94 protein-coding genes, 2 tRNA genes and 4 rRNA genes (1 of these 100 running past the window's edge) are annotated in these 115,343 nt (G+C 39.5%); 67 read left to right on the top strand and 33 right to left on the bottom strand.

Annotated elements, in window-relative coordinates; translation table 11 throughout:
- The first annotated feature begins 100 nt into the window (after window positions 1–100).
- From dnaA to AY601_RS00020, 4 genes are all read left to right on the top strand, one after another.
- Window positions 101–1,531: a chromosomal replication initiator protein DnaA gene (gene dnaA, locus AY601_RS00005; RefSeq protein WP_068394970.1), complete on the top strand. Its 1,431-nt coding sequence runs from the start codon at window positions 101–103 to the stop codon at window positions 1,529–1,531.
- 256 nt (window positions 1,532–1,787) lie between these two features.
- A complete protein-coding gene (locus AY601_RS00010; protein ID WP_068394971.1) occupies window positions 1,788–5,153 on the top strand; it encodes a SusC/RagA family TonB-linked outer membrane protein in 3,366 nt (1,121 codons plus the stop codon).
- A 136-nt stretch (window positions 5,154–5,289) separates the two neighbouring features.
- On the top strand, window positions 5,290–6,888 hold the full coding sequence (locus AY601_RS00015) for a SusD/RagB family nutrient-binding outer membrane lipoprotein (RefSeq protein ID WP_068394972.1): 1,599 nt from the start codon (window positions 5,290–5,292) through the stop codon (window positions 6,886–6,888).
- Window positions 6,889–6,902: 14 nt separating this feature from the next.
- Window positions 6,903–7,715, top strand: a complete 813-nt coding sequence (locus AY601_RS00020; protein ID WP_068394973.1) for a tyrosine-protein phosphatase — start codon at window positions 6,903–6,905, stop codon at window positions 7,713–7,715.
- Window positions 7,716–7,777: 62 nt separating this feature from the next.
- Here the strand turns inward: AY601_RS00020 and AY601_RS00025 are convergent, their stop codons facing one another.
- The 5 genes from AY601_RS00025 to AY601_RS00045 all read right to left on the bottom strand — a co-directional run bounded on the left by AY601_RS00025 (window position 7,778) and on the right by AY601_RS00045 (window position 10,639).
- The gene (locus tag AY601_RS00025; RefSeq protein ID WP_198163577.1) at window positions 7,778–8,329 is read right to left on the bottom strand and encodes an NUDIX hydrolase; all 552 of its coding nucleotides are present in this window, start codon (window positions 8,327–8,329) and stop codon (window positions 7,778–7,780) included.
- Window positions 8,330–8,343: 14 nt separating this feature from the next.
- Window positions 8,344–8,748 (bottom strand): hypothetical protein, encoded by a 405-nt coding sequence (locus AY601_RS00030; protein WP_068394974.1) that lies wholly within the window; start codon window positions 8,746–8,748, stop codon window positions 8,344–8,346.
- A 3-nt stretch (window positions 8,749–8,751) separates the two neighbouring features.
- Window positions 8,752–9,522 (bottom strand): TPM domain-containing protein, encoded by a 771-nt coding sequence (locus AY601_RS00035; protein ID WP_068394975.1) that lies wholly within the window; start codon window positions 9,520–9,522, stop codon window positions 8,752–8,754.
- A 10-nt stretch (window positions 9,523–9,532) separates the two neighbouring features.
- A complete protein-coding gene (locus AY601_RS00040) occupies window positions 9,533–9,976 on the bottom strand; it encodes a TPM domain-containing protein (protein ID WP_068394977.1) in 444 nt (147 codons plus the stop codon).
- A gap of 81 nt (window positions 9,977–10,057) precedes the next feature.
- Entirely contained in the window at window positions 10,058–10,639 is a 582-nt protein-coding gene (locus AY601_RS00045) for a LemA family protein (protein ID WP_068406961.1), read from the bottom strand.
- Window positions 10,640–10,843: 204 nt separating this feature from the next.
- Here AY601_RS00045 and AY601_RS00050 point away from each other — a divergent pair, with 204 nt between their 5' ends.
- From AY601_RS00050 to rrf (AY601_RS00085), 8 genes are all read left to right on the top strand, one after another.
- Window positions 10,844–12,385 (top strand): NAD(P)/FAD-dependent oxidoreductase, encoded by a 1,542-nt coding sequence (locus tag AY601_RS00050; RefSeq protein ID WP_068394979.1) that lies wholly within the window; start codon window positions 10,844–10,846, stop codon window positions 12,383–12,385.
- Window positions 12,386–12,464: 79 nt separating this feature from the next.
- On the top strand, window positions 12,465–12,824 hold the full coding sequence (locus AY601_RS00055; RefSeq protein WP_068406964.1) for a CoA-binding protein: 360 nt from the start codon (window positions 12,465–12,467) through the stop codon (window positions 12,822–12,824).
- A 286-nt stretch (window positions 12,825–13,110) separates the two neighbouring features.
- A complete protein-coding gene (locus AY601_RS00060; RefSeq protein ID WP_157287628.1) occupies window positions 13,111–14,304 on the top strand; it encodes a PAS domain-containing protein in 1,194 nt (397 codons plus the stop codon).
- A gap of 1,109 nt (window positions 14,305–15,413) precedes the next feature.
- Window positions 15,414–16,935, top strand: a 16S ribosomal RNA gene (locus AY601_RS00065).
- A gap of 162 nt (window positions 16,936–17,097) precedes the next feature.
- A tRNA-Ile gene (locus AY601_RS00070) sits at window positions 17,098–17,171 on the top strand.
- Between the two features lie 15 nt (window positions 17,172–17,186).
- Window positions 17,187–17,260: transfer RNA gene (locus AY601_RS00075), tRNA-Ala, on the top strand.
- 226 nt (window positions 17,261–17,486) lie between these two features.
- A 23S ribosomal RNA gene (locus tag AY601_RS00080) occupies window positions 17,487–20,366 on the top strand.
- Between the two features lie 156 nt (window positions 20,367–20,522).
- Window positions 20,523–20,634 (top strand): 5S ribosomal RNA (rrf, locus tag AY601_RS00085).
- Window positions 20,635–20,773: 139 nt separating this feature from the next.
- Here rrf (AY601_RS00085) and AY601_RS00090 read toward each other — a convergent pair.
- Entirely contained in the window at window positions 20,774–22,036 is a 1,263-nt protein-coding gene (locus AY601_RS00090; protein ID WP_068394984.1) for an aspartyl protease family protein, read from the bottom strand.
- A gap of 263 nt (window positions 22,037–22,299) precedes the next feature.
- On the opposite strand from AY601_RS00090, the gene rrf (AY601_RS00095) reads away from it, so the two are divergent.
- A 5S ribosomal RNA gene (gene rrf / locus AY601_RS00095) occupies window positions 22,300–22,411 on the top strand.
- Together the 16S, 23S and 5S rRNA genes with 2 tRNA genes alongside form the textbook arrangement of a ribosomal RNA operon.
- Window positions 22,412–22,494: 83 nt before the next feature.
- Here the strand turns inward: rrf (AY601_RS00095) and AY601_RS00100 are convergent.
- The gene (locus AY601_RS00100) at window positions 22,495–26,196 is read right to left on the bottom strand and encodes a gliding motility-associated C-terminal domain-containing protein (RefSeq protein WP_157287629.1); all 3,702 of its coding nucleotides are present in this window, start codon (window positions 26,194–26,196) and stop codon (window positions 22,495–22,497) included.
- A gap of 775 nt (window positions 26,197–26,971) precedes the next feature.
- Here AY601_RS00100 and gap (AY601_RS00115) point away from each other — a divergent pair.
- From gap (AY601_RS00115) to AY601_RS00200, 18 genes are all read left to right on the top strand, one after another.
- Entirely contained in the window at window positions 26,972–27,964 is a 993-nt protein-coding gene (gene gap, locus AY601_RS00115) for a type I glyceraldehyde-3-phosphate dehydrogenase (RefSeq protein ID WP_068394994.1), read from the top strand.
- Window positions 27,957–28,394, top strand: a complete 438-nt coding sequence (locus AY601_RS00120) for a GNAT family N-acetyltransferase (protein ID WP_068394996.1) — start codon at window positions 27,957–27,959, stop codon at window positions 28,392–28,394. Before gap (AY601_RS00115) ends, AY601_RS00120 begins: the two co-directional genes overlap by 8 nt.
- Before the next feature lie 76 nt (window positions 28,395–28,470).
- Window positions 28,471–29,664 carry a phosphoglycerate kinase gene (locus tag AY601_RS00125; RefSeq protein ID WP_068394998.1) on the top strand — a complete coding sequence of 398 codons (1,194 nt, stop codon included), beginning with the start codon at window positions 28,471–28,473 and terminating at the stop codon, window positions 29,662–29,664.
- A 189-nt stretch (window positions 29,665–29,853) separates the two neighbouring features.
- A complete protein-coding gene (gene mraZ, locus AY601_RS00130; RefSeq protein ID WP_041883311.1) occupies window positions 29,854–30,321 on the top strand; it encodes a division/cell wall cluster transcriptional repressor MraZ in 468 nt (155 codons plus the stop codon).
- Window positions 30,311–31,216 (top strand): 16S rRNA (cytosine(1402)-N(4))-methyltransferase RsmH, encoded by a 906-nt coding sequence (gene rsmH / locus AY601_RS00135; protein WP_068395000.1) that lies wholly within the window; start codon window positions 30,311–30,313, stop codon window positions 31,214–31,216. The genes mraZ and rsmH overlap by 11 nt, the downstream gene beginning before the upstream one ends.
- Window positions 31,217–31,219: 3 nt before the next feature.
- A complete protein-coding gene (locus AY601_RS00140) occupies window positions 31,220–31,648 on the top strand; it encodes an FtsL-like putative cell division protein (protein WP_068395002.1) in 429 nt (142 codons plus the stop codon).
- Window positions 31,638–33,737, top strand: coding sequence for a penicillin-binding protein (locus tag AY601_RS00145; RefSeq protein ID WP_068395004.1), 2,100 nt, complete (start codon window positions 31,638–31,640; stop codon window positions 33,735–33,737). Before AY601_RS00140 ends, AY601_RS00145 begins: the two co-directional genes overlap by 11 nt.
- A gap of 1 nt (window position 33,738) precedes the next feature.
- Window positions 33,739–35,196 (top strand): UDP-N-acetylmuramoyl-L-alanyl-D-glutamate--2,6-diaminopimelate ligase, encoded by a 1,458-nt coding sequence (locus AY601_RS00150; RefSeq protein WP_068395006.1) that lies wholly within the window; start codon window positions 33,739–33,741, stop codon window positions 35,194–35,196.
- On the top strand, window positions 35,196–36,443 hold the full coding sequence (mraY, locus tag AY601_RS00155) for a phospho-N-acetylmuramoyl-pentapeptide-transferase (protein ID WP_068395008.1): 1,248 nt from the start codon (window positions 35,196–35,198) through the stop codon (window positions 36,441–36,443). The genes AY601_RS00150 and mraY overlap by 1 nt, the downstream gene beginning before the upstream one ends.
- Window positions 36,443–37,786: a UDP-N-acetylmuramoyl-L-alanine--D-glutamate ligase gene (murD, locus tag AY601_RS00160; RefSeq protein ID WP_068395010.1), complete on the top strand. Its 1,344-nt coding sequence runs from the start codon at window positions 36,443–36,445 to the stop codon at window positions 37,784–37,786. Before mraY ends, murD begins: the two co-directional genes overlap by 1 nt.
- Window positions 37,787–37,788: 2 nt before the next feature.
- Window positions 37,789–38,997, top strand: coding sequence for an FtsW/RodA/SpoVE family cell cycle protein (locus AY601_RS00165; protein ID WP_068395012.1), 1,209 nt, complete (start codon window positions 37,789–37,791; stop codon window positions 38,995–38,997).
- Window positions 38,998–39,007: 10 nt separating this feature from the next.
- Entirely contained in the window at window positions 39,008–40,120 is a 1,113-nt protein-coding gene (gene murG, locus AY601_RS00170; RefSeq protein ID WP_068395014.1) for an undecaprenyldiphospho-muramoylpentapeptide beta-N-acetylglucosaminyltransferase, read from the top strand.
- Window positions 40,121–41,476: a UDP-N-acetylmuramate--L-alanine ligase gene (gene murC / locus AY601_RS00175; RefSeq protein WP_068395017.1), complete on the top strand. Its 1,356-nt coding sequence runs from the start codon at window positions 40,121–40,123 to the stop codon at window positions 41,474–41,476.
- A complete protein-coding gene (locus AY601_RS00180; RefSeq protein ID WP_198163578.1) occupies window positions 41,469–42,725 on the top strand; it encodes a cell division protein FtsQ in 1,257 nt (418 codons plus the stop codon). Before murC ends, AY601_RS00180 begins: the two co-directional genes overlap by 8 nt.
- Before the next feature lie 27 nt (window positions 42,726–42,752).
- Window positions 42,753–44,114 carry a cell division protein FtsA gene (gene ftsA / locus AY601_RS00185; RefSeq protein WP_068395018.1) on the top strand — a complete coding sequence of 454 codons (1,362 nt, stop codon included), beginning with the start codon at window positions 42,753–42,755 and terminating at the stop codon, window positions 44,112–44,114.
- Between the two features lie 129 nt (window positions 44,115–44,243).
- Window positions 44,244–45,875 (top strand): cell division protein FtsZ, encoded by a 1,632-nt coding sequence (gene ftsZ / locus AY601_RS00190; RefSeq protein ID WP_068395019.1) that lies wholly within the window; start codon window positions 44,244–44,246, stop codon window positions 45,873–45,875.
- 174 nt (window positions 45,876–46,049) lie between these two features.
- Complete coding sequence (locus AY601_RS00195; protein WP_068395021.1) at window positions 46,050–47,291, top strand: aminotransferase class I/II-fold pyridoxal phosphate-dependent enzyme; 1,242 nt, start codon at window positions 46,050–46,052, stop codon at window positions 47,289–47,291.
- Window positions 47,292–47,552: 261 nt separating this feature from the next.
- The gene (locus AY601_RS00200) at window positions 47,553–47,732 is read left to right on the top strand and encodes a histone H1 (RefSeq protein ID WP_068395023.1); all 180 of its coding nucleotides are present in this window, start codon (window positions 47,553–47,555) and stop codon (window positions 47,730–47,732) included.
- 70 nt (window positions 47,733–47,802) lie between these two features.
- Here the strand turns inward: AY601_RS00200 and dapA are convergent, their stop codons facing one another.
- The 3 genes from dapA to AY601_RS00215 are packed head-to-tail and all read right to left on the bottom strand — an operon-like array spanning window position 47,803 to window position 51,455.
- Complete coding sequence (dapA, locus tag AY601_RS00205; RefSeq protein WP_068395025.1) at window positions 47,803–48,684, bottom strand: 4-hydroxy-tetrahydrodipicolinate synthase; 882 nt, start codon at window positions 48,682–48,684, stop codon at window positions 47,803–47,805.
- A gap of 4 nt (window positions 48,685–48,688) precedes the next feature.
- On the bottom strand, window positions 48,689–50,707 hold the full coding sequence (gene ligA, locus AY601_RS00210; RefSeq protein WP_068395027.1) for an NAD-dependent DNA ligase LigA: 2,019 nt from the start codon (window positions 50,705–50,707) through the stop codon (window positions 48,689–48,691).
- A gap of 58 nt (window positions 50,708–50,765) precedes the next feature.
- The gene (locus AY601_RS00215; RefSeq protein WP_068395030.1) at window positions 50,766–51,455 is read right to left on the bottom strand and encodes an ACP phosphodiesterase; all 690 of its coding nucleotides are present in this window, start codon (window positions 51,453–51,455) and stop codon (window positions 50,766–50,768) included.
- A 152-nt stretch (window positions 51,456–51,607) separates the two neighbouring features.
- On the opposite strand from AY601_RS00215, the gene tyrS reads away from it, so the two are divergent.
- Complete coding sequence (tyrS, locus tag AY601_RS00220) at window positions 51,608–52,894, top strand: tyrosine--tRNA ligase (protein ID WP_068395032.1); 1,287 nt, start codon at window positions 51,608–51,610, stop codon at window positions 52,892–52,894.
- Window position 52,895: 1 nt separating this feature from the next.
- Here tyrS and AY601_RS00225 read toward each other — a convergent pair whose 3' ends face one another.
- The 3 genes from AY601_RS00225 to AY601_RS00235 are packed head-to-tail and all read right to left on the bottom strand — an operon-like array spanning window position 52,896 to window position 56,708.
- Complete coding sequence (locus AY601_RS00225) at window positions 52,896–53,894, bottom strand: acyl transferase (protein ID WP_068395034.1); 999 nt, start codon at window positions 53,892–53,894, stop codon at window positions 52,896–52,898.
- 21 nt (window positions 53,895–53,915) lie between these two features.
- Entirely contained in the window at window positions 53,916–54,266 is a 351-nt protein-coding gene (locus AY601_RS00230; protein ID WP_068395036.1) for a hypothetical protein, read from the bottom strand.
- Between the two features lie 3 nt (window positions 54,267–54,269).
- Complete coding sequence (locus AY601_RS00235; RefSeq protein WP_068395038.1) at window positions 54,270–56,708, bottom strand: penicillin acylase family protein; 2,439 nt, start codon at window positions 56,706–56,708, stop codon at window positions 54,270–54,272.
- Between the two features lie 284 nt (window positions 56,709–56,992).
- Between AY601_RS00235 and AY601_RS00240 the strand changes: the two genes are divergently transcribed.
- The 3 genes from AY601_RS00240 to AY601_RS00250 all read left to right on the top strand — a co-directional run bounded on the left by AY601_RS00240 (window position 56,993) and on the right by AY601_RS00250 (window position 62,071).
- Window positions 56,993–59,467 carry a glycoside hydrolase family 31 protein gene (locus AY601_RS00240; protein ID WP_068395042.1) on the top strand — a complete coding sequence of 825 codons (2,475 nt, stop codon included), beginning with the start codon at window positions 56,993–56,995 and terminating at the stop codon, window positions 59,465–59,467.
- A gap of 111 nt (window positions 59,468–59,578) precedes the next feature.
- The gene (glgB, locus tag AY601_RS00245) at window positions 59,579–61,540 is read left to right on the top strand and encodes a 1,4-alpha-glucan branching protein GlgB (protein WP_068395043.1); all 1,962 of its coding nucleotides are present in this window, start codon (window positions 59,579–59,581) and stop codon (window positions 61,538–61,540) included.
- 3 nt (window positions 61,541–61,543) lie between these two features.
- Window positions 61,544–62,071 carry a GNAT family N-acetyltransferase gene (locus AY601_RS00250; RefSeq protein ID WP_068395044.1) on the top strand — a complete coding sequence of 176 codons (528 nt, stop codon included), beginning with the start codon at window positions 61,544–61,546 and terminating at the stop codon, window positions 62,069–62,071.
- 69 nt (window positions 62,072–62,140) lie between these two features.
- Here AY601_RS00250 and AY601_RS00255 read toward each other — a convergent pair whose 3' ends face one another.
- Window positions 62,141–64,507, bottom strand: a complete 2,367-nt coding sequence (locus AY601_RS00255; protein WP_068406967.1) for a TonB-dependent receptor — start codon at window positions 64,505–64,507, stop codon at window positions 62,141–62,143.
- A gap of 815 nt (window positions 64,508–65,322) precedes the next feature.
- Between AY601_RS00255 and AY601_RS00265 the strand changes: the two genes are divergently transcribed.
- The 3 genes from AY601_RS00265 to AY601_RS00275 all read left to right on the top strand — a co-directional run bounded on the left by AY601_RS00265 (window position 65,323) and on the right by AY601_RS00275 (window position 67,527).
- Window positions 65,323–66,381, top strand: coding sequence for a sensor histidine kinase (locus AY601_RS00265; RefSeq protein WP_084358995.1), 1,059 nt, complete (start codon window positions 65,323–65,325; stop codon window positions 66,379–66,381).
- Complete coding sequence (locus AY601_RS00270) at window positions 66,356–67,117, top strand: LytR/AlgR family response regulator transcription factor (RefSeq protein WP_068395052.1); 762 nt, start codon at window positions 66,356–66,358, stop codon at window positions 67,115–67,117. Before AY601_RS00265 ends, AY601_RS00270 begins: the two co-directional genes overlap by 26 nt.
- A 170-nt stretch (window positions 67,118–67,287) precedes the next feature.
- Window positions 67,288–67,527, top strand: a complete 240-nt coding sequence (locus AY601_RS00275; RefSeq protein WP_068395054.1) for a hypothetical protein — start codon at window positions 67,288–67,290, stop codon at window positions 67,525–67,527.
- 68 nt (window positions 67,528–67,595) lie between these two features.
- On the opposite strand, the gene gap (AY601_RS00280) is transcribed toward AY601_RS00275, so the two are convergent.
- From gap (AY601_RS00280) to pfkA, 3 genes are read right to left on the bottom strand one after another with little or no spacing between them, the layout of a single operon-like run.
- A complete protein-coding gene (gene gap, locus AY601_RS00280; protein ID WP_068395060.1) occupies window positions 67,596–68,597 on the bottom strand; it encodes a type I glyceraldehyde-3-phosphate dehydrogenase in 1,002 nt (333 codons plus the stop codon).
- 5 nt (window positions 68,598–68,602) lie between these two features.
- Entirely contained in the window at window positions 68,603–69,445 is an 843-nt protein-coding gene (locus tag AY601_RS00285; RefSeq protein WP_068395062.1) for a hypothetical protein, read from the bottom strand.
- A 1-nt stretch (window position 69,446) separates the two neighbouring features.
- On the bottom strand, window positions 69,447–70,433 hold the full coding sequence (gene pfkA, locus AY601_RS00290; RefSeq protein WP_068395064.1) for a 6-phosphofructokinase: 987 nt from the start codon (window positions 70,431–70,433) through the stop codon (window positions 69,447–69,449).
- A gap of 117 nt (window positions 70,434–70,550) precedes the next feature.
- Between pfkA and AY601_RS00295 the strand changes: the two genes are divergently transcribed.
- A complete protein-coding gene (locus AY601_RS00295) occupies window positions 70,551–71,240 on the top strand; it encodes an NUDIX hydrolase (protein WP_068395066.1) in 690 nt (229 codons plus the stop codon).
- Between the two features lie 77 nt (window positions 71,241–71,317).
- On the opposite strand, the gene AY601_RS00300 is transcribed toward AY601_RS00295, so the two are convergent.
- Window positions 71,318–72,181, bottom strand: coding sequence for an N-acetylglucosamine kinase (locus AY601_RS00300; RefSeq protein WP_068395067.1), 864 nt, complete (start codon window positions 72,179–72,181; stop codon window positions 71,318–71,320).
- 504 nt (window positions 72,182–72,685) lie between these two features.
- On the opposite strand from AY601_RS00300, the gene AY601_RS00305 reads away from it, so the two are divergent.
- From AY601_RS00305 to AY601_RS00320, 4 genes are all read left to right on the top strand, one after another.
- A complete protein-coding gene (locus AY601_RS00305) occupies window positions 72,686–73,726 on the top strand; it encodes a threonine aldolase family protein (protein WP_068395069.1) in 1,041 nt (346 codons plus the stop codon).
- Window positions 73,727–73,736: 10 nt separating this feature from the next.
- Window positions 73,737–75,221, top strand: coding sequence for an acetyl-CoA carboxylase biotin carboxylase subunit (gene accC / locus AY601_RS00310; protein ID WP_068395071.1), 1,485 nt, complete (start codon window positions 73,737–73,739; stop codon window positions 75,219–75,221).
- A gap of 5 nt (window positions 75,222–75,226) precedes the next feature.
- Window positions 75,227–75,811 (top strand): riboflavin synthase, encoded by a 585-nt coding sequence (locus tag AY601_RS00315; RefSeq protein ID WP_068395073.1) that lies wholly within the window; start codon window positions 75,227–75,229, stop codon window positions 75,809–75,811.
- Between the two features lie 153 nt (window positions 75,812–75,964).
- Window positions 75,965–76,264: a hypothetical protein gene (locus tag AY601_RS00320; RefSeq protein WP_068395075.1), complete on the top strand. Its 300-nt coding sequence runs from the start codon at window positions 75,965–75,967 to the stop codon at window positions 76,262–76,264.
- Between the two features lie 52 nt (window positions 76,265–76,316).
- Here the strand turns inward: AY601_RS00320 and AY601_RS00325 are convergent, their stop codons facing one another.
- Window positions 76,317–78,083 (bottom strand): histidine kinase N-terminal 7TM domain-containing protein, encoded by a 1,767-nt coding sequence (locus AY601_RS00325; RefSeq protein WP_068395077.1) that lies wholly within the window; start codon window positions 78,081–78,083, stop codon window positions 76,317–76,319.
- A 171-nt stretch (window positions 78,084–78,254) separates the two neighbouring features.
- On the opposite strand from AY601_RS00325, the gene AY601_RS00330 reads away from it, so the two are divergent.
- Both AY601_RS00330 and AY601_RS00335 read left to right on the top strand, forming a co-directional pair.
- Window positions 78,255–78,854 carry a porin family protein gene (locus AY601_RS00330; RefSeq protein ID WP_068395079.1) on the top strand — a complete coding sequence of 200 codons (600 nt, stop codon included), beginning with the start codon at window positions 78,255–78,257 and terminating at the stop codon, window positions 78,852–78,854.
- Window positions 78,855–78,994: 140 nt separating this feature from the next.
- The gene (locus AY601_RS00335; protein WP_068395081.1) at window positions 78,995–79,273 is read left to right on the top strand and encodes a hypothetical protein; all 279 of its coding nucleotides are present in this window, start codon (window positions 78,995–78,997) and stop codon (window positions 79,271–79,273) included.
- Here AY601_RS00335 and AY601_RS00340 read toward each other — a convergent pair.
- The 3 genes from AY601_RS00340 to AY601_RS00350 form a co-directional block, all read right to left on the bottom strand.
- On the bottom strand, window positions 79,270–80,190 hold the full coding sequence (locus tag AY601_RS00340; RefSeq protein WP_068395083.1) for a YihY/virulence factor BrkB family protein: 921 nt from the start codon (window positions 80,188–80,190) through the stop codon (window positions 79,270–79,272). The genes AY601_RS00335 and AY601_RS00340 overlap by 4 nt on opposite strands.
- A gap of 445 nt (window positions 80,191–80,635) precedes the next feature.
- A complete protein-coding gene (gene hppD / locus AY601_RS00345) occupies window positions 80,636–81,763 on the bottom strand; it encodes a 4-hydroxyphenylpyruvate dioxygenase (RefSeq protein WP_068395085.1) in 1,128 nt (375 codons plus the stop codon).
- A gap of 56 nt (window positions 81,764–81,819) precedes the next feature.
- The gene (locus AY601_RS00350) at window positions 81,820–82,986 is read right to left on the bottom strand and encodes a homogentisate 1,2-dioxygenase (RefSeq protein ID WP_068395087.1); all 1,167 of its coding nucleotides are present in this window, start codon (window positions 82,984–82,986) and stop codon (window positions 81,820–81,822) included.
- 346 nt (window positions 82,987–83,332) lie between these two features.
- Between AY601_RS00350 and AY601_RS00355 the strand changes: the two genes are divergently transcribed.
- Together AY601_RS00355 and AY601_RS00360 are read left to right on the top strand one after the other, a co-directional pair.
- Window positions 83,333–84,328: a fumarylacetoacetate hydrolase family protein gene (locus tag AY601_RS00355; RefSeq protein WP_068395089.1), complete on the top strand. Its 996-nt coding sequence runs from the start codon at window positions 83,333–83,335 to the stop codon at window positions 84,326–84,328.
- The gene (locus AY601_RS00360; protein WP_068395090.1) at window positions 84,328–85,221 is read left to right on the top strand and encodes a flavin reductase family protein; all 894 of its coding nucleotides are present in this window, start codon (window positions 84,328–84,330) and stop codon (window positions 85,219–85,221) included. Before AY601_RS00355 ends, AY601_RS00360 begins: the two co-directional genes overlap by 1 nt.
- Window positions 85,222–85,237: 16 nt before the next feature.
- Here the strand turns inward: AY601_RS00360 and AY601_RS00365 are convergent, their stop codons facing one another.
- The 6 genes from AY601_RS00365 to AY601_RS00390 all read right to left on the bottom strand — a co-directional run bounded on the left by AY601_RS00365 (window position 85,238) and on the right by AY601_RS00390 (window position 91,307).
- A complete protein-coding gene (locus AY601_RS00365) occupies window positions 85,238–85,741 on the bottom strand; it encodes a C40 family peptidase (RefSeq protein WP_068395091.1) in 504 nt (167 codons plus the stop codon).
- Window positions 85,742–85,877: 136 nt separating this feature from the next.
- Window positions 85,878–86,579 carry an SDR family oxidoreductase gene (locus AY601_RS00370; RefSeq protein WP_068395092.1) on the bottom strand — a complete coding sequence of 234 codons (702 nt, stop codon included), beginning with the start codon at window positions 86,577–86,579 and terminating at the stop codon, window positions 85,878–85,880.
- A gap of 2 nt (window positions 86,580–86,581) precedes the next feature.
- Window positions 86,582–88,366 (bottom strand): aromatic amino acid hydroxylase, encoded by a 1,785-nt coding sequence (locus tag AY601_RS00375; RefSeq protein ID WP_068395094.1) that lies wholly within the window; start codon window positions 88,364–88,366, stop codon window positions 86,582–86,584.
- Between the two features lie 85 nt (window positions 88,367–88,451).
- Complete coding sequence (locus AY601_RS00380) at window positions 88,452–88,931, bottom strand: GtrA family protein (RefSeq protein ID WP_068395096.1); 480 nt, start codon at window positions 88,929–88,931, stop codon at window positions 88,452–88,454.
- Between the two features lie 68 nt (window positions 88,932–88,999).
- A complete protein-coding gene (locus AY601_RS00385) occupies window positions 89,000–89,689 on the bottom strand; it encodes a CAP domain-containing protein (RefSeq protein WP_068395098.1) in 690 nt (229 codons plus the stop codon).
- Between the two features lie 130 nt (window positions 89,690–89,819).
- Window positions 89,820–91,307: a glycine--tRNA ligase gene (locus tag AY601_RS00390; protein WP_068395100.1), complete on the bottom strand. Its 1,488-nt coding sequence runs from the start codon at window positions 91,305–91,307 to the stop codon at window positions 89,820–89,822.
- Window positions 91,308–91,415: 108 nt separating this feature from the next.
- On the opposite strand from AY601_RS00390, the gene AY601_RS00395 reads away from it, so the two are divergent.
- The gene (locus tag AY601_RS00395; protein WP_068395102.1) at window positions 91,416–92,123 is read left to right on the top strand and encodes an ATP-binding cassette domain-containing protein; all 708 of its coding nucleotides are present in this window, start codon (window positions 91,416–91,418) and stop codon (window positions 92,121–92,123) included.
- 89 nt (window positions 92,124–92,212) lie between these two features.
- Window positions 92,213–92,767, top strand: coding sequence for an outer membrane beta-barrel protein (locus tag AY601_RS00400; RefSeq protein ID WP_068395104.1), 555 nt, complete (start codon window positions 92,213–92,215; stop codon window positions 92,765–92,767).
- Between the two features lie 68 nt (window positions 92,768–92,835).
- Here the strand turns inward: AY601_RS00400 and AY601_RS00405 are convergent, their stop codons facing one another.
- A complete protein-coding gene (locus tag AY601_RS00405) occupies window positions 92,836–93,444 on the bottom strand; it encodes a YdeI/OmpD-associated family protein (protein WP_068395106.1) in 609 nt (202 codons plus the stop codon).
- Window positions 93,445–93,557: 113 nt separating this feature from the next.
- Between AY601_RS00405 and gldF the strand changes: the two genes are divergently transcribed.
- From gldF to AY601_RS00425, 4 genes are all read left to right on the top strand, one after another.
- Window positions 93,558–94,286 (top strand): gliding motility-associated ABC transporter permease subunit GldF, encoded by a 729-nt coding sequence (gldF, locus tag AY601_RS00410; protein ID WP_068395108.1) that lies wholly within the window; start codon window positions 93,558–93,560, stop codon window positions 94,284–94,286.
- Window positions 94,280–95,953, top strand: coding sequence for a gliding motility-associated ABC transporter substrate-binding protein GldG (gene gldG, locus AY601_RS00415; RefSeq protein WP_068395110.1), 1,674 nt, complete (start codon window positions 94,280–94,282; stop codon window positions 95,951–95,953). Before gldF ends, gldG begins: the two co-directional genes overlap by 7 nt.
- A gap of 34 nt (window positions 95,954–95,987) precedes the next feature.
- Window positions 95,988–97,112 carry a DNA polymerase III subunit beta gene (gene dnaN, locus AY601_RS00420; RefSeq protein ID WP_068395112.1) on the top strand — a complete coding sequence of 375 codons (1,125 nt, stop codon included), beginning with the start codon at window positions 95,988–95,990 and terminating at the stop codon, window positions 97,110–97,112.
- Between the two features lie 77 nt (window positions 97,113–97,189).
- Window positions 97,190–97,849 carry a VTT domain-containing protein gene (locus AY601_RS00425; RefSeq protein WP_068395114.1) on the top strand — a complete coding sequence of 220 codons (660 nt, stop codon included), beginning with the start codon at window positions 97,190–97,192 and terminating at the stop codon, window positions 97,847–97,849.
- Here the strand turns inward: AY601_RS00425 and AY601_RS00430 are convergent.
- The 4 genes from AY601_RS00430 to AY601_RS00445 all read right to left on the bottom strand — a co-directional run bounded on the left by AY601_RS00430 (window position 97,846) and on the right by AY601_RS00445 (window position 103,187).
- Window positions 97,846–98,802: a zinc dependent phospholipase C family protein gene (locus AY601_RS00430; RefSeq protein WP_068395116.1), complete on the bottom strand. Its 957-nt coding sequence runs from the start codon at window positions 98,800–98,802 to the stop codon at window positions 97,846–97,848. The genes AY601_RS00425 and AY601_RS00430 overlap by 4 nt on opposite strands.
- Window positions 98,803–98,864: 62 nt before the next feature.
- On the bottom strand, window positions 98,865–100,721 hold the full coding sequence (gene hscA, locus AY601_RS00435; RefSeq protein WP_068395118.1) for a Fe-S protein assembly chaperone HscA: 1,857 nt from the start codon (window positions 100,719–100,721) through the stop codon (window positions 98,865–98,867).
- Window positions 100,722–100,751: 30 nt separating this feature from the next.
- The gene (locus tag AY601_RS00440) at window positions 100,752–101,852 is read right to left on the bottom strand and encodes a DUF3810 domain-containing protein (RefSeq protein ID WP_068395120.1); all 1,101 of its coding nucleotides are present in this window, start codon (window positions 101,850–101,852) and stop codon (window positions 100,752–100,754) included.
- Complete coding sequence (locus AY601_RS00445; protein ID WP_068395122.1) at window positions 101,853–103,187, bottom strand: dihydroorotase; 1,335 nt, start codon at window positions 103,185–103,187, stop codon at window positions 101,853–101,855. It abuts the gene before it with no gap.
- Window positions 103,188–103,332: 145 nt separating this feature from the next.
- Between AY601_RS00445 and AY601_RS00450 the strand changes: the two genes are divergently transcribed.
- The 14 genes from AY601_RS00450 to AY601_RS00515 form a co-directional block, all read left to right on the top strand.
- The gene (locus tag AY601_RS00450) at window positions 103,333–104,007 is read left to right on the top strand and encodes a GIY-YIG nuclease family protein (protein ID WP_068395125.1); all 675 of its coding nucleotides are present in this window, start codon (window positions 103,333–103,335) and stop codon (window positions 104,005–104,007) included.
- A 226-nt stretch (window positions 104,008–104,233) separates the two neighbouring features.
- Entirely contained in the window at window positions 104,234–105,571 is a 1,338-nt protein-coding gene (locus AY601_RS00455) for a DEAD/DEAH box helicase (protein WP_068395127.1), read from the top strand.
- A 2-nt stretch (window positions 105,572–105,573) separates the two neighbouring features.
- On the top strand, window positions 105,574–105,843 hold the full coding sequence (locus AY601_RS00460; protein WP_232324669.1) for a hypothetical protein: 270 nt from the start codon (window positions 105,574–105,576) through the stop codon (window positions 105,841–105,843).
- A 52-nt stretch (window positions 105,844–105,895) separates the two neighbouring features.
- A complete protein-coding gene (gldC, locus tag AY601_RS00465) occupies window positions 105,896–106,231 on the top strand; it encodes a gliding motility protein GldC (RefSeq protein WP_068395129.1) in 336 nt (111 codons plus the stop codon).
- A gap of 216 nt (window positions 106,232–106,447) precedes the next feature.
- A complete protein-coding gene (locus AY601_RS00470; RefSeq protein ID WP_068395130.1) occupies window positions 106,448–106,918 on the top strand; it encodes a hypothetical protein in 471 nt (156 codons plus the stop codon).
- A gap of 160 nt (window positions 106,919–107,078) precedes the next feature.
- Window positions 107,079–107,501 carry a hypothetical protein gene (locus tag AY601_RS00475; protein ID WP_068395132.1) on the top strand — a complete coding sequence of 141 codons (423 nt, stop codon included), beginning with the start codon at window positions 107,079–107,081 and terminating at the stop codon, window positions 107,499–107,501.
- Between the two features lie 102 nt (window positions 107,502–107,603).
- Window positions 107,604–108,263: a heme exporter protein CcmB gene (locus AY601_RS00480; RefSeq protein WP_068395134.1), complete on the top strand. Its 660-nt coding sequence runs from the start codon at window positions 107,604–107,606 to the stop codon at window positions 108,261–108,263.
- 116 nt (window positions 108,264–108,379) lie between these two features.
- Window positions 108,380–109,039 carry a cytochrome c biogenesis protein CcsA gene (gene ccsA, locus AY601_RS00485; RefSeq protein ID WP_068395136.1) on the top strand — a complete coding sequence of 220 codons (660 nt, stop codon included), beginning with the start codon at window positions 108,380–108,382 and terminating at the stop codon, window positions 109,037–109,039.
- Window positions 109,040–109,051: 12 nt separating this feature from the next.
- Window positions 109,052–109,258, top strand: coding sequence for a CcmD family protein (locus tag AY601_RS00490; RefSeq protein WP_068395138.1), 207 nt, complete (start codon window positions 109,052–109,054; stop codon window positions 109,256–109,258).
- A gap of 164 nt (window positions 109,259–109,422) precedes the next feature.
- Window positions 109,423–110,844, top strand: coding sequence for a Glu/Leu/Phe/Val family dehydrogenase (locus AY601_RS00495; protein ID WP_068395140.1), 1,422 nt, complete (start codon window positions 109,423–109,425; stop codon window positions 110,842–110,844).
- 145 nt (window positions 110,845–110,989) lie between these two features.
- The gene (msrA, locus tag AY601_RS00500; RefSeq protein ID WP_068406971.1) at window positions 110,990–111,649 is read left to right on the top strand and encodes a peptide-methionine (S)-S-oxide reductase MsrA; all 660 of its coding nucleotides are present in this window, start codon (window positions 110,990–110,992) and stop codon (window positions 111,647–111,649) included.
- 295 nt (window positions 111,650–111,944) lie between these two features.
- Window positions 111,945–112,355, top strand: a complete 411-nt coding sequence (locus tag AY601_RS00505) for a cytochrome c maturation protein CcmE (RefSeq protein ID WP_068395141.1) — start codon at window positions 111,945–111,947, stop codon at window positions 112,353–112,355.
- Window positions 112,356–112,360: 5 nt separating this feature from the next.
- Window positions 112,361–114,829 (top strand): heme lyase CcmF/NrfE family subunit, encoded by a 2,469-nt coding sequence (locus tag AY601_RS00510; protein WP_068395143.1) that lies wholly within the window; start codon window positions 112,361–112,363, stop codon window positions 114,827–114,829.
- A gap of 40 nt (window positions 114,830–114,869) precedes the next feature.
- On the top strand, window positions 114,870–115,343 hold the 5' portion of the coding sequence (locus AY601_RS00515) for a Rossmann-like and DUF2520 domain-containing protein (RefSeq protein WP_068395145.1). It continues 291 nt past the right edge of the window; only the first 474 of its 765 coding nucleotides appear in the window; the start codon lies at window positions 114,870–114,872; the stop codon falls past the right edge of the window.

Raw genomic sequence — 115,343 nt, forward strand, 5'->3', positions numbered from 1 at the left:
AGTTTTTTTTGTTGATAATTTTTTGAATCTTCGATCTATCGGAACGTCAGTTTTCGCAGGCTGTATTCTTCGGGAAAATCATTAATATATTTAGGGCACTATGGAAAAAACTTGTACCGAAGTATGGAAAAACTGTCTTCAAATTATTAAGGACAATATCCCGAGCCAAAGTTTTAAAACTTGGTTCGAACCGATTTCTGCCCTTAAACTTGATGGCAAAGTTTTAACTATACAGGTACCTAGTTTATTTTTCTATGAATGGTTAGAAGAACACTATGTAGGGCTGCTGCGCAAGACTGTTAAAAAGCAGCTTGGCGATGAAGGCAGATTGGAATATAACATCGTAGTCGATAAATCTTCCAATAGCGGCTCACCTTATACCACCAACATGCCCTCCAATGGGAATGGTGCTGAAGCTAAAATGCAATCTATGCCAATCCCTGTTTCTATAAACAAGGATATTAAAAACCCTTTTATAATACCAGGACTGAAAAAGCTGAATGTAGACCCTCAGCTCAACTCAAATTATACTTTCGAAAACTATATTGAAGGTGACTGTAACCGCCTTGCCCGTTCTGCAGGTTATGCTGTCGCAGCAAAACCGGGTGGTACCTCATTTAATCCTTTAATGATTTATGGCGGAGTAGGTTTGGGTAAAACCCACCTTGGTCAGGCTATAGGCAATGAAATTAAACGGACCATGCCCGACAAACTGGTGATCTATGTTTCCTGTGAGAAATTCTGCCAGCAATTTGTAGACTCCCTGAAAAATAATACCATCAATGATTTTGTGAATTTTTACCAGGCAATGGATGTCATCATTATGGATGATGTACATAATTTCGCCGGAAAAGAAAAAACACAGGATATTTTCTTTCACATCTTCAACCACCTGCACCAATCTGGTAAACAAGTTATTCTGACCTCAGACAAAGCACCTAAAGATCTGGCTGGACTGGAAGAAAGATTACTGAGCAGGTTCAAATGGGGCCTTTCAGCAGATCTGCAGATTCCTGATCTGGAAACCAGGATCGCAATTCTGAGAAAGAAAATGTATGCAGACGGTATTGAGCTTCCACAGGAAGTTGTTGAATACGTCGCTAATAATATTGACAATAATGTAAGAGAGCTGGAAGGGGCAATGGTTTCTTTGCTTGCGCAGTCTACCTTGAATAAAAAAGATATTGACCTTTCTTTGGCGAAACAAATGCTAAAGAACTTTATTAAAAATACGACGAAAGAGATTTCTATGGAATACATACAGAAACTAGTCTGTGAGTATTTTGAAGTCCCGGTTGATATGGTCAAATCGCCTACCCGGAAAAGAGAAATTGTACAAGCCAGACAGATTTCTATGTACTTGTCCAAAAGCCATACTAAATCTTCCCTGAAAACTATCGGTGCTTTTTTTGGGGGCAGAGATCACTCGACTGTAATCTATGCGTGTCAGACTGTAGAAGACCTGATTGATACCGATAAGAAATTTAAAGGTTACGTACACGATATTCAGAAAAAACTCAAAATGAGTTAATCAGAATAGCTATTCTTTTTGTCAGCATAGCAAACGCTACTCTCATTTAATTACAAGCTATTGTAATTAATAAGTTACACCTTTTTGAGGGATTTCGTCCTTTGTTGCCGAATTTTTCATTTACTTAACATTAAATACAGAAATCTGTGACTTGTCCTCTAAAACAAGCTGATAAATCATTTTATCATATTCCAGAACAAACAATTACCTAATACCTACAGGATATTTTCGTGCAGTAATAATCTAAAAAAAGCTCATGGAAAAAAAACTACTCAATTTTTCAAGAATGCTGCTGACGACCGCATTTGTAATCTTAACCGCTGTACAGCTATTTGCGCAAAATGTGCCGATCAGAGGAACTGTCACAGATGAGACTAAAGCTCCGGTTCCTGGTGCCAGTATCAAAATAAAAGGAACCTCAACGGGTACAGTAAGTTCAACCAATGGAACTTTTACATTAAGTGTACCAAAAGGCAAAACTATGACGATCACTTCTATCGGTTACCTGACACAGGAAATTGTAGTCAATGGAGAAACTGTGTTACAGATCGAATTGAAAAATGATTTACAACAGCTGACCGAAGTTGTTGTGACTGCCCTTGGTATTAAAAAGGACATAAAAAAAATTGGTTATGCCACTCAGGAAATTAAAGGAAGCGAACTGGTTAAAGCAAGAGAGCCCAATGCAATTAATTCCCTGACTGGTAAAATTGCCGGATTAACCGTTGGAGGAAGCGCTGAGCTGCTTGGCCGGCCACAGCTGGTTTTGAGAGGAAGTACAGACCTTTTATTCGTAGTAGATGGTGTACCTGTTAATTCGGATACCTGGAATATCAGTGCTGATGATATTGAAACTTATACGGTATTAAAAGGCCCGAATGCTGCGGCATTATACGGTTTCAGAGGACAAAATGGAGCAATATTGGTCACTACAAAAAAAGGGACTAAAGACGATCGAGGTTTCAGTGTTGAATTCAATAGCAGTACGATGCTGGAGAAGGGATTTACTGCAGTCCCAAAAGCACAAACAGAATATGGTTATGGAAATGATTATAAATACGCTTACGGAAATGACCTTTATGATTTAGATGGAAGTTACCGCAGGACGAATATCTGGGGCCCTAAATTTGACGGACAGGGTGTAGCACAATATGATAGCCCGGTAGATCCGGTAACAGGAATCCGGACTAAAACACCATGGCTTTCTAAAGGAGGTAAAAACTTTGAAAATTTCATGCAAACTGGTATCCTGAGTACGAATAATGTTTCGGTGAGCGCATCAGGCGAAAAATATGATATGCGTACCTCAGTGAGTCATACTTATCAGAAAGGAATGGCACCGAATACCAAACTGAATATAGATAACCTGAATCTTTATGGTGGTTATAATTTCAGTTCTAAATGGAGAATGGATGCTAATCTGAATTTGAACTCTCAATACACACCAAACATTCCGGATGTTTCTTACGGCCCTAATAGTTACGTTTACCAGTTTAAAGTATACGGCTCTTCCAGCTGGGACCTCAATGATGTCAAAGACTATTTTGGTGGTCCACGCGGCCGTCCTGGATTGGTGCAGAATTTCGTAGAATACGGCAGACATAACAACCCTTATTTTACAGCCAACGAATGGTTGCACAGTCATAAAAAAACAGACATTAATGGTTATGCGAAATTAAGTTATAAGGTAAATGATAACCTGAACTTCAGCCTGCGTTCTCAAATCACAACCTGGAATCAAATGCGTACAGAGAAAGTTCCGCCATCTACGAACTTAAATCAATACGTAAATGATTACTATTTCAATAAATCCAATGGTGTTTATAATATCTGGTACGGAGATTACAGAGAAGATCAGCGTACGCTGGTTGAGCATAACCACGATTTCCTGGCCAACTATAACAAAAAGATCAGTGATGACTTCACTTTCTCAGGTTCTGCGGGTGCGAACTTAAGAACATTTGAATACAATTCAACCTGGGCAACCACTTATGCTTTAACCTTACCGGGCGTTTATAACCTGGCTAACTCACAAGGTCCTGTTAAATCTTACAACTTCGGCTCTAAAATGCAAGTGTCAAGTGGTTATTATACTTTTGATTTTGGCATTAAGAACTGGTTGAATATCAATACTACAGGTCGTTTAGATAAACTTTCTACCTTACCAAAAGGCAATGATATCTTCTTTTATCCTTCGGTATCTTTAAGTTCAGTAGTAAGTGACTATGTTAAATTACCTGAAGTAATCTCCTTCTGGAAATTGCGGGGCTCTTTCGCAGACGTAAGAGGTGCATTGACAAGCCCGACCATTGGAACAGCCTATAATGCATTAACAGGTAATACCGTGGGTAATTTATTAGGTGGTGGTACTTATGGTGGTTACGGAACAGAGCTATACAGTTCATATGACGGCCCTACCTATGATAATCAGAATACCTATAACGTTAATACTTATTATAATAATACGCCATCAGTTGACTTCTCGAAAAATATTGCTAATAATCAAATTAAGCCATTTGATGTAAAATCTTATGAAGCAGGAACAGAAATCAAATTTCTGAAAAATCGATTGGGTGTTGATTTTACTTATTTCACCTCTATTAATGGCCCCCTTGTATTTCAATTACCAGTTGCCAATTCCACAAGCTATGCGACCGAAAGTGTAAATGCGATCACCTCAAAGAAAAAAGGATGGGAACTTTCTATCACCGGAACACCTGTTAAAACCCAGAGCGGCTTTACCTGGGATGTAATGGCAAACGTATCAACTTACAAAGAAACCCTAAGCAAAATTTATGATGGTGTAGATGGCTGGGCAATTAATAACCACAATTATAAAGTTGGAGAACGTCTGGATGGGTATTATGGACGTGCTTATGTCAGATCTCCGGATGGACAGATTATCCACGATGCCAGCGGATTGCCATTAGCGCAGCAAGCAGGTGTAAACAATAACCAATTGTTAGGGTATGCTAACCCAGATTTCGTGTTTGGTTTCAACAATAGATTTGGATATAAGAACTTCAATTTCAGCTTTCAGTTTGATGGACGTATCGGAGGTAAAATATTTGATTATGCTTATGCACAAATGTTAAATGCAGGTACAGCTGTTGATCTGGTAGAAGGACAGTATGGAGATGCACGTTTAAAAGAATGGCAAAGCACTAACGGCGGAACCATCAATGCAACAGGTGCTATGGTAGGAAATGGAGTCGTGATTACTTCTGGTACTCCACATTATACTAACGGAAAAATTGATAACTATGATCAGTTAACCTTCGCGCAGAACAACAAGGCAGTAACCCTGAGAAACTATGTACAAAACGGAGTTTATGGATTGTTTGATGAACCATTTATGATCAGTCGTTCATTTGTGAAACTTCGTGAAGTGGTGATTGGCTATACGATCCCTAAAAAGTTCCTGGCCAAAACAGGGCTCAGATCAGCAAGTATCTCTTTAATCGGCAGAAACCTGCTTTATTTTGCTAAACGCAAAGACATCGATCTTGATCAATATGCTTCAGGATTTAACCTGTCCAGCAAAGCCAATGGCGGTAAACAAAGCGATCTTCAAAGTTCTACAGCCCGTCGTTATGGTGTGAATATCAGTATAGGCTTTTAATCCCTCCTTTTAACCTTAAAACAAAATGAACCCGGCATGATTAAAATAATTATTAAACCCACAGGGCAATAATTATTTTAATCATCAAAGGCTCCATCTAACAAAACATAAAATAGAAAAATAGATGAAATTAAATATGATAAAAATAACCAGTGTGATCGCTATTGCACTTACACTGGGAAGCTGCCAGAAGGGCGATTTACTTTCTAACCCGAACGTAGCAAATGAGAACTCAAACATTCCGGTTTCCCTTTTACTTAACCATTTGACCTGGAGCATGTACCGTGGTGGCGGTGTGGTAGAAAAAACTTCAAATGCAATAGGAGAGGAACCATTTGGTCAATTGAGTAAATGGAATCAATTCACCGTCTCTACCAATGCTTATTACCGGGCAACGAATGCTTATGCTTTTAGTAATACAGCTACTGCTTATGATTTGCTGAGGTATGTGAAGCAAATGGAAAGCCAGGCGCAGGTACAGCTTGGAACTACAAATAGTGTTTATAGCGCGCTGGGCCGATTTTTTAAAGCTTATAGCTTTGTCTGGTTAACGCAGCGGGTTGGAGATATTCCTGCCGGTGAGGCTGGAGACTCAAAAAACCTGACCCCAAAATTTGAAGCGCAGAAAGATGTCTACAAAAGAAGTCTGCAACTGTTAGATGAAGCCAATTCAATTATCACTATTGCCATTAAACCAAGTGTTGGTGTAGACAATTCAAGCACAGTTGTAGGTGGAGATATTTATGGATTGACCTATTTGCAATGGCAAAAAGTGATCAACAGTTACCGTTTAAGAGTATTGATCAGCTTAAGTAAACGTGCAGATGATAACGCTGACCTGAATATTAAACAACAATTTGCTGATATCTTAAATAACCCGGGTAAATATCCTGTTCAAACAGGGAACAGCGATAACCTTGCTTTTAAATACAATGCGACCGTGAATAAGTTTATTTATAACCCTGATGAAACTTACAACGTATTTGAAAATCTGGGCAAAACTTATCTTGACCTGACTACTGCAAATCAGGATCCGCGTACTTTTATTGCAGCGACGCCTGCACCAGCTGAAATTAAAGCAGGTAAAACAGTGGGTGATTTCACTGCTTATGTTGGTGGAAGTACTACATTAACACAGAGTACGCTTTCTGCAAATGATGCGAAAGGTATGTATTCTTATGTAAACTATAAACGTTATTTCACCACTTTTACTGGACCTGATCCAGCAGTGATGATCGGCTATCCGGAGTTGTGTTTTAACATTGCTGAAGCAATAAACAGGGGCTGGGTGGCTGGTTCTGCGGCAAATTGGTACCAGAACGGGATGAAAGCTTCGATCAGTTTCTACGGATTAACCGAAGGACAGAGTTATGATATTGGTGATGTTAAAGGGATTACGCTAGGTAAAGTTACAATCAAAACCAATGATTTCCTGAACCACCCGAACGTGGTTTATAAAGGTGACAATGCAGATGGACTTAAACAGATCCTTCAGCAAAAATACGTGGCCTTTTTTGAGAACTCTGCCTGGGAAGCTTTTTATAACTGGCGCCGTACCGGAATTCCTGAATTTGCCAATAACGGCGCAGGTATTAATCCATCAGGTGTGATTCCAGTTCGCTGGCAATATCCGCTGGATGAGCAAAATAACAATACCGCTAATTATAAAGCAGCTGTTAGTGCGCAATATGGAGGTAATGATGATATCAATCAAAAAATGTGGTTACTTAAATAATCTTCGATAAATATATGAAAGCAATAGTCGTTTTATTCTTCTCCGCACTGGCCAGTCTGCAGGCTTCAGGCGTTACCGTTAATGATACTACCAGGTTAGTCCCTGTTCAGGGTGCTGTAAATTTCAGAGACCTTGGCGGTTATCAGACCAATGAAGGAAAACAGGTTAAATGGGGTAAGGTTTACCGTTCTGCAGAAATCAGTAAGTTGACGGATGCAGATCTTAAATTGCTGGCCCAAAAGCATATCAAATCTGTAGTTGATTTTCGGAGTGATGAAGAAGTAGCGAAAGCAAAAGACCGTTTACCAGCCGGTGCTTCCTACTTACAATTGGCTGCTGGTAGTGAAAGTTTAGGTAATATCATGGCTATCCTGCCGAAGCTCAATGACGGAGATTCACTAATGATCTCATTCTATAGTCAGACTGCGCATTTGAAAGATAAATATAAACCCTTTTTTCAGGAGCTATTAAAAATGCCTGACACTGATGCTTTATTATTCCATTGCACAGCTGGAAAAGATCGTACAGGTATAGGTGCAGCACTGTTCTTACATGCCGTAGGTGTACCTGATGAAACTATCTTACAAGATTATCTGGCTACGAATGAATACCGGAAAGCAGAGAATGAAAAGATGGTGAAAATGATGATACAGTTTGGTATTAAGGAGGAGGTAGCCCGTGATATGGCTGGAGTTAAACCTGAATACTTAATCGCTACTGTTAAGGCCATTACCCAGCAATACGGAAGTATAGATCAGTTTATGACTGAAGAATTAGGCCTTAAAGCCGACGATATTGCACTGTTAAAGAAGAAATATACCAATTAATCCAATACAAACGGGCTGCCTTTACGCAAGACAGCCCGTTTATTATTTGATATTATTTTTCTTTATTTAATCGCTTCCAACTTCATCAATCCATAAAATAAAGCTGCAGTATGTAAAGACTGCTCTATTTTATTATCAATAAGCAATTGTTTAACTTCTTCAACCGTATACTCTTCCACATTTAAGATCTCATGCTCATCCAGATCCTGTTCTTGTGTTTGAATACCACCGGTTAATAAATAAGTAAATGTCCTGTTATCAGCTGTCGCCGGGTTAGGATAAAGCGTTGCAATCAACTCACAGGTTTCAAAAGAATAACCAGTTTCTTCCAGTAACTCTCTTTTGATACCCTGTTCAGGATCTTCTCCCGGTTCAATCACACCACCAGGTATTTCCAATGAAATAATATCCGCTGCATGGCGATACTGACGTACCAGAATCAACTTATTATCTTTTGTTAACGCAACCGCATTAGCCCAATCAGGATATTCCAATACGAAATAATCATCTTTTACTGTACCGTTCTGTAACTTACAGGTATCTACACGCAGCGTCGCCCATCTTTCCTGAACCAGGTATCTGGAGGAAAGCTTTTCCCATTTTTTAATTTCCATTCGTTTGTATTGTATCAGGCATGCTGTTTTAAAAAGTCTGTGACTGTTTTTTGACGGCTTAGATTGTTCATGTTCACTACATGATGTTTTACCTCTAAGGTCTGATAAGTCAGCTGCAGTTTTTCTGCGACAGACTTATTTTCTGCAGTCAGCACTGTGTTGTTGAATTTGAGGTAAAGCACTTGTGAAAGAATTTCCAGCTTTTCTGAAGGAAAATTTTTCTCCGTCAGAAAAGCCACGAAATCTGTTGCATCACAAGCCACCAGGTCCGAAAACAGGATCCCAAAATCAGCTTCCAGCATTTCATTTAAACCATTGTCAGCCTCTTCCAGTCTGCCTTCCTGTTTTAAGCACAGGATCCTTGCTATTGCTTGTCCGAGTTTTTGAATCTCAGCAGTTATTAAATCTCTTTTATACATAGTTTACCAGCTTCCACTACTACCGCCACCACCGAAACTACCACCACCGAAACCACCAAATCCGCCGCCGCCACTACTGCCGCCACCGCCGCCCCAGCCACCGCCAGAACTTCTGCCGCTGCCTAATAACGCGCCCCAGAATAAAGCTTCTCCAACACCACGGCCGCCAATAACCTGGCCACCATCTCCGCCACCACCTTTTCTGATGATAATAATGATCACTACAACGATGATAATAATAACTAATATCCCGCCAGAGCCACCACCTTTTTTAGCCACTTTTGGGTTATCATTTTTATATTCGCCTTTGGTATATTTGATAATAGCTGTAGTACCCGCATCCAGTCCGGCATAGTAATCGCCAGCTTTAAATGCAGGTTTAATTTCGTTGTCAATAATACGTTTGGTAATGATATCGGGTAATACACCCTCTACACCATAGCCAGTCTGCATGGCAATTTTGCGGTCACCTAAAGCAACAACGATCATTACACCATTGCTGTTTTTTGCGCCCCCAACGCCCCAGCTTCTGCCCAGGCCCAATGCGTATTCGTTAATATCATATTCACCCACACTTTTTACAATTGCAATCGCAATTTGTGTAGAGGTAGAATCGTCAAATGCTACAAGTTTACTTTCAAGCTGTTGTTTCTGAGATTCAGACAGCGTGCCCGTATAGTCATTTACAAGTGTATTGGGTTTGGCAGGATAGTCCTGCGCAAATGCACCAGTATAGAGTACGGTAAGAAATAATGCGATTAATATTTTCTTCATCCGGGCTTATCTAATTTGCTTCCTGCTTATCCATAAAAATAATATCATTTGGTAATTCATTAATATCTCCGCTGCGGTAAGGAAAATGTATCGCTAACTTTTCACCGATCAGCCCAATACCGGCGATCAGGCCGTTTGCAATATTTCCACCGGCAAAATGAGCCTGCATAGCGATTTGTGTAGTTTCCCAGAAATCTTCCGGTACTAATTTATGAATCCCTCTGTCACCGATAACGGCAAATTTATGGTCAACATGAGCAAGATAGATTAACACGCCATTTTGTTGTGACGTTTTATCCATACCCAATTTAGAGAAATAGGCAGTAGCTCTTTCAAAAGCTTCACCTTTACAATGTTTTTCTACAGCAATTCTAATTTCGCCCGAAGTCAGCTTTTCAGCTTCACTGATTGCATTGGTTATCAGGTCTTGTTCTTGTTCTGTCAGAAATGGCATAATGATCAAAATTAAACAGATAAGGGTAATACGTAACTTATTAAAAGAACACGCATTACCCTTAAATGTTATAAACGTTTACTAAAATTCTACTTTAGGCGTATTTTGTGCTCCGGCATCTGCCTTAAAACCAGCTCTTTGTTTGAAACCAAACATACCAGCTGTTAAATTGTTAGGGAACGACCTTACTTTGACATTATAAGATTGAACAGCATCATTGAAATCCTTACGGGCCACAGCAATCCTGTTTTCAGTACCTTCCAGCTGTACCGAAAGATCGCTGAACTGTTGTGTAGCTTTCAATTCCGGATAGTTTTCAGTCAGTACCATTAATTTACCTAAAGCCTGTCCGATCTGACCTTGGGCGGCCTGGAATTTTTCCAGCTTTTCAGGAGTTAAATCATCTGCACTAACTTTGATCTGGCTCGCTTGTGCACGTGCTTCAATTACAGCAGTTAAGGTACCTTGCTCGAATTTAGCTGCACCTTTTACAGTACTTACTAAATTAGGGATCAAATCAGAACGTCTCTGGTATTGTGTTTCAACCTGATTCCACTTGGTTTTCACATCCTCGTCAAGTTTAACCATGCTATTATAACCACAGCTACTTAAGGTAGTGGTGATGAACAAGGCAGCGATAACTCCTAATATTGCTTTTTTCATTTTTATCATGTTTTGGTTTCTACGTGTTAATTTACACATTAGAACTCAATTTCCGTACCTTTGTTACATTTAAGGAGAAAAACCTGACAACTTGCATGTAAAAATAGGAGTTCATGCTTCTGATAGCCTGTTTTGGCAGTTATCCTTATTTAATCCAGTTTTCTTATCTTTGCGGCCATTCAGGATAAATACCTGACGTAACGTATGCAAAAAGAGATAGAAATCACCATCGCCCCTGAAGAAGCAGGACAGGAAGAACATATTTTAAACAAACTCTCCGCTGTTTTATCAATAGATAGGGAACATATCAAAGGATATAAAATCCTTAAAAGATCTATCGATGCACGCTCCCGCAAAGTTATTTTCAGAATGCAAGTCAAAGTATTCATCGATGAACCCCGCCCCGAAGAAGAATTTACAGTCAATTATCCCGATGTAAGTGCTCAGAAAGAGGTCATTATTGTAGGAGCTGGCCCGGCTGGGCTTTTTGCAGCCCTGCAGTGTATAGAGAATGGGATGAAACCTATAGTGCTGGAACGTGGAAAGGACGTGAAACAGCGCAGAAGAGATCTTGCACTAATCAATAAAGAAGGGATCGTTAATACAGAATCCAACTATTGTTACGGTGAAGGTGGTGCAGGAACTTACTCGGACGGAAAGTTATACACCCGCTCAAATAAACGCGGCGATATCAACAAAGTACTTCAGATTTTTGTTCAGCACGGAGCTACAGCTGATATTCTGGTAGATGCACGTCCTCATATCGGAACCAACAAACTTCCGCATATTATCACGGCTATCAGAGAAACTATCTTAAAAGCTGGCGGTGAAGTTCATTTTGATCAAAAGGTCACCGACTTTATCATTGAATCAGGAAAAATTAAGGGCGTAATTGTCAATGAACTCTATACTTTAACTGCTGATTCGGTTATTTTAGCTACCGGACATTCAGCGCGGGATATTTATACCTTATTACATCAAAAAGGGATTTTGGTAGAAGCCAAGCCTTTTGCAATGGGCGTCAGGATCGAGCATCCTCAGGCTATTATTGATGAAGCACAATACCATTGCCCGGTAAGAAGCGAGTTTTTACCACCTGCATATTACAGCCTCGTTGAACAAGTAGGCAGCAGGGGAGTCTTTTCATTTTGTATGTGTCCTGGCGGGATTATAGCGCCTTGTGCAACTTATGAGAATGAAATTGTAGTGAATGGCTGGTCACCGTCTAAGCGGAATAATCCTTTTGCGAATTCAGGAACAGTTGTTCAGGTTACTTTGGAAGATGTTCCGGGTGATGATCCGCTGCGGATGATGAATTTTCAATCCGGGATTGAAGAAAAGGCTTTTGCGATGGGCGGAGGTAATTTAGTAGCTCCTGCGCAGCGGATGATCGACTTTGTGGAAGACCGGCTTTCTGTCGATTTACCAAAGAATTCTTATCTGCCGGGCACGAAAAGTGTGATGCTGAAAGATATGCTGCCCGATTTTATTGCAACAAGTTTGAAGAATGCGCTCCCTCTTTTTGGTAAAAAGATGAAAGGATATTATACCAATGAAGCTATCCTGGTGGGAATTGAAAGCAGAAGCTCATCGCCGGTGCGTATACCAAGGGATAGAGAGACCTTTCAACATCCGGAAGTTGCTGGCCTTTATCCCTGTGCTGAGGGTGCTGGTTATGCCGGAGGAATTGTTTCTGCCGCAATTGATGGTGTCAATTGTGCAAATGCGATCCTGAAGTTTAGCTAAACAATTTAAGGAGGATGCTGTTTTTAACAGCAGTATCGCAAGATATTTAACCATACCGAAGCGTAAAAAACAGAGCATGATGAAGAACACTTTAATCATAGGTGCGAGTCCTAATCCAGCGAGATATGCTTACCTGGCGGCCAAAATGCTGACAGAAAAAGGGCATCCGATTGTGAATGTAGGGATTAAAGCCGGCGAAGTTGCTGGTATTCCCATCGAAAAACCAGCAGAAATCCATACTGACATAGATACGATCACTTTATACATCGGGCCGCATTTACAGCCTGATTATTTCGATTATATCCTTAAAACAAAACCAAAACGTGTAATTTTTAATCCCGGAACAGAAAATGACGAGTTGGAAGCGCTATTGGAAGAAAATCATATAGAGGCTATTGAAGCATGTACATTGGTTTTATTATCTACCGGACAGTATTAATCCAGCGGACAGTATTAAAACTATTCTTTTTATAAGTTTAAAACATAGAGAAATCTGCAGATAGGGCTTTTCAATTAGTCCTTTAAGAGCTTGCTATCCTGATCGTTTAGGTTTTTTCTGACTTAAGATCTTCCTCTTATTTCTTCATAGAAGGAATGGAAAGGACAATGTCACAGGACATGCTGATATCTTTTGATAAAGATTAATTGATAAAAGTATAAATTTTTGATAATTGATTACTATTTTAGATAAATAGGATATCTTGTTAAGAAGAAATGCCAGTCAAATGAAGAATCTGTCCTTGCTTAAAATAATATTTTTTTATCTGTTAATTGGCATCACAGCGCTGGTTATTGGGCACGGACTGATTGATTGGACTTCGGTAGTTGTAGCGCATAACGACCTTTTTAATTTTCATGTATTGCTGGATTTGACATTTATGGTGATAGGAGCCGTAATTATTTTTTTCTCTATCCGCTTTTATCAGAAAAATCAGGAAACTACCGAGTTAAATTATCAAAGATTATTTAATACCAGTCCAATCGCAATTTACGTGATGGCAAAAGGAAATTTTAAGATTCTTTCTGTCAATGAGGCAATGAAAAAATTATACGGTTATACTACGCAAGAGTTTTTGCAGATGACCACCTTCGATATCCGCCCGGAAGAAGAGCATGAACGAATTAAAAATTTCATGAATCATTGTGGAGGGGTTGACCCTGAATCTGAGATTTGGCTGCACCGCAAGAAAAATGGGGAGTGTTTTTATGTCAAGACAACTTTTCACCGTATTCCTTTATTGAAAGATGGTGCTTATGTGGTCATGGTCGTAGATATAGATAAGTCGATTAAAGATGAAAAGAAGATTAGTGATCTGCTTCATTTATATGAAACAGTGAGTCATGCCACTAACGATGTGATTTGGGATTATGATTTTGTAGCTAATCAGCTGAAATGGATGCAAGGCTATAATGAGACTTATGGATATTCAAAAAATTCAAGTCCTGATATTTTCAGCGCAATGCAAAAGATCCATCCCGATGACCGGTTATTAGTCATGGAATCTTTTAAGAATATTATAACGAATAAACAGAAATACTTTTTTGCTGAATACCGGTATAGATGTGCCGATGGTTCTTTTAAATACATCAGGGACCGCGGGTATGCAATTTTTGATCAGCATGGAGACCCTATCCGGATGATAGGGGCAATGCAGGATATTGATAAACAGAAAAAATATGAGCAGCAACTGCTGAACCAGAACAAGCAGCTTAAAGAGATTGCCTGGATAAATTCTCACCAGGTGAGAAGGCCGCTGAGTAATATACTTGCATTGATCAGCTTGATTAAAGATTGTCCGGGTAACCAGGGTGTGCTGGAATTAATTGATTTTCTTGCGGTATCTTCCAAAGAGCTGGATGATGCGGTTATTATGATTAACAAGCAAACCATGGAGGAGAGGGCTGCCCAGCTTTCTTAGGATGTTGCTTAGTTACAAAATTTAAGATTTTCTTATTAGTGCTTCAATTCGACAGTTTTAGTTGATATAGGTTTGGTATGGGATTTTTTCAGACGATGATTGCGTAGTATAAGCTATAAACTAGTCGAATTGCGGTTAAAATTAGCCGGTAAGGGAGGTGAGGTCAAATAAAAGCAGTAAAATAACCGGTCAGCTCAAGCGAATCCAGTACAGTTATAGAAGAGAAGTGCTACTGTAGTGTATTAAAACGATCTTGGAATGAGGTTGGGATGAGGTTAGAATGACTGTGGTCATTGCAAGGTCATTCCAACGTCATTCCAACCTCATCCCAAGGTCATTCCAAGGCACTATTTGACCCCTTTTCAACACCTGTTCTTGTGCCCGAGGCCATGTTTTGATTTTTTACCTGTTTTATATAGTATTACAGTGATGTTTTAAAGCCAGGCCTGGTTGGGCTTGTACTATTTTTTAGCCGTTTGAAGTGGCAATAGCTATGGCCTGTAAAGGTTTTTAAGGGATTTGAAACTGCAATCCTGGTTGGTTGGTGCTGCGGTTGGATTTAGTTTGAAGTATTTCGTGTTGGAAATCATGCAGTTAGGGGATGTATACAATTATTAGTGCATTATTGTTTGGCGGATGGGATAATTTTCCTACTTTTGCATCCCGCTTCGGAGGAAGGGAAACAGTGAAAAGGATACATTGAAGAAGATTGAAAGGATGTAAAGTAGAGGTTGTTGTTAAGCTTCAGAAAGGAATTAAAACTTTCTAAAAATAAAAAAGAAAAAGCTTGACAGAACGAAAAAGATTTCTACCTTTGCAGTCCCAACAAAAACGGGAAGCTTTACAACGGATGTTGACAAGGCGATACTAACAAGACTGAAACGATGAGGCGCTGCAAAGCAATTCATTGCAACATATAAAAGGCAACCGTGAGGTGCTGCCGAGAAGTTCATTAAAGAGATGTCATTTACAAACGTAGCGAGGTAAACACGTACAAGTTCAAAGTACATGAACCGCGCGAGTTTTTTAAGTCTGTTCTGACAGACAAATAAGAATAAGACTATTATTAATACAAGTTAAGAATGGTCAGTGTTCAAACATAACATTTTACAATGGAGAGTTTGATCCTGGCTCAGGATGAACGCTAGCGGCAGGCCTAATACATGCAAGTCGAACGATACTCTTTAGCTTGCTAAGGAGGAAAGTGGCGCACGGGTGCGTAACGCGTATGCAACCTACCTTAATCAGGGGGATAGCCCGAAGAAATTCGGATTAACACCGCATAAAATCACAGCACAGCATTGTGCAATGATCAAATATTTATAGGATTAAGATGGGCATGCGTGACATTAGTTAGTTGGCGGGGTAACGGCCCACCAAGACCACGATGTCTAGGGGATCTGAGAGGATGACCCCCCACACTGGTACTGAGACACGGACCAGACTCCTACGGGAGGCAGCAGTAAGGAATATTGGTCAATGGAGGCAACTCTGAACCAGCCATGCCGCGTGCAGGAAGACAGCCCTCTGGGTCGTAAACTGCTTTTATTCGGGAATAAACCTGCTTACGTGTAAGTAGCTGAATGTACCGAAGGAATAAGGATCGGCTAACTCCGTGCCAGCAGCCGCGGTAATACGGAGGATCCAAGCGTTATCCGGATTTATTGGGTTTAAAGGGTGCGTAGGCGGCTTTTTAAGTCAGGGGTGAAAGACGGTGGCTCAACCATCGCAGTGCCCTTGATACTGAAGAGCTTGAATGAACTAGAGGTAGGCGGAATGTGACAAGTAGCGGTGAAATGCATAGATATGTCACAGAACACCGATTGCGAAGGCAGCTTACTATGGTTAAATTGACGCTGAGGCACGAAAGCGTGGGGATCAAACAGGATTAGATACCCTGGTAGTCCACGCCCTAAACGATGAATACTCGCTGTTAGCGATACACAGTTAGCGGCTAAGCGAAAGCGTTAAGTATTCCACCTGGGGAGTACGGTCGCAAGATTGAAACTCAAAGGAATTGACGGGGGCCCGCACAAGCGGAGGAGCATGTGGTTTAATTCGATGATACGCGAGGAACCTTACCCGGGCTTGAAAGTTAGTGAATCATTTAGAGATAGATGAGTCCGCAAGGACACGAAACTAGGTGCTGCATGGCTGTCGTCAGCTCGTGCCGTGAGGTGTTGGGTTAAGTCCCGCAACGAGCGCAACCCCTATGTTTAGTTGCCAGCACGTTAAGGTGGGGACTCTAAACAGACTGCCTGTGCAAACAGAGAGGAAGGAGGGGACGACGTCAAGTCATCATGGCCCTTACGTCCGGGGCTACACACGTGCTACAATGGATGGTACAGAGGGCAGCAAGCTGGTAACAGCAAGCAAATCTCCAAAAGCCATTCACAGTTCGGATAGAGGTCTGCAACTCGACCTCTTGAAGTTGGATTCGCTAGTAATCGTATATCAGCAATGATACGGTGAATACGTTCCCGGGCCTTGTACACACCGCCCGTCAAGCCATGGAAGTTGGGGGTACCTAAAGTATGTAACCGCAAGGAGCGTCCTAGGGTAAAACCGATAACTGGGGCTAAGTCGTAACAAGGTAGCCGTACCGGAAGGTGCGGCTGGAATACCTCCTTTCTGGAGTAAGACAGATTACTCGCTGCGTAAATGATATACCAATGAAACTCTAACACATAGAGTAACTAAGTATATAAGTAAATGACAATAAATCTCAACAAGAAAAACCCATAGGATGAAACATCACATATAGTTGTTCGCCTACTGAAAGTAAAGACATTTAGTCCCGTAGCTCAGTTGGTTAGAGCACTACACTGATAATGTAGGGGTCAGCAGTTCAAATCTGCTCGGGACTACATTATATATTCTAAGGGGGATTAGCTCAGCTGGCTAGAGCGCCTGCCTTGCACGCAGGAGGTCAACGGTTCGACTCCGTTATTCTCCACGATTGGCCCGTAGTTAAGATAAAAGCTACAGGAAATAGACGCCTTAAAAGCGTTGGGACAATAAAGTTCTTTGACATATTGGAAGAAGTTAATAAAGAAGAGCAAACAACAATAGAGACGTTGTTAGCTTGAAGGAACTACTAGTGTACTTGTACACAAAATGGAACTGTAAGGTTAATAACAGAATAAAAAAGCATTTCCATAGGCGCAAAAGGCTATGGAGAGAAGAAAGTAAGAAAGAGTACACAGGGGATGCCTTGGCTCTCAGAGGCGATGAAGGACGTGATAAGCTGCGATAAGCTCCGGGGATTAGCAAATATGAATTAATCCGGAGATTTCCGAATGGGGAAACCTGGCTAGTTGAAGACTAGTCGCATTACGATGCGCAAACCTGCCGAACTGAAACATCTAAGTAAGCAGAGGAAGAGAAAATAATAATGATTTCCTAAGTAGTGGCGAGCGAACGGGAAAGAGCCCAAACCAGTTATGTTACGGCATATCTGGGGTTGTAGGACTACGATATGGCATTAATGAAATGAAGTGGAACAGGATGGGAAGCCTGGCAAAATAGCGTGAGAGCCGCGTACACGTAAGTAACATTAGTCTAGTAGTATCCTGAGTACCGCGAGGTCGGAGACGCCTTGTGGGAATCTGCCGGCACCATCCGGTAAGGCTAAATACTCCTGAGAGACCGATAGTGAACCAGTACCGTGAGGGAAAGGTGAAAAGAACCCCGAACAGGGGAGTGAAATAGAACCTGAAACTGTGTACTTACAAGCGGTCGGAGCGTCCAGGTGGCGTGACGGCGTGCCTTTTGCATAATGAGCCTACGAGTTACTCTTCTCTGGCAAGGTTAAGTGTTTAAGACACGCAGCCGAAGCGAAAGCGAGTCTGAATAGGGCGTATAGTCAGGGGAGGTAGACGCGAAACCTTGTGATCTACCCATGGACAGGTTGAAGGTGCGGTAACACGTACTGGAGGACCGAACCGATAAACGTTGAAAAGTTTCCGGATGATCTGTGGGTAGGGGTGAAAGGCTAATCAAACTGGGAAATAGCTCGTACTCCCCGAAATGTTTTTAGGAACAGCGTGGTGGTAAAGTTTATTAGAGGTAGAGCTACTGATTGGGTGCGGGGGAGTCAAATCCTACCAAATCCAGACAAACTCCGAATGCTAATAAATATACACTGCAGTGAGGCCCGGGGTGCTAAGGTCACGGGCCGAGAGGGAAAGAACCCAGACCATCAGCTAAGGTCCCCAAGTTACTACTAAGTTGAACTAACGAGGTGCGATTGCCTAGACAGCTAGGATGTTGGCTTGGAAGCAGCCATTCATTTAAAGAGTGCGTAACAGCTCACTAGTCGAGCGATCGTGCATGGATAATAAACGGGCATAAAGTAGTACACCGAAGCTATGGGTAATATTAAATATTACGGTAGGGGAGCATTCCAGCGGCAGCGAAGTTATGACGTAAGTTGTGGTGGAGCTTCTGGAAAAGCAAATGTAGGCATAAGTAACGATAAGGCAGGCGAGAAACCTGCCCACCGAAAGGATAAGGTTTCCTGATCAACGCTAATCGGATCAGGGTTAGTCGGGGCCTAAGGAGAACCCGAAGGGGAAATTCGATGGACAACTGGTTAATATTCCAGTACTTTTTATAACTGCGATGTGGGGACGGAGTAGTGACACTGCCGCGATCTGACGGAATAGATCGTTAAAGACTGTAGGTATTGGAGAGGTAGGCAAATCCGCCACTCTAGCTGAAGGTCGATAGTACCGCAAGCCTTCGGGTAAGTGGATAGCGCAGGTAATCAGACTTCCAAGAAAAACCGCTAAGCTTCAGGTTATAAAAACCCGTACCGCAAACCGACACAGGTATCCGGGAAGAGAATTCTAAGGTGCTCGAGTGAATCATGGCTAAGGAACTCGGCAAAATGGCCCTGTAACTTCGGGAGAAGGGGCGCTGACAGCAATGTCAGCCGCAGTGAAAAGGCCCAGGCGACTGTTTAACAAAAACACATGGCTTTGCAAAATCGAAAGATGAAGTATAAGGCCTGACACCTGCCCGGTGCTGGAAGGTTAAGAGGGGATGTCATCTGTAAGGAGAAGCATTGAATCGAAGCCCCAGTAAACGGCGGCCGTAACTATAACGGTCCTAAGGTAGCGAAATTCCTTGTCGGGTAAGTTCCGACCTGCACGAATGGTGTAACGATCTGGGCGCTGTCTCAGCCATGAGCTCGGTGAAATTGTGGTCCCGGTGAAGACGCCGGGTACCCGCAACGGGACGGAAAGACCCCATGCACCTTCACTACAATTTAACATTGACATTGGATACAGGATGTGTAGGATAGGTGGGAGACTATGAAGTGGCATCGCTAGGTGTTGTGGAGTCAACGTTGAAATACCACCCTTTTTGTATTCGGTGTCTAACCCCTTTCGGGGGGGACATTGTTTGATGGGTAGTTTGACTGGGGTGGTCGCCTCCAAAAAGGTAACGGAGGCTTTCAAAGGTAAGCTCAATACGCTTGGTAACCGTATGAGGAGTGCAATAGCATAAGCTTGCTTGACTGTGAGGCAGACAAGCCGAGCAGGGTCGAAAGACGGATATAGTGATCCGGTGGTTCTGCATGGAAGGGCCATCGCTCAAAGGATAAAAGGTACGCTGGGGATAACAGGCTGATCTCCCCCAAGAGCTCATATCGACGGGGAGGTTTGGCACCTCGATGTCGGCTCGTCACATCCTGGGGCTGGAGAAGGTCCCAAGGGTTCGGCTGTTCGCCGATTAAAGTGGCACGCGAGCTGGGTTCAGAACGTCGCGAGACAGTTCGGTCCCTATCTGTTGTGGGCGTAGGAATTTTGAGTGGGGCTGACCTTAGTACGAGAGGACCGGGTTGGACTAACCTCTAGTGAATCTGTTGTTCCGCCAGGGGCATTGCAGAGTAGCTACGTTGGGAATAGATAAGCGCTGAAAGCATCTAAGTGCGAAACTAGCCACGAGATGAGAATTCCATATAGGACCGTAGCAGACTACTACGTTGATAGGTTACAGATGTAAAGCTGGTGACAGCATAGTCGAGTAATACTAATCATCCGAAGCTTTCAAGAGCAATAAACTGTTGTTTGTTCTTCATAACTAACTTCTTTCAATAATATGTCATCGTTTGATAGCTGAGTCCATAAATGGCAAAGTTAGCAGACCATTACAATATCAATCGAGCAATCGCTGTAGAAAGCGATCAAACAAAAGCTGGATAAAGACATTTAGGTGCCTATATCGGTGGTGTCCACCTCTTCCCATTCCGAACAGAGAAGTTAAGCCCACCAGAGCCGATGGTACTGCGGTAACACGTGGGAGAGTAGGTCGGTGCCAAATCTTAAAGAGAGCCTGTAGGAAACTGCAGGCTTTTCTTGTTTACAGACTTTTTGTGAATCAGCGCTGCAGCTTTTTTGGCATTGATCTCTTTTTTGTAAATAAGCATTGCAGCTATTGATGAGATTTCTGCCGCGTAATTCTAAATCCGCTTTTTTAATCTAAGCAGCATAACATGCTTATCATCAGCTCTGTATATTTCCATCAATAACTGTTTCCCATTGCGATCCTTCAGTATTTCTGTCAATTCATTAAGCTTATAATGTACTACACCCACAAAATTTATAGCTGTAATTTCATCATTTACCTGTAACCCAGCTTCCTCCGCGGGAGATCCAACTTCAATTCTGCCAATATAATAGCGGTCTTTGATACCTTGTATCACATAAATTTCAAGACCAGACATGTCATGCTCGAACTTTGGAACGTCATTATTATTTTTCTTCAGGTATAAAAATCCACCGGTATAATCAAAAGTAACTATGAAATGCCGTAGTATATCAGAACCCAGGCTACCATTCCTTGTTCTTCCTTCCATCGTAGAACGCCCAATGTTATATTCTGGAAACCCTGTCAGTACTTCGTTGAATGTATATGTTCCAAGCTTAATAGCTGAGATCCTGCCCATCGAGCCATTGATGATACCGTTAATCCCAACACCAAGGTTAGCATAAATGGTTTTTGCAGGTAAGGGGAAGGGTTTATCATGCAAAGATTCCATCATCAGCGGGTGGCTGGAGCCATTATCAATAAGCAGATCAACTTCTATATCGCCCAGATCATCTGTCTTTATTTGTGTGGTCAAATAAGGTTTCCCACCCGTAATCTGAATCGGGATCCTGTTTCCCTTAAGCTCTATTTTAGCATCAGGAGCATAAAAAGTAAGCTTGTTAGTATAATAATTGATTTTTACTTTAAAACTGTTAAAGAAATAGTAGCCAAGGATGCCGTAAATTTTAATACCAAGATAATTCGACAAATCGAAGATGTCCTTTTTAAAGATTGCTGTAGGAATACTCTTAATGATGGCTTTGCCTACTTTGGCACTAACATTTCTGGTTAAAACAGCTTCAATGTTATCACCAAATCCGTAGCCTTGAACCTTTACGGTCTTGGCACTTTTAAGATCCAGATTATCCAGAAAAGTGGTGTCTGTAATAATCATTTGTGCTACACCTGTGTCTAATAGAAAATTGTAAGGGCCTTTTCCATTAATGTAAACAGGAATAATGATGAGATTTTTGACTAATATAAAAGGAATTGACTGTTTTTTACGGTTTCCGCTGAACTCAAATCTTTGCGCATGAACAAGAGGAGCTAGTACAAGCAGCAGGTATAACAATACGCCTCCGGTAAGCAATAACTTAGCACAGCTAATTTTCCTGGAGCGTCTTTGGATCATCATGGTACGGGTTATAATTTCCAGAAAATATGCTTTTTGAAAACTATAAGGCAGATCACCTCAGTGAAAGCCGGGGAACGCTAAGCTTAGGGACAAGAAGTATATTTGGTTAGAAATTCTTTATATTAAATATACAAAAAATAATTGTTAAGCTAAGGGCAGAATAATTTGTTATTTGTAGGGTTAATTGATATTTTTAGCTATCTTTGAGCCATCAATAAGACATAAAAACATGAACTGCTTTAAGCAGGACTGTTCAAAAATATTTAGGTGTCTATATCGGTGGTGTCCACCTCTTCCCATTCCGAACAGAGAAGTTAAGCCCACCAGAGCCGATGGTACTGCGGTAACACGTGGGAGAGTAGGTCGGTGCCAAATCTTAAAGAAAGCCTGTAGGAAACTGCAGGCTTTTCTTGGTTCTTGGTTATGATATTTTATTTTAGGGCATATCTATATGCTTTTTATCTTAACACGGTTAAAGAACCTGAAAGGACTTTTCTTCCATTTTTAGGATCTATTAAATAATAATACACCCCTACCGGCACATATTCACCGTTATATTTTCCATCCCAGTTCTTTGCAGCACCAGTTCCACTATACACTTTTCCGCCATATCTATTGAATACATTGATGGTGGCCTGTGGATAACTGCTCAAATATTTAATATTCCATTCATCATTAATACCGTCCCCATTTGGCGTAAAAGTATTGGGGATTTCCGGATTCTGTAGCACATATATAAATACATCATCTGTAGCGGAACATCCCTGTGACGTTGTTACTGTCAATTGATAGGTAACATCGCGTGAAGGTGATGCGACAGGATTAGGTATATCATCCCTGTCCAGACCAGTCGATGGGCTCCATTTATAGCTTAAGCTTAAATAGGATGAAGCAGTTACTGCTGCTGTCAATTGTACTTCTCCACCTTCCAAAACGGTTTGGTCTTTCCCGGCGTTTACAGTCGGAGTACCAAAAACCATAATATCCTGTGTTTTGGCTACTGAAGAACAACCATTATCTGGCATAAATGAATAAGTTATAGTATGTTTTCCTGCACCTGCCAACGCAGGATCAAACAGGCCGGAAGTACTGACTCCGTCGCCGGAATAAATACCCTTGCCTGGTAGTAAACCAGAAATCTCTCTGCCCTGGGTTAACTGAAATGGAGAGGCTGAACTACATATTGTTGCTGGTAATGCATCAAAAACCACATTGGGCACAGCGAGTAAAGTAATCGGAATAGTTCGTTCATCGATGCAGGAAAGCCCAGAATAAACAACCATTCGTACTTTGAATACTCTAGTCGCAGGAGTATTAAATACGGGGTAAAGATGCTTGTATAACCTTGGTGCGGCAAGCCGTAATTGTGGGTTGTTATCTGTTTCTACAACCAAAGGATTATTTTCCGAATCATAATACCAGTCAATACGGGTGATCTGTCCGAAATCTACTGTTGCATGATCTTCAAATAACACCTCCCTATCACTACAAAACGCCGTATTGTTCTGCACCGTAAAGTCAGCTTTGGGGGCAATGCCGTTTACGCGGAATGTTTTTTCTATAGTCCGTCCACATCCATTTCTGAACACGGTCAGTTGGGTGAGGTATTCTCCTGTATGGGTATAAATATGCTGCCCGTCTCTTTCTGTAGAAGTTGGGTTCGGCGAACCAGGATCTCCAAAATCCCATAAATAAGTAATCTGGGTATTAGCATCATTGGCAGTTATGGTTTGATTGGTGAATTTTGCAGCAGCGTCTTTCAAACAAATGTCCGGCATCTCAAAATCCACTTTATCTACTGGCATAATTACATCGAACTTAACGATATTACTGGTAACTTGTGTGATAATGCAGCCTGAATGAGCTATAGCACGACGGTAGTACATGGTTTGCTGAATTAATCCGGGTTTATAGTCTTTCGCCACGGCACCAGCTATATCCTGGTAAGTAATTCCATCTGGAGAAGATTGCCATTGGTAAGTATAAGAGCCTGCTCCTGTTATTATTGGGGCTCCTTCTAGTTGATCAGGAATTCCTTCGATACAAAATGTCGTATTCGACGGAGACTTAATCTTATTGTTGCTTACATCTGGTACTCCTATCATTACATCCCCGGAAATTGAGATTTGACCACTATAATTGCTTCCTGGCACTGTTCCGGCAGTGCCTGTTTCATAAGAAGTATTGCTGCCTGGAAAAGAATTTATCAACGGACTTATTCTGCGATTAGTATTCGCAATGGTGCGTGTAGGGTCTAAGTACTGTACTTGTGCATTACTTTTATAAACTCCAACTGAAGTACCGCAATTAATCCGCGCTGTAAGTGTGATCAAAACCGTATCGCCCGGAGAAATGTTAAAATATCCGAATACAGGTATGTTGTCATCGCTATTAAAATTACTAATACTGATTGGCCCACCAGCATCTCCGGTATAAGTTACGGTTGCTGAATTATATGAAAAACCAGTGGGAAGTTGTACCTTAACTTGTACGCCGCCAGCATTTCCTCCATTGGGAAAATTGCTTGTTTTAATCTGATAGCTTACCAGATCTCCTGGATAATGAACCTCATTAGGGCTGACCTTTGCTATTACTGTGTTGAGTTCGGGATAACACACAGTTCCTCCACCTTGTAAATAATCAGGAAGATCTGGCACTAAAAAAGGAACTTCATGTCCATTCTGTCCATCGGTGGCAAAATCATGTCCTGTCAAGTCTAAGAAACCGGCGATACCTTTATTTACAGTTACATTAACTGTTGAGGGTGGAAGAGAATGAAATACTTCACCACCACCACCGCCACCACCGGGGCCGTGCGCACCACCGCTGTCAGATGTTGTACTCCCTCCATTCCCTCCATTGGCCTGAATTTTAAATAAGGCCGATGGGTCAGGATCAGTAACTTTGATGAATACTGTACCTCCTGCACCACCACCACCTGCTCCGTCAGCATTGCTATTGAACAGTCCAATCTTTCCATTGCTTCCGTTTGCCTTGATTTCTCCGGTCCCCGTTATCCGGCCAACATTAATCAGGATAATCCCACCACCAACTCCACCTTTTACACCATCCAGCGCATTGTCAGCCTGACCGGCTCCACCTCCACCTCCCATAATCAGCCTGCTCAACTCTGGCTTTAGCAAATCATAGTTCACTGATCCTGGTCTTCCACCATTTGGAAAAGAGCCGGGAGCATTGAGAGAGGAAACGCCATTGCCACCCAAGCCGCCAGCACCGCCATTTGCACCACCGCCACCGCCAGCATTAAATTCATTTCCACCACCACCTGCGTTACCGGGAGCACCTTTACCATAGGATCCCATAGGCAACCCCTCAACTTGGTTGTCAACCTGATTAAAGCCATCCCACATGTACCGGGGTGTTCCAGCTATACCTTCTCCTTTGCAAGAGGCGCGGTAGTCGGTGGAAAGGGTAACATATAATGCAGCTAAGTTTTGGCTTACACCGGTAGCTGGTCCATATCCGCCGCGAAAGCCTCTTGCAGAAGCATCTACCTGAAATCCATTAAAGTTCATGGTTCCAGACACGTCAAATGCAATAATTCCTCCTGCCTTTCCATTAAAAGGCGGAGTTTTGATATCTTTAGTTAAAGTAAGGTTAGAATACTGAGGAATCCTGACAATCTGAAATGTCCTTGCTCCGCGGTCAGAGACAGCTGGAGCGTTTGTATAGCTATTAACGATTCCTTTTGTTGCACCAATCCCCCTAAAGGTTAAAATGCCACCGCTAAGTGGAACAGCGTTAGTCGCAATCACATATTCGAATTTGCCACTATTATCCAGACTGATGTACCCTGTGCCACCAAGTCCATCATACCCTGATTTGTCATCATTGGAACCATAAAAGGCATCATTTGTGAAATTTATGACTGCATCCTGCATTTGAATAATTAATAACATATCTCCGGCACTGATAGGAGTAATGCCAAAATTATTGCCATAAATATCATTTGCAGGTACAGGAGCGAGCAAGATACTTTTTGCCCCCATTGGTAAATTTATATTTCCTTGCGGTGGGAAATAAGTATTAATTGAACTGGAAACATTTACAGGTCCATCCAGACCCGGTGTGCCACAAGTTTGTGCCTGTAATGCTGAGCATAAAAAAAACAGCACTAAAAGTAGAGATATTCTTTTCATTCTTTATTGAGCGTATCAATCAGATTTTGAATGAAATTAATGATAAAATTTATGATTACAATATTTTATTAACAAATTCATTTACAGATATATATGTATTTATTTTTATGGAAAAACTAAAACATTATAGCAACTTAAAACCCTGAATAGAATCAATAAGATATGTCAAATCATTTATTTCAGTGCCTGGTTTTTCCAGAGTTTTCGGTTGCATCGTAATCAGCAAGGTTTCTTACCCAGAATATATGGATCAGTTACATTTGGTTGTGTCTCTTGTGCTATGAAAAAAGTCGTAAGATAAGCTTGTATGTTACTGGATAAAGGGGCTATTGGTCTTATAGGAAACCCACCGCTGCTAGTCGTTGATTTAATTGCGAACAGTTTACATCCATTTGGACAAGGTGGAACAGCATTAAGATCAGAAAAATTATAAAGAGTATAACTATTACTTGAAAACGGACTACCAGACCCGTCATATATATACCATGCTTTTGCCATAATAAACGATTCTTTTATAAATCAAAAAGAGATCAGAAAACTTTAATTATGCCTACTCTTTTTCAGGTTTTCGGCTGCTCCATGATTGGCTGTTTTATAGTATTAATTTACGAAGACATCAGCTGTTTTAACAGGGTCAATAGTTACTATCTCTGTCATGCCCGCGATTTTAAACCCTTATCATTCAGCCACTCTATGAACTGGATGTAAAACAATAAAATATCATAAGTTAAGCCCAAAGAATATAGCTAGTTTTGTTCCGTCAATTGAAAATGAAATGAAATTAGCAATTAATGGTTTTGGTAGGATAGGACGTGTATTTTTACGGACTGCACTGGAAAAAAATATCAATGTGGTCGCTATAAACGATCTTGGTGATCCGGCAACTTTAGCACATCTGTTTAAATATGATACGGTTCACCGTGGTTTTAAGGGTGAAGTAACCTTTGATCAGGAAGCGCTGATTATTAACGGAAAACGAATTAACGTTTACCGCGAAGCCCAACCAGAGAATCTACCCTGGAAAGCTTTGGATATAGATATTGTACTGGAATCTACTGGGAAATTTACAACCAGAACAGGTGCAGGCAAACATCTACTGGCAGGTGCAAAACAAGTACTCATCTCTGCCCCGGCAGATAAAGACATTCCTATGTTCGTACTGGGAGTTAATGATTCAGTACTGGACTTGAGTGCAGAGATTATTTCTAACGCTTCCTGTACCACGAATAATGTAGCACCAATGGTCAAGATCCTCGATGATAAATGGGGGATTCTTGATGGTTATATAACTACTATACATTCCATGACTGGTGATCAGAACCTGCATGATGCACCACATAAAGATTTAAGAAGAGCAAGAGCTGCTTCTGCTTCGATTATTCCTACCAGTACAGGAGCTGCAAAAGCAATCACCAATATTTTTCCGCATCTGGAAGGTAAATTGGGAGGAGCAGGAATCCGTGTTCCGGTATTAAACGGGTCATTGACTGATTTTACTTGTATTCTTAAGGAGAAAGCCACGATAGAAGAAATTAATGCAGCTTTTAAATCAGCTGCTGAAAATGAAATGAAAGCTGTACTGGAATATACAGAAGACCCGATTGTTTCAGTAGATATCCTGGATAATCAGCACTCTTGTATTTTTGATGCGCAGCTTACGTCTATTGTTGGAGATCTGGTTAAAGTGGTGGGCTGGTATGATAATGAGTCCGGTTATTCCGCAAGACTGGTAGACTTGGTTCTTAAAATTTCAGCAAGTCATGATTAGAAGGATCTCTCCGGCAGAGACACTGCATCTTAGAAGTACAGTGTTATGGGGCAACAGACCATTGGCAGATTGTGGTCTGGCTACTGATGCGATAGACAATGGGTTCCATCTGGGTTGTTTTGAAGAGGATAAGCTGGTTTCTATCGGTACATTTATACCCGAAAATTATAAAGAAAAAGGCGACGGAGGTTTCAGATTGCGTGCTATGGCTACCGATCCGGCTTATACAGGGCGTGGTTTTGGTGCAGCATTAATAAATTTTGCAATCAATGAGCTGAGATCGGTTCATGCTTCTTATATTTGGTGTAATGCAAGGACTGTTGCTGTAGGTTTTTACAGCAGATTAGGGTTTGAAGTCATTTCTGAGGAATTCGAAATTCCAGGAGTCGGCCCGCATTTTGATATGTTTAGCCAAATAGCCGAAAAATAAATTTATAACATGAAGGTTGTGATTCATCATTGATGATGTGCATGACTTTTTTTAACACCTAAAAATTAGATACAAGATGAAAACAGTTGACCAATGTGATTTCAAGGATAAGAAAGCTTTAGTAAGGGTAGATTTTAATGTGCCTTTGGATAAGGAATTCAATATTACAGACGATAAAAGAATGCGTGCTGCATTGCCAACAATCACTAAAATTTTGAATGATGGTGGTGCTGTAATTTTAATGTCACACTTAGGCCGTCCAAAAGGAGGTCCTGAAAATCAATTTTCGCTGAAACATATTTTAGGTGATTTATCAAGAATGCTTGATCTTGAAGTTAAATTTGCGGATGATTGTATTGGCGCTTCTGCTGTTGATGCAGCCAGAAACCTTGTTCCCGGACAGGTTCTGTTATTAGAAAACCTTCGTTTTTACAAAGAAGAAGAAAAAGGAGATAAAGATTTTGCAGCTAAACTTGCAAAATTAGGCGATGTATATGTAAATGACGCTTTTGGTACAGCTCACCGTGCACATGCTTCTACTTCAATTATTGCTGAGTTTTTTCCAACAGAAAAATACTTTGGTTATCTGATGGCTGAAGAGCTGAAAAATGCAGAGAAAATCAATAACAATGCAGAGAAACCTTTCACTGCGATTATGGGTGGCGCGAAAGTATCAGACAAAATCCTTTTGATTGAGAGCTTACTTGAAAAAGTAGATAACCTGATTATTGGTGGTGGTATGGCTTATACTTTCAGTAAAGCACAAGGTGGTGAAATCGGTACTTCTTTATTGGAAGCAGATCGTATGGAGCTTTGTTTGCAATTGCTGGAAAAAGCGAAGGCAAAAGGTGTAAATATCATTTTACCACTGGATACTGTTATCGCTGATAAATTTGACAATAATGCTGAAAAGAAAAATGTTGACGCAGGTCATATCCCGGCAGACTGGATGGGATTAGATATTGGTCCTAAGTCTGTTGAACTTTTCTCTGAAGTGATTAAGAAATCAAAAACGTTATTATGGAATGGTCCGATGGGCGTTTTCGAAATGGCTAATTTTGAGCAGGGTACACGTGCAGTTGCCAATGCAGTTGTAGCGGCTACCAAAGAAAATGGTGCATTTTCTTTAATTGGTGGTGGTGACTCTGCTGCTGCAATTGCTAAATTCAACCTGGAAGATGAAGTAAGTTATGTTTCTACTGGTGGTGGTGCCTTGCTTGAATACATGGAAGGTAAAGAACTGCCTGGCGTTAAGGCTATTAACGGATAAGGTTAAAACCAATAAAATTTCCACAGGATCACGATCCTTTTTGAAGGCCGCTTTTTTAAGTGGCCTTTTTTCATGTATAGTGGTAGAATGTGGGGCATAATTTATGTTGATAACTTTTTTGTGGTAGATTGTGGTAAAAAGTGGTAGAAGTATCTATTTTTACACTACATAAAAAGTGTAGATACTAAAATGGTTCAACTACTTGGAGAATTTGATTGTAAATTGGATACGAAAGGCCGCATGATGGTCCCTTCGAATCTGAAAAAACAATTGCCAAACGTTGAGCAAGAGGGACTTGTGATAAACAGAGGTTTTGAAAAGCATTTGGTGATCTACCCTAAAAAAGTGTGGGAAGGCATAGTGGAAGAGCTGAGTAAACTGAACCAATACGAGAAGAAAACGAGAGAATTTATTCGGTTTTTTACCCGTGGCGCGACAGAATTGACGCTGGATGCTTCGGGTAGAGTCAATCTTCCGAAGTCATTATTGGAATTTGCAGGTATAGATGGCGAAGTAATTTTGTCTTGTCAGTTTGATAAAATAGAGCTTTGGTCTAAAACTGCTTATGACAATTTACTGGATAGTGAGCCGGAAGATTTTGCAAATCTGGCGGAAGAAGTGATGGGAAATAAAAACAGGGGGGAAGATGGAAAATAATTATCATGTGCCAGTACTTTTGCAGGAATGTATTGATGGGTTGAATATCAAGCCTGATGGCGTGTATGTGGATGTTACTTTTGGCGGAGGCGGCCATTCAAGAGAAATCTTGTCTAAACTGGGCAAAGATGGCGTACTCATCGCTTTTGATCAGGATCCTGATGCGCAGCGTAACAAGATTGATGATCCCCGCTTTTTATTTGTTGATCAGAATTTCGCTTTCTTAAAAAATAATCTTCGTTTGTTAGGTTATAAGCAGGTAGATGGTATTCTGGCTGACCTTGGTGTTTCTTCACATCAGTTCAATGAGCCTGAAAGAGGCTTCTCTACCCGTTTCGAATCTTCTTTGGATATGCGTATGGATAAACAAGGCAAGCTCACTGCTGCTGCTGTTTTAAATACTTATACTGAAGATAAACTGCATAAAATATTTGGGATCTATGGTGAGGTTAAAAATGCGAAATCATTAGCCAGAGCGGTGGTAACATCCCGCGCCGGACAACCTATTGTTACCCTGGCTGATTTTAAAGCAGCAGCAGGTGCACACATCCCTAAGGGAAAAGAAAATAAATACATGGCACAGGTGTTTCAGGCTTTACGGATCGAAGTGAACGCGGAGATCGAAGTACTGGAAAGCTTTTTATTGCAAACTGCTGAGGTATTAAGCCCTGGTGGCAGATTGGTAGTGATGTCTTACCATTCACTGGAAGACAGGCCGGTAAAGAATTTTATTGCTAAAGGAAAGATCAGAGGTGAAGCAGATAAAGATTTCTTTGGGAATGAAGAAAAACCATATAAAGTAATTACGCGTAAAGCAGTGATTGCTGAACAGGACGAGCTGGAAAGAAACAGCAGGTCCAGAAGTGCAAAGTTGAGAATTGGAGAAAGAATCTAAGATATGAATAACCAGTTCAGAGCAGATGAGGTAGAGGACGAAGAGGAATTACCAGAAGAACCGGTAATTCGTTTAAAGAAGCCTAAAAAGGAAAAGAAGGAGTCTGAAAATGCTAACCTTTTCTTTAAAAAGCTTTTTGTGGATGGCGTAGTGACTAAAGAAGCCGCTACTGCCATGTTGCCTTTTCTTATCTTTTTGTCGCTGTTGACGATGCTTTACATCGCAAACAGCCATATGGCGGTTAAAAATATCAGAGATATAGATAAATTAAATAAAGAAGTAAAAGAACTAAGCTGGGAATATAAATCACTGAAAGCTGATTTAATGTTCAAAAGCAAGTTAACGGAAGTAGCTAAAAAAGTAGATACGTTAGGCATTAAGGAGCTAACAGAGCCTCCTAAAAAAATTATCATAAATAGTGATGAACATTAGAGCTAACATACTATTACGTGTTTATCTGTCCTTCGGACTGATTGTACTGCTTGCCGTGGCAGTATTGGTCAGATTATGCGATGTACAATTTGTAGAGGGGCATAAATGGCGTGCCATGGCCGATAGTCTCTCTACAAAGTATATCAATGTGGATGCTGCACGTGGTAATATTTATTCTAATGATGGAAGCCTGTTAGCTACATCTGTACCTGAGTACGAATTGAGAATGGACTTGTACGCTGGTGGAATTAGTGAGAATAAAGTTTTTTATGCCAAAGTGGATTCTCTGGCGATGAAACTTTCACAGTTTTTTCTGGATAAAACGCCAAAAGAATATTCACGTATGCTGCGTACTGCCAGAGCAGACAGTGTCAGGTATTTATTGATCAAGCGTAAAGTGAATTATCAGCAGCTCAAGGAATTGAGGACTTTCCCATTGTATAATATTGGAAAGTATAGTGGTGGTTTAATGGCTATTCAGCAGAACAAAAGAATTTTACCTTTTCAGAACCTGGCAAAAAGGACGATTGGGTATAAAAATGAAAACGTTTCCAACGGCGTAGGGCTGGAAGGTGCTTACGGTAATTATATTAATGGGGAAAGTGGTAAAAGGTTAGTACAGCGTATTGCAGGTGGTGTTTGGATGCCGGTTAATGATGAGGCTGAAATTGCACCGAAAGAAGGAGCTGATATTATTTCTACGATCGATATTAATATGCAGGATCTGGCGCAGAGTGCATTAGAGAAGCAAATGATTAAAAGTGATGCAGACCACGGGACAGTGATTTTGATGGAAGTGGCGACTGGTGAAGTCAGGGCAGTTGCGAATTTTACCAGGGAGAGTGAAGGTGTTTATAAGGAAATGTTCAATTATGCGATTGGTGGAAGCCAGGACCCGGGATCTACTTTCAAGCTGGCCTCTTATATGGCTTTGCTGGAAGATAAAAAAATCGATACGAACACTATCGTGGATACTGGAAATGGGGTTTACAGGCTTTATAACCATAATATAAAAGATTCCCATGGGGGCGTAGGAGTGGTAACTGCTAAAAAGGCATTTGAAGTTTCATCAAATACGGCAGTAGCCAAATTTATTTATGCCGCTTATAAAGATAGCCCTAAACAGTTTACGGATCATTTATATCGGATCCATATGAATGAAAGACTGGGATTGCAAATTCCAGGGGAAACAAAACCGGTCATTAAGAATCCTTCTTATAAGTCCTGGAGTGGTTTGACCTTGGCGCAGATGGCTTATGGTTATGAAATGCAGATTACTCCACTGCAAATTTTGACGTTTTATAATGCCATCGCCAATGATGGGAAGTATATATCGCCAATTTTTGTAAAAGAAATCAGAAGGTTGGGAAACCCGATTGAACAGTTTCATGCCAGGGTAATCAGTGAAAGAGTTTGTTCTGAAACAACAGTGAAAAAATTGCAGGCGATGCTGGAAGGCGTGGTCACAGAAGGTACTGGTAAACTGATGGGGTCGCCGTTTTACAGGGTAGCCGGAAAAACAGGTACTGCGCAGGTGGCAGATGGTAATAAAGGTTATAAAGCGAAGAGAAGTTATCAGGCTTCTTTTTGTGGATATTTTCCGGCTGATAAGCCTAAGTACTCAATTATGGTTTCTATCAACGGACCGAAAAATGGGTATTATGGTGGATCGGTTGCAGGACCGGTATTTAAAGAAATTGCAGACCGTATTTACGCAAGTGATGCGCAGATGTATAATAATGTGACTGACCATTTGGTTGGAAACACTAAAAGTCCGGAAGCGAAAGCAGGACAGAGTAAGGCTGTGAAAAGTGTTTACAATGCCTTGGGAATTAAAGCGCTTTATGCTGCTAAATCTGACTATTTCAATAGTATAGATACCAGCAATGGGATTGTTTATCAGGAATATAGTTCTGTAAAAGGTATGATGCCTAATGTAAGTGGAATGGGCTTGAAAGATGCCTTATACCTTTTGGGAAATGCTGGTTTAAAAACGCAGGTTAAGGGAAGTGGAAAAGTAATAAGCCAGTCGATTCCTTCGGGGATGAAGATTGGAAGTGGATTATTGGTACAATTAGAATTGAAATAAGATGCAGTTGCAGGATGTTTTATATGGAGTAGCGATTAATAACCTGGTTGGAAAAACCAACAGGGTAATTAGTGCGCTTACGTTTGACTCACGTGAGGTACAGCGAGGTGCTGTATTTTTTGCAGTAAAGGGAACTTTGTCAGACGGACATACTTTTATTAACCAGACTATTGCTGCAGGAGCAACAGTTATTATTTGTGAGCAGACACCAGCAGAGATCAATCCTGAAGTGACTTATATCGTGGTAGAAAATACTTCGGTTGCATTGGGGATTATGGCTTCCAACTATTACGGAAATCCTTCTTCTTCTTTAAAACTGGTTGGGATTACCGGAACAAATGGTAAAACAACGATTGCTACTATTTTATTTAAGTTATTCAGAAGCCTTGGTTTCCATACCGGATTAATTTCTACGGTACAAAATCAGGTGAACGATAAAATAATCCCTGCTACACACACTACACCAAATCCACTGGCGCTGAACCAGCTCTTGAAGCAGATGGTTGAGCTGGGTTGTACTTATTGCTTTATGGAAGTAAGTTCTCATGCGATGGTGCAGCACAGGATAGAGGGATTGACTTTTGCTGGTGGTGTATTTTCAAATATCACACACGATCATCTTGATTTTCATCAAACGTTTGATAATTATATTAAAGCTAAAAAATCATTTTTTGATTCCCTTCCGAAAGGTTCTTTTGCATTGACTAATTCTGATGATAAAAATGGAATGGTCATGCTGCAGAATACCAGGGCTTCTAAAAAAACTTATGCTTTAAAACAACTGGCTGATTATAAAGTAAGTATTATTGAGAACAGGTTTAGTGGTTTAAATCTTGAAATTGATCATACAGACGTATTTTTCAAACTGGTAGGTTCATTTAATGCCTATAACCTGGCTGCTGTTTATGGTACGGCTATGTTATTAGGTCAGGATAAACTTCAGGTATTAACGTTGCTGAGTAACCTGACTGGTGCTGAAGGCAGATTTGAAGAAGTACCTAATTCAAAACAGATTATTGGCCTGGTGGATTATGCACATACACCTGACGCTGTTCAGAATGTGTTGAGTACCATTCATGACATCAGAAAAGGTACGGAGCAGGTAATCACTGTGATTGGTTGTGGTGGGGACAGAGATAAAACTAAACGTCCGGTGATGGCCCAGGTGGCTTGTGACTGGAGTGATAAAGTAATCCTGACTTCAGATAATCCAAGAACGGAAGATCCGCATCAGATTCTTGCGGAGATGGAAGTTGGTGTATCGCCAACTAACCGCAGAAAAACATTAACGATCGCTGATCGTAAAGAAGCTATAAAAACTGCTTGTCATTTAGCCAGACCAGGTGATATTATCCTGATTGCGGGTAAAGGACATGAAAAATATCAGGATATCAATGGAGTAAAGTATCATTTTGATGATAAAGAAGTGTTAATGGAACAATTAAACTTAATCAGCTAATGCTATATTATCTATTTGAATATTTAAATGCCCATTACGAATTTCCTGGATTAAGGTTGTTCCAGTATATTACGTTCCGTACTTCGCTGGCGATTATCATTTCGTTGATTATTACCACTGTTTTTGGAAGAAGGATTATTAATTATCTGCACAAAATGCAGGTAGGGGAAACAGTAAGGAATTTAGGTTTGGAAGGACAAATGCAGAAACAAGGTACGCCAACTATGGGTGGGGTGATGATTCTGATGGGTATCCTGATCCCGACTTTATTGCTGGCCAACCTGACTAATGTATATGTGTTACTAATGATTGTAACGACGGTATGGATGGGTGCGGTGGGTTTTGTGGATGATTATATCAAAGTATTTAAGAAAAATAAAGAGGGTCTTGCCGGTAGATTTAAAATTGTCGGACAGGTAGGGTTAGCGTTAATCATTGGCTGGACGATGTATTTCAATCCTAATATTGTAGTGAGACAAACTGTGGATGAAACAGGGGTGAGCAAAAATTCGGCACCAATGGTCCTTCGACAAAAAGGAGAAAAATTCTATTACACACAGGATGTAAAATCAACGATTACCAATATTCCTTTTTATAAAAATAACGAATTTGACTATGCGAAGGTGCTTAAGTTTTTAGGCCCTGGTTATGAGAAATATGCGGTCTTTGTTTTCATCCTTTTTGTGGTGATTATCATTACGGCAGTTTCTAATGGCGCGAATTTAACGGATGGTATAGATGGCCTGGCAACTGGTACTTCTGCGATTATAGGGATCACCCTGGGATTGTTAGCGTATGTTTCGGGTAACACGGTGATTGCAGATTATCTGAATATCCTGTATATCCCCAATTCCGGTGAGCTGATGATTTTTGCTGGTGCTTTTGTGGGGGCCTGTGTCGGGTTCTTGTGGTATAATTCTTATCCTGCCCAGGTTTTTATGGGGGATACGGGAAGTCTGGCTATTGGAGGTATTATCGCTGCATTGGCCATTATGATCAGGAAAGAATTACTGATCCCGATTTTATGCGGGGTGTTCCTGATCGAGGTGACTTCGGTTATGCTCCAGGTATCTTATTTTAAATACACTAAAAAACGCTTTGGAGAGGGCAAACGGATCTTCCTGATGTCACCATTGCACCATCATTATCAGAAAAAAGGATACCATGAAGCAAAAATTGTTACGCGCTTCTGGATTGTAGGAATATTATTGGCCATTATTACCATAATCACTTTAAAACTGAGATAATGGAAAAGCAAAGGATCGTTATACTCGGAGCTGGTGAAAGCGGTGTAGGTGCTGCAATTCTTGCGCAGAAGCAGGGCTTTGATGTTTTTGTTTCAGATTTCGGGGCAATTGCCGGCCGTTATAAAGAAACATTGGTGGAACTGAATATTGCATTTGAAGAAAAACAGCATACTGTTGCTTCGATCATCAATGCAAATGAAGTAATTAAGAGTCCCGGAATTGCAGATTCTGTGTCTATTATCAAAGAACTGAAAAAGAAAAACATCCCGGTGATCTCAGAGATTGAGTTTGCTAAAAGATACACGACTGCAAAAACTATTTGTATTACCGGGTCAAATGGCAAAACAACAACAACGATGCTGACTTACCATATCCTAAAAAAAGCAGGCTTAAATGTAGGTCTTGCTGGTAATATAGGACATAGTTTTGCAGCACAGGTAGCTACAGAAAATTTCGATTGGTATGTACTGGAAATATCGAGCTTTATGCTGGACGATATGTATGATTTCAGAGCTGATATCGCTGTACTTTTAAACATTACGCCTGACCATCTGGACAGGTACGATTACAAAATGACAAATTACGCAGCTTCAAAAATGCGTATCGTACAGAATCAGAGACCTGAAGATCATTTTATCTTTTGTGCCGATGATGAAGAAACCCTGAAGGCTTTGAAAAGCACGAAGGTAAATTCACAGAAATGCCCATTCTCTATTCGTAAAAAAGTAGAAGGCGGAGCTTATCTGGAAGGCAACAATATTCATATCAATATAAATCCAAAAGACCATTTAACCATGTCAATTTCAGAGTTAGCTTTACAAGGCAAGCACAATATCTACAACTCTATGGCTTCGGGCATAGTCGCTAAAGTGTTGGAAATCCGCAATGTGACCATCAGAGAGAGTATGGGAGATATTAAAAATATTGAACACCGGTTGGAGCATGTCGCCAAGATTTCGGGTGTGGATTATATCAACGATTCAAAAGCAACTAACGTTAACTCTACCTGGTATGCGCTGGAAAGTGTAAATACTGACGTAATCCTGATTATGGGTGGTGTGGATAAGGGCAATGATTATGATATGCTGAAAGATCTGGTTAAGCAAAAAGTGAAAGCTATTGTTTGCCTGGGTAAAAATAATAAACGTATTCATGAAGCTTTTGAGGATGATGTGGAAATTATTGTCAATACGTTCTCTGCAAATGAAGCCGTACAGGTAGCTTATCACCTGGCAACAAAAGGAAATACCGTATTGTTGTCACCAGCTTGTGCAAGTTTTGATTTGTTTAAGAATTATGAAGACCGTGGAAACCAATTCAAAATGGCTGTAAAAGAATTATAACAATGGGTACAGTACAGGCGCTTTTAGAGAAAACCAAAGGGGACCGCTGGATATGGCTGATCATTATCCTGTTGTCTTTGATTTCTATTTTTGCGGTTTATAGTGCAACGGGTACACTCGCTTATAAACAAGGCAAAACTGTAGAGAAAATACTGCTCACCAAACACTTGATTTTTGTGGTGATGGGGATTGGTATGATCTATATTGCGCATTTAGTAGATTATCAATATTATGCGGGGATTTCAAAGATCCTGATGATTATTACGATTCCGCTGCTGTTTTATACCCTGGTTTTTGGAACGAGTTTAAACGATGCATCCAGGTGGGTTAAGATTCCGATTATCGGATTGACTTTTCAAACTTCCGATTTAGCAAAATTGGCACTGATTACGTTTCTGGCCAGAATGCTGACCAGGAAACAGGAAAATATTAAAGACGTAAAGACTTCCTTTATCCCGATTATGGGCTCTGTTTGTGTGGTCTTTGTCTTAATTGCACTTGCCAATTTATCAACAGCATTGATGTTGTTTGGGGTAAGTATCTTACTGTTAATCATCGGCCGGATCAGTATTAAACAAATATTGGTTGTTTGTGCGGGTGGTTTTGTATTGCTGATGTTTGTTGTTTTCCTGGGACCAAGACGTGAAACTTATAAATCCCGTGTTAATTCTTACCTGCATCCTGAGAAACAGCATTCAGATAAAACATACCAGGCAGATCAGGCGAAGATTGCACTGGCATCCGGGGGGATTTTTGGAAAAGGGCCTGGAAATAGTACACAGCGTAACTTCCTGCCTCACCCTTATTCCGATTTTATTTTTGCGATCATCGTGGAGGAATACGGTTTATTTGGGGCATTGATTATTATCGTACTGTATCTGGTACTGCTTTACCGATGCGTCAGAATTGTCACCCAGAGTCCGAAGGCGTTCGGGGCACTGCTCGCCGCCGGACTGAGTTTTAGTTTGACTATACAGGCTTTTGCAAATATGGCAGTAGCAGTAGGATTAGGGCCCGTAACAGGTGTCCCTTTGCCGTTAGTAAGCATGGGTGGTACTTCGATGATCTTTACGAGTATAGCTTTTGGAATTATCCTGAGCGTCAGCAGGGACGTAGAAGAAAATGGTAAAAAAGGTTTAAGCGAAGATTTGACTAAACCAGCAAGTAAAATGAATAAAGTGATTGTTGGTGAGTTACCAGCGATGACATAAAATATATAAAATGAGACCAACAAAAATAATCATTTCGGGAGGCGGTACTGGCGGACACATTTTTCCTGCCATTGCTATAGCTAATGCGTTGAAGCGCATAGCGCCTGATTGTGAAATATTATTTGTAGGTGCAACAGGCAGAATGGAAATGGAAAAGGTTCCTGCTGCCGGCTACAAAATTGTAGGCTTGAATATCAGCGGTATCCAAAGAGGTTCAATACTGAAAAATTTGAGTTTGCCTTTTAAGCTGATTGACAGCATGCAAAAAGCATTAAAATTAATTGCAACTTTTAAACCTGATGTGGTGGTTGGTGTTGGTGGTTATGCCTCAGGTCCGATTTTATTTGCAGCTTCCTGGAAGAATGTCCCATACCTGATACAAGAGCAGAATTCATATGCTGGTATGACCAACAAAAGGCTAGGGAAAAAGGCTTCGAAAATATGCGTGGCTTTTGATGGGATGGAGCAGTTCTTCCCAGCTGATCGTTTGTTGAAAACGGGTAATCCTGTACGTAAAGACGTAGTTGAAATTTACAACAAGCGTTTTCACGGAGCAGAATTGCTGAAACTGGACCCGTTGAAGAAGACTGTTCTGGTAACAGGCGGAAGTCTTGGTGCTGCCACATTGAATAAAAGTATTGAAAAGCATTTGCAGGATTTTATAGACCAGGATGTACAGTTAATCTGGCAAACAGGTAAATATTATTATGCAGGGATTATAGAACGTATTGGTGGGAGTTTTCACCCGAATATACGTGTGCTGGAATTTTTGAACCAGATGGATCTGGCTTATGCAGCTGCCGATGTCATTATATCAAGAGCAGGAGCAGGGACAATTGCTGAACTCTGCCTGATTAAAAAACCGGTGATCCTGGTGCCTTCGCCTAATGTAGCTGAAGATCATCAGACCAAAAATGCAATGGCATTAGTGAAAAGAAACGCGGCCCTTTTAATCAATGACCGCTCAGCGGAGGATACTTTGGTTTCACAGGCGCTGGAATTATTAAAAGATGAAGTTCGTTGTGCACAATTGTCAGTAAATATCGGGGAAATGGCTTTGCCACAAGCTGATGAGCTGATTGCAAGAGAAGTATTTAAATTAGTCGTAAAGAAAGATATATAGATGGAACTGGATTTAATCAAACGCGTTTATTTTATTGGTGCCGGTGGTATCGGAATGAGTGCGCTTGCGCGTTATTTCAAAAAACGCGGCTGCCTGGTAGGCGGATATGATAAAACCAGAACTGTTTTGACTAGTCATCTGGAGGAAGAAGGAATTCTGATTTCTTATGTAGATGAGCTGAGTTCATTGCCTGCAGGATTTGAAGTGACAGCGGCCGATACGCTGATTGTGTATACGCCAGCGATTCCGAAAAATTCGGTATTGCTGAATTATTTCAGGGATCATGGTTTCAACTTACAGAAACGTTCTCAGGTATTAGGGATTATTAGTAAAGGACAGTTTTGCATTGCTGTTGCGGGTACGCATGGTAAGACAACCACTTCTTCTATTGTAGCCCATATTCTGACGGATACTGGTTATGGATGTACTGCATTCTTAGGCGGAATCGCAACAAACTATCAAAGTAACTTCTTGCTGGGTGACAATAATGTCGTAGTGGTGGAGGCAGATGAGTATGACCGTTCTTTCTTAACCTTACATCCGGATATCGCTGTGATTACTTCGATGGATGCAGATCACCTGGATATTTATGGAGATGCTGCACAATTACACGAGTCATTTCAGCTGTTTGCTAAACAGTTAAAACCAGGTGGCACTTTGTTCTTTAAAGATGGATTGCCGATTGCTGAAGGAATAACTTATGGTAGTGATACAACTGCTACTGTTCAAGCCTTAAACATCAGGGTAGAACAGGGGAGTTTTGTTTTTGATTACCAGGACGAAAAAGTAAGTATTACGGATATACCGTTGATGCTTCCTGGAAAACATAATGTAGAAAATGCTACAGTTGCGATAGCAGTGGCAATCAGATTAGGAATTGATCCGGTTAAAGTGAAAGCTGCAGTTGCGAATTTTAAAGGGGTAAAAAGACGTTTTGAATATGTAGTCCGTGAGGATAAACATATTTATATTGATGATTATGCACATCATCCGGAAGAATTACGTGCTTGTTTTCATGCGGTGCGACAATTATATCCGGATAAGAAGATGACTGTTGTATTTCAACCGCATCTTTTTAGCCGTACACGTGATTTTGCAAATGAGTTTGCAGAAGTTTTAAGTACGGTGGATTCGTTATTACTGCTGGATATTTATCCTGCAAGAGAGTTACCAATGGAAGGGATTAATTCAGAATTTTTACGCGCAAAACTAACGCTTGAAAACAGTGGGGTTTATTCGAATGAAGAAGTACTGAAATATGTAAAGGAAAACCAACCTGAGTTATTGGTTACTGTGGGAGCAGGGGATATTGATACTTTGATTCAACCGTTAAAAAATATTTTGACCAATGTTTAAAAGAATTGACTGGAAATTTGTTTTTAAATGTTTTGCCTGGATTTTTTGTCTTGGCGGAATAGTTACCCTAATGAGCTTTGTATCGGTAAAAAAACATACAGTTAATGTAACTAATATAAAAATTCTTATTCCAGGAGCAGATAATTTTATCGAAAGAGAAGAAATTGATGCGATATTGAAACAGAGCCAGGGCCAGTTAATCGGACGTAAACTGGAAGAGATTAACCTGCACGCAATTGAAGAAAAAATAAAGTCAAATCCTTATATAGCATTGTCTACAGTTTATGCAGATATGGACGGCGTAATTCATATTGAAATTAGTCAGAGACAACCTTTATTGAGAATTATAAGTTCAAGCGGACAGGATTTTTATATTGATAAAAATGGACTTAAAATGCCTGTGTCTCCGAACTTTACGGCAAATGTAGTGGTGGCAAATGGTAAGATTTTAGAGCATTTTAGTGGCAGGGTAGATACCTTGATTACCAAAATGGCTTCAGATTTGTATAAAACGGCATTATTTTTGAAAAAAGATACTTTGTGGGACTCACAAATTGAACAAATATTTGTTAATGATAAAGATGATATTGAATTGATACCAAGAGTGGGTAACCAGCGTATCATTTTAGGGAATGCGGATTCTCTTCAAACGAAAATGACCAATCTGATGACCTTTTACAAAGAGGCGATGCCAAAAGTAGGTTGGGACACTTATAAAACCATAAACATAAAATACACCAATCAGATTGTTTGTGAAAAGAACAACATGGATTCCGTATTGGGGTCTGTTGGCAAAGTAAGGCTTGCAAAACCAACAATTGCCTCTGCAAGGAAAGTAATGGATTCGCTGGTGAGGGCTGAAGTTGCTGCAGAGCTTAGGAATAATCCCCAGGGACTTCCAGAGGGCGAGGCTGCAGAAAAGGTAAATACTCCAGTTGTAGTTAAAGCTGCACCTAAACCAGGGATGGTGATCCATAAGCCGGTAAAAGTTGTACCTCATCAGGCAAAGGTTACCGTAGTGAAGCCGGAACATAAAGCAGCTAAAACTACTGTAAACAAACCAGTGGTGAAAGCGGAAAAGAAATGGGTGAAGACGGAGCAGAAGCCGGTGAAAACCAAGCAGAAGCCTGTAAAAACCGAAAATAAACCAGTAAAAGCTGTCGTCAAGCCTGCTGCAGTTAAACCAGCAAAAGCTAAAGTCACAGCAAAACCAGTGAAAGAAACAAAACACACCAGTGATAATAATTAGTATATAATTCGACAAATAAATATAGTTATGGGCAAAGAAAAAACCACCGTTCAGTCTCCTATTGTTGTGGGATTGGACATCGGTACCACAAAAATCTGTGTGATAGTTGGTCGCAGAACACAGCATGGCAAGATTGAGGTTTTGGGTATTGGGAAAGCAGAGTCTGCGGGCGTAACCCGTGGTGTGGTTTCCAACATACAGAAAACTGTACAGGGTATTTCACAGGCCGTTGAATTGGCGAGCGGTCAGTCCAATGTAGAAGTACGTGTGGTAAATGTTGGTATTGCTGGTCAGCATATCAAGAGTTTACAACACCGTGGGATCCTGACAAGAAGAGAACTGAACAATGAGATCAGTAAAAAAGATCTGGATAAGTTAATTGATGATATGTTCAAACTGGTTATGCCCCCGGGAGAAGAGATTATCCATGTACTGCCTCAGGAATTTACTGTCGATAATGAACCAGGAGTTAAAGACCCGATCGGTATGGCAGGCGTTCGTTTAGAAGCGAATTTCCATATCATTTCTGGTCAGGTAACTGCGGTGAAAAATATTATGAGATGTGTAACCAATGCTGGTTTACAAACTCAGGAACTGATTTTAGAGCCGCTTGCGTCTTCTGAATCTGTTTTAAGTGATGAAGAAAAAGAAGCTGGAATTGCTTTAGTGGATATAGGTGGTGGTACGACTGATATCGCTATTTTCCACGAGGGTATTATCCGCCATACAGCGGTTATCCCTTTCGGCGGAAATAGTGTAACTGAAGATATTCGTGAAGGCTGTTCAGTGATGAGAAATCAGGCTGAATTGTTAAAAACACGTTTCGGTTCTGCTTTAGCTGAAGAAAATAAAGAAAATGAAATTATTTGTGTACCAGGTCTGCGTGGCAGAGAACCTAAAGAAATTTCAGTAAAAAACCTCGCTTATGTGATCCAGGCCCGTATGGAAGAAATCATTGAGCATGTTTATTATGAGATTAAATCTTCTGGTTATGAGAAAAAACTAATCGGTGGTGTAGTAATTACTGGTGGTGGAGCGTTATTAAAGCATCTCTCTCAATTGGTTGAATATGTTACAGGACTGGATTGTCGTGTAGGTTATCCGAATGAACATTTGTCGAAATATGAGGATATGCCAAAAACTATTTATGATGACCTGAAAAGCCCGATGTACGCGACCAGTGTTGGGTTGCTGATTAAAGGTATTCAAAAAGCTGAAGAGTTGATTGAAGAGTTAAAGCAGCCTGGTGTTTATGTCGAGAGACCAGCAGTTGTAAAAGATAAAGTGAAGCGCCCGGGAGGTGGATTATTTGATAAATTATTGGCAAAAACCAAAGATTTTATCAAAGACGACATGAACGTAAGCGATGAGGATTATATAAAACCGTAATATTTATCCACAATGGACGATTTTTCCACATTTTTAACACTTGTGGAAAACGTGTGTTGAAAAAGTGTTAATATTACAATGAGAGATGAACAGGTAAAACCAATTTTTAAGTAACTGATTCATAAATATATGTATTTTGAAATGTTAAAAGATAAGTCATCAATCATCAAGGTAATTGGTGTTGGTGGCGGTGGTGGTAATGCGGTTAACCATATGTACCGTCAAGGAATTGCAGGTGTAGACTTTATAATCTGTAACACTGATGCCCAGGCATTGGAGTTCAGCCCTATACCGAATAAAGTACAGTTGGGTGCAAGTTTAACCGAGGGAATGGGTGCAGGCTCAATTCCGGAAGTGGGGAAAAATTCGGCTATTGAAAATATAGACGATATCAAAAGCATGTTAGGCAGTACTACAAAAATGCTGTTTATTACTGCGGGTATGGGTGGTGGAACAGGTACGGGTGCTAGTCCCATCATTGCGCAGGCAGCGAAGGAACTTGACATTTTAACTGTTGCTATTATTACAACCCCTTTCTCTTTCGAAGGTAAAAGACGTAAGATGCAGGCCGAAGATGGTCTGGATGAACTGAAGAAATATGTGGATTCTTATCTGGTTATTTCCAATGATCGTTTACGTGAAATATTTGGTAACCTGACTTTAGGTTCCGCTTTCGCCCAGGCAGATGATATTTTGACTACTGCGGCAAAAGGTATTGCCGAAATCATAACGGTTCCGGGTTATATCAACGTGGATTTTAAGGATGTACGTACAGTAATGAAGGACAGCGGTGTCTCTATCATGGGCAGTTTTGCCTGTGAGGGTGAAAATCGCGCATTGAGTGCTGTTGAAGGTGCATTAGCTTCTCCACTGTTGAAAGACAATGAGATTGAAGGTGCGAGATACATCCTGTTAAACATCAGTTCTGGTTTGAAGGAAGTTACGATGGATGAAGTGGCTATTATCACGGATTATATCCAGGATAAAGCTGGTTTAACTGCCGATCTGATCTGGGGTAACTGTATTGATGAAAACCTGGGTGAAAAACTTTCTGTAACTATTATTGCGACAGGCTTCCAGACTACAGAGCAACGTGCACACGATAAAAAGAACGTTAAGAAAATTTCTTTGCTGACTCCTGAAGAAGCCCCGCTGGTAAAACCATTAGAACCTGTTAACTCTTTTATTGAACCAAAAGCAGGTGCTTATACGAATGAGCCAGTGATGAAACTGAAAGATGATCTGAAACAATCTGATCTTTTCGGTGATATGTACAGCGGAAATAGAAACAGAAGAGATGATGCTGATAGCGGTATCATCAGACATACTTTAGTAGAAGAAGAATCTACTCCTGCTGAAAATAAACAAGAAGCAGGGACTGATTTTGAACTGAAAACGTCGGAGACTGATTTTGTTTTTGAAACACCTAAATCAAATTATAACGAACCGGTTGCTGCTCAGCAGGAAGAGGTTGTTGTACCTGGTCTGGATGATGATAAAAGTGATGAGTCTATTGAAGATCAGCTGAAAAAATCTAAAGAAAGAATTATGAGGCTGAAAGATCTGAGCATGAAATTGCGTACAACCAATGGATTGCAGGAGCTTGAAAACGAGCCTGCTTATAAACGTAAACAAACACAATTACAACAGGTACAGCATTCTTCGGAATCGCAGGTATCAAGGTTTACATTAAGCAATGATGAAGAAGGCAGTACTGAGATCAGACCTAACAATTCATTTCTTCATGATAACGTTGATTAATCAACTGGTATAGAAAAAGAAATTAAAAGCCTTAGCAATTAAATTGTTAAGGCTTTTTTGGCATAATAATGGATTGCTGGACAGCGGGATTACTGGTTTTTTGGCAATCTTGTATTTCAGCCCCAGAAAGCTTAAATTTGCATAAAATAATAAGACAACTTAAAGACAGATACATTGGATATTTTTGAAAAGATAGCAAAGCATATGGGCCCGCTCGGGCAACACCAAAAATGGTCACATGGATATTTTTCCTTTCCGAAGTTAGAAGGAGCCATTGCGCCGCATATGAATTTTCGGGGTAAAGAACATTTGGTTTGGAGTTTAAATAATTATCTGGGATTAGCGAATCACCCGGAAGTAAGAGAAGCGGATTCAAAAGGTGCAGCAGATTTTGGTATGGCTTACCCGATGGGGGCCAGAATGATGTCTGGAAACTCTAAATATCATGAGCAATTGGAGCAGGAGCTTGCAGAATTTGTAGGTAAACCAGATGCATTCCTGCTAAACTATGGTTATCAGGGCATGTTATCTATCATTGATTGCCTGGTAGATAGAAATGATGTAATTGTTTACGATGGAGAATGCCATGCTTGTATTATCGATGGTTTGCGTCTTCATTTAGGTAAACGTTTTGTTTATAAACATAATGATATTGAGAGTGCCCGCAAACAACTGGAGCGTGCTACTAAATTGGTAGAAAGTTCTGGTGGTGGTATTCTTGTAATTACTGAGGGTGTTTTTGGTATGTCCGGTGCACAGGGTAAACTGAAGGAAATTATTGAATTGAAAAAAGACTTCAATTTCCGGCTGTTAATTGATGATGCACATGGATTTGGTACTATGGGTAAAACCGGTGCCGGAACACATGAAGAGCAGGATTGTATTGAAGGTGTGGATATCTATTTCGGAACATTTGCAAAATCAATGGCTGGAATCGGTGCTTTTGTTGCCTCTTCAGAAGAAATAACTAATTTCTTCCGTTATAACATGCGTTCTCAGACTTTTGCAAAAGCATTGCCAATGCCAATGGTAATTGGGCTATTAAAGCGCTTAGAGCTGCTTAAAAACAATCCTGAGCTGAGAGAAAAACTTTGGAATATTGCAACGACGCTGCAAAAAGGATTAAGGGCACGTGGTTTTGATTTAGGGATTACCAATACCATGGTTACCCCAGTATTCTTAAAAGGGGAATTATTACAAGCTACAGCATTGACGATGGATCTTCGGGAGAACTATAGTATCTTTTGTTCGATTGTAGTCTATCCGGTTATTCCTAAGGGCTTAATTGAACTTAGGCTGATACCAACTGCAATGCATACTTTAGAAGACGTTGAGCGCACGCTGGAAGCTTTTAGTGAAGTTGCTGACAAGCTGAAAAGCGGCTATTACAATGACAATAAATTCAGCCCTGAATAGCTCATTTCTATAAATAAAAAAAGGCCCTTCACACAACTGTAAAGGGCCTTTTTTGTTTTGCTTATTTTGTATCTTATTGTTTTTCAGCGATATATCTTCTATTTTTTGATGAATTTGTGAATAACCCTGCTTTTTGTGGATAAAAACAGGGTTTTATAGGTTCTAAATATGCTATTAATCTTTCATTTATTAGAATAAAGCGCTTACATTAGTAATTGAGTATTAATCAACCCTAAAAAATAAACCAAAAGGTAATTAGAAATGAAAAAATTTGATGAGTTAAAGAAGCTTGTTACCACATTAGAAGCTGATGCAGACAAGTTTTACAACAAAGCCAACAGTGCTGCCGGAACGCGTGTACGTAAAGGGATGCAGGATCTTAAAAACATAGCTCAGGCTATCCGTTTAGAGATTCAGGAGACCAAAAACAAAGAGGCTTAAACCAATTTCTTGTTTTGAATTTTATAGCGCCCCGGGTAGTACCGGAGCGCTTTTTTGTTAAGTGCAGGTCTTATAGACTAATTTGTTTGATTTGAGTACTGATCAGCTGAGACAGGCGCCCGGATGGTGGGACTAATGGTAAGCGTACCTGATCACTACAAATGTTGAAGTATTTTAAAGCAGCTTTAATCCCTGCAGGGTTACCTTCTTCGAAAACTAACCGCGTGAACTCAATTACTTTCAGATGGAGTAGCTGAGCAGCTTTAAAATCACCTTTCAGCGATAACCGGATCATTTCTGAGAATAAAAGTGGGAATGCATTTCCAATGACAGAAATTACGCCCACTGCTCCTAAGGAGATCATGGGTAAGGCCACAGGGTCATCACCTGAAATCAATAAGAAATCTGCTGGTTTATCTCTCATAATCTGATTGAACTGATCAAAACTTCCTGAAGCTTCTTTCGTTCCGATTATATTTTTGCAGTCTACTGCTAAACGGCAGGTTGTTTCTGCACTCACATTGCTTGCGGTACGGCCGGGTACATTATAAAGCAATACATCCAGGTCTGTAGACTCACTGATTGCTTTGTAGTGTTGATATATGCCTTCTTGTGTTGGTTTATTATAGTATGGGCTTGCCGAAAGTATTGCGTCGTAACCTGAGGCATCAAATTCTTTGATTTCCTGAATAACTTCTGCTGTGTTGTTACCGCCGATACCGGCAATCAATGGTAATCTGCCGTTATTTATTTCTGCTGTAAATGCCCAGATCTTCTTCTTTTCGTCCTTATTGAGTGTTGCTGTTTCACCTGTAGTACCCAATGATACCAGGTATTCTACCTTCCCGTCAATCTGGTAGTTGATCAGTTTTTTCAAACCGTCGTAATCTACCGATCCGTCTGCGTTAAATGGTGTAACAAGAGCTACACCCGTTCCATGAAATTTGTTCATTTTTTTAATCTTTATTCAACATCTCTAATAAGTCGTTCTCCGAAATCAGGGGAACATTCAACTTTTGGGCTTTCTCTAATTTTGAGGGGCCCATATTATCACCTGCAAGCAGGTAATTCAATTTAGCAGAAATACTACTTAATATCTTTCCACCATTGTTTTCGATCAGGTCTTTCAGTTCTTCTCTGCTATATTGTTCAAAAACTCCCGAAATTACGAATGTTTTTCCAGTTAATTTGTCACTATCCAGTGTTATTATAGTCTGAACAGTCTCGAATTGTAGCCCATGTGCTTTTAACAGGTTAATCTGATCAATATGAGCCTGTTTACTGAAGTATTCCAGGATACTTTCTGCTATACGGCCGCCAATTTCATCAATTGCTGTTAGTTCTTCGAGCGTGGCAGCAATTAAGCGGTCGATGTTTCCTGTTCCAATCGCTAATTTCTTCGCAACTGTTTCACCAACATACCTGATTCCCAAACCAAAAAGTACTTTTTCAAAAGGCATCTGCTTGGACGATTCTATGCCTTTTAGCATGTTTTCAATAGAACGTTCACCGAATCTTTCTATATTTTTTAATTCTTCAGCTCTGTCTTTTAAAGTATATAAATCACTGATATGGCCTAATAAACCTCTATGATAAAAAGATTCTATAGTTTCATCACCCAGTCCATCAATGTTCATCGCCTTTCTGGAAATGAAATGCTGGATTTTACCCACAATCTGCGGACGGCAGCCTTCATCATTCAGGCAATAGAAAGCAACTTCGCCCTCTTTACGAACCAGCGTAGTCCCGCATTCAGGACAGATTACCGGATAAATAACCCGTTGTGCACCATCTTTTCTCTTCTCCTGGTTAACCTCAATGATTTTTGGAATAATCTCACCGCCTTTTTCTACAAAAACACTGTCTCCAACATGCAGATCCAATCTTTCAATTTCATTGGCATTATGTAAAGTAGCGCGCTTAACGGTTGTTCCTGCAAGTTGTACTGGTTTTAAGTTGGCTACCGGAGTTACTGCTCCGGTGCGTCCCACCTGGTAACTCACGCTTTCCAGGATAGTTTCTACCTCTTGTGCTTTATATTTATAAGAGATTGCCCAGCGTGGAGATTTAGCTGTAAATCCTAATTCCTGCTGCTGGGTAAAGCTGTTTACTTTGATCACAATACCGTCGATGTCATAGCTGAGTTTGAAACGCTCATTTTCCCAGTAATGGATAAATTCCAGTACTTCTTCAATGTTGCTGCTCAGTTTAGTATGTTCTGAAACATGAAACCCCCATTTATTAAGTTTCTGCAAACTTTCCCAATGTGTTTTGGAGTATTCTTTTTCAGTATGTAAGGAATAAAAGAATGCATCCAGAGGCCTTTTGGCAACTTCTTTAGGGTCTTGCATTTTTATAGTGCCTGAGGCAAAGTTGCGTGGATTTGCATAAGGTATTTCTCCTAGTTCTTCCCTTTCTTTGTTCAGTCTTTCAAAAGCTGCGCTGTGCATTAATATTTCTCCCCTGATTTCAAATAATGCAGGGGTATCTGCCTTTTTCAAGTGATGGGGGATATTACTGATTGTTTTTACATTGGCAGTGACGTCATCGCCTTTGGTTCCATCTCCACGGGTAACTGCTCTTAACAATTTGTTATCCTGGTAAGTCAGACTAATAGAAAGTCCGTCAAATTTCAATTCACATACATACTCAAAGTTGTCACCTATTGATTTTTTGATCCGTTCGTCGAAATCACGCAGATCTTGTTCATTATAGGTATTACCTAAAGACAGCATTGGCCATCTGTGTTTAACGGTAACAAAGTTTTTAGTGATATCACCCCCAACTTTTAAAGTCGGAGAGTCCGGATCAGCAAATTCGGGATGTTCTTTTTCAAGTTTCCCCAATTCTTCTAGTTTCTTGTCAAACTCGTAATCTGCAATGGTTGGCATTGCAAGTACATAATAATTATAACTGTGCTGGTTAAGTTCATTAACCAACGCTTCCATAGTGTCTTTAATAGTGGATTGCGACATAAGGCGAAGTTACTAAATCGGCTGATTTGCTTGTTTATTTTGCTTGTTTTTTTTGTAATTAGAAGGATTGTCCGGCAAGCTCTTCTTCGATCTGATCGAATATGGTCATAAAACCATGTTTGTCCAGCTGTTGCTTAAATTCTTCAAGCTTCAGTGTTAGAATCTCCTGCTGCTTTTCTGCAAATGGATTGAGCCATAACCGCATACAAATACGGTTCAGTGCATAGGTAATATTTTCAATTTTCTCATAGCTGAACAGATACTCGTTGGAGATGAAATTGTCCAGAAATTGAGCAAAACGCTGCTGATCTGTTAAGCCTGCATACTTTAAAAAGCCGGTTAAGGATTCGGTATGGGCTCCAGCGAGTTGCTGATAAAAGAGAGCGGTATTTACTTTGTTCTGAGTTAAAAGCAGGTGATCAAGGATAAGTTCCAGGCCAATATGTGCTAAAAAAAAAGGCTTTACCGGGCCAGTTTGTAAGGCTGGCAGGATCAGTTGTTTGAGTATAGCGGTCTGTTCCTTGAAAAACACGGATGAATGAAATAAACGATCTACTTCCAGGTGTCTTTTCCATCCGCTAAGCAAGGCAGCATAGTCAGGTACATCCCTAAAAAGATACTCGTCTTTTTGGGGATTGAGGTTCCAGTCTTTGTCTGCATTTTTAATGAGGTCGGGCAATACTACACCCATCACCATATAATCATTGGAGTTTTGCCGTTCAAAATAAAAGTGCGAAAGAAAGTTCATCTTTTTAAAAATAGGGATTTTTTAATAAGAGAGCCGGGGAAATAGCCCAAATAGCCCATAATTATTTATACCTGACAAGAATCTGTCCAAGATCAGCTTTTATCGGCTGCTAAGTTTAAACGGTTTCTTATCTTTGCCGAAATTATAAAGCGATGACCAATTTTGTTGACGAATTAAGATGGAGAGGCATGTTACATGATATCATGCCCAATGCAGAAGATAAATTAAATGAAGGCATGTGCTCAGGATATATAGGTTTTGATCCTACGGCTGATTCGTTACATGTTGGTCACCTGACACAGATTATGACATTAATCCACTTTCAACGCGCTGGGCATAAGCCTTATGCATTGGTTGGTGGTGCTACTGGTATGGTTGGAGATCCGTCAGGTAAATCTGAGGAAAGAAACTTACTGACTGAAGAAACATTGGCTCATAATCTGGATGGAATTAAAAAACAGCTGAACCAATTCTTAAACTTCAGCGCTGAAGGTAATGGTGCTGTGATGGTGAATAATGCCGATTGGTTTAAAGGGTTTAGTTTTCTTGATTTCATCAGAGATGTAGGTAAACACATCACTGTGAATTACATGATGGCCAAAGACAGCGTAAAAAAACGTTTAGAAGGTGATACTGGTATGTCCTTTACGGAATTCAGTTACCAGCTGATCCAGGGTTATGATTTCTATTACTTATGGAAAAATAATAACTGTACGATCCAGATGGGTGGCTCTGATCAATGGGGCAATATTGTGACCGGAACAGAATTTATCAGAAGAAAAGACAGAGGGACGGCTTATGGATTGACTACACAACTGATCAAAAAGGCGGACGGTACTAAATTCGGAAAAACGGAAAGCGGCGCGATCTGGTTAGATCCTGAGAAAACTTCTCCTTATAAATATTACCAGTTCTGGTTGAATGCGACAGATTCGGATGCCAGGTCATGGATACGTATCTTCACTTTGCTGACGCAGCAAGAATTGGAGAAATTGGAAGCAGAGCATGATGCAGCACCTCATTTAAGAATTTTGCAGAAAGCATTGGCTACTGATATTACCGTCAGAACACACTCGGAAGCTGCTTTAGAAACAGCGATAAAAACTTCAGAATTCTTGTTCGGTAATGGTTCTTTGTCCTTTTTAGAGCGCCTGAGCCCTGCGCATATCCTGGAGATATTTGAAGGTGTGGCTCAGTTTGTAATTAGCCGTGAAGAATTAGCGTCAGGTATTGATGTAGCTACTTTACTGGCAGAAAAAACGACAGTATTCCCATCTAAAGGAGAAGTGAAGAAAACTATCCAGGGTGGTGGATTGAGTATTAACAAAGAAAAAGTAGCAGAGGTTACTGCCAGTTATACGGTCAGCAACCTGATCAATGATAAATATATTATCGTTCAGAAAGGTAAAAAGAACTATTTCCTGTTAATTGCGGAATAGTTTACTGAACCAAAAGGTTACAACCTCTGATGTCTGCATTGTCAAAACGGCCAAGTACTTCAAAGGAACCGCCAGGCAATAACCGGCCCAGATCTTGCGTAGCGATGAACGAGCAGGAGTTGATATTGGCAAGATCAATAATGTTGATGCCTCCTGTCTGATTAGAATTGAGGAGTGTTAGGGGATCATTTGTATCCCTTAGCACAATCTTCATCCAGTTTGGACAATCAAATACACCTTCTCCCGAAGAATAAGCTTGTGAAAGCAGTTCAGTCATACCATACTCACTATGGATGGCATTCACTCCAAATCCACTTTTTAATACTTCGTGTAGTTCTTCTCTGACCATTTCTTTCCTTTTTCCTTTCATACCGCCTGTTTCCATCACGATTAATTCGGGAAAGTTTAATTGATAGGCTTCAAGAAAATCGAGCAGGGCATAGGTAACGCCAATTAACAGCGTTGGCTGACCTGCCTTTTTTAAGGCAGTTAACTTTTGGAAGAGTTCTTCGTGGTTATGTAAAAAATAACCGCTATCGGGATGTTTGCTTTGATTCAGCAATGCATCAATCATATAGATCAGCGAAGAACCATCTCTTTCCAGGTACGAAGGAAGCAAAGCCAGCAGACAAGTGTTTGCTACCTGGCCATAGAACTGTTCAAATGCTTTATTAAAGCTCTCTTCATATACGCCTAAATCAGTCACGAAATGTCTACTCTGTATCATGCCTGTAGTTCCGGAGCTGCTGAAAATAATTTCCTCCGGATCAGTATTACTGACTACCCGGTGGCTTTTAAAAAAGCTGATTGGCAGATACGGGATATCAGCAACCTGGGTGATCTGTTCAGGTTTGATATTCAGGTGCGTGATAAACTGATGATAGGGTACACAAAACTCCGCCTGGTGTTTGAACACGGCCAGCGCAGTTTCATTAAACTGTTGTTCGTCGCGGATAGAAAATATTTGAGGAATTAAAGCTTTCACGCCGCAAAAATACATAAACAGATCATTAGATAAATTTTATGCGGTCGTTTTTTTAACCAGTACTGCTTTTCTGAACTGGTAACCACAGTAACCGCTTACCGCAGCTACAAAACCACCTAACAATGCTGAAACTAACAGCACTAACCACCAGGCATGAAGGCCAAACATCTCTGCCACGCGCGAAACCAGCAGGTTATGATTCGGCAGGCTCTGATATAAAGCGACGCCTGTCCATAATAGTGCAATTGCAAAGAAGGGTTGCCACAATGATAATTTTGCTGTTTTACCAATTAATCCGCAGGTAGCAAAGGAAAGGATGACAATGATCCACCAGGGTAAAATCATTTGTAATAAAAAAGAAGCGATAAGTATAACGAGAAAGACCATGTGCTATTTTTTAGAAATTTTTAAACGAGAAAGAACTTTGCCCTGCTTATCTTCAGCTGATTGCATCAGATAGAGGTCATATAATTTACCATCTGCCCAGGTATTGAGCATGTCATCATAGAAAAAACTACCCGGATTACCAGATTGTCCACCTGGATATACACCGTGACCTTTGGGAGTTTTTCCAAGCTCAACGATCATCCTCCACGAAGGGCCATTTTTTTCACTCAAAGCATTAATTGTACTTTTTGCTCCTCCGATCATGAGTGTTTCCGAGCCCATTCCCGGTATGTTGGCTAAATGAGGTACATGGGTCTGTTTCACATTGGCCCATTGCCATCTTTTACCGATCGGCCCGTATTTTCTTTCCAGGCTATCACAGGTATATTTGAAAGCTTCATTAACCAGGTCATTCAGGGTTTCCTTTTGTGGGGTATTGACGTTATCGAACCATTTTGAACCCGGATCTTTTAAAATCAATTCTACAGTCCGGTCTTGGGATGGATAGCGCATGGGTATGGAGGCAATCGTAAATTCGTCATCCCAAATGTCAACAAATAAACGTTTAGTCCACATATCGAAAATACTTCCCCCGATTGCTTTTGCTGAAAAGAACTTATCCCATTTTGTGGTGATCTTCAATGCTTCTTTTTGTGTTGCATTGAGTTTTGCCGGGTCAATTTTTGAAAGCAGTGTTGGCAGCAGGTCCTGTGCCAGAATACTGTAACTGTCACTTTGCATGATCCGGATACTATCGGCAGTTGCTTTTGTCATTACTTTTAGCCTGTCATTAATTCTCTTGCCGCGGTCATAGGAACCAAATACCCAATTGATGTAATAGGGGTAGGTCGGATCTGTAGAGGACTGATTTGCTGAGCTTACAAAGTTTCTTTCCGGATTTTTAACCGTAGGGTTCTGTGCATAAGGTATCCATCCCTGCCAGTCATTTTTAGGATCAGATCCATCGAGTATAAACTTGCCCTGATCTTTCCATTTCAAAGGAAATTTTCCATTTGCTGTAATGGCAATATCATTCGCAGAAGAAGCAAAAATAAAGTTTTGGGCAGGTGCTGTATAGTAAGTGAGTGCTTTCCGGTAGTCATTGTAGTTTTTACCTCTGTTCAGTAAATAGAAAGTCATCAACTCATTGGATTTATCATGAGCGATCCAGCGCAATGCATTACCTGTAGGCACATTGTTGGCCATACTGAACTTTTCTGGTTTCTGGAAATAAACAACTGGCCCATGGTGGGTATAAAAAACGGTATCTATTTCATTTTTAGCACCTCTGATTTTTATCGTTTCCAATCTTACGGTAGTGTTTTTCCACGCGTTATTATATTTATACTGTTTGTGCGTTTCATCTTTGAATTTGATCTGATAGAAATCCAGTACATCTGCGGCAACATTGGTTACGCCCCATGCGATATCTTTATTGAAACCGATTGTGATACCTGGAGCGCCCGGAAGCGATACCCCATAGGCATTAAGGCCAGGTGCATTTAATTGGATCTGGTACCAGATGGAAGGTAATGTCAAATTCAGGTGTGGGTCATTGGCAAGAATAGGATATCCTGAAGCTGTTTTTGCACCAGAAAGTGCCCAGTTATTGCTGCCAATTCCATCTTCCAGTACCTTGGTTTTTACTTTTCCTGTGGTCGCCTCATTGAAAATGGCAGGAGCTTGCGGAACCTGCAGGGGTTTGAAATCCCACTTTGTACCTACGGGGATAATCGGATCTTCACGGAAGGGGTAATCAGGGAATAAATCAGCAGTTACTTCGGGGCCATATTTTTTCATGATGTTGCTCATGTAAAATTCATCTGACCCCATAGCCAGGACTGCAGACATTTGTTTAAGCAGCAAGGCGCATTTAAGCGGTGTCCAGTCTTCGGGTGTAAAATCCAGGATCTTATATTCTAAAGGAAGTTGTGCAGTGGAAAGTGAGTGTATATAGTCGTTGATCCCAGCGGTATAAGCATCAATCATAATTTTTGATTTCGGGTTTTCCATCATTCCTTTTAAAGAATTTTCGGCTCCGTAAACCATGCCCATCCGGCGTTGGTACCTATCGACTTCAATTGCTTTAGCGCCTACTACTTCAGAGAGCCTGCCGGCTGCAAAGCGTGTCTGGAAATCCATCTGCCATAAACGGTTCATTGCCGTGATATATCCTTGCGTATAATAAACATCATGGTCATTTTTAGCAAAGATATGAGGGATCATACGGTCATCGAATACGACCTCCACAGCATCTTTAGTCCCTTTAAGACGAATTGCACTATTTTTTGCAACAGTCATCTTTTCTGCATTCTGCCAGAAACCAGTAAAGGGATTAAGGAATTTTAAAAGTGGGGGCAGGGGACCAAATTTGGTGTTTAACACAAAGGCTAGCAGTATAGGTATAATAACGCAAATGAATGCTTTAAATTTGTTCTTCATATTTGATTGAATTACCGGTTATAGAGTTTGGTATCCTATGGCAATTTAATATAAAACTGGATTGATTGCTAATCTTAATCTTCTTTGTGATTTTCAGCTGAAGATGGTTGCTGGTTTGTTCAATAAAAGGCTAAATAGATTCAGCTAACGCTATTTTGATCTGGATGTGTGAAATTTCTGTTAGAATTATATCTGAAAAATCTTGTGTTTTGGCATAATAATTAACACTTTAGCTAGGTCAATCAGACATTTTATACATACAAACAGATTACGGAAACCTTTTTATGGAAGAATTCGAAGAGCAAGGAAACGAAATAACGGACAACGAAAATATCAAGGAAATCGTTGAATCCACTATTCAACATTTAAACAATCCTGTATTAGCTTTAAAACCGATAGTTAAGAAATATCTTACCAGAGTTCAGGAAGTTCGTCAGGATGGGAATAAATTTTTCTTCTCAGACGGAGAAGCCAGTGTAGAGGTAAGAGTAGTGAGTAATGAAATTATACGGGTCAGGCTTGCACCACACAGTGTTTTTCTGGAAGATTTCTCTTATGCTGTTCCAGTTGTAGATCAGAAAGTAAGTACTTTCAGGTTAGATGATGAAGAAGATTATTATGCAATTGCAACCAATACGGTGACTTGTAAAATCAGGAAAGAAGATTTTCATATTTCGTTTACGGAGAACCTGTCCCAGTTAGTGATGAGTGAAGACGCCTCTCCGATGCACTGGGAAGAAAATGCAGATTTTGGTGGTTATTATGTTTTTGCAACTAAAAAGTGTTTTCCGGAAGAGAACTTTTTCGGCCTTGGTGATAAATCGGGAAATATGAACCTGCGGGGCCGTCATTTTCAAAACTGGAATACTGATGCTTATTCTTTTGGGTGGGATCAGGATCCTTTATACAGAACAATCCCGTTTTATACAGGTGTACATCAAAAATCTGCTTACGGTATTTTCTTTGACAATACCTTCCGCTCTTATTTTGACTTTGGTAAAGAAGACAATGAGAAGACCAGTTTCTGGTCTGATGGTGGTGAATTACAGTACTATTATATCCACGGGCCACATATGATGGATGTGGTAAAACGTTATCAGACTTTGACTGGAACACATCCTATGCCGCCTAAATGGGCTTTAGGTTACCATCAGTGCCGCTGGAGTTATTATCCGGAAACGAAGGTAAAAGAAATTGCAGATGGATTCCGTTCCAGGGATATCCCTTGTGATGCGATTTATTTCGACATTGATTATATGGATGGCTACCGCTGTTTTACCTGGAATAAAAAGCACTTTCCTGATCCAAGGAAAATGATCAAGGAACTGGCTGACGATGGGTTTAAAACCGTGGTGATGATTGATCCTGGTATTAAGGTCGATGATAATTACTGGGTTTTTAAAGAAGGAAAAGAGAATAACTATTTCTGCAGAAGGAGTGATGACTATTTTATGGAAGGTCATGTTTGGCCAGGCAGATGCCAGTTCCCTGATTTTACGAATCCGGCGGTAAGAGAATGGTGGGGTGGATTATATAAAGAGCTCGTAGATATGGGCGTTGCGGGCGTATGGAATGATATGAATGAGCCAGCGGTATTCGGTGCAGGAACTTTTCCAAACGATGTACGTCATAATTATGATGGGCACAGAGGTTCACACCGCAAGGCACATAATGTTTACGGGATGCAGATGGTACGTTCAACTTATGACGGCTTAAAGAAGCTGATGCGCAATAAACGTCCTTTTACAATTACCCGTGCAGGATATGCTGGGATGCAGCGTTATGGTTGCGTCTGGACAGGTGATAATGTAGCGAGCTGGGAACATTTAAAAATAGGAAATATACAGTGCCAGCGGATGTCCGTTTCGGGAGTCCCTTTTTGCGGAACTGATATCGGAGGATTTAGTGGAGAGCCAGATGGAGAGTTATTTACCAGATGGATTCAGTTAGGCGCATTTTCTCCATTTATGCGGGCACACTCTGCGGGTGATACGGCTGAAAGAGAACCATGGAGTTTTGGAGAGCCTTATACAGCGATCAACCGTAAGTTTATTGAGCTGAGATACCGTTTGATGCCTTATCTGTATTCTGTATTTTGGGAGCATCACCGTTATGGTTTCCCGATCCTGAGACCTTTGGTGATGTTGGAACAAGAAAATGTGAGCAATCATTTCAGACAGGATGAATTTGCGTATGGAGATAAAATATTGGTATGCCCGATTTTAGAACAAGGCGCCATTTCAAGAACTGTTTATTTACCAAAAGGACAGTGGTATAATATCTGGACGCATGAATTACTTGACGGCGGAAATGAACATTTGGTAGATGCACCATTAGAAACCATGCCTATTTTTATTAAAGCGGGGTCAGTTATTCCAGAGTATCCGGTGATGCAGTATGTGGGAGAAAAAAATGTGGACGAGGTATTGTTGAATATCTTTTATGCGAACTATGAAGTGAATTCATTTTTCTTTGAAGATCATGGGGACACTTTTGCATATGAGCAGGATATTTATTCGGAGAAAAAGTTCACGGTTAAAGGAAATGACCGCCGCCTGCTGATTCAGCAGAAACTGGAAGGTTTGTATACGCCGAATTATGAAACCTATAATTATAACTTAATTGGCATTCCTTTTGGAGTTAAGAAAGTCATCGTAGACGGATTGGAAATTAAAGACTATTTTACTGACGATAGAAACTGCTTACGTTTTAAAAGCAATAAAAACTTCTCTGTAATACAAATTCAGGGAGATATATAAACCACAGGTTTACACAGACCAGAACAAGCTGCGTAAACCTGTTTGTTAATGAATAAGAGCGGGCATTTCCCAGAAGGAAGCATTTTGAACTAAATATAATCCCTTAAAATAATGGCTAAAGCGAATCAGGGTAAACCTGTTAAAGAAAATATTGCCGTATCTGCAGATGCACCTGTCTGGATTTTTAGTTTACTGACAGACTTTGACGTCGCTTTGTTTATCTCAGGCAAACACTTTCGTTTGTATGAAAAAATGGGAGCACATCTTTTAAATGTAAACAATACCGAAGGAACTTATTTTTCAGTATGGGCGCCGAATGCGCATGATGTATACGTGACCGGAGATTTTAACAAGTGGCAGACAACTTCACACCGTTTATATAAACGACTGGATGAATCGGGGATCTGGGAAGGCTTTATTCCTGCATTAGGAAAAGGGACAGTCTATAAATATTTTATTAAAGGATTTGACGGTAAAGATTACGAAAAGGGAGATCCTTTTGCGACCCGTTGGGAGCATCCGCCACAAACGGCTTCAGTGGTCTGGGATACTGCGTATGCCTGGAAAGATAAAACATGGCTTAAGAAACGTCCTGTATTAAATGCATTGGACAACCCAATGTCCGTTTATGAAGTCCATTTGGGTTCATGGCAGCGCGATCCTTCAGAGCCTGATCGTATTTTAACTTATAAAGAAATAGCAAAGACCTTAGTTCCATATGTGTTGGAAATGGGCTTTACCCATGTTGAGCTGATGCCGATTATGGAATACCCTTATTATCCATCCTGGGGTTATCAGATTACCGGATATTTTGCGGCCAGTTCCAGACATGGAACCCCGCAGGAACTGATGTACCTGATTGAACAGTTTCACAAAAGTGATATTGCAGTAATTCTGGACTGGGTACCTTCACATTTCCCTGGCGATGCGCATGGATTGTTCCATTTTGACGGAACACATTTATATGAGCATGCTGATATGCGTAAAGGCTTTCATCCGGACTGGAAGTCATATATCTTCAATTATGACAGAAATGAAGTGAGGTCTTTCCTGATTAGCAATGCAATGTACTGGCTGGATCAGTTTCATGCAGATGGCTTGCGTGTAGATGCTGTAGCTTCGATGTTATATTTTGATTTCTCCCGGAAAGCCGGAGATGCAGCAACCAATGAATTTGGCGGTTCAGAAAACCTGGGCGCTATTCAGTTTCTAAAGGATCTGAATGAATCTATTTATACGAATTTTAAAGGTGTACATACGATTGCTGAAGAAAGCAGTACCTATCCCGGTGTAACACATCCGGTAGCTGAAGGAGGCCTGGGTTTTGGGATGAAGTGGATGATGGGCTGGATGAATGATACACTGAAGTATTTCAAAACTGACCCGATAGACAGAAAGTATAATCACCATCAGCTTACTTTCAGCATTACCTACGCGTTTACTGAGAAGTTTATGCTTCCATTTTCTCATGATGAGGTAGTCCATGGTAAATCGTCTATGATTTATAAAATGCCAGGTGATGAGTGGAGAAAACATGCAAACCTGCGTCTTTTATATGCTTATATGTTTACTCAGCCTGGAACTAAACTTCTTTTCATGGGCAATGAGTTTGCGCAGAATGGGGAATGGAACTTTACAAATTCGCTGGACTGGGATCTGCTGCGTTATAAATCTCATTCAGGAATGCAGACGTATGTGAAAGCACTGAATAAGCTATATCGGACAGAACCGGGTTTGTATGATTTTAATTTTTCTCCTGAAGGATTTGAATGGATCAGTGCAGATGATAGTGACCACTCTATTTACGTCTACACGCGTAAAGGGCATAAAGCTAAGGATACACTGATTGTAATTTTAAATATGACCCCTGTATACAGGCAGAATTATAAAATAGGTTTGCCATTTAAAGCATCCTGGAAAGAAATCTTCAATAGTGATGCAACGGAATATTTTGGTAGTGGTAAACTCAATAAGACTGCTTTTGTGCCAGAAGCAAGCTCAGCAAACGGTAGAGACTATTCCATTTCGATCAATATTGCACCTTTAGGCGCAATGATATTAAAAACGGTCTGACACATGGAGATCTGGATAGAGACAGAAAGGTTAATACTCAGAGAATATGTAGTAGCAGACTATAAAGCCGTCCATGAATACGCGAGCCAGGAGAAAATCCTGGTTTACGAAAACTGGGGGCCTAATACGGAGGCTGATACCTCAAAATTTATTGCAGAAGCCCTGAAGTTGAAAGCAGCTGTACCCAGAGTGAGTTTTGAACTGGCCATTATATTAAAAGAAGAAAACAGGCTGATTGGAGGCTGTGGTTTCAGGTTTGATTTAAAGGAAGCCCATAAAGGAAATTTAGGCTATATTATTAATCCATTATATTGGAGAACCGGATATGCTAAAGAAGCTACAAATGCTTTGATTCAATTTGTAGCTTCTGAATTAGATGTAAAGACTATTGATGCAACTTGTGATGTTTTAAACCTGGCCTCTCAGGCTGTATTAAAGCATTGCGGGTTTTTCAGGATCAAGTTGATCAAAAAACATTTTGAGATGAAAGGAAGAGTCAGGGATACTTTCGTTTACGAGAGAAATACTTGAATAAGCCAGTAACCAGGCCCAGCCAGCTGTAAATCGAAAAGACCATAACCCGTGTGAGGTTCAGCTTTTTCATTGAATCAGGTAACTTATGCCTAATCTATAATTCAGTGGATCACCTAAACCACCGGTAACGGTGCTTGATCTGCTGCCTGTGAAGTAACGTTTATCTGTTAAATTGTAAGCATTCAGCTGGATATTGTATTTGCCCCTGCGGTAATTAAGCGCAGCATCAAAAACCGTATAAGAAGGGAATATAAAATTCTGATTCGTAATCTGACCCACCTGATCACTGACATATCGTACGCCGGCAGCTATCCCAGTTCCTTTCACTGCACCTTTTGCCACATTATATTTAAGCCATAAATTGGCAATATGCTTTGGGGCATTGCTAAAGCGGTCACCTTTTTTACCAAATGTACTTGTACTTAAAATCACATGATTGTTATAGGCATATCCGGCTATAATATTGAAATTCTGAATCGTACCTGTGGCTGAAAATTCTATTCCATTGCTTCTTGTCCCTTTTAATGCTTCCTGACGATGAGAATTCTCTTCTGTAGGTGCTGAGGCGAGAATATTTGCATAATTGATCTGGTAAAGGGCTACGCTGGTTGCAATTGCATTGTTAAAGAAATCACCCTTATATCCGATTTCATATTGTGTCGCTCTGCGGGTAGGGAAAGGGCCACCAGATAATACATTATTAGAAGTTTGTGGATTAAATGATTTTAAAAAGCTGGCATAAACTGAAATGTTGGTTGCAGGTAAATAGACTAACCCGATGCGGGGAATCAATCCTGAAGCCTGCAGTTCATCCCCTTGTTTATTATCTCTTGCTGAAAGTGGGGTCTCTTTCGCATGATAAGAATCATAGCGCATGGATAACAATGCTTTGATCTTTTCACCAATGCTGACCTGATCCTGAACATATACTCCGATAAGGTTAGTTATTCTTTTATTATCATCTGATTCCTGCGCTTTAACAGAGCCGGCAGGTGGATCCAGGCTGTAATCAGGATTGAAGATAGAAATGCGTGTAGCGGGCTTATATTGATAGTCATTTTTAGTCCAGCCATAGCGGTTATAATCAACTCCTGTAATGATATGATGATTAAGCAATCCTGTATTAGTTTGATAAGCTAAATAAGCTGTAGTCTGCAAGCTGAAGCGACTGGTTTCCCAATCTTGATAACTACGGCTGATCGAATCATTTCTTATTTTACCTACCGGGATGTGATCCGTATAATCCAGTTTGCTATTCACTGCGCGATGTATTGCTGTCAGTTTTAATTTATCGCTGAATTGGTGGTTAAAGGTCAATGTAGCCGATATATTGTCAGTTTTTCCATAATCAGTTGGACTTTGTATAGTCAGGTTATCCGGGTAATAATTGAAATCAAAAGTTCCGTCAGGATTGGTCCGGATATAAGTTCCATTATCATACTGCTGATTCGTTTTTTGGTGTGCATAATTAATTTCTAAATTCAAATCAGTACGGGCAGAGAACAGATAGGTAAGCGAAGGTGCGATAAAGATGTTTTCTTTATCCTGGTAGTCTCTGAAGCTTTTTGATTTATCGTACCCGATGATTGCGCGGTAAAGTAGTTTTTTGTTTTTAGAAAAGGGGCCTGTTAAATCGGCCGATAGTCTTTTGAAATCCCAGCTGCCTATAGCTACATCAAATTCATAGCGTTCTTTAACCTGAGGCTTTTTAGTTACGAAATTAACAACACCACCCGGTGAACCTTCACTAAATAACGCGCCTGATGGTCCGCGTAGTAGTTCTACACTTTCAATGTTATATAATAAAGGCTGCTGGCTCCACAGGAATAAATTTCCACGGATCCCATTGTAGAGTAGGAAACTTGCGTCAGTAGGAGAGTAGGCTGTAAAACCGCGGATGCTAAAAGAGCCATTTCCGTTATTGGCTTTCATACCGGTAAATGAGTTGGAGATTTCATTTAATGTAAAGGCTTGACGGTCTTTAATTACCTGATTGGAAACGATCTGTACGGATTGCGGAGTCGTTAACAATGGAATATCCATTCTGGTAGAGGTGTTGGAGTTCGAGATTTTATAGCGGTTTTTAATTCCGCTGACTGCAACCTCATTCAGCTCCTGTTTGCTTTTTGAAAGCTGTAAATTAAGCTTCAGTTTTTTACCGGATTCAATGACCAGATTTTGTCTGGTCGCGGTATAACCCACGTTAGAAACAATTAAGACATAGGTTCCTGCCGGAATGTTCTTAAAGCTGAAATTCCCATTCGCATCGGTTATCGTTTTGAGTTTTGTATTTTGAAAAACCACATTCGCACCCGGGATAGGTTCATTTTCAAATGAAATAATATTGCCATGTAATGATCCTGCAGGCAGTTGGGCATAGAGCTTGCAGGTAGAGAAAAGTAAAAATATAAAGAGAAAAACCTTGATTTTCATGTGCTTTAAAGGGTTTTGATAGCGTATCGGCAGCTGCAGATACGCTATCATTGTATATAATTCGGATATATATAATCAGCAGATAGCCGATTATTGGCGCAGCTTGAAAATGCAGCACATAGCAGTCCATCAGTTTGCTGTAAACAGCTCAATACAACAACCTGCTGTACAACGTAATTAATTCACGTTATTCGGCAGAAAAGAGGGAATACCAATAAAAATTAAGCGAAAACCCCCTGGGGCGGTCTGAAGATATCATTATGAAAAGAGGATGGTTTGAAATGAAGATAAAATCTGTTGAAGTTATCTTTTTGCGCAGTCAGAAGAAAGCCTGTAAACCTAAGTTTGTTTAGTTTGCAGAAAAATAAGACGTTTGTGTTTTCCTGATTTTGGTTTCTTTGCTTTTGCTCATTGTCTTCGGCTTGTTTTAGCTTTTTAGCTAAAATACACCTGCCGTTACAATGCATTTCAGGTCTGTTTTTATTTTCGCAAAGTACAGTTGAAATATAATTTGCATTTATTTTAAAAGATAACGTTATCCACAGTTTGTTAAAGGATTGTGAGGCAATGATAACGAGTAATAAAATGCAGACCGATCTTCTCAATGACTATGCTTTTAATATGCGGCAAATGTACCATTTTTTTGCGAAACGGGCATAGATGCTGTCAATGACCTAAATATAAAGCGATTGAGCAATTTCGGGAAGGATGTTGTCCGTTTCGGGGGAAATATGCTTTATCAAGTTAGACTAAAGATGCATTTTCGTACAAAATAAATAAGAAACCTTTTTTTTATCCTGACTATATTTGCCTCAATGAAAACAACGCTTCCCACGAAAAATCTATTAAAAGTAAGCTGTTGTATTTCTCTGGTGATTTGTCTCTTCTCTTTTAGTTCTGCTTTTATGGAGGGGGAGGCTATTCAAGGCGCACTATACAGGTCATTTATATCTTTCTTTTTGTTGATGCTGATCAGTGTCGTGAATACTTGTTTACTTTTGATTTTCAGGACAGAGCGTGATACAACGGGTCAGAATTGTTCAATCTGGTTTTACATTTCAAGTTTCCTCATCAGTACACTGGTGATGTGGACGGTGTATAATCTTCAAAATTACCTGGTTCAACAAGGGATCTCAGCAAAAATGATAGTGGTCAGGGTTAAAGGGGATATCATCTATCTTTATATTTTACTACAGGGATTATTTGTCAATAGTATATTACTGCTGCTGCAAAATTTCATTCTTATACAAGATGCCAATAATAAAGCGCAGATAGAAAATTCCCGTTTAAGTGCGGCAAGCTCAGAGGCAGCTTATCAATTGTTACAGCAACAGATTCAACCCCATTTTTTGTTTAATGCGCTCAATATTTTGAAGTCCCTGATCAAAAAGAGTCCGGAAAGGGCTGAGGATTATCTGTTGCGGTTGTCAGACTTTTTAAGGGTATCTGTATCAGGAAATAAACACGGACTGGCTACCTTAAATGAAGAAGTGAAATTAGGAATAGATTATCTGGAGATGCAGAAAGTCCGTTTTGGTGAAGCTTTGCAATTCTCCTTTGTGCTTACAAAATCAGATAAATTCCTGCCTGTTTTTTCCTTACAACCTTTACTGGAAAATGCGATTAAGCACAATGAGCTTACGGATGAAGATCCGCTGATTATCGAAATCAGGCAGGAAGGTGATTATATCTTAGTGCTTAACAATGTGAAGTTAAGAGCTGTAACAGAGTACTCTACTGGGAGTGGTTTAGCAAATCTTGCAGAGCGGTATAAGTTGTTGTCTGGTGATGAGATTGACATCAAAGATGATGGTAAATTCTTTTCAGTGCGTTTAAAAATTTTAGAGAATGAAAATCATAATTATAGAGGATGAAAAATTAACGGCTGAGGATCTTGCGGATGTGATTCTGAAATTACAACCGGATGCGCAACTGGTTACTTTTCTGAAATCCGTTAAAGAGGCTGTGGCTTATTTTCAAAACGCGCCAGCGCCAGACCTGATTTTTAGTGATATTCAGTTAGGGGATGGGTTGAGCTTTGATATTTTTAAAGCTGTAAACGTTGCTGCGCCTATAATTTTTTGTACTGCTTATGATGAGTATGCTTTAAATGCTTTCAAAACAAATGGTATTGATTATATTTTAAAGCCATTTACAGAAGCAACTATTGCACAGGCTTTGAATAAATATCATGCTTTACGCAGAGGTTTTTCTGATCAGCGTGTATCATATGATGCGCTCTTTGACCTTTTTGTGAACAAGATACCACAAAAAACTTCGTCTATACTGGTCGCTTATAAAGACAAAATTATTCCCATTAAAACAGAACATATTGCCTTGTTTTACATTGCGAATGAAGAAACGCGGCTGTTAACCTTTGATCAGCAGAGCTACGTGCTGAATAAGAAACTTGAAGAGCTTGAAAAATTGTCTGGTGATGATTTCTTCAGAGTAAACCGTCAATATCTGGTCAACCGGAAAGCTGTTAAAGACGCGGCTCATTTTTTTTCCCGTAAGCTGGTTGTTAATCTTTCGGTTTCTTTCAAAGAGCCGATCACAATCAGTAAGGAAAAGACTCCTTCATTTCTGGATTGGCTGGCCAGAAAATAGGTACAGGTTTACCGGTTATTTTTGACCGTTCACCGCCAATTTTGTGCATTTCAGCCTTAAAGCCCTTTAGATAATTGATTTGTTACCTCATCTTTAGCTTAGAGGTTCTGCCCGGCAATAGCAAGAAATATTTGCAAACGTTGTCTGAATCCTGAACTAATTAACTGTAAATGATGAATGTAATTATATTTAAAACATCTGTCCAGGACAGAGATGATCTGGATTGTTTAAGGCCGGCACTTAATGCCTTTCTGGGAGAAAAGAACTGGACATTCGATTTAGAAGATGTAGATAAAATCCTAAGGGTTGTAAGTCCGTTAAAATGTACGATCAAAATAGAGCAATTATTGCTGGAACAAGGATTCTTGTGCATAGAAATGCCTTATTCGCTGGATGAGTTTAGTGCTTAAAACCAGAAAGGGATCTTCCTTGCGGAAAATCCCTGTTCTAACTACCTGTGAATCTGTATAAACAGATATTATTTTAAGTTTCCGTAGTACTCTACGAATTTAGCTAATGCTGAAGAATATCCCCATTCGTTATCATACCATGAAACAACTTTTACAAAGTTGTCATTTAATGCAATACCTGCGTTTGCATCAAAGATAGAAGCGTGGTCATCACCAATAAAGTCAGAAGAAACTACTTCATCTTCAGTGTAACCTAACACACCTTTCAATTCACCTTCAGAAGCTGCTTTCATCGCATCTTTAATCTGTTGGTAAGTAGCTGGTCTTTCTAAACGTACAGTTAAATCTACTACTGATACATCAGCAACCGGAACACGGAAAGCCATACCAGTCAATTTACCTTTTAATTCAGGAATAACTTTAGTTACTGCTTTAGCAGCACCTGTAGCAGAAGGAATAATGTTAGAGAAACCACCACGTCCACCTCTCCAGTCTTTCGCAGAAGGACCATCAACAGTTTTTTGTGTAGCAGTAACTGCATGTACAGTACTCATTAAGCCTTCAGCAATACCCCAGTTGTCATTTAACACCTTAGCAATTGGTGCAAGGCAGTTCGTAGTACAAGAAGCATTAGAAACAACAGTTTGATCTGCTGTTAATTTATCATGATTTACACCCATTACGTAAGTAGGGATTGAATCATCTTTGGCCGGAGCAGAAAGAACAACTCTTTTTGCACCTGCAGTAAGGTGTTTTTCTGCATCAGCCTGAGTTAAGAATAACCCTGTAGACTCAATAACAGTTTCAACACCTACTTCATTCCATTTTAAGTTAGCTGGGTCTCTCTCAGCTGTGATACGGATAGTTTTTCCGTTAACGACTAAATGTCCGTCAACTACTTCGATAGTTCCATCAAAACGACCATGCGTAGAATCATACTTCAACATATAGGCCATGTAATCTGGCTCTACAAGATCATTTATTGCAACGATGTCCAGACCTCTTTTTAACGCAGCTCTAAAAACTAATCTGCCGATACGGCCAAAACCGTTTATTCCAATCTTTGTCATTATTATTAATTTGAATAGTAATTAAGTAAATTATATATTGGTTCTTTGGTAATCGTAGTAATTTCAAAACCATTCTTCTTTGCCACAGCGCGCAAACGGTCTTGAAAGTTCCCTGCCACTATCCCTACAAAATGTACTTCTTCACCAGGATGAAGTTTAATGGTCGGTAACAGGTAGCTATCTATATAACGCTGAAATCCGTTATCTAGTAGCTGCTGAATATATTCATGTTCCCTGTTTTCTATAAAGAAGTCCAGGAAGGAGCTCAGAAACTGCTGAGCCATAGTTTTCTTGTATACTTTATCCAGTATTTCTGACCGGTTCAGGTCATACTTTTTACTGAATTTTTTCATCAGATCGGCTGGCAGCTTCTCCTGAAGGTAATATTTCAGGATCATTTTGCCCAGGTAAGTAGCAGAACCCTCATCACTGAGAATAAAACCCAGACCGAAGTTATTAGGTTCAGGTTTTGTGCCATCAAAATAAGCGCAGTTAGCGCCGCTTCCCAGGATGCCGACAACTCCGCTTTTATTAAAGCAAGCAGCGATAGCAGCACCATATAAGTCATCCTGAACAGTGATTTTGCTATGTTTAAAGAATATCCTTAAAGAAGCCACTAATTCATTCCGGCGCTCTATAGAAGTTGCTCCGGCAGCAAAAACATGGATCTTCTTAATCTGTTCTGCATTGTTGATTAAAATAGATTTCTTATTCAACTGCTGCAACAACGACTTCTGATCTACAAAAAACGGGTTTATTCCAGGCATACTACATTCTGCAATGGTTTTTCCGTCTTTAGCTATTTTCCACAGGGCAGTTTTTGAGCCACTATATACTACCGCTATCATGTTAAATTGATAAAACTTTAGTCATTTCCAAAAGATCGCTTTCTAATTTAAAACTATGCTCTGTCAACGCTTCATCTAAGCTGGTTAACCTGATATCGTTACCTCGTAAGCCTACCATCTGTTGTGTACTGCCTTTCAGCAATTCATTTACAGCGGCATAACCTAAACGGCTTCCTAAAATCCTGTCAAAACTGCTAGGGCTTCCGCCGCGTTGCAAGTGTCCTAATATAGTGACCTTTGTGTCATAATGATTAAACTTTTCTTTAACATGTTTCGCAATGTCGTAAGCACCACCTTGTTTATGCCCTTCAGACACAATAACAATGCTGGAAGATTTTTTTGTTGCTGCTCCGACTTCTAATTGTTTAATCAGTTCATCAAGGCTCGTTGCTTTCTCAGGCAGTAATACAGCTTCAGCTCCACAGGCAATAGCACTTCTTAAAGCGATACAACCCGAATCCCGGCCCATTACTTCTACAAAAAATAAACGGTCATGCGAATCTGCAGTATCCCTGATCTTATCTATAGCTTCTATAACTGTGTTAATCGCAGTATCATAGCCCAAAGTAAAATCAGAACCGTATAAATCATTGTCGATCGTACCAGGAATGGCAATTACATTGATATGATGTCTTTGTGCAAAACGACGGGCTCCGGTGAAAGTACCATCTCCGCCAATCACAACGAGTGCATCTATTTGGTGTAGTTTAAGGTGCTCGTAAGCAAGATCCATTCCTTCGTCGGTTTTGAACTCTAAACAACGTGCTGTTTTAAGTACTGTTCCGCCTAAATGGATAATATTGCTCACTGAACGGGCATCCATAGGAATAATATTGTTAGTTATTAATCCTTGATAACCTTGCAAAACTCCAAACATATTTATACCATTGTAAATACCGGTACGTACTACTGCTCTGATGCATGCGTTCATTCCGGGAGCGTCACCCCCAGATGTCAATACAGCGATATTTTTGATATTTGGTTTCATCTGTTTATATTACGAATATACCGTGTAGATATTACACTAAGTAATTTATTTTGATTTATTTTATGTAAATCGCAAACAAGTATATTAATTTGCTTTAGTTTTTAAAAATTTAATGTTTTGAAAGAAGTCTTACCACAGCTTAATTCCACCTTCTCAATTGATTGTGTTTTGTTCGGATTTGATGAAGGAGAATTAAAAGTTCTGCTGATTGAAAGGAACGAGGAACCTTTTAAAGATTGGTGGGCCCTTCCGGGGTATCTTGTTAATGAGAACGAAAGTCTGGATCAGTCCGCAGCCCGTATCTTACACGAACTCACAGGAATAGAGAATGTTTACATGGAGCAGTTCTATACTTTTGGTGATGTTGGCCGTCACCCTCAGGGTAGGATTATATCCGTAGCTTACTATGCAATGTTGCGATTGGGAGGAGATAAAGCCCTTAAACCAATCAGTAATTATGCAAAACAAGCACACTGGATTAATGTTAAAGACTTGCCTCCGCTGGCATTTGACCATCAGAAAATCTTTGACCAGGGACTTGAAAAAATAAAAAGAAGGATCAAACATCAGCCAATTGCTTTTGAATTACTTCCGGAGAAATTTACTTTAACACAGTTACAAAATGTGTATGAAGTGATTTTAGGTAAGAAATTGGATAAAAGGAATTTTAGAAAAAAGATGTTGAGTTTTAATGTCTTAAAAGATTTGAATGAGAAGCAAAAAGGGGTTTCTTTCCGTGCAGCTACCTTATACCGTTTTGATAAAAGAAAATATGGAAAGTTATTTGGAAAAGAAATCTCCTTTTAAATCTCCCTCCGTCATATTTTAATAAAAAAAATCCCGGTTATGAGTAACCGGGATTTTTTATAATGCTTGTTTTTTTTCTATTTCAGACTTCTTGCTGGTTGCATATGGTAATCAACAAGATCATCTATAGGAGAACGGATGATTTTTCCTACACCCATTTCGTATCTGTCAGCAACAATACTTAAAATATCTCTGAAGCTATAACCTACTGAACCTACACAGTTCAAGGTATACTCTTTATAGTTCGGGTAGTGAATAACCAGGTTTTCAAAGAATGCTGTAAAAGCATATTCAACTGTAGAGAATGCATAATCCTCATAGTTATCTTTGAAATCGTATAAGAATTTACTAAATCCTGCACAAAAACGATTTGGAAGAGGTTTATTATAAATATGATCAAAGATATCTTCGTTGGTCAAAGCGAAATTATCATAAAAACTTTCTCTCAAACCTTTAGGCATATAGCCTTTCATGTAATCACCCAGGATACGTTTACCAATATAACATCCGCTACCTTCATCTCCTAAGAAATAGCCTAAAGAGTCAATGTTTAAAGAGATATCACTTCCATCATAAAGACATGAATTTGTACCTGTACCTAAGATTGCGGCAAAACCTGGCTCATCACCCAGTAATGCTCTGCAAGAAGCCAGTAAATCATGTCCAATAAAGATGATTGCATTAGGGAAAACCTGTCCCATAGCATCTGCTACAATTTTTTTATTCGCGTCAGTTGAACAACCTGCGCCATAATAATATACTTCTGTTAGCTTATCTGCCTCTAAATGATCTGGTAAAGATTTTTTTAAAGATTCAACAATATAATCTGTACGGGAAAAATACGGATTGTAACCTTCGGTATTAAAATGAATTTTTCTACCAGCTTCATTAATTAAGCACCAATTGGTTTTGGTTGAACCACCATCTGCAATAACTATCATCTTAATTTGTTTTTTTTGGGGTAAAAGTAAATATTCCTGACACTTCAAACATGTTTTTTTCCATTTTCAGTTTTTTTTTCTGATTCCTGCGTTTATCCTTGTAAGTTATTTTTCAATTTTATTATTATTCCTTCTATTTACTAGCTATTAGCCTTCCCAATTCAAATATCTTCCGCTTGGTGCTTCTTCATAAACCGCAAATATCCAGGTATTAAACCTTGGTAATTAAGATATTGTTAAATTAACACTAAGATAAAATTACACTAGTTATTTTAAATTCCAAATTTTAATATTTTATTAGGGAGGATAAATGTCATAATATTCTTTTAAAATACCCAATCATTCAATTTTAAAACACTCATAAAGAGCAATTAAAGAATTTTATGTGGTATTTAACGAACACACGAATAAAAATACTTTGATGTGAGCTGTAATTGTGATAATTTCACCTTTGAGGATTAAAAGAAGCACAAAAACTAAATTGTATGCTGTCCTGTTTTTTCTATGCAAAATAAAATAGATTTTAGAAGTGATACCGTAACTATACCCACACCAGAAATGATCGCTGCGATGATGAACGCAAAAGTTGGTGATGATGTATATGGAGAAGATGAAACCGTAGCTGCACTTGAAAGTAAACTATCCAGGCTTTTTAATATGGAAGCCGGGCTTTTCTGTCCTTCGGGAACTATGACCAACCAGATTGCAATTAAATGTTTCACTCAGCCTATGGATGAAGTGATTTGCGATCAGACGGCACATGTTTACCGGTACGAAGGCGGAGGTATTGCTTTTCATTCCGGAGCCTCTGTTCGGTTACTAAATGGTCCAAGAGGGATTTTAAACCCTGAAATGATTAGTCCGGAAATTAATGAAGACAATATTCATTATCCGAATTCAAGTTTAGTTGTGCTGGAAAATACAGTAAATAAAGGGGGAGGTGCCTGTTATACATTGGAACAGATCGCGCCTATTTCGGAGTTATGTAAAAGAAAAGGGCTGAAACTCCATTTGGATGGGGCAAGGATTTTTAACGCATTGGTTAAAACCGGTGATGCTGCAAAAGATTACGGGCAGTATTTTGATGGTATTTCTATCTGTCTTTCTAAAGGACTGGGTGCACCAGTAGGCTCTGTGCTGTTAGGCACTAAAGAAACTATCCATAAGGCAAATAAAATCCGTAAAGCATTTGGTGGTGGTATGCGCCAGGCGGGGTTTCTTGCTGCTGCGGGTATTTACGCATTGGATCACCAGGTAGACCGGCTTGCTGAAGATCATTTGCATGCACAGTTATTGGCAGATGCCCTGATAGCGGCTGATTTTGTAGCCGATGTGATGCCTGTTGAAACAAATATTGTGATTTTTAAAATAGCTGCGCATTATACAACAGCAAGCGTATTGGACAGTTTAACGAAGAATGGGATTTTATGCGGTGCTACCGGCCCTGATACTTTAAGATTTGTGACGCATTTAAATACCAATGCGGATCAGATCGCAGAGGCTGTCCAGCTGATTAAAGAACTGAAACCAGTAAAGAGATCCTAAACAGATTGCTATGAAGAAGATTTTAATTGCCAATAGGGGTGAGATTGCGCTGCGTATTATGCGTTCTGCAAAAGAAATGGGGATTTTGACTGTCGCTGTATTTTCAGAAGCTGACAGAGAAGCTTTGCATGTGCGTTATGCAGATGAAGCCATTTTTATAGGGCCTGCCCCGGCAAGTCAGTCTTATTTAGTTGGTCAGAAAATAATCGATGCTTGTTTACTGACAGGTGCAGAAGCGATACATCCAGGTTATGGATTTTTATCAGAGAATGCTGAGTTTGCCAGAATGGTGAAGGATGCAGGTCTGATTTTAATTGGCCCTACACCAGAGGCGATGGCTATTATGGGAAACAAATTATCTGCAAAAGCTGCTGCGCTGAAATATCAGATCCCTATGGTTCCTGGAACTGAAGAGGCGATTACGGATATTGAAGAAGCAAAGCGAAGGGCACAGGAAGTTGGTTTTCCTATCCTGATCAAAGCTGCTGCAGGTGGTGGTGGAAAAGGAATGCGGATTGTAGAAGAGCTTGCTGCTTTTGAAGAGCAAATGCAACTGGCTGTTAGTGAAGCGAAATCAGCATTTGGTGATGGTGCCGTGTTTATAGAAAGATATGTATCCTCACCCAGACATATAGAAATACAGGTTCTGGGGGATAATTATGGGAATATTGTTCATTTGTTTGAAAGGGAATGTTCTATTCAGAGAAGGCATCAAAAGGTGATTGAAGAAGCACCTTCCAGCGTACTTAGTCCTGAAATCAGGGCGAAAATGGGTAAATGTGCAGTTGATGTAGCCAGATCTGTGAATTATACGGGTGCAGGTACAGTAGAATTTATTCTGGATGAGAATCTTGATTTCTTTTTTCTGGAGATGAATACCCGTTTACAGGTAGAACATCCGGTTACAGAGCTCATTACAGGACTGGATCTGGTTAAAGAGCAAATTAAAATAGCGAGGGGCGAAAAGTTAAGTTATAGCCAGGAAGATTTAAAAATTAATGGTCATGCAATAGAACTCAGGGTTTATGCAGAAGATCCTCAGCATAATTTCCTCCCTGATATAGGTGTACTGAAAACTTACCGTACACCAAAAGGAAATGGTGTGAGGGTGGATGATGGGTTTGAGCAGGGGATGGAAATCCCTGTGTATTACGATCCTATGATTGCCAAGCTGATTACTTTTGGTGCAGACCGCAAAGAAGCTATTGCAAGAATGCGCAGGGCGATTTCAGAATATGACATTACAGGCATTCAAACTACTTTGAACTTTGGTAAATTTGTAATGGAGCATGAGGCGTTTACTTCAGGAAATTTTGATACCCATTTCGTAGGTAAATACTTCAATCCCGAAAACAAGGAAAGTACAGACGCAGATGAGGCCCTGATTGCGGCGATAGTTGCGTTGAAAAGCCTGAAGAAAAAGACAAGTTCTGCTGTGATAAAAACAGCAGAAGAAATATCGGGCAACTGGCTTAAAAACCGGACAAAATATTAGAATTTATGTTTACAGGAATTATTGAAACACTAGGTACAGTAAAAGAGATCAGAGAAGAAGGAACAAACCTTCATTTTACAATTGAATCCGGACTGAGTAATGAATTGAAAATTGATCAGAGTGTATCCCATAATGGCGTATGTTTAACAGTCGTAGCATTAGATGATACTACCCATATTGTTACGGCTATTCAGGAGACGCTGGAGAAAAGTAATCTGCAACACCTTAGTCAGGGCATGAAAGTGAATCTGGAGCGTTGTATGCAGATGAACGGTCGCCTGGACGGGCATATTGTACAAGGCCATGTTGACCAGACTGCAGTATGTATACGGAGAGAGGAACTTGATGGCAGCTGGGAATACCGTTTTAAATATGATAGCAGCAAAGGTAATGTAACTGTTGAAAAGGGATCTGTTTGTATTAATGGAATTAGTTTGACAGTGGTTGACTCTGCTAATGATGAATTTTCTGTATTTATTATCCCCTATACTTTTGAACATACCAATTTACAAGAGGTAAATACAGGAGATACTGTGAATCTTGAATTTGATATTATTGGTAAATATGTAGCAAGGTTGCTTCATAAATAAGTAACAACCAAATAACTGTTTTCGATTTGAACTATGGTATTCGGTTGTTTATCTTGTGGTTAAGCTGTTTTTCGGGTGGGTTTAAAATCTATGGCAAGGTAATTGGTTACTCTTAATTGTAAATAATTACAGAAGAATATAAAATTTAGTCATATGGATACTTTAAAAAAGTTTGAATTAATGGAGAAGATTGTAAGAGAATTAGAAGACTTACAACATTCGCAACAAGCAATTATTCAAAAAATCGGCAAGATTGAAGTAGATAATATTGAATTGGGAGATAAAAAATTAGATAAAGATTTACCAGATATGCATCAGCGTGTTGCTGACAACCTGGATACCATTGTGGGGATATTAGCTTATTTTGCTGATAAAACTCAAAACTTTGGTAACAAGAATAATGTTGAAGTGCTTAAAGAAAAGCAAATCATCGATGAGGCGACAAAGGGTTAGTGAACCTGATTGTTGTGTGAAAAAAAGGCTGTTTTTTTTAAACGGCCTTTTTTTATGCCTGATGTCTCGGGATTTGCAAATTGAACAAAGTTCCGGCACCTAATTCGCTTTCAATAGCAATACTTCCTTCATTCCGCTCCATAAAATCCCAGCAAACCATTAAACCAATTCCTGTACCTTTTTCATTTTGTGTGCCACGGCTGGAGAAATTCTCTCCATTAAAAATCTTCTGAATGTTCTCCATTGCAATACCCACACCGTTATCCTGAATTTGTATGCCTACAGATTCTGAATTAATATAAGAGGCCGTAATGTTAATCTGACAATTTTCGTTACAGAATTTGATGGCATTAATAATCAAGTTCCGAATCACAATTTGCATCATTAGTAAATCGGCATAAGCAACCAGGTCATCTGCTAATTGCAGAATAATCTCTATTTTTTTTACTGAAGCAGCTTTAAGATGATAACTGACTTCTGAATTAATCAGCTTTTTCAGATCAAAAAGTTCTTTGTTAATTCCATATCCCTTTAGCTGGCTTCTTGACCAGTGCAGGATATTCTCCAATAAATCTGTTGTATAAGAAATGTCTTTAGTCAGTGTAGGAGAAAGTTCTTTAAATTCTTCAGCGCTGATCGTATCATCAGAGGTCATTTTTAAGACCTCAGCCAGATTAAGTAATGGCCCTCTGAGGTCATGTGCCATAATCGAAAAGATCCTGTCCTTTAATTGATTTAGTTTTTGAAGTTCTTCTGCCTGACGTTGGGATTTTAAAGCTTCCTGCCTGGCATTTGTTAAATCCTGGAGTTTAATGATTGTTGCGTTTCTGTTCAGCTTGTTTTCATTCAAAAAACAGACATCCGCTTCCAGATCAAATACGCCGTTTGCTGTATGCACCAGTAATTCTACTTTCCCGGATTCTTGTTGATTGAGCAGATCCAGAAGTTCTGGTTGGTATTGCAGCAATTCATTGATGTCTTTACCAATAATTTTATCAGCATGGTAGACACTGATATATTTTTTAAATGCAGAGTTATAATCGATAACCCGGTTCCGGTGATCCAGCACCATAAATCCATCACCCATAAGCTCCAGAACTTTTTCTCTGGCAACAGGCAGTACATTTAATAATTTGAATCTATAGATGGCTATGAAGATCAAAAAGGTAGAGACCTGAAAAGCGAAAGGAGTGATATCCAGGTTTGGAATAGGCCTTAAACCAATTAAATAACATAAATTCGCTATCCAGGGAAGCATTGCTGCGGTTAAGATAACTCTGTTTTGTTTTTTATAAACCCGGTCTGAACGCCTGAATTTTTTAATCAGAAAATAGTTTCCTACAATCAGCAAAGCATAAAAGTAACAGACGAAAAAGTAATAAGCAATTCCATAAACGATTTTAAGCATCGGGAAGCTTCCACTATAGTCAACACTGACCTTTTTATAATGCAGATGATGCAGGTCATTAGTCCATACTAAAAGCAGGTACAGTATAGGAACAGCGGTGATCAGCAATTGGTTTCCTGTTGTCTTTAGCCATTTTTCTTTTCCGGCCAGGTCAAGGCAAAATATAAACCAGTAAAATGGAACGGCCACAATACCCACATATTCGACGTTAACAAGCATCTTCATGTGTTCTATTGTTCTGCTGGACAGCTCAAATCCATAAGCCAGGGACCAGATTGAATTAGACAACATCAGATAGCCTACCCAACGTACTGTACCTTTTTCATTGCTTAATATGTATCCGGAAAGGAGAAGTGTAATAATGCCAGAAATAATCAGGCTTAATGCATAGAGGTTAAAATCTAAATCCATTAGAAAACTGATTGCAGCATAAGGTTAGGGAGCATAAACAAATCTATGAAATAAGGTGCGATTAATTTAAATTGATGTAATTTAGTTTGCAAAAAAAATATTCCTAATTTTACTCCGTATAAAAGCCTATTGTGCTTGATTACCTTTAAAATAACAAACAAATAAAAACTTATGAAAAAAATTGTTCTATTCTCATTGTTTATCTGCTTTAGCGCAGTAGCTTTTGGCCAGATACTGCCATCTTTTCAATTTGGTGTTAAAGGAGGAGCGAATCTTTCTAAATTAAGCAGCCACAATACATTTAGCAGTGATAATTCTGCAGGTTACTATGCGGGTGTGTGGGCCAGAATCGGAGCAGCAGGGATACATTTTCAACCAGAACTTTATTTGTCAGGTAAAAACACGACAATGGTGAGTAATGACCCTGCATTTGCTGGTCAGGAAAACAAAGTTAAATTTACAAGTCTTGACGTACCTTTATTGATTGGTACTAAAATCGGTGCTGCTGGTATCGGACTGCGTTTAAATACAGGACCTGTAGTGTCATTTATTTTGGATGATAAACAATCTTTCGGTGCTGCTACAACAAATATCTTTAGTGGTGACTTTAAAAAACAAGCTGTTGCATGGCAGTTTGGAGCTGGTTTAGACCTTGGTAAATTAGGTGTTGACCTTAGATATGAAGCTGGTATTACCAAATTAGGAAAACAAAACTATGATGGTCAGAGATTAAACTTATTTACTTTAGGATTGGCGCTTAAACTTTTTTAAAAACTAAATTCCGATAGTAAAACGATTAGCAAAGCTTTAAAGTCAAGTTGTGCAAAAAAGGAGTAAACAGATCATGTTTACTCCTTTTTTTGGCGTTAAATTTGCTGGAATAATCATCCCTAACCTTAAATCCTTACGCTATGAGTATCAAAGACTTATTATTGAATGGAACCAGCTTTTTACTGCTGATGAAAGCGTATGCTATCGATATTGCCGATATTAAAATAAAGGACGAAGAGGTGATTGCTGTACAGTTTTTACAACACCCCGAGATTTCTAAAGAAAGCATATGTATCGAAGGCAAAAATAAAGATGGTATTATTAATTTTTTTGGTACCCTGCACTATAATCTTCTGAACAAGCTAGCTGTATTTGAAATGCAGGGATTTGAGCGGACTGCTGTGCAGGAATTGACTTAAGATGGTTTTAAAACTTCCTTTATTTCATAATTAAACGCTCCTTTAATGGGGAGTATTGGAGTTTCTTTGGCGTCACTCAGTACTTTTACAAAACAAGCTCCGAAGTAGAAGATAAAAGAAGAATAGAATACAAAAAGCATAATCAGCACAATTGAACCTGATGCACCATATATATTGCCGATGTTACTCATTGGCAGTGCAATACGGAGAATATATTTCCCAAGTGTGAAAAGGATACCAGTCAGAATACCGCCTCTGATAGAAGATTTCCATGTTGGTCTTCCGCTAGTTAGAAAACGGAATAAAACGCTGAACCAGATCGTTACAATCGTAACAAAAAGCAATTGATTTAAGAGCATCAGGAATACCCTTCCGAAAGTAGGAGAGGCTGTATTAATATAGACGCCAATAAAAGCCTGGACACTGTCTGTGAGCAGGCCTATAGAAAATAATACACCTGCAAGCAGAATAATAACCATAGATCTTGCTCTTATTTTAAGCTTAAACAGAAAACTTGTATGCTCTTTCATCCCGATGGACCAGATCTGATCCATAGAATTTTTAATAACTGCAAAAAGTGTGGTTGCAACAAAAAGGAAGAATACAAAACTCAGCAGTGTGGCGTACCATTCATGATCCATTCCTCTGATATTTCTTAATGTCTGCCTGATTTGCTGGGTACTGCTGTCATCCAGTATAGTTCCAAGACGTTCAAAAATCCGGTTTACCATAGTCTTGCGATCAATGAAAAAACCAAATAGTCTGATCAGGATTAATAAAATCGGAGGCAAAGCAAAATTGGCAAAAAAGGCGGTTGCTCCAGCTAATCGCAGCGGATCATTCTTTTGAAAAAGTTTAAATGCTTTCCGGAAATGCACTGTAAAAATTTGAATTCTCTGGATAGTAATATTAAACATGCCTCTCTGGTTGCCGGTGAAGCCCGAAAGTACTTAAATTTTCCGAATGGAAGGGTAGAAAAAAATAACTTTACCAGGGAAATCCCGCGGGAGACTTAAAGGCCATCCCACGGGTTATACCTGGTTTTTGTAAACAATTTAGCTAAACACACCACATAATTAACTAAACAACACACCCTATAGTTTTAAGTCTATAGCGTCAATAAGCTTACAGGTTATACATAACCTCATAAAGCTTAATAAGTTTGGAAATTAAACCAATAAAATTTATTACGGTTTAACGTATTGACTGATCAAACGTGCAGAAGGGGTAATATCCCTACGCAAATTTTCATCTTTTTATGAAAAACAAGTGTTAAGATGATGGCTTAACGTTCGCTACCCCCTCAGACAGCGAAACGCAGCCAATCAATAACACCTGTTTTTTATATTATAGGGGAATGAATTAAAGATTACCTCTTAATTCTTGTTCACGTTCTAAGGATTCAAATAAAGCCTTAAAATTCCCTGCACCAAAAGATTGCGCACCTTTTCTCTGAATAATCTCAAAGAATAAAGTTGGACGGTCCTGAACAGGTTTAGTGAAAATCTGAAGTAAATAACCTTCTTCATCATGATCAACCAAAATTCCCAGTTCCTGTAAAGGCGCGATGTCTTCATCAATTTTACCAACACGTTCCAGTAAAGTATCATAATAAGCTTTTGGCGGCGGACTCAAAAACTCTACTCCACGTGCTTTCATTTCTCTTACGGTTTGAATAACATCATGTGTAGCTACAGCAATATGCTGAACACCTTCACCATTGTAAAATTCCAGATACTCTTCAATTTGTGATTTCTTTTTACCTTCAGCAGGTTCATTGATCGGAAACTTCACATAGCCATTCTTGTTGCTCATCACTTTACTCATTAAAGCAGAGTATTCTGTGTTGATTTGTTTATCATCAAATGAAAGGATATTTCTAAAGCCCATTACATCTTCATACCATTTCACGGCTTCATTCATTCTGTTCCAGCCTACATTTCCAACACAGTGGTCAATATATAAAAGACCTGTATTCCCTGGCTTATAACCACCTTCTACAGCAACATAACCAGGCATGAATGCACCTGTATAGTTTTTGCGTTCTACAAATAAATGGACAGTTTCGCCATAAGTATAGATACCAGCAGTACGAACTTCACCGAATTCATCCGTTAAAGTTTGTGGTTCCTGGTAAGAAACAGCACCACGTTTGATCGTCTCCTCATACGATTTGTAGGCGTCATCTACCCATAGTGCAAGGATCTTAACCCCATCACCATGTGTTTTAATATGTTCTGCAATTACACCTTCAGAACCCATAGGGGTAGTCAATACTAACCTTATTTTTCCTTGCTGTAATACATAGGAAGCCCTATCTCTCAGGCCAGTTTCCGGACCTGCATACGCCACAGTCTCGAATCCAAAGGCTGTTTTATAAAAGTGTGCAGATTGTTTTGCATTACCTACATAAAGCTCTAAATGGTCTGTACCATTAAGCGGCAGGAAATCAAGCACTTCTGTGTCTTTTTCTACAACTAGTGTTTGCATGTTTTTGTCTTTTATTTAATTAAAAAAAATATTTAGATATAATAAGTAGTTTTTGATTATTCTACATTGATTTGCCAGCTCTTGTGGTAATTCTCATCCTCAATCGCCAATGCATCCTCAGTGAGCATTAATGGACGGAAAGGATCAATCATAACTGCAAGTTCTTCTGTACTCTCTTTACCAATTGATTTCTCCACTGTACCAGGGTGTGGTCCATGAGGAATACCTCCCGGATGGAGTGTAATCTGACCTTTAACGACACTTTTTCTGCTCATAAAGTCACCATCTACGTAATAAAGCACCTCATCACTGTCCACATTACTATGATTATAAGGCGCAGGAATAGATAAAGGGTGGTAATCAAATTTACGCGGTACAAAAGAACAGATTACGAAATTATGGCCTTCAAATGTTTGGTGCACAGGTGGCGGCTGATGAAGACGTCCGGTAATCGGCTCGAAATCATGAATAGAGAAAGCCCATGGATAATGGAATCCATCCCAGCCTACAAAATCAAAAGGATGCGTACCGTAAGTATAAGGGTACATTAAGCCTTGTTTTTTGATCAATACTTTAAAATCACCGAATTCATCGATCGTTTCCAGATCTGCTGGTCTTCTGATATCACGCTCGCAATACGGAGAATGTTCCATCAGCTGGCCATATTCATTTCTGTAACGTTTTGGAGACCTAACCGGACTGAAGCTTTCTACGATGAATAAGCGGTTCTTTTCATCATCAAATTCCATCTGGTAGATCGTACCACGGGGTACAACCAGGTAATCACCATAGGCAAAACGAATCTTTCCAAAGCCTGTTTTTAGTGTTCCTGTTCCCTGGTGAATAAAGATAATCTCATCAGCCTGACTGTTTTTATAAAAATAATCAGTCATGGATTTTCTTGGTGCAGCGAGAGAAATGTGTAAGTCGCTGTTAACCAGTACAGGTTTTCTGCTTTTCAGATAGTCGTCTTCAGGAGCAACGTTAAAACCGATTAGGGAGGTGTGTTTTAAATGTTTCTCCCTGGCAATTTTAGGTTCTACAGAATAAGGTTCTCCGAGCGATTTAACGATCGTTGGCGGATGACAGTGATAGACAAGCGAATACAGGCTCGAAAATCCTTCAGTGGATACCAGTTCCTCTGCATAAAGTTCACCATCTGGTTTTCTAAAAACCGTGTGTCTTTTAGGGGGAATGGTTCCTAAGGTATGATAAATAGGCATATCTATAGGTTATAATTGGTTGAAATGTAGGATGAATAAAAAACGTGAGAACGTTTAATATACGTTAGCTTTAGAAAAAAGCTTAAATGGAGTATTGTGCAAAAATGAGCTTAGAGAGCATAGCATACCTGAACCCGGCCAGTACTTGGCTGGCAATACGATCCTGATATTTTAATTTGCGCTTTGTCATTGTTGCGAAGGCTAAATTAAGAATTATATTGTTAGCTATCAAATTTATGCGATATAATCTATTGTCATTTATTTCACAGGCTTTTGTTCATTTTGGCCTAAATTTTCTAGCTTTGAAACGCTGTACTATACATTGTGCTACCAAACATAAAACTATATGAAATTAGTATCCTACAAAACAGAAGACAGAGAACACCTTGGTGTTTTCATCAGCGGACATATCTATAATTTGAATTCATGCGATAAGCAGATCCCAAATGATATGAACGAGTTTTTAAAAGATTCAGAAGTACTGATGGAACGGGCATTAGCGATTGATGCCAAAATTAAATCGGGCGAAATCGAACCTAAAGAAGAAGCTTTTTATGAAGTTGTAGCGCCAGTTCCACATCCAAGCTCTTGCAGAGATGGTTATGCTTTTCGTCAGCACGTTGCTGCCGCACGCAGAAACCGTAAGGTGGATATGATTCCAGAATTTGATCAATACCCTATATTCTATTTTACCAACCATAATGCAATTCAGGGACCAGGAGAAATTGAATGCATGCCTGATCACTTTCATAAGCTTGATTTTGAACTGGAAGTAGCAGTTGTTATCGGTAAAAAAGGAAGAAATATCAAAGCTGCTGAAGCTGATGCTTATATCGCAGGGTATATGATTATGAATGACATGAGTGCCAGAACTTTGCAGATGGAAGAAATGTTATTGAATCTGGGCCCGGCAAAAGGGAAAGACTTTTCTACTGTGATTGGACCTTGGTTAGTGACTCCAGATGAATTGGAAGAATATAAAACTGCCCCTAAAGCAGGCCATGCTGGAAACAGCTATAACCTGGAAATGACATGTACAGTGAACGGAAAACAAGTTTCAGCAGGTAATACAGCTGATATGGATTGGACATTTGCTGAAATTATTGAGCGTTGTGCTTATGGTGTGGATATTTTGCCAGGTGATGTAATCGGTTCAGGTACAGTAGGCACAGGTTGCTTCCTGGAATTGAATGGTACTGGTTTGTTAAATGATCCAAACTATAAACCACAGTGGTTACAGGATGGTGATGTGGTAGAGATGGAAATTACTGGTCTTGGCCGTTTGAGCAATACCATCCGCAAAGTGGATACTGATTTTTCTATTCTAGCTCTTAAAAAATAATGCTGACAGTTAAAACTTCAGATTTGAGTCCGGCGCAACTGCAAAACTACTTGCAATATGCAGTTGCGCCAAGACCTATATGCTTTGCTACTACGATTGATAAGGCTGGGAATATCAACTTAAGCCCTTTCAGTTTCTTCAATATGTTCAGCACCAATCCGCCGCTGTGTGTGTTCTCACCAGCGAGAAGGGTACGCGACAATACTACTAAACATACGCTTGAAAATATCCTGGAAGTCAAAGAATGCGTGATTAATATTGTGAATTACCCAATGGTTCAGCAAACGAGTCTGGCGAGTACCGAATATGCAAAAGGAATCAATGAGTTTGAAAAAGCTGGTTTCACCATGCTCCCTTCACAACTGGTAAAGCCCCCACGTGTTGCTGAAGCTCCTGTACAGATGGAATGTATCGTAACTGAGGTGATTCATCTTGGAGATAACCCTGGAGCTGGGAACCTGATCCTGGCTGAAATAAAACTGATTCACATCAAAGAAGAGATTCTGGATGAAGATGGTAAAATTGATCAGGCGAAAATAGATCTGGTAGCCCGTTTAGGGGGGGACTGGTATTGCCGGGTAACGGCAGATAACCTGTTTAAAGTCGCAAAACCATTAACTACATTAGGTATTGGTATTGATGCTTTGCCTCATGGCGTAAGAAATTCTTATGTATTAAGTGGTAATGATCTTGGGATGCTGGGGAATATAGAGAAGGTCCCTTCAGAAGAAGAGATTGACCTGATTAGAAATCATCCTGCTGTTAAAGAGATCTTGGATGCTACTATAGGCGATGGTGTAAACCGTCAGCGTGAATTACATGAACTTGCTAAAGAAATGTTAAGCAGGGGCGAAGTGCCTGATGCTTTGAAAGTAGTTTTGCTGGAAAGCTAAGAAGTATAGTAGACTGTTAAAGAATACTGACTGCTCTCATCAGGCGGCTTTTGTAATAAGGATTAAGTGTGGTAACGGTTACGCCGTGTGCTTTACCAGAAGTAGAGTGGATGAACTTAATCGTATCTCCTTCAATGTCTGCGATAATGCCAACGTGCCCTACCACACGTTTTCTTGGATTTGTTCCAGTGAAAATAAGTACATCACCAACCTTTGCATTTTCCAGTTTAACCGGAGTTCCTGCCTGATTGAATTCAGTAGAAGAACGCGGAACATTTACCCCGAAGTTATGAAACACATAACTCACAAAACCTGAGCAATCAAATCCAATAGCCGGGTTACTTGATGCGTATCTGTAAGGAATTCCAATAAGTGTTTTTGCAAAACCAATCAATTGATCAGAGGTTTTATTTGCAACCATTTTTTTGAGTAATTCCTGATATTTTACAGGAATTGTCTGCGACTTGCCGGAAGCGGCAAAAAGAACTACGAAGCAGAATAATAAAAGGCTTTTCTTCATATATCGTCCGCTAAGTTATCAAAATAATTCACAAAGCAATAAAAAAAGAGACCCCGTTATATTTCTGACGTGCGTTACCTTTAAAAGGATCCTAATGTCAGAAATATAACGGGGCCTCTATTTATCCCTTAAAAAACTAAGGAGTGGTAACGGCTACAGGAAGCACTTTCCCATTGAAAAATTTATGACCAGTCTTGGCAAAATCAGCTACATATTTACCCATTTCAAAAGCCATAACAGGAGACTGATAACCTGGAAAAGCTTGTTCCAGCATTTCCGTTTGTGCCGATCCTAAAGCCAGGCAATTCACTTTGATCCCGGTATCAGCCAATTCAAAGGCCAAACACTCCGTTAACGTATGTAATGCACCTTTACTAGACGAATAAGCAGCAAGTCCGGGGAATTTAACACTTCCCTGGAAACCACCCATACTTCCTATATTCACAATATGGCTTCCACTATGCATCATTGGAAGCAAATTCTGGATCATATTGAAATGACCTGTCACATTGCTTTGAAACATTTCGTTTAAATCTTCTGCAGCAAGCTCTAAAAATGGTTTATTAATCAATGCACCCGCATTGTTGATCAGAATATCTACAGTACCTAATCTTTCTTTCAAAAAAGGGACTAAAGCCGCATAATCATCGTTTACAATATCAAATTCAACTGGTAGTAAGGTACAATCCGGATTAATTCCTTTGGCGATTTCTAATAATTTTCTCAGTTTATCGGCAGATCTGGCAATACAAACTACCTTATTTTCGGTTTGTAACGTAAATTCTAAAGCAGCTTCGAAACCTATTCCGCTGCTTGCTCCTGTGAGTACAATATTCATGTTTAATCTTCTTCCGTAATTAATTGTGTAACAGGATTCTCTATTACATGTAAGCCATCCTGAATCAGTTTTTGATGTTGTGGTTCAGCAGCAGCTTTCGTTTCCAGGTAAAGCCTTATTTCTTGTTCCAGGTTGTGACCCGTTTGATTATAATGCGCTATCTCCAGGATCTCCAAAGCACAAAGCCAATCCTGAGGATAAGCCGTCTTTAAGTTCTCAAATAAAGCAGGTAAGCGCTCTTCACCAGCTCCTTCTTCCCTAATTAGTCTTACTGCCCTGTAAATAGTGTGTAATTGATTTGTAACCTCATCGTAAACAACCTTTTCAGTTTGTTTCTCACTGATATAAGTGATTTCCTCATAAGCATCTTTATCGGCAGCGCCATTAAATACAGAAACAATTGTGTTTCCGATAGCCATATCATAAGTGCCCCATTCTGGTTGGAAGAGGATATTTCCATTTTGTTCTTTAACTGTACAATCTTCAAAAGCAATCAGAATTACCTGATCCTCGTGTTTGTAAACAGCTTTGACAACCCCATTTACCTGGATACCACTTTCAAAAATAAGCTCAGTCGTATTTCCTTCAATAATTCCAAAGGCAAAAAGTTCATCGCTGCCAAAGTTTTCAAGCGGCAAAGACTTATCTTTCAGCTTACCTACCGGTGATGAAAAGCCGTCCTTATGGTAAAGTTTACCATGACCGTCCAGTTGGATATTCGCTACTGAAAGCGCAGATGGCCCTGTAGTTTTTATAAAAGTAAGTTCTCCGGAGTTATTTACTCCCATGTCACTGAATACACCGGTTACCTGCAGACCTGAACTATAAACTGCTGTTGCTGGATTTTTAGAGTCTATCGCCTTGCGTATACTTTCAGTACCACCTTTTCTAAATGCCATAGTATTGGCAAATTGTTCCAGCACATCAATCAGATTCTGAAAGGTTTCTGTAACGAAAAGCTGTGGCTGCGTTTTAGTAATATCGTACGAATAATTCAGCGTATCTATAGTGTAAGGGAGTTTTTTGACGTTTTCTGTCATACAGCTTGAACTTTCCCCAATCGAAGAAAGCAGGCCCGCACCGTATATTTTGGGATCGGTCAAACTGCCGATTAAACCGTATTCTACAGTCCACCAATGCAATCTGCTCAATAAAGCCATTTCTGAAGGCTCACCCATATTAGCTGAAATCTCTTGTAACTGCTCTTCGGCTTTAGTAATCTCAAATTCAGGAACATCTAATGCTTCTTTCAAAATCGATAAAGCACGGATAGCCTCGTATAGTTCAAAATCTTTTGCTGAAAACATAGCCTTAGCACCAATAGAACCAATATAGCTCAGGTAACTATTGTAATCAGCATCTGCTATAATAGGGGCATGGCCGGCCGACTCATGGATAATATCCGGAGCTGGTGTATATTCAATATGGTTAATTTGCCGGATGTCTGCGGCAATAACCAGTACATGGTAAGCCTGATATTCCATAAATGCTGCAGGTGGGATAAATCCATCTACAGTAACTGCACCCCAGCCTAATTTGCCCAGGTTATCATTCATGGTCTGCAAGTCAGGGATATATTCAATGCTTAATCCCGCGCGCTGTAAACCTTTGATATATGGATAATAGGCAACATCTTTTAAATAACTGTAATTCTGACGCATTACGTAACGCCATACCGCCTGATCAACAGGCGTATATTTAGCATAGTTCTGATCTACGATAAATTGCCTAAGATGCTTCGGGAGCTGGGCTACCCGGGGGTTGTTAAAGTCATTAAAATCGCTCATTGCCTTTTATATTTGTGTTTGTCTAAAGATAGGGTTGCCTATACGATTTATCAAGAAAACCGTTACCCTTTTACTTCTAAATGATTTATTGTTTTACCTTGAAAGAAAAGTGCTTCTGACTAAAATAACTGAATACAGCAAGAATGACTGTACAGATAATCTTAGCAACGGTTGGATAAAGGTGAAAGGTTTCTACCAGTAATTTCAGCATGGCAAAATTGAGCAGGATATTCGTTGCTACGACAGTACCGTATCTAAATAACTGAACACGTCCCTTTAGCTTTGACTGTGTGAATACGAGGTATTTATTCAGAGAAAACCCAATAATGAAAGTAATAACAGACTCAATAATCAGGGCAGCAACAGGAGCAGTAATCATACCTGGAGGAAAAGGCAGATCTACATGTTGCTGGTGAAGAATAAAATTATAGACTATATAGTAAACGATAATCCCTGTTGCGGCGGTCGTTCCACCAGAAATGATGTATCTGAAGGTGTGAGGAGATACCCAACGTGAAAAAGGAGGATAAAAAAAGTCTATAAATTTGAGTACGGCTTTACGCATGTGGATTTAGAAATGTATAATAGGGGCAATTTATGAATTGATATCCGATATCAAAAATAACAGCGCATTTAACGGGTTACAGGCTCGGAAATAAAATCAATGACTGCGCAGTATTTATACCCTGGATGTGAACTGATATTGACGCCAACGAGACTTAAATTGTAAGTTGTCCCTAAAATTGTTTTCCGGTGTCCAAGATCCGGAACATTTTTGTCCAATAATAACATGCAGACATTAGCCAGCCCTTTAGAGAAGCCAAAAGCAAGGTTTTCTGAAACCGCCCTTCCTGGATAATATTTCCAGATCCGGTCTGATACCGATCTTCCGTCGCTTGAATTATGACCAGCCAGGTTATGCTTTTTCATGTCTTTGGCATGTTGCTGTGAAATCCAGGTCAGTGTTTCATCCGGACTGAACAGGGGTAGACCCTTTACCGTTTTCAGGTCCTTTTCCAAACCTCTGTAGTATTTGTCTTTACGATTGACTTTCAGCTCATCATAGTTCCGGTATTGCTGCATGTCAACATTATAGGCTTGCACAAAGTCCTGGAAATAAGTATTGAAAAACTTTTCTCCGTCAGTACGTGCCAGGTTCATATAAAAGATGATTTTCTTTTCTTCATCATTGAGGTAACTCGTGTTTTTGGCGGTATTTGCATTTTCAAGTTCTTCTGGAGTCCAGTTCTTAGCAGAGGACTGCGCTTTTATAGCATAGGTGCTGAGAAAAAATAGAAAGAATGCTATAGGAATGAATTTCATGTTATGGTAAACGTCAGGAAGATGAATTTAATTATCTCTGACTAACAATAATGAAACCACTTTAGAGAAATGGAAAATAAAAAGGCCTGCTTTTATTGAGCAGGCCCTTATATTTAGTACTGTAATCTTGTTAAGATTGTCTCAACAGATTTTTCCAGCTTACTTTATTTGCAATCAACTGTTCAAGATCTTTGATGTCAATTCTTTGCTGCTCCATACTGTCACGATGACGAATAGTTACTGTATCGTCTTCCAATGTCTGGTGGTCAATAGTGATACAGAAAGGTGTACCGATGGCATCTTGTCTGCGGTAACGTTTTCCGATTGAATCTTTCTCTTCGTAAACTACATTATAATCCAGTTTTAAGTTATCCATGATCGTTTTTGCTTTCTCCGGCAAACCATCTTTTTTAGTTAATGGCAAGATTGCTGCCTTGATTGGAGCAAGACAAGGATGTAAGTGAAGAACAATACGGCTGTCAGTTTTTTCACCTTCGCTCAGATCCTGTTCTTCAAAAGCACCGATCATGGTCAATAAGAACATACGGTCTAAACCGATTGAAGTTTCAATTACGTATGGGATGTAATTACCATATGGCTTACCCTCTGCATTCAGGTCATTATCGAAATATTGCATTTTCTTACCAGAAAACTCCTGGTGCTGCGTTAAATCAAAATCTGTACGGCTGTGGATACCTTCAACTTCTTTGAAACCAAATGGGAATTCAAATTCAATATCTGTTGCTGCATTTGCATAATGGGCAAGTTTAGCATGGTCATGGTATTTATATTTCACAGGATCTGTACCTAAAGCAGTATGCCATTTAAGACGTGCTTCTTTCCAGTATTCAAACCATTTCATTTCTTCACCCGGACGTACAAAGAATTGCATTTCCATTTGTTCAAATTCACGCATACGCATGATGAACTGACGTGCTATTACTTCATTTCTGAAGGCCTTACCGATTTGAGCAATACCAAAAGGGATTTTCATTCTTCCTGATTTCTGAACATTCAGGAAGTTTACAAAAATACCTTGTGCAGTTTCAGGACGTAAGTAAACTTCTTCAGCACCTTCGGCCATTGCACCAAACTGTGTACTGAACATCAGGTTAAACTGACGTACATCAGTCCAGTTTTTTGTTCCGCTTACAGGACAGGCAATTTCATGTTCTTCAATCAGCACTTTAAGCTGTGGCAGGTTTTCAGCTTTAAGGGCTTCATCCATATCAGCTTGTAATTTTGCTGCTTTATCTGTTTTACCGTCTTTTTCATAACGGGTAATTTTATCTTCTAATAACTGGTCTGCGCGGTAACGTTTATTCGAATCTTTATTATCGATCATTGGATCACTGAACCCATCTACGTGACCACTGGCTTTCCATACTTTTGGGTGCATAAAAATTGCAGAATCAATTCCCACAATGTTTTCATGCATCTGAACCATTGATTTCCACCAATATGTTTTGATATTGTTTTTTAGTTCAGCCCCTAACTGACCATAATCATAAACGGCACTTAAGCCATCATAAATTTCGCTGCTTTGAAATACGAAACCATATTCCTTGGCGTGGGAGATCACATTTTTAAATTGTTCGTCGTTATTCGTTTTGGCCATAATACTGCAAATATAGAATTTGGAGGGTAATTTTACCTTATATTAAATACGAATTATTACTTTTGAATTGATAGTTATCAGCTATCAATCACAATTAAAATTAGCCCATTGAGTATAAAGGTAGAAGGACTGTCCAAAATATATGGTCAGCAAAAAGCAGTAGACAGTATAAGTTTCCAGGCTTCGCCGGGTAAAATACTTGGTTTTCTAGGGCCAAATGGTGCTGGTAAGTCTACAACGATGCGGATGCTGACGGGCTATTTAAAGCCAACTTCCGGAAGATCGAGTCTGGGTGGTTTTGATTCGCAGCTCCAGAGTCTGGAAATGCGCCGTATTCTGGGCTATTTGCCAGAAAATACACCTTTATATACCGATATGTATGTGCGCGAGTTTCTGACTTTTGTAGCGGATACTTATCAGCTTTCTCAAACGGGGGCTAAAGTAAGGGAAGTAATTGAAAGGGTAGGTCTTGGAGAGGAACAGCACAAAAAGATAGCCATGCTAAGTAAAGGCTATAAGCAACGTGTCGGGTTGGCGCAGGCTATTATTCATGATCCTCAGCTATTAATTCTCGATGAGCCTACTACAGGGTTGGACCCTAATCAATTGACTGATATCCGTGAACTGATCAGAAATCTGGGCAGGAATAAGACTGTAGTGCTTTCCACGCATATTATGCAGGAGGTTGAAGCGCTTTGTGAGCAGGTAGTAATTATCAATAAAGGAAAAATTGTAGCAGATTCCTCATTAATTGAGCTGAAAAAACAACATAAAACTGACTCTTTAGAAGAATTGTTCAGGATGTTAACTAATTGATAATTAATATTTTAATAATCTAATTTAGGTTTGGCAGACTTTTTGTTTAATCCAGTGAGGATTATATCCGCTAACTTAAATTAGAAATCATGAAAAGGTTATTTTTACTAACAGCTATAGCAGGAATTTTTGCAGTCTCAAACGTTTCAGCTCAGAAAAAAGATCCTGCAATGTCAGGTCAGAAATTAGGTATAGGTGTTGATTTTGCTTTGCCTACAGGTGGTACAAACGATTTGTATAAATTAGGATTTGGTGGTTCATTGCAATTCCAAACTCCAATTGCTCAGAGTCTGAATTTTACAGGTAGTGCAGGATACTTAAATTTTACTGGTAAAGAGCTTATCGGGAATCTTAAATATCCTAAATACAGTGCTATTCCATTGAAAGCAGGTCTAAGATACTTCTTAGCAGATAATTTTTATGTAGGTGGTGAATTGGGGGCTGCAATTGGAACTAGCGATGGTTCAAGAACTTCATTTGTATACTCTCCAGGACTTGGTGTTGAATTCCCGGTTGCTGATAAATCAACTATCGAATTAGGTGCACGTTATGAAGGATGGTCAGGTGATAGAAAAGACAATTCACTAATTGTACCGGTTAAAAGTTTCGTTGGTTTGAGACTTGCATTTAACTTCGGAATATAATTAGAAATTACTGAAACAGGTTTATATAAGAAAAGCGTCTTAAATTTTATTTTAAGGCGCTTTTCTATTTACCGCTCATATTTCCAGTTTCTGGATTTGCCCTCCGCGATCCATTCTATTGCATTATCCATCCTTTTATATCTTGTCGCTTCAGTTTTGGCTTCGTTAAACCATTCCAGGTACTCTTTCCTTTTTGAAGCAGTGAACTTTTCAAAATTAACCCCGGCGGCAGGAACCTGTACCAGTCTTTCAATAAAGTCATCAGGAACCTGCAATTCTATTTTAGGAGCAGTATCTTTCTTTGGTAACTTAATTCCTTCTTTATTCAGAATCACAGCATTTTGGATATAAGTGATCAAAACGTCATCACCAGGCAGATCTTCAACAGTTTCAATTTTCCCAAGGTGACCCATTGCATGTTGTTTATCTTCTCCAACAAGATGATGCAAATCCGGGAGCAAAGCCCCTTTCCAAAAACCGAAAGCGCAGTGGTTTTTGAAAGCAGCCATATGGCATACCGGGCCTTTATAATCGAAATGCGGACAGCCCCACTTTATCTTTTCTATAATTTCGGGACAAGCCTCATGTACAAGCATCCTGAGATGATGTAATATTGGCTGTGCATAAACGGCAGCGTTATCAATATATAGATCAATACGGTTATCTAGTTTTCCCATGGTCTGTATTTTTTAATAAAAAACAATGTTCAACTGATACTAAATTAGGCAAAAATGTAATCTGTTTTCCATTCCCCCGATATTTACTAACTTCGGCATCATTATCATTTTTCATGTACGCAGTATTTAAACGCGAATTATTCAGTTTATTAAATTCATTAATGGCTTACATCACCATCGGTGTATTCCTATTAGTTTCCGGCCTGCTTTTATGGTTTTTTCCGGACACTTCTATTCTTGAATATGGCTACGCTGAACTGAATGGCTTTTTTAGCCTGACCCCATTTCTATTTATGTTTCTGATTCCTGCAATCACCATGCGTTCCTTCGCAGAAGAGCGCAGAGAGGGTACTTATGTCTTACTGGCCAGCAGACCAATCACCGATTGGCAAATTATCCTCGCTAAATATCTGGCCTGTTTCACGCTGGTTTTATTTGCGCTGATTCCAACTTTATTATATTATTATTCTATAGTACAGCTTGGTCTGCCTAAAGGTAATATTGACGGTGGAGCGGTTGCGGGTTCCTATATTGGCCTGTTACTATTGGGTGCAGCTTTTGCAGCTATTGGTATTTTCTCTTCGTCGGTAACCAAAAATCAGGTGATTGCTTTTTCAGTAGCTGTTTTATTCTCATTTATCGCTTATAGTGGTTTTGATTCACTCGGAAAGATTTTCACTTCCACAGTATTGGAAGATATATTTGGCTGGCTGAGTATAAATACACATTTTCAATCGATGAGCAGAGGAGTGCTTGATACGCGTGATGTCGTCTATTTTATCACTTTTATTCTAGTCTTTCTGGGTCTAACCCGGATTGTGATCGGAGGTAGAAAATGGTAAATAAGAAAATTAAAATAATACTTTTCGTCGTTTTAATCGTGGTATTAAACATCGTGGCAAATTACTTTTACACGCGTTTTGACTTTACCAAGGAAAAAAGATTCACATTAAATCCGAAATCCAAGGCAGTTTTAAATAAGGCGCAGCAACAAATTACCATCACTGTATTTTTAGACGGGGAATTACCTGCCGCTTTTAAACGTTTACAACGCGCTACTGCAGATTTACTGAATGACTATAAATCGAATTCTTCAGTAAAAATCAAAGTTGTATTTACCGATCCAATCGGTGGATTACCAGTAGAAGAACAAGACACTGTTTTGCATCAGCTTTACAATATTGGTATTGAACCAACAAACCTGAATATCAAAAAAGATGCTGGTTTTACGCAGAAAATGGTATTTCCAATGGCTATTGTGCAGGCTGGAGGAAGACAAATCCCCGTGCGGTTACTTCAAAATCTTGATGCTGGAGGTAATTATGAAGATAATATCAATAATTCCATTCAAAACCTCGAATATGTATTTACCTCGGCAATCAAAAAGGTAAGTACAGGAGAGAATCCCCGGATAGGATTTACGGAAGGAAATGGCGAACCATCAGATCTGTATTTGAGTGATGCGATGAAAGCGTTATCCGATAGTTATGAAGTAGGGCGGGTAGATTTGAATCAGATTAGTAAACAGGGACTGGATAAACTTAAAATTCTTTTCGTAACCAAGCCTCAGCACGAACTTTCGGAAGCCGTAAAATATAAGATCAATTATTTCGTGATGAGTGGTGGTAGTGTAGTCTGGAGTATAGACCAGGTGAGCGCCAGTCTGGATAGTTTACAAGGCAAAGGAGAACAGCTGGCTTTTAACAATAAGCTGAATCTGGATGATATGTTGTTTATGTATGGAGCGAGGATTAATTATAACCTGGTTGCTGATTTAAATTGTGCAGAGATCCCCATTGCTACGAATGGTGGATCGGGGCGGGATATTCAAATGGCTCCGTGGATTTATTATCCGGTATTGATTCCAGATACCTCAAACAATATCGTTAGAAATATTGATGGAGTAAAAACAGAATTCCTGAGTACGGTAGATACCATTGGAGTAAAGGGAATCCGCAAAACAGCAATCCTTCGTACTTCTCCTTATCATATCACTTACAATACGCCTAAACTTTTGTCATTAGGAATTGTCGCTGAAGCACCAGATCAGAAATTGTATTCCAATCCTGTTCAAAATGCAGCGGTATTATTGGAAGGCGTATTTCCTTCGGTATTTTTAAACCGGGCGGTTCCAGCAGGGATCACGGAAAATTATGGTGTTGCCACGCAAAGTAAAAAGACTAAAATGATTGTGATTGGTGATGGCGATATTTTCCTGAACCAGGTAAGTGGCAGAGATGGTTCAGTTTTTCCGCTTGGTTTTGACAGGTATACACAGCGGAATTTTGGAAACAAAGCTTTTCTGCTAAATGTTGCAGATTATTTGGCGAGTGACGATAATTTGATTGAATTAAGGAATAAAGAGGTAAAGGTCAGGCTACTGGATAAGCAGTTGCTCAGACAATCAAAAACTAAATGGCAGTTTATTAACCTTATATTGCCCTTATTACTGTTAATATCGTTCGCAATTTTTCAACATTATTACCGCAAGTATAAGTATGCAAGGTAATTTTTATATTTTTGAGAACTGACATAATCATATTATGAGATTTATTGTATCCACATCAACGCTATTAAAACATTTACAAACGGTTAATGGTGCTTCAAGCAGCAGTACAGTTTTGCCGATACTGGAAAATTTCCTTTTCGAGATTAAAGACGGAAGTTTAACGATTTCCGCTACAGATTTGCAGACCAGTATGACTACTTCTTTACCTGTTGAATCAAAAGAGGGCGGAAAAGTTGCTGTACCTTCAAGGATCTTATTAGATACTTTGAAAACGCTTCCTGATCAGCCAATCTCTTTCAATATTGATGATGCTACATTTTCTATTGAAATTAGTGCAGGTGACGGAAAGTACAAACTGAGCGGAGAAAATGGAGATGATTTCCCTAAAATTCCAGTAGTGGAAAATGCTTCTTCTGTAAACTTACCAGCTTCAGTTTTAACGGAAGCAATTACCAAAACTATTTTTGCAGTGAGTAATGACGAACTGCGTCCGGCAATGACAGGTGTTTTTTGCCAGTTATCTGATCAGTTTATCACTTTTGTAGCTACCGATGCACACAAATTGGTAAGATACAGACGTATGGACAGCAAAGCAGATAAAACAGCTTCTTTCATCCTGCCTAAAAAAGCACTGACTTTATTAAAAGCAGCTTTACCTTCAACAGATATTAATGTTTCAGTTGATTATAACGCAACCAGCGCATTCTTCAAATTTGAGAATATCAACCTGGTATGCCGTTTAATTGATGAGCGTTACCCTGATTATGAAGCCGTAATTCCTGCCAACAACCCTAATAAATTAATAATTGACAGGGCTTTATTCCTGAATACTTTACGCCGCGTAGTTATTTTTGCAAATAAAACAACGCACCAGGTAAGGTTAAAAATCAACGGAAGTGAATTAAATATCTCTTCTGAAGATCTTGATTTTGCAAATGAGGCTCATGAGCGTTTAAGCTGTCAATATGAAGGTGAAGATCTTGAAATTGGCTTTAATGCACGTTTCCTGATCGAAATGTTAAGCAATCTTTCTGGTGAAGAAGTGACATTAGAACTTTCTACGCCTAACCGTGCTGGCTTATTGATCCCTCAAACCAACGACGAAAACGAAGATGTCCTGATGCTGGTTATGCCGGTTATGCTGAACAACTATAATTAATTTTATATAAATAACTTATCTGAACGTCATTATATGCGAAAATAAATACGCTATAATGACGTTTGCTATGATACACTATGGACATCATCAATCAGCTGATACAGTTTATTCTGCACACAGATGTAGAATTGGTTAAGCTGGTAAGCAATTACCAGACCTGGACCTATCTAATTTTATTTCTAATTATTTTTGCCGAAACCGGATTTGTGGTGACACCATTTTTACCTGGTGATTCTATGCTGTTTGCAGTAGGGGCTTTGATTGCTAAAGGTAACACTGGTCTGGATATCTGGATTATGTTTCTTATCCTGGTTATTGCAGCTATATTGGGTAATAGTTTAAACTACCGTCTGGGCAGTTTCTTTGGGATTAAAGTCTTCAAGGAAGGAAATAAAATCTTAAAGCTGGAATATTATAATAAATCACATATGTTCTTTGAAAAACATGGTGGTAAAGCGATTATTTTCAGCCGTTTCCTGCCAATTTTCAGAACTATAGCCCCTTTTGTTGCTGGTGTAGCGAAAATGCCATTCGGCAGATTTACTTATTATAACATTATTGGTGGAATAGGCTGGATTGCCAGTTTACTTTTCGCAGGCTTTTTACTGGGACAGATTCCGATTGTCAGAGATAACTTCTCTATCGTAATCCTTTTCATCGCTGTTGTTACGTTTGCACCTGTAATCTTTGCAGCAGTAAAATCAAGATTCAAAACAAAAGATATTATAGAGAACTAATTCTCTCTGCCCATAATTTTTCCGGAGCTGAATTTTATATTCAGCTCCTTTATTTCTTTCTCTGCTGCCGGATCTGGTGGTATTTTAATCATCTTTTCGAGTTTTGGCTGTCCGGCGTCTATCCAGGCAGAATACCAAAAAGATCCCGTAGCCAGAATGGATGCCCGCATTTGTCTGGCAACCATATGATTCATTTGGGTATGGTAAGCCTGCGCATATTCAAGAGCATATTGTTTCATCACCTGTTTATTTCTTTTGGAATAACTGTATTTACGGTAAGCGGGGAAAGTCTGGTTTAAACGCTCCTCAATCCATAAAACGCTATCAACGAGCTGATGGGTATGGGTGATAATTTTCCAGGTTTCCTTTAAAGGGTCATCAATATACAGCGCGCTGCCTACTAAAAAACTATATCTTTCGGAGAATAATTCGGGTAAACGGCTTTCCCAGAAAGCGTGGATGCCGTGTTGGTTAGTCAACTGGCCGTTGTGGTTTTCAGTAGTATGCAGCGGCACATGTGCATCTGAGATATAATGCCCTAAATAAGCAGAATGGAACAGTATTTTTATAGAATCTCTGTCTTTAAAAGCTTTGACTAATTGATAATAGGTACGCTGGATCTGCCAGGGCAGTGTGCCGTTTTTAGCCAGTTTCTGCAATCCATATTTTTTAACAGCATCATTCCATTTTCGGGGAATACTATCGGTCTGTGCTTCATAAACCTCTATATCAAGGTAATGCCGGGGGGCTTCAGCAGTATCAGCATAACGCCTTTTATCTGCGTCTACTGCATGAGTTGAAAGGTATTGTATATTAGATTTGTAAAACCTGTTCATTCCCGCAGGCAGCGTAAATACAGCCAACCGGTTAATACGCATATGTGCGAAAAATCCCCAGGAACAGGTGAGCAGGGTAAGTGACAAAAAAAATACGAAAATGAAAGGTCTTTTCATTTTCGTAAATTTAATGCTATTCTGAAGTATTGTGGTAATGAATCTTTTTCAGCCAGTTTTACTTAATCGATTGATTTTCCTTTCATCGCTTTAGAAACTGCGATGTCCATCAATCGTTCTGCGAAAGGGCGGGTAAATTCATTCAGTTCATCTGCTTTTTTAAGGATAGTATCTTTATTCCCTTCGGTCAGGGCTGCTCTCAAAGCAGTAATATATAATTTCGTGTTTTCCAGTTCTTCAGGAGTTAAAACAAAGCCGTTCTTATCAATAAACCGCTCTGCAGTATAAACAAGTTGTTCTCCTTCGCCACGGGCTTCGATCAGCATTCTTTGTGCAACATCACTTTCTGCATGCGTGATACTGTCGATCAGCATTTTCTCTACAGTATCATCCGTAAGGCCATAACTTGGCGTAATATCTATTTCCTGTTTCACGCCTGAACGTAATTCAACTGCCTGAACGGTTAAGATCCCATCGGCATTCAGGATGAAATTAATATCTACTTTGGGCATTCCTGCAGGCATAGACGGAATCCCCTTTAAATCAAATTCAGCTAATTTCCTGTTTTCTTTAACCAGATCACGTTCTCCCTGATAAACAGAAATTTTCATGTTGACCTGGCCATCTATTGATGTGGTATACTGACGGCCTGCTTTGGTTGGAACTTTTGCATTTCTGGCAATGATCACATCCATTAAACCACCCATCGTTTCAATACCCAGAGAAAGTGGTGTAACATCAAGTAGCAGAATGTCTGAACGGTTACCCGCAAGAATGTCTGCTTGTATCGCAGCACCTAAGGCTACTACTTCATCAGGATTGATCTGATCGTGCGGTTGACGGCCAAAGAATGCGGCAACCTGCGCTTTTACATAAGGTGTGCGGGTAGATCCGCCAACCATAACTACTTCATCAATAGCGCTGATGGTTAATTTAGCATCTTTCAGTGCTTGTTGACAAGAGTTTAAAGTTTCTGTAACTTTTGCTTCGATCAGTTGTTCGAAAGTATGTCTGTCCAGCGTATACCAGATGTCTCCTTGTTTTTCATTAAACAGATTTTGAGTGCTAAGTGCTTTTTTTGCTTCTTCGGCTTTTAAACGAATCGTCTGCATTAATCCCGGATCTGCAGTCAGTGCTGCTTTATCGAGGTTATTTTTCTCAATCCAGTAATGGACAATAGCGCGGTCAAAATCATCTCCGCCAAGGAAAGTATTTCCATTGGTCGATAATACTTCAAATATGCCGTTCTGAATCGCAAGGATAGAAACATCAAATGTTCCGCCACCTAAATCGTAAACAGCAATCGTTTTCTGTTCAGTCGGATCGAGCCCTATTCCATAGGCTAAACTAGCTGCGGTGGGCTCATTGACAATTCTTAAAACATCCAGTCCTGCTAAACGGCCTGCATCTCTGGTTGCTTGTCGCTGGCTGTCATTGAAATAGGCAGGAACGGTAATTACAGCACGGTTTACGGGTGTTTTTAAAGCATGTTCTGCTCTGGCTTTGAGTTCTTTCAAAATCTCTGCTGACAGTTCAATAGGGGTGTAGAATTTATTTCCAGCTTGTATTTTAATCAGCGAATCGTTGCCTTCGTCTATTAGTTTGTAAGAGAAGGTATCCTGATGACCAGCAATGTCTTTATAAGACCTGCCTAATAAGCGTTTAACGGAAAATATGGTGTTGGCCGGATCAGTAATCAGAAATTCTTTAGCTTCATTACCCACCAAGGTATCTCCTGCTGCATTAAAATGTACAATAGAAGGAACCAAGAGTCCTTTTCCTGTGTCATTTATAACTTTAGGGTTTTTATCAGGATCAATAAAAGCAACTAAACTGTTGGTCGTCCCTAAATCAATTCCTACAATGATTTCTTCTTTTTGTAAAGAACCTGTTGCCAGGTTGATGGATATCTTTGCCATAATCAGGGCAAATTTAAGATTTTAAATGTATTAGGGTTGTAATGTTTTATGCAATTCCTTTTTATGCAGGTTAAATACCCATAAAACGATGTCCTGGTAACTATCTGTACCTTTTTTCTGGTTATTGATTTTAAGGAATTTATCGAAGGCAACACCGAAGTATCCTGACATTTCAGAGTTATATTTTTTCCAGAATTCCTGCTCGTTCTTAAAATCTGCCAGCGTAGCTTCGTTTATTTTTTTAAAGAGGATTTCATAATTTTCGGGTGATTTAATCCTGAGCTCGAAAAGAACATTCCGAAGGATATTATAGTAACCAGAATACTGGAAATTAAGGTCGGAGCTGTTAATGCTGACGAGATAACCTACAAGGTTAGCTTCATCTTCACGCGCTACACCTAATTCATGAGAAATTTCATGACAGGTGATAAAGGGTAAATCTATGGCAGGAATCAGCATATTAACATTGGCTTCGCCAGATGGAGGCGCATAATAGCCCTCTATACCCGATTTGGTAATGGTCTTCTTCAAGATTACGGCTTTAACAGCTGGCACGCTGTAAGTGAAGAGGGAATTGGTTTTTGCTAATTTATCGTAAGCAGATTTAGCACCGCTTTCCAGTTCTTTAATATTGAATTCTTTCTGGGCACCAGTCTGTTTTATTTTTTGTTTAGTGCTATTTACCCGGTTAATCAGGAAATCGCCTAATAACACAAGGTCTTTTGTGGTATATTTTTGATTACTGAGTCCTAATTGACTAGAAATAGAAGGTCTGGAATAATTCAGTCCCCAAAGCAGTTTAAAGATTATATATAAGATTAATATGAAGTTAGCCAGCTGTAATGGGAAGAAAAACCGCAATTGCTGTCCCGGTATCCTGTATCTTATTTTTCTGATCGCCTTAAATACAGACCAGAAGCAATAAAGAATTAAAAGCAGGTAGAGAAAATCGCCCACCGCAAAAGGGAACGGTGAGCTGATGAAGCGTTGAACGACCGAAGTCAATCTATACAGGCCACTGGAATAAATAGTTTCTGTGAGCTGACTGTTCAATCCTAAAAGGAAAATCAGTAAAGCAATGCAACTTAGTATAACCAGGCGGCGTATTTTTGACTTGATCGCGGAATTCATTTATCTGTTGAAAGTTAATCGTTTTCCAGTTTCATTGGTCATAAACTTTCCTTTTTGATAAGCCAGATTTCCAGAGATAAAGGTATGGGTAATGTCGGCTTTGAAAGTTTGCCCTTCAAAAGGTGACCAGCCGCATTTATATAAAATATTAGCTTTAGTTACTTTAACAGGATCATGGAGTGCAACAAGGACTAGATCTGCCCAGTAACCTTCTCTGATAAACCCTCTTTTGTCAATCTGAAAGCAGGTAGCTACGTTATGTGCAGTTTTCTCCACTATTTTCTCCAGTGAAATTTTTCCCTGGTGATACATTTCCAGCAGTGCAGAAAGTGCGTGTTGTACCAATGGGCCTCCAGCAGGAGCTTTAAGATAAGCTTGTGCTTTTTCTTCAATAGTATGGGGGGCATGGTCGGTAGCAATCACATCAATATGGCCATCTAATACACCTTTCAATATAGCATCGCGGTCTGCTGCAGTTTTGACAGCTGGATTCCATTTAATCAGATTTCCTTTAGTTGCGTAATCCTGATCGCTGAACCAAAGGTGGTGAACGCAGGCTTCGGCCGTAATCCTCTTATCCTTTAATGGGGTTACAGCATCGAATAAAGCGATTTCTTTTGCCGTAGAAATGTGCAGGATATGTAATCTGGTATTGTGTTTTTTAGCCAGTGAAACAGCCATTGACGAAGAAATGTAACAAGCTTCATCGTTGCGGATCAGCGGATGCATATCTATCGTAATGTTTTCTCCGTATTTTTCTTTGAAGGCAGCCATATTAGTTCTGATGGTCAGCTCATCTTCGCAGTGAGTCGCAACCAGCATTGGGGCTTCTCTAAAAATATTGTCCAGCACTTGTTCATTGTCAACCAGCATATTTCCTGTTGATGAACCCATAAATACTTTAATTCCACATACTTGTGCCGGATCAGTTTTCAATACTTCTTCAATGTTATCATTAGAAGCACCCATGAAAAAGGAATAGTTGGCCAGTGACATTTCTGAAGCAATCTGATATTTGTCTGCTAACAGCTCTTGCGTAAGCGTATTCGGAACTGTGTTCGGCATTTCCATAAAAGTGGTAATCCCTCCGGCAACTGCTGCCATACTCTCAGTAAAGATATCTGCTTTGTGGGTTAAACCGGGTTCTCTGAAATGGACCTGGTCGTCAATCATGCCGGGTAAAAGGTGTAATCCTTCTGCATTGATTTCCTGATCTGCGGATCTGTTTATTACCGGACTGATTTCTTCAATTAATCCGTCTTTGATAAATACGTCCGCAACATAAATTTTTCCTTCGTTAACTAAGGTTGCGGCTTTTATAAGGATGGTGCTCATGCTGCCAAATCTAAGGATTTTGAAGCAATATTTTTAGCTAAGGTTACGATTGCCAAAGTGAAAGGCAGTGTTAAATATACGATTATTTTTATACTAGTTATAGTCTTAACTGATTTAAAACCAATTAATATGACTAATTTTGGAAATGACTATTAAACACGTATTAACCAAGACACAGGAAAGCTTTATAAAAAAACACAAAATCCCAGCGGATTTGCTGTTTGACGCACAAGGAGAGGGGATGACAGAAGAGCTAAAGCAGCGTATGTCTGAGACGAACACAGTCTTCGCATACAACACTGTAGGTTGTACTAAAGATGATAATCATAATTTCAAAACTATCGGGGGTCATTGTCCGCAGTGTGAAACAGGAAAAATTGCAATTTTATTGAGAGAGCATGAAGCTGGCTTTATTTACATTGCTGGTTCAAGAAAAGGAACTTTGATTAAGGTAGGTTCTACAAGTAATATCATTGACAGGATCAAAAGCTTAAACATGCCTAAAACCAGATATGCAGGTTTTGATGACTGGGTTCTTTTATTTGATGCAAGAACAACTACACAAGGAAGAAGCGAACGTAAGATTCAGCAAAAGCTGAGTGAAAACAAAGTGAATTACCTGGTAGAGAAAAGTGGAAAAGCAACTGATTCTGGCGAATTATTCAGATGTTCTTACAATAAAGCAAAGGATGCAATCACAGCTTTAGAAACTGAAGAATCTTTCGAATTTACCCAGGTACATGAAAAAAGAGATTTAATTCCTGATTACCAATTCAAAAATTTAAAGGCAAGGGTACAGGTTGCTGCTGTTGAAGTATAACCAGTTTTCAATTTATAATTTTTTGAGGTACCTGTCTGCGTGTTTTTAAGATAGACAAGTACTTTTGGCTTATATTTTTCCATACGTTCCTTTAGAGTAACGTATGGAAAAATATAAGCCATTCCGTGAGAAATTAGTGTCAGTTTCTCTTTCCCCCTTTATTCATAAAAATAACATTTAAAGAAGCGCCTGATTAGCTTCCTATTAATTATATTATATTTGCAAAATGCCAAAAACATTCGAAGAGTTCAACCTTAACAGGCAGATTTTAAATGCTGTCGCTGATGCAGGGTTTACGGTTGCTACTCCAATACAAGAAAAAGCAATCGCACCGGTTTTATCGGGACAAGATATTTTTGGGATTGCCGAGACGGGAACAGGAAAAACGGCAGCTTATGTGCTGCCTATATTAATGCAGCTTAAATATGCTCAGGGAGATGCTGCACGTGCTTTAATTCTGGCACCAACACGCGAATTAGCGATGCAGATTGCTGAGCATGTAAAAATATTTTCAAAATATACAGATTTACGTTCCGTAGTTATTTTCGGAGGAATTGGTCCGAAAACGCAGATAGAACAAGTAAAAGCTGGTGTAGATATTATTATCGCTACTCCGGGCCGTTTCCTTGATATTTATCTTGCCGGACATATTAATACACAATACTTGAAGTTCCTGGTATTGGATGAAGCAGATAAAATGATGGATATGGGCTTTATCGGCTCTATTCACAGGATTCTGGAAGTTGTACCGCGTAAAAGACAGAATTTGCTTTTCTCGGCAACCATGAGTGACCTTGTGCATAAGATTGCCGGTGATTTCCTGAAAAATCCAACCATTATTGAGGTTGGCCAGCAGGCTACTCCGGCACAAACTGTTACGCAGGGGTTATATGAGGTTCCGAATTTCAAGACCAAAATCAATCTTTTGCAGCATTTATTGAAGAATGAGATAGACTTTAAGCGTCTGATCATTTTTTGTAAGACCAAAACTGTAGCTGATAATATTTTTAGTTTTATTGAGCGCAGGTATGGTGCTGCCGAGGTGAGGGTAATTCATGCGAATAAGGGACAAAATACAAGAATTAATTCGATTAATAGTTTTAAAGAAGGTAATATCCGTGTGCTGGTAGCTACCGATGTTGCTTCCCGTGGAATTGATGTAGCTGAGGTTAGTCATGTAATCAACTTTGATGTTCCAATTATTATTGAGGATTATGTTCACCGTATTGGCCGTACCGGAAGGGCTTATGCAAAAGGAGATGCACTTACTTTTTGTACAGAAGCAGAGATGTATTATGTTAAAAAGATTGAGAAACTAATGCGCCAGAGTATTCCTGTTCTTGAACTTCCGAAAGAGGTTTTTGTAGAGGAAACTCCTTATGAGGAGCGTCAGTATATTGCAAGGGAAATCGATAATCAGAAAAGGAAAGATGATCCTGATTTCAAAGGAGCTTTCCATGAGAAAAAACATGCTGCTGCTATTGCTGCGGCCGCTGCGGCTTCTGCAAAGAAAAAAATGGATAAAACTCCGGCCTGGAAGAAAAGAAAATTCAAAAAAACCTAGTCTTGAAATTAACGCCTTTAAATATTGTGAGCTCTGGCTGTATTGTATTTGCTTTATTGCTTTTCTTTAGCCCGGATAAGCAGCTCCCTGTACAAAAGGGGGTGAATGGATTATTAATAGGTCTTTGTGTTTTAACTGCAATTATTGCTTTCATTTCAGATCTGATTTTCCGGAAGTTTATACCTTTGCTCGGCAAATTATGGATAGTGGAGTGTGCTTTGATCATCTTCACTGTGGTATTGATGGTTATTCTAAGGGTTAGTTTAGGATAATATTCAGCAGAGGTTTGAATTAATAGAAAAAGAAAACAACAATTACATTGGAATGAAAACAGCAGAAATTAAAATAACGGTTGAGCTTGATGATAATAATGTCCCGGAGAATTTGATGTGGGAATCTACAGACGCGGAAACGCAGGAAAAAGTGCCTGTGAAATCTATGATGTTAGCGCTGTGGGACCATAATTATAAGAATTCAATGCGGATAGATCTTTGGACTAAGGATATGCCTGTAGATGAGATGAAAAGGTTCTTTTACGAGACTTTGCAGACGATGGGCGATAGTTTCTTAAAAGCAACTGGTGAAACTTTAATCATCGAAGATTTGAGAGATTATTGTGCGCATTTTGCAGATAAAATGGGAATTGATCCAGGAAAGTAAGAATTTAAAAAAAAAGAGAAGGCCAGGTTTTCTGTCGGCGCTCATCTGAAGAGGTGGCCAATGTCAGGAAACCTGGCCTTCTCTTTTTTGTGTATCCACACTTGTAATGGAATTTGGAGGAGTGTTAAAGGATCATATACATGCATGTGTTTTTTTAAGTTAAATTGTTTGTTTTTAAATTAAGTTTGGTAATTTTATTGCAGAAGATTTAAAGATATGGAACAGTTGAAAGAACAGTTAGCTAATCTGGAAAAAGTTATCCAGATATTGGTTGGTAGTATAGAAGGTCTGAGTGTAAGAATTGCAAGAGTTGAAGAAAGGTTAGATAGGATTGAAGCGAGACTTGATAAAGTTGAGTTAAGATTGGATAGGATCGAGGCGAGGCTTGATAAAGTTGAGTTAAGATTGGATAGGATCGAGGCGAGGCTTGATAAAGTTGAGTTAAGATTGGATAGGATTGAGGCGAGGCTTGATAAAGTTGAGTTAAGATTGGATAGGATTGAGGCGAGACTTGATGTAGTTGAAGCCAGTCTTGATGAAGCGGATGGTAAATTTGATCTGATACAATTTAATTTTGAAAATGTGCACAAAAAACTGGATTTTGTAATAGACGAAATCGTTAAAATTGATGGAGTGACAAGGTATGTGGATATTGACAAAAACCTAAAAACAATAAAATCAAGATAGAAGGTTTTTACCTTTTTATAAACCAGCAAAAGATCTGACCGGTTTTTTTGCTGGTTTTGAACTGAATATTCTGTACATAGAGCGTATTTATATATGATCTTAGGTTAATTCAGTAAATAGATGATACTTTTGCAGGTGTTTATTTAAAATACTCTTTTTTATGAAGATTCAAGGTGTAATTGGTGCCTTATTACTTGCTGTAGGAGGCATGTGCCCCCTGGTACATGTACCTATTATTGGAAACTGGAACTATTTCGGAATAGATCAGTCTTTAGGAACTATTTTTTATGTGATTGTTATAATGGCTTTTTTGGGAGCTTTCCTGAATAAAACAGGTTTATTAAGAGCCTGTGGATGGGCTGCTACTGTAATGGTTATTCTGACCCTGTCTGCCGTATGGTTTAAGTCACATGACTATTTCAGTTTTATACATTTCAGAAAATTAATCAACCTGGCTTCGGGTATGGTAAAATATAAATGGGGCTGGTTCGTGATTTTAGCTGGAGTATTACCCTTGATTACGGTTAGAAAAAAGGTTATTATTATTCAGCAGATACCGGAAGTTCCGCTTTCGGAGGTTTAATATTCCCCCTTTTATCATAGAAGTACAATATAATTAATATTTGAGCAGCAAATACCGCTCTTTCCGTGAAAAAACAATCCATAAAATTATATTTGTGCCGAAATGCAGTTAATAAAGGAAGTTAAGTTTTTAATTGGGAAAGAGTTGTTGCTGGAGTGGCGCTCAAAGTATGCGTTAAATGGGGTCGTACTTTATGTGGTATCTACAGTATTTGTCTGTTTTCTTTCTTTCGTTTCTTTAAGAGGAATAACCTGGAATGCTTTATTCTGGATCATCATGCTGTTTGCTTCTATTAATGCAGTTTCCAAGAGTTTTCTTCAGGAAAGCAAAGGGAGGCAATTGTATATTTATACGATTGCAAGTCCGCTGGCATTGATTATCTCCAAAACTATTTACAATATCTTTTTGATGTTACTGCTTACGCTGATTGCTTTGGGTTTTTATACGCTGGTATTTGATTATGTGCCAGAAGATATGGGACTTTATCTGGTTGCTACGGTTCTGGGAAGTCTGAGCTTTTCGACCATTTTTACTATGATTTCAGCGATAGCCTCGAAAGCTGGCAATGGCGGAATGCTGATGGCAATTTTAAGTTTTCCGGTAATTATACCAGTGATTACTGTCCTGATTAAGCTGAGTAAGAATGCGATTGACGGGCTGGACAGGAGTGTGAGTCTGGATGAAATAGGAATTCTTTTGATTATTAATGTATTGGTAGCCGTGTTTTCGCTGATGTTGTTCCCATACTTGTGGCGTGACTAGGCAGCTGGTGGTGCATTTAAAAAATTAACTAAAATATATAAAGCTTTGTTACCTTTGAACTCGCAAAATTAAGCTGATTGCTATTGGCTTAACAAGTGACCTTAAATCTGAAATAAATGTATAAATCCTGGTGGAAAATTTTGGGAGCGGTACTGGTAGTTTATTCTACAGTAGCTGGCTTCTTAGCGTCAGTTCCTGCTTTACCTATATTGCATCAAAGTATCAGAAATCTGTACTTCCATGTTCCGATGTGGTTTGGTATGATCGTTCTTTTTAGTGTTTCTGTATACCATAGTATAAAATATCTGAGCAATAATAATGAGGAGCATGACATGAAAGCGGTGCAAAGTGTAAATGCGGGTGTGTTGTTTGGTATACTTGGTATTATCACTGGTGCTATCTGGGCTAAATTTACATGGGGGCAGGCATGGAGTTTTGATGTGAAACAGAATTTTGCTGCGATTGCACTCTTATTGTATTTTGCTTATCTGGTACTGAGAAATGCAATTGATGAAGATCAGAAAAGAGCTAAGATTGCTGCAATCTATAATATTTTTGCCTTCCCGATGATGGTCGTACTGCTTTTTGTATTGCCTAGATTATCAGATTCACTGCATCCGGGTAACGGAGGGAATCCTGGATTTAATGCGTATGACCTTGACAGCCATATGAGAATGGTTTTCTACCCTGCATGTTTAGGCTGGATATTAATTGGTTACTGGATATATACCTTACTTTTCAGGGTATCTGCTATAGAAAAAAACAAAACGGTATAAAAATATAATCTGATGAAAAAACTTATTACTACAGTTCTGATGTTAATGGTTACACTGCAACTTTTTGCACAGGATCAGACTTCTGCGATCACCGATACACTTGCGGGATCAGAAAAAATTTACGTTGTTGTTGTTTGCGTGGCAGTTATTTTACTGGGACTGATCTTTTTCCTGTTCTCAATTGATCGCAGATTAAAAAAACTAGAAAAAAAATCTTAGGGTGAAAAATTATTTTTAAAGCCTTTAACACAGGTTTTTGAGTAATTTTTAATGAGGTGTTTCACTTACACTAAGCAATTATTAATTTGTATTAATCGTTTTTTTTAGTGCAATTTTGCAGCTATAAGAATAAGAACATAATTCAAATTCATAAAAATCAAACAATGGCTACTACAGCAAACGAGACAAATTTTTTTACAGATGTCTGTAAAAACTTTGATAACGCAGCACAATTCACCGGTCACCCAGAGGGTTTACTATCCCAAATTAAAGCTTGTAACAGTGTTTATCGTTTCCAGTTTCCAATCCGCAGAGGAAATGGATTCGAAGTAATTGATGCATGGCGTGTTGAACACTCTCACCACATGAGTCCTACTAAAGGAGGGATTCGTTACAGTGAAATGGTTAATGAAGATGAGGTAATGGCATTGGCGGCACTAATGACGTATAAGTGTGCAATCGTGAATGTTCCTTTTGGTGGTGCAAAAGGGGGAATTAAAATTACGCCAAAAAACTATACAACAGGTGAGTTGGAAAACATCACCCGTCGTTATACTACAGAATTGATCAAAAAGAATTTCATCGGTCCTGGTATTGACGTTCCTGCTCCTGATTATGGATCTGGAGAACGTGAAATGAGCTGGATTGCTGATACATATATGACAATGAACCCAGGTCAGCTGGATGCGTTAGGCTGTGTTACCGGTAAGCCAATTGCTTTACACGGTATCCGCGGACGTAAAGAAGCTACCGGCCGTGGTGTTGCTTATGCAGTAAGAGAATGCGTAAGGGTAACAGAAGATATGCACAAAATCGGTCTTAAAGCTGGTTTGGATGATAAAAGGGTTATCGTTCAGGGATTAGGAAACGTAGGGTATCACTCTGCAAAATTCCTTACTGAATTTGGTGCTACTATTGTTGGTCTTTGTGAGTTTGAAGGTGCTATTTATAATGAGAACGGACTGAATGTTGATGAAGTGTTTGCACACCGTAAATTGACAGGTTCAATCTTAGGTTTCCCTGGAGCCAAAGAATTTAAAAATTCTATGGAAGGATTAGAGCAACCATGCGATATCCTTGTTCCTGCGGCATTAGAAAATCAAATCACTGCAGAAAACATCAGAAACATCAAAGCTAAAATTATCGCTGAAGGTGCAAACGGACCATGTACTCCTGAAGCTGAAGAAATCTTCACTGAAATGGGTGGTATTATCATCCCTGACATGTATTGTAACGCTGGTGGTGTAACCGTTTCTTATTTTGAGTGGTTGAAAAACCTTTCTCACGTAGCTTTTGGCCGTATGGAAAAACGTTATGCTGAAAACTCAAATGCGAACTTAATCAATACACTGGAAAGCTTAACAGGTCAGAGTATCCCTGCTGAACACCGTTTAATGATTGTTAAAGGTGCTTCTGAATTGGAATTGGTAAATTCAGGATTAGAAGATACAATGATTCATTCTTACCATGAAATCAGAGAGACTCTTGTGACTAAACCTGGTATCCAGACTTTAAGAACTGCTGCTTTTGTTGGTTCAATCGATAAAATTGCTGTTTCTTACATGAACTTAGGTATCTGGCCATAAGCTCCGGCTAACTTAATATTCGATCCGCAACGTGTAAAACGTTGCGGATTTTTTGTTTCCGGTTTATATGACATTCTGATTGAAATCTGCACAACCGGGTTTTCGTATATTGGTATGGGGGAATGATTCTTATAATCATCCAGCTATGAGAACAGCCATATGTTTAGTAATGATTAGTTTGTTATTTGTTTCCTGCTCAGACAGGAAGCAGCAAATAGCAAGTATTAATGGGTTTGCCGTTTTACCTGTACGTAAACCAAATGAGGCTGTAGCTACTTTTGCCGGAGGGTGTTTCTGGGCAATGCAGGAGAGCATAGTTCAGTTAAAAGGTGTAAATACAGTTATCAGTGGTTATGCAGGCGGTGTTACTGTAAATCCTACTTATGAAGACGTTTTGAGTAAGAATACTGGTCATGCGGAATCAGTTCAGGTTTATTACAATCCATCCGTGATTTCTTATACACAACTCCTTCATGCTTTTTTCCTTGCACATAACCCCACTGAATTAAACAGGCAGGGACCGGATATAGGAAATGATTACCGGTCGATCGCTTTTTATCGCAACACTGAAGAGAGAAAGACAATTGCCAAAGTTATGGCAGAGATGCAGGCAGCCAAATACTATTCCGATAGTTTTGTTACAGAACTGGAACCAATTCAAGTCTTTTATCCTGCAGAAAGTTCACATCAGGATTATTATGAGCGTAATTTATGGGATCCTTACATCAGAAGTGTCTCTAAACCAAAAGTCATGCATGTCAGAAAAGAACTGCCTCAATTGATTAAGAAAGAGTATCTTAAGTAGTAGATTGCCTGCCGTTCCAATTACTTTTTCTGGCATTATGTCGTTTATTTGTCAGCCAACTATCAATATTTTGTCATCTAAAGTATTAGCCGGTATGTAACAGGCTTTAGGTACTTATATTTTTTATCTTTGTGTACTCTTTTAATGGGTTAGGAGAGGATGCTCGTGTAAGCAAGCTATGTCCTGTTTAAATTGGCGGAGCCAGTTTATGTTTTAACCATGAAAAGGCAGTAAATACATTTTCTAATAACGTATAGCTGCAAACATCAATTTTGACAAAAAACGATATATTCTCATGAAAAAAAGTGCAATTATTGGCTTAATTACAATTGCTATCTGTGTTTGTTTCCTGGTTAGCTTAAATGCTGATACCAGTAACTATTCGACCTTTACAGAAGCGGCTAAAGACTCCAGAGAGTTTCACGTAATGGGCCATTGGGCAAAAGAAAAGGGAACTTATTATGATGCCTTAAAAGATGCTAACCACTTCTCTTTCTATATGAAAGATGAAAAAGGTGACATAGAGAAAGTTATTTATAGTGGGACTAAACCACAAGACTTTGAACGTTCTGAAAAGCTCGTACTCATCGGTAAGATGAATAAAGGCACTTTTTACGCCTCTAAAATATTAATGAAGTGCCCCTCTAAATATAATAACGACCTAGTAGAGATCAAGCAGGACGGACAGGTTAAACAATACAAATAATTTTAATGGACATACAATTCACAGGAGAAACCCTCCTCCCCGGCAAAGTTGGGCAGTTTTTTATTGTTTTAGCGTTTGCCGCTGCACTACTTTCAACGATTTCTTATTTCTTTGCGACCCGCAATAAAGACCTTGCAGATAAATCCTGGCAACGTTTGGGAAGAATAGCATTTTTAACTAATCTCTTTAGTGTAATTGGAATTGGGGTAACACTGTTTTATCTGATCCTGAATCATTATAACGAATACTATTACGTTTATTCGCACTCTTCAAAAACACTTCCTGTATATTATATCGTTTCCGCATTCTGGGAAGGACAAGAAGGTAGTTTCTGGCTTTGGGCATTCTGGCAAGCTATTTTAGGAACAATACTGATCTGGAAAGCAAGGACCTGGGAAAATGGAGTGATGACTGTTGTTGCCTTCTCACAGGTATTTTTAACTTCTATGCTATTAGGCGTTCAGATCTTTGGTGAACGCATTGGAAGTTCTCCTTTTATCCTGTTAAGAGATGCAGTAAACCTGAAAGACATGGCACCGGTAGTATTTGCCGATGCTGAAAATTATAAAAACTATCTTAAGTTCATTACTGATGGAAGAGGCTTAAACCCACTTCTTCAGAATTACTGGATGGTGATTCACCCGCCAACCTTATTCCTTGGGTTTGCGAGTATGATTGTTCCGTTTGCCTACGTAATTACTGGCTTATGGCAAAAAAGATATAAAGAGTGGGTAAAACCTGCTATGCCATGGGCACTGTTTGCTGTGATGGTTTTAGGTACAGGAATTATCATGGGTTCTTTCTGGGCTTATGAAGCACTGAATTTCGGTGGTTTCTGGGCATGGGACCCGGTTGAAAATGCGTCATTAATTCCATGGTTAACCTTAATTGGTGCAGTCCATGTCATGATTGCTTTCAAAAATACCGGTCATGCTTTCTTTACTTCTATCGCACTCGTGTTAGTGAGTTTTATCCTGGTATTATATGCTTCTTTCTTAACCAGAAGCGGTATTCTTGGAGAAACATCAGTACACTCCTTCACAGACCTGGGGATGTTTGGTCACCTGATCCTTTACAACGTAGTATTCCTGGCTATTCCGGTAATCCTGATTATCTTACGCTGGAAAGAATTACCGATTACCAATAAAGACGAAGAAACCTATTCAAGAGAATTCTGGATGTTCATTGGTGCACTTGTGGTAACAGTTGCTTGTATCCAGGTTATTTTCTCTACCTCAGTTCCGGTATTCAATAAAGCTTTCGGAACTAATTTTGCACCCCCGATTGATGCGATCAAGTATTACAATCAATGGCAGGCTCCGTTTGCTATCCTGATTACTATGATATCTGGTTTTTCTCAATTCTTAAAATACAAACGTACCGATACCCGTAAATTCTATAGCAGTCTGGTGGCTACACTGATCATTGCAATTGTAGTTACAGCAGGGTTTGTTTATATAACCAACGTCTATAACAACCTGATTTATATTTTACTTTCATTCAGTTGTATGTTCGCTATTTTATCTAATGCGCGTGTGCTTACCCAAGGATTCAGTGGCAAAGGTAAATTAGTAGGAGCAGCAGTTGCGCATATCGGTTTCGCCTTGCTATTAGTAGGTGCCCTGGTCGCTGCGGCAACAAGTAAACCGGTATCTATCAATGCAACGAACTTTATTCCGGTAAAAGACTTCGAAAAAGTAGAAAAACCAGGTGAGAACATGGTGCTGTACAAAAACGAACCTAAAAAAATGGGCCGTTTTACAGTAACCTATACAAACGACACTACGATAGCCCCTAATACTTATTATACACTGAACTTTAAAGTGATTGATGAGAAAACAGGCAAACTTAAAGAAGACTTTAACTTGAACCCACGTGTTCAGATCAATGAGAAAATGGGTCTGATTGCATCTCCGGATACCAAACATTACCTGACTTATGATGTATACACGCACATTACCAGCGCTCCTGATAAAAAGGATGCACATGCAGATAGTGATGCACAGAGTGATGAGCAGAATTATAAAAAACCAAGGGTAGTTACTGTAAGTACTGGGGATACTTTACATACCAGCAGTGGTATTATCACTGTGAAGGATCTTAACTTCAAACCAACAGCTAAGAGCCTGGCTTTAGCACAAGGTGATATTGCAGTAGGGCTTCCACTGGAAATCAACCTGAACGGTAAGATTTATAAAACTGAACCAATCTTCCTGGTTAAAGGAAATAATACATTCGATTTTGCACGTAATATTCCTGAATTAGGTTTAAGACTGAGATTTACCAAAATACTCCCTGATCAGAAAAAAGTGGAATTACAAGTATTTGAAAAACCACAACAATCTAAAGATTGGGTCGTATTTAAATCTATCGAGTTCCCTTATATCAATTTATATTGGGTTGGTTTAATTGTAATGGTGATTGGATTTGTAATTTCTATCATCAGAAGACAAAAAGAGATCAAATCAGTTTAATTAAAAGTATTTTTACCAGGGAAATTTAAACTGACTCTCCATGAATATTGTTTGTATAGGCTCAGGAAATGTGGCAACACATCTCGCAATCGCTTTTAAAGCGATTGGAGTTGACATTGTTCAGGTCTGGAGTCAGGATAGCAGAAATGCAGAAATCCTTGCCGCTTTAACTAAAGCAACACCAATCAGCGACTGGGACGAGCTGGACCGTTCTGCTGATTGTTATGTGATTGCCGTAAAAGATAATGCGATCGCTTCAGTTGCAGCGCACTTAACAGACGTAAAAGGAATTGTTGTCCATACTTCAGGCGCAACACCAATGAGTGTATTATCTGCAGTAAAGAATGGTTACGGTGTATTATATCCTTTGCAAACCTTCTCTAAATCTAAAGCAGTAGATATGACACGTGTGCCCTTGTGTATTGAAGCAGATCGGGAAGATAGCTTAGAGAAGATTAAGATAATTGCGCAGTTATTAAGCGCAAAGGTTTCCGTAGTCACCTCTCAGCAACGC

This window comes from Pedobacter cryoconitis (genome assembly GCF_001590605.1).
Classification (GTDB): Bacteria; Bacteroidota; Bacteroidia; order Sphingobacteriales; family Sphingobacteriaceae; genus Pedobacter; species Pedobacter cryoconitis_A.

Excerpts from the sequence above, each read along its gene's own strand:
- dnaN (WP_068395112.1), top strand. The coding sequence starts at position 95,988 with ATGAGATTTATTGTATCCACATCAACGCTATTAAAACATTTACAAACG.
- AY601_RS00285 (WP_068395062.1), bottom strand. The coding sequence starts at position 69,445 with ATGATAGCGGTAGTATATAGTGGCTCAAAAACTGCCCTGTGGAAAATA.
- pfkA (WP_068395064.1), bottom strand. The coding sequence starts at position 70,433 with ATGAAACCAAATATCAAAAATATCGCTGTATTGACATCTGGGGGTGAC.
- AY601_RS00265 (WP_084358995.1), top strand. The coding sequence starts at position 65,323 with ATGAAAACAACGCTTCCCACGAAAAATCTATTAAAAGTAAGCTGTTGT.
- AY601_RS00305 (WP_068395069.1), top strand. The coding sequence starts at position 72,686 with ATGCAAAATAAAATAGATTTTAGAAGTGATACCGTAACTATACCCACA.
- AY601_RS00385 (WP_068395098.1), bottom strand. The coding sequence starts at position 89,689 with ATGAAATTCATTCCTATAGCATTCTTTCTATTTTTTCTCAGCACCTAT.
- AY601_RS00035 (WP_068394975.1), bottom strand. The coding sequence starts at position 9,522 with ATGAAGAAAATATTAATCGCATTATTTCTTACCGTACTCTATACTGGT.
- AY601_RS00045 (WP_068406961.1), bottom strand. The coding sequence starts at position 10,639 with ATGAAAAAAGCAATATTAGGAGTTATCGCTGCCTTGTTCATCACCACT.
- AY601_RS00100 (WP_157287629.1), bottom strand. The coding sequence starts at position 26,196 with ATGAAAAGAATATCTCTACTTTTAGTGCTGTTTTTTTTATGCTCAGCA.
- AY601_RS00405 (WP_068395106.1), bottom strand. The coding sequence starts at position 93,444 with ATGGGAAAACTAGATAACCGTATTGATCTATATATTGATAACGCTGCC.
- AY601_RS00355 (WP_068395089.1), top strand. The coding sequence starts at position 83,333 with ATGAAATTAGTATCCTACAAAACAGAAGACAGAGAACACCTTGGTGTT.
- AY601_RS00125 (WP_068394998.1), top strand. The coding sequence starts at position 28,471 with ATGAAAACAGTTGACCAATGTGATTTCAAGGATAAGAAAGCTTTAGTA.
- AY601_RS00470 (WP_068395130.1), top strand. The coding sequence starts at position 106,448 with ATGGAACAGTTGAAAGAACAGTTAGCTAATCTGGAAAAAGTTATCCAG.
- murG (WP_068395014.1), top strand. The coding sequence starts at position 39,008 with ATGAGACCAACAAAAATAATCATTTCGGGAGGCGGTACTGGCGGACAC.
- AY601_RS00450 (WP_068395125.1), top strand. The coding sequence starts at position 103,333 with ATGACTATTAAACACGTATTAACCAAGACACAGGAAAGCTTTATAAAA.
- AY601_RS00270 (WP_068395052.1), top strand. The coding sequence starts at position 66,356 with ATGAAAATCATAATTATAGAGGATGAAAAATTAACGGCTGAGGATCTT.
- glgB (WP_068395043.1), top strand. The coding sequence starts at position 59,579 with ATGGCTAAAGCGAATCAGGGTAAACCTGTTAAAGAAAATATTGCCGTA.
- AY601_RS00490 (WP_068395138.1), top strand. The coding sequence starts at position 109,052 with ATGAAAAAACTTATTACTACAGTTCTGATGTTAATGGTTACACTGCAA.
- gldF (WP_068395108.1), top strand. The coding sequence starts at position 93,558 with ATGTACGCAGTATTTAAACGCGAATTATTCAGTTTATTAAATTCATTA.
- murD (WP_068395010.1), top strand. The coding sequence starts at position 36,443 with ATGGAAAAGCAAAGGATCGTTATACTCGGAGCTGGTGAAAGCGGTGTA.
- AY601_RS00505 (WP_068395141.1), top strand. The coding sequence starts at position 111,945 with ATGAAAAAAAGTGCAATTATTGGCTTAATTACAATTGCTATCTGTGTT.
- AY601_RS00425 (WP_068395114.1), top strand. The coding sequence starts at position 97,190 with ATGGACATCATCAATCAGCTGATACAGTTTATTCTGCACACAGATGTA.
- AY601_RS00325 (WP_068395077.1), bottom strand. The coding sequence starts at position 78,083 with ATGGATTTAGATTTTAACCTCTATGCATTAAGCCTGATTATTTCTGGC.
- AY601_RS00375 (WP_068395094.1), bottom strand. The coding sequence starts at position 88,366 with ATGAGCGATTTTAATGACTTTAACAACCCCCGGGTAGCCCAGCTCCCG.
- AY601_RS00010 (WP_068394971.1), top strand. The coding sequence starts at position 1,788 with ATGGAAAAAAAACTACTCAATTTTTCAAGAATGCTGCTGACGACCGCA.
- dapA (WP_068395025.1), bottom strand. The coding sequence starts at position 48,684 with ATGAACAAATTTCATGGAACGGGTGTAGCTCTTGTTACACCATTTAAC.
- AY601_RS00090 (WP_068394984.1), bottom strand. The coding sequence starts at position 22,036 with ATGATGATCCAAAGACGCTCCAGGAAAATTAGCTGTGCTAAGTTATTG.
- AY601_RS00225 (WP_068395034.1), bottom strand. The coding sequence starts at position 53,894 with ATGTATTTTTGCGGCGTGAAAGCTTTAATTCCTCAAATATTTTCTATC.
- AY601_RS00255 (WP_068406967.1), bottom strand. The coding sequence starts at position 64,507 with ATGAAAATCAAGGTTTTTCTCTTTATATTTTTACTTTTCTCTACCTGC.
- AY601_RS00440 (WP_068395120.1), bottom strand. The coding sequence starts at position 101,852 with ATGAATTCCGCGATCAAGTCAAAAATACGCCGCCTGGTTATACTAAGT.
- AY601_RS00235 (WP_068395038.1), bottom strand. The coding sequence starts at position 56,708 with ATGAAGAACAAATTTAAAGCATTCATTTGCGTTATTATACCTATACTG.
- hscA (WP_068395118.1), bottom strand. The coding sequence starts at position 100,721 with ATGGCAAAGATATCCATCAACCTGGCAACAGGTTCTTTACAAAAAGAA.
- AY601_RS00340 (WP_068395083.1), bottom strand. The coding sequence starts at position 80,190 with ATGTTTAATATTACTATCCAGAGAATTCAAATTTTTACAGTGCATTTC.
- AY601_RS00275 (WP_068395054.1), top strand. The coding sequence starts at position 67,288 with ATGATGAATGTAATTATATTTAAAACATCTGTCCAGGACAGAGATGAT.
- AY601_RS00510 (WP_068395143.1), top strand. The coding sequence starts at position 112,361 with ATGGACATACAATTCACAGGAGAAACCCTCCTCCCCGGCAAAGTTGGG.
- AY601_RS00040 (WP_068394977.1), bottom strand. The coding sequence starts at position 9,976 with ATGCCATTTCTGACAGAACAAGAACAAGACCTGATAACCAATGCAATC.
- AY601_RS00300 (WP_068395067.1), bottom strand. The coding sequence starts at position 72,181 with ATGATAGTTATTGCAGATGGTGGTTCAACCAAAACCAATTGGTGCTTA.
- AY601_RS00320 (WP_068395075.1), top strand. The coding sequence starts at position 75,965 with ATGGATACTTTAAAAAAGTTTGAATTAATGGAGAAGATTGTAAGAGAA.
- accC (WP_068395071.1), top strand. The coding sequence starts at position 73,737 with ATGAAGAAGATTTTAATTGCCAATAGGGGTGAGATTGCGCTGCGTATT.
- AY601_RS00390 (WP_068395100.1), bottom strand. The coding sequence starts at position 91,307 with ATGGCCAAAACGAATAACGACGAACAATTTAAAAATGTGATCTCCCAC.
- AY601_RS00445 (WP_068395122.1), bottom strand. The coding sequence starts at position 103,187 with ATGAGCACCATCCTTATAAAAGCCGCAACCTTAGTTAACGAAGGAAAA.
- AY601_RS00400 (WP_068395104.1), top strand. The coding sequence starts at position 92,213 with ATGAAAAGGTTATTTTTACTAACAGCTATAGCAGGAATTTTTGCAGTC.
- msrA (WP_068406971.1), top strand. The coding sequence starts at position 110,990 with ATGAGAACAGCCATATGTTTAGTAATGATTAGTTTGTTATTTGTTTCC.
- AY601_RS00140 (WP_068395002.1), top strand. The coding sequence starts at position 31,220 with ATGAATAACCAGTTCAGAGCAGATGAGGTAGAGGACGAAGAGGAATTA.
- AY601_RS00360 (WP_068395090.1), top strand. The coding sequence starts at position 84,328 with ATGCTGACAGTTAAAACTTCAGATTTGAGTCCGGCGCAACTGCAAAAC.
- mraZ (WP_041883311.1), top strand. The coding sequence starts at position 29,854 with ATGGTTCAACTACTTGGAGAATTTGATTGTAAATTGGATACGAAAGGC.
- AY601_RS00200 (WP_068395023.1), top strand. The coding sequence starts at position 47,553 with ATGAAAAAATTTGATGAGTTAAAGAAGCTTGTTACCACATTAGAAGCT.
- AY601_RS00015 (WP_068394972.1), top strand. The coding sequence starts at position 5,290 with ATGATAAAAATAACCAGTGTGATCGCTATTGCACTTACACTGGGAAGC.
- AY601_RS00480 (WP_068395134.1), top strand. The coding sequence starts at position 107,604 with ATGCAGTTAATAAAGGAAGTTAAGTTTTTAATTGGGAAAGAGTTGTTG.
- AY601_RS00180 (WP_198163578.1), top strand. The coding sequence starts at position 41,469 with ATGTTTAAAAGAATTGACTGGAAATTTGTTTTTAAATGTTTTGCCTGG.
- gap (WP_068394994.1), top strand. The coding sequence starts at position 26,972 with ATGAAATTAGCAATTAATGGTTTTGGTAGGATAGGACGTGTATTTTTA.
- murC (WP_068395017.1), top strand. The coding sequence starts at position 40,121 with ATGGAACTGGATTTAATCAAACGCGTTTATTTTATTGGTGCCGGTGGT.
- AY601_RS00315 (WP_068395073.1), top strand. The coding sequence starts at position 75,227 with ATGTTTACAGGAATTATTGAAACACTAGGTACAGTAAAAGAGATCAGA.
- AY601_RS00025 (WP_198163577.1), bottom strand. The coding sequence starts at position 8,329 with ATGGAAATTAAAAAATGGGAAAAGCTTTCCTCCAGATACCTGGTTCAG.
- gap (WP_068395060.1), bottom strand. The coding sequence starts at position 68,597 with ATGACAAAGATTGGAATAAACGGTTTTGGCCGTATCGGCAGATTAGTT.
- AY601_RS00495 (WP_068395140.1), top strand. The coding sequence starts at position 109,423 with ATGGCTACTACAGCAAACGAGACAAATTTTTTTACAGATGTCTGTAAA.
- AY601_RS00380 (WP_068395096.1), bottom strand. The coding sequence starts at position 88,931 with ATGCGTAAAGCCGTACTCAAATTTATAGACTTTTTTTATCCTCCTTTT.
- AY601_RS00030 (WP_068394974.1), bottom strand. The coding sequence starts at position 8,748 with ATGTATAAAAGAGATTTAATAACTGCTGAGATTCAAAAACTCGGACAA.
- AY601_RS00055 (WP_068406964.1), top strand. The coding sequence starts at position 12,465 with ATGAAGAACACTTTAATCATAGGTGCGAGTCCTAATCCAGCGAGATAT.
- AY601_RS00350 (WP_068395087.1), bottom strand. The coding sequence starts at position 82,986 with ATGCCTATTTATCATACCTTAGGAACCATTCCCCCTAAAAGACACACG.
- gldG (WP_068395110.1), top strand. The coding sequence starts at position 94,280 with ATGGTAAATAAGAAAATTAAAATAATACTTTTCGTCGTTTTAATCGTG.
- AY601_RS00370 (WP_068395092.1), bottom strand. The coding sequence starts at position 86,579 with ATGAATATTGTACTCACAGGAGCAAGCAGCGGAATAGGTTTCGAAGCT.
- AY601_RS00475 (WP_068395132.1), top strand. The coding sequence starts at position 107,079 with ATGAAGATTCAAGGTGTAATTGGTGCCTTATTACTTGCTGTAGGAGGC.
- rsmH (WP_068395000.1), top strand. The coding sequence starts at position 30,311 with ATGGAAAATAATTATCATGTGCCAGTACTTTTGCAGGAATGTATTGAT.
- ftsA (WP_068395018.1), top strand. The coding sequence starts at position 42,753 with ATGGGCAAAGAAAAAACCACCGTTCAGTCTCCTATTGTTGTGGGATTG.
- dnaA (WP_068394970.1), top strand. The coding sequence starts at position 101 with ATGGAAAAAACTTGTACCGAAGTATGGAAAAACTGTCTTCAAATTATT.
- AY601_RS00430 (WP_068395116.1), bottom strand. The coding sequence starts at position 98,802 with ATGAAAAGACCTTTCATTTTCGTATTTTTTTTGTCACTTACCCTGCTC.
- AY601_RS00060 (WP_157287628.1), top strand. The coding sequence starts at position 13,111 with ATGAAGAATCTGTCCTTGCTTAAAATAATATTTTTTTATCTGTTAATT.
- AY601_RS00455 (WP_068395127.1), top strand. The coding sequence starts at position 104,234 with ATGCCAAAAACATTCGAAGAGTTCAACCTTAACAGGCAGATTTTAAAT.
- AY601_RS00335 (WP_068395081.1), top strand. The coding sequence starts at position 78,995 with ATGAGTATCAAAGACTTATTATTGAATGGAACCAGCTTTTTACTGCTG.
- AY601_RS00230 (WP_068395036.1), bottom strand. The coding sequence starts at position 54,266 with ATGGTCTTTCTCGTTATACTTATCGCTTCTTTTTTATTACAAATGATT.
- AY601_RS00365 (WP_068395091.1), bottom strand. The coding sequence starts at position 85,741 with ATGAAGAAAAGCCTTTTATTATTCTGCTTCGTAGTTCTTTTTGCCGCT.
- AY601_RS00150 (WP_068395006.1), top strand. The coding sequence starts at position 33,739 with ATGCAGTTGCAGGATGTTTTATATGGAGTAGCGATTAATAACCTGGTT.
- ligA (WP_068395027.1), bottom strand. The coding sequence starts at position 50,707 with ATGTCGCAATCCACTATTAAAGACACTATGGAAGCGTTGGTTAATGAA.
- AY601_RS00020 (WP_068394973.1), top strand. The coding sequence starts at position 6,903 with ATGAAAGCAATAGTCGTTTTATTCTTCTCCGCACTGGCCAGTCTGCAG.
- AY601_RS00240 (WP_068395042.1), top strand. The coding sequence starts at position 56,993 with ATGGAAGAATTCGAAGAGCAAGGAAACGAAATAACGGACAACGAAAAT.
- AY601_RS00215 (WP_068395030.1), bottom strand. The coding sequence starts at position 51,455 with ATGAACTTTCTTTCGCACTTTTATTTTGAACGGCAAAACTCCAATGAT.
- AY601_RS00250 (WP_068395044.1), top strand. The coding sequence starts at position 61,544 with ATGGAGATCTGGATAGAGACAGAAAGGTTAATACTCAGAGAATATGTA.
- ccsA (WP_068395136.1), top strand. The coding sequence starts at position 108,380 with ATGTATAAATCCTGGTGGAAAATTTTGGGAGCGGTACTGGTAGTTTAT.
- AY601_RS00120 (WP_068394996.1), top strand. The coding sequence starts at position 27,957 with ATGATTAGAAGGATCTCTCCGGCAGAGACACTGCATCTTAGAAGTACA.
- AY601_RS00145 (WP_068395004.1), top strand. The coding sequence starts at position 31,638 with ATGAACATTAGAGCTAACATACTATTACGTGTTTATCTGTCCTTCGGA.
- tyrS (WP_068395032.1), top strand. The coding sequence starts at position 51,608 with ATGACCAATTTTGTTGACGAATTAAGATGGAGAGGCATGTTACATGAT.
- AY601_RS00165 (WP_068395012.1), top strand. The coding sequence starts at position 37,789 with ATGGGTACAGTACAGGCGCTTTTAGAGAAAACCAAAGGGGACCGCTGG.
- gldC (WP_068395129.1), top strand. The coding sequence starts at position 105,896 with ATGAAAACAGCAGAAATTAAAATAACGGTTGAGCTTGATGATAATAAT.
- hppD (WP_068395085.1), bottom strand. The coding sequence starts at position 81,763 with ATGCAAACACTAGTTGTAGAAAAAGACACAGAAGTGCTTGATTTCCTG.
- ftsZ (WP_068395019.1), top strand. The coding sequence starts at position 44,244 with ATGTATTTTGAAATGTTAAAAGATAAGTCATCAATCATCAAGGTAATT.
- mraY (WP_068395008.1), top strand. The coding sequence starts at position 35,196 with ATGCTATATTATCTATTTGAATATTTAAATGCCCATTACGAATTTCCT.
- AY601_RS00330 (WP_068395079.1), top strand. The coding sequence starts at position 78,255 with ATGAAAAAAATTGTTCTATTCTCATTGTTTATCTGCTTTAGCGCAGTA.
- AY601_RS00050 (WP_068394979.1), top strand. The coding sequence starts at position 10,844 with ATGCAAAAAGAGATAGAAATCACCATCGCCCCTGAAGAAGCAGGACAG.